Annotated in this window: 104 protein-coding genes, 1 tRNA gene and 2 pseudogenes (2 of these 107 only partly in view); 45 read left to right on the top strand and 62 right to left on the bottom strand. The window is 62.4% G+C overall.

The annotated features are described in order from the left end of the window. The 5 genes in view from ACFVTM_RS09285 to ACFVTM_RS09265 are tightly spaced (at most 57 nt apart) and all read right to left on the bottom strand, a layout consistent with a single transcriptional unit that may run on beyond the window. A protein-coding gene (locus tag ACFVTM_RS09285; protein WP_390203142.1) for a hypothetical protein crosses the window boundary here: on the bottom strand, positions 1–607 show its 5' portion. The gene continues 221 nt to the left of window position 1, outside the view; only the first 607 of its 828 coding nucleotides appear in the window; its start codon is at positions 605–607; its stop codon lies off the left edge, out of view. A 57-nt stretch (positions 608–664) separates the two neighbouring features. Continuing rightward, a complete protein-coding gene (locus tag ACFVTM_RS09280; RefSeq protein WP_390203141.1) occupies positions 665–1,738 on the bottom strand; it encodes an ABC transporter permease in 1,074 nt (357 codons plus the stop codon). After that, a complete protein-coding gene (locus ACFVTM_RS09275; protein ID WP_390203140.1) occupies positions 1,735–2,538 on the bottom strand; it encodes an ATP-binding cassette domain-containing protein in 804 nt (267 codons plus the stop codon). The genes ACFVTM_RS09280 and ACFVTM_RS09275 overlap by 4 nt, the downstream gene beginning before the upstream one ends. A 2-nt stretch (positions 2,539–2,540) precedes the next feature. Next, positions 2,541–3,404 carry an ABC transporter ATP-binding protein gene (locus tag ACFVTM_RS09270; protein ID WP_390203139.1) on the bottom strand — a complete coding sequence of 288 codons (864 nt, stop codon included), beginning with the start codon at positions 3,402–3,404 and terminating at the stop codon, positions 2,541–2,543. Next, entirely contained in the window at positions 3,401–4,288 is an 888-nt protein-coding gene (locus tag ACFVTM_RS09265; protein WP_390203138.1) for an ABC transporter permease, read from the bottom strand. Before ACFVTM_RS09265 ends, ACFVTM_RS09270 begins: the two co-directional genes overlap by 4 nt. A gap of 518 nt (positions 4,289–4,806) precedes the next feature. Between ACFVTM_RS09265 and ACFVTM_RS09260 the strand changes: the two genes are divergently transcribed. The 3 genes from ACFVTM_RS09260 to ACFVTM_RS09250 are packed head-to-tail and all read left to right on the top strand — an operon-like array spanning position 4,807 to position 8,130. After that, positions 4,807–5,718 carry a branched-chain amino acid transaminase gene (locus tag ACFVTM_RS09260; RefSeq protein ID WP_390203137.1) on the top strand — a complete coding sequence of 304 codons (912 nt, stop codon included), beginning with the start codon at positions 4,807–4,809 and terminating at the stop codon, positions 5,716–5,718. A 14-nt stretch (positions 5,719–5,732) separates the two neighbouring features. Continuing rightward, positions 5,733–6,713, top strand: coding sequence for an acetamidase/formamidase family protein (locus ACFVTM_RS09255; protein WP_390203136.1), 981 nt, complete (start codon positions 5,733–5,735; stop codon positions 6,711–6,713). Continuing rightward, complete coding sequence (locus tag ACFVTM_RS09250) at positions 6,706–8,130, top strand: dihydroorotase family protein (protein ID WP_390203135.1); 1,425 nt, start codon at positions 6,706–6,708, stop codon at positions 8,128–8,130. Before ACFVTM_RS09255 ends, ACFVTM_RS09250 begins: the two co-directional genes overlap by 8 nt. A gap of 1,700 nt (positions 8,131–9,830) precedes the next feature. Here ACFVTM_RS09250 and ACFVTM_RS09245 read toward each other — a convergent pair. The 5 genes from ACFVTM_RS09245 to ACFVTM_RS09225 form a co-directional block, all read right to left on the bottom strand. After that, on the bottom strand, positions 9,831–11,063 hold the full coding sequence (locus ACFVTM_RS09245) for an amidohydrolase (RefSeq protein WP_390203227.1): 1,233 nt from the start codon (positions 11,061–11,063) through the stop codon (positions 9,831–9,833). A 245-nt stretch (positions 11,064–11,308) separates the two neighbouring features. After that, a complete protein-coding gene (locus tag ACFVTM_RS09240) occupies positions 11,309–12,502 on the bottom strand; it encodes a dipeptidase (protein WP_390203134.1) in 1,194 nt (397 codons plus the stop codon). Next, on the bottom strand, positions 12,499–13,602 hold the full coding sequence (locus tag ACFVTM_RS09235; protein WP_390203133.1) for a DUF917 domain-containing protein: 1,104 nt from the start codon (positions 13,600–13,602) through the stop codon (positions 12,499–12,501). The genes ACFVTM_RS09240 and ACFVTM_RS09235 overlap by 4 nt, the downstream gene beginning before the upstream one ends. Before the next feature lie 44 nt (positions 13,603–13,646). After that, positions 13,647–15,194 carry a hydantoinase/oxoprolinase N-terminal domain-containing protein gene (locus tag ACFVTM_RS09230; RefSeq protein WP_390203132.1) on the bottom strand — a complete coding sequence of 516 codons (1,548 nt, stop codon included), beginning with the start codon at positions 15,192–15,194 and terminating at the stop codon, positions 13,647–13,649. Further along, positions 15,191–16,546, bottom strand: coding sequence for a purine-cytosine permease family protein (locus ACFVTM_RS09225; RefSeq protein WP_390203131.1), 1,356 nt, complete (start codon positions 16,544–16,546; stop codon positions 15,191–15,193). Before ACFVTM_RS09225 ends, ACFVTM_RS09230 begins: the two co-directional genes overlap by 4 nt. Before the next feature lie 174 nt (positions 16,547–16,720). On the opposite strand from ACFVTM_RS09225, the gene ACFVTM_RS09220 reads away from it, so the two are divergent. Beyond that, positions 16,721–17,812, top strand: a complete 1,092-nt coding sequence (locus ACFVTM_RS09220) for a DUF917 domain-containing protein (protein ID WP_390203130.1) — start codon at positions 16,721–16,723, stop codon at positions 17,810–17,812. 38 nt (positions 17,813–17,850) lie between these two features. Beyond that, positions 17,851–19,395, top strand: a complete 1,545-nt coding sequence (locus ACFVTM_RS09215; protein WP_390203129.1) for a PucR family transcriptional regulator — start codon at positions 17,851–17,853, stop codon at positions 19,393–19,395. A 1,357-nt stretch (positions 19,396–20,752) separates the two neighbouring features. Here the strand turns inward: ACFVTM_RS09215 and ACFVTM_RS09210 are convergent. Next, complete coding sequence (locus ACFVTM_RS09210; protein ID WP_390203128.1) at positions 20,753–22,894, bottom strand: hypothetical protein; 2,142 nt, start codon at positions 22,892–22,894, stop codon at positions 20,753–20,755. 439 nt (positions 22,895–23,333) lie between these two features. Here ACFVTM_RS09210 and ACFVTM_RS09205 point away from each other — a divergent pair, with 439 nt between their 5' ends. Both ACFVTM_RS09205 and ACFVTM_RS09200 read left to right on the top strand, forming a co-directional pair. Further along, complete coding sequence (locus ACFVTM_RS09205) at positions 23,334–23,579, top strand: DNA/RNA non-specific endonuclease (RefSeq protein ID WP_390203226.1); 246 nt, start codon at positions 23,334–23,336, stop codon at positions 23,577–23,579. Continuing rightward, positions 23,576–23,770 (top strand): DNA/RNA non-specific endonuclease, encoded by a 195-nt coding sequence (locus ACFVTM_RS09200; RefSeq protein ID WP_390203127.1) that lies wholly within the window; start codon positions 23,576–23,578, stop codon positions 23,768–23,770. Before ACFVTM_RS09205 ends, ACFVTM_RS09200 begins: the two co-directional genes overlap by 4 nt. Positions 23,771–24,439: 669 nt before the next feature. On the opposite strand, the gene ACFVTM_RS09195 is transcribed toward ACFVTM_RS09200, so the two are convergent. The 8 genes from ACFVTM_RS09195 to ACFVTM_RS09160 all read right to left on the bottom strand — a co-directional run bounded on the left by ACFVTM_RS09195 (position 24,440) and on the right by ACFVTM_RS09160 (position 32,833). Beyond that, positions 24,440–24,739 carry a hypothetical protein gene (locus tag ACFVTM_RS09195; RefSeq protein ID WP_390203126.1) on the bottom strand — a complete coding sequence of 100 codons (300 nt, stop codon included), beginning with the start codon at positions 24,737–24,739 and terminating at the stop codon, positions 24,440–24,442. A 139-nt stretch (positions 24,740–24,878) separates the two neighbouring features. Beyond that, complete coding sequence (locus ACFVTM_RS09190) at positions 24,879–26,240, bottom strand: MFS transporter (protein WP_390203125.1); 1,362 nt, start codon at positions 26,238–26,240, stop codon at positions 24,879–24,881. Between the two features lie 24 nt (positions 26,241–26,264). Continuing rightward, positions 26,265–27,314, bottom strand: coding sequence for a 4-hydroxy-2-oxovalerate aldolase (gene dmpG, locus ACFVTM_RS09185; protein ID WP_390203124.1), 1,050 nt, complete (start codon positions 27,312–27,314; stop codon positions 26,265–26,267). Further along, positions 27,311–28,255: an acetaldehyde dehydrogenase (acetylating) gene (locus ACFVTM_RS09180; protein ID WP_390203122.1), complete on the bottom strand. Its 945-nt coding sequence runs from the start codon at positions 28,253–28,255 to the stop codon at positions 27,311–27,313. The genes dmpG and ACFVTM_RS09180 overlap by 4 nt, the downstream gene beginning before the upstream one ends. Further along, positions 28,252–29,088 (bottom strand): 2-keto-4-pentenoate hydratase, encoded by an 837-nt coding sequence (locus ACFVTM_RS09175; protein ID WP_390203121.1) that lies wholly within the window; start codon positions 29,086–29,088, stop codon positions 28,252–28,254. Before ACFVTM_RS09175 ends, ACFVTM_RS09180 begins: the two co-directional genes overlap by 4 nt. Positions 29,089–29,178: 90 nt before the next feature. Then, entirely contained in the window at positions 29,179–30,123 is a 945-nt protein-coding gene (locus ACFVTM_RS09170; RefSeq protein WP_390203120.1) for a 3-carboxyethylcatechol 2,3-dioxygenase, read from the bottom strand. A gap of 9 nt (positions 30,124–30,132) precedes the next feature. Then, complete coding sequence (locus tag ACFVTM_RS09165; protein ID WP_390203119.1) at positions 30,133–31,047, bottom strand: alpha/beta fold hydrolase; 915 nt, start codon at positions 31,045–31,047, stop codon at positions 30,133–30,135. Beyond that, the gene (locus tag ACFVTM_RS09160; RefSeq protein ID WP_390203118.1) at positions 31,025–32,833 is read right to left on the bottom strand and encodes an FAD-dependent monooxygenase; all 1,809 of its coding nucleotides are present in this window, start codon (positions 32,831–32,833) and stop codon (positions 31,025–31,027) included. The genes ACFVTM_RS09165 and ACFVTM_RS09160 overlap by 23 nt, the downstream gene beginning before the upstream one ends. Positions 32,834–33,159: 326 nt before the next feature. On the opposite strand from ACFVTM_RS09160, the gene ACFVTM_RS09155 reads away from it, so the two are divergent. From ACFVTM_RS09155 to ACFVTM_RS09120, 8 genes are all read left to right on the top strand, one after another. Then, entirely contained in the window at positions 33,160–34,272 is a 1,113-nt protein-coding gene (locus ACFVTM_RS09155; protein WP_390203117.1) for an alcohol dehydrogenase catalytic domain-containing protein, read from the top strand. A gap of 63 nt (positions 34,273–34,335) precedes the next feature. Further along, positions 34,336–34,941: a cysteine hydrolase family protein gene (locus tag ACFVTM_RS09150; RefSeq protein WP_390203116.1), complete on the top strand. Its 606-nt coding sequence runs from the start codon at positions 34,336–34,338 to the stop codon at positions 34,939–34,941. Between the two features lie 108 nt (positions 34,942–35,049). Beyond that, positions 35,050–35,778 carry a GntR family transcriptional regulator gene (locus ACFVTM_RS09145; protein WP_390203115.1) on the top strand — a complete coding sequence of 243 codons (729 nt, stop codon included), beginning with the start codon at positions 35,050–35,052 and terminating at the stop codon, positions 35,776–35,778. 1,938 nt (positions 35,779–37,716) lie between these two features. Beyond that, positions 37,717–38,664 carry a DMT family transporter gene (locus tag ACFVTM_RS09140; protein WP_390203114.1) on the top strand — a complete coding sequence of 316 codons (948 nt, stop codon included), beginning with the start codon at positions 37,717–37,719 and terminating at the stop codon, positions 38,662–38,664. A gap of 163 nt (positions 38,665–38,827) precedes the next feature. Further along, positions 38,828–39,631 (top strand): amino acid ABC transporter ATP-binding protein, encoded by an 804-nt coding sequence (locus tag ACFVTM_RS09135; RefSeq protein ID WP_390203113.1) that lies wholly within the window; start codon positions 38,828–38,830, stop codon positions 39,629–39,631. Continuing rightward, positions 39,628–40,284, top strand: a complete 657-nt coding sequence (locus ACFVTM_RS09130; protein WP_390203112.1) for an amino acid ABC transporter permease — start codon at positions 39,628–39,630, stop codon at positions 40,282–40,284. The genes ACFVTM_RS09135 and ACFVTM_RS09130 overlap by 4 nt, the downstream gene beginning before the upstream one ends. Continuing rightward, on the top strand, positions 40,281–40,979 hold the full coding sequence (locus ACFVTM_RS09125) for an amino acid ABC transporter permease (protein WP_390203110.1): 699 nt from the start codon (positions 40,281–40,283) through the stop codon (positions 40,977–40,979). Before ACFVTM_RS09130 ends, ACFVTM_RS09125 begins: the two co-directional genes overlap by 4 nt. Next, a complete protein-coding gene (locus ACFVTM_RS09120; protein WP_390203108.1) occupies positions 40,972–41,805 on the top strand; it encodes a substrate-binding periplasmic protein in 834 nt (277 codons plus the stop codon). The genes ACFVTM_RS09125 and ACFVTM_RS09120 overlap by 8 nt, the downstream gene beginning before the upstream one ends. Before the next feature lie 557 nt (positions 41,806–42,362). On the opposite strand, the gene ACFVTM_RS09115 is transcribed toward ACFVTM_RS09120, so the two are convergent. Together ACFVTM_RS09115 and ACFVTM_RS09110 are read right to left on the bottom strand one after the other, a co-directional pair. Beyond that, on the bottom strand, positions 42,363–42,668 hold the full coding sequence (locus ACFVTM_RS09115; RefSeq protein ID WP_390203225.1) for a molybdopterin dinucleotide binding domain-containing protein: 306 nt from the start codon (positions 42,666–42,668) through the stop codon (positions 42,363–42,365). Between the two features lie 837 nt (positions 42,669–43,505). Then, a complete protein-coding gene (locus tag ACFVTM_RS09110; RefSeq protein WP_390203107.1) occupies positions 43,506–44,342 on the bottom strand; it encodes a substrate-binding periplasmic protein in 837 nt (278 codons plus the stop codon). Positions 44,343–44,743: 401 nt separating this feature from the next. On the opposite strand from ACFVTM_RS09110, the gene ACFVTM_RS09105 reads away from it, so the two are divergent. After that, positions 44,744–45,127 carry a RidA family protein gene (locus tag ACFVTM_RS09105; protein WP_390203106.1) on the top strand — a complete coding sequence of 128 codons (384 nt, stop codon included), beginning with the start codon at positions 44,744–44,746 and terminating at the stop codon, positions 45,125–45,127. A gap of 145 nt (positions 45,128–45,272) precedes the next feature. Here ACFVTM_RS09105 and ACFVTM_RS09100 read toward each other — a convergent pair whose 3' ends face one another. The 5 genes from ACFVTM_RS09100 to ACFVTM_RS09080 form a co-directional block, all read right to left on the bottom strand. Next, the gene (locus tag ACFVTM_RS09100; protein ID WP_390203105.1) at positions 45,273–46,037 is read right to left on the bottom strand and encodes a polysaccharide deacetylase; all 765 of its coding nucleotides are present in this window, start codon (positions 46,035–46,037) and stop codon (positions 45,273–45,275) included. A 106-nt stretch (positions 46,038–46,143) separates the two neighbouring features. After that, a complete protein-coding gene (locus tag ACFVTM_RS09095) occupies positions 46,144–47,280 on the bottom strand; it encodes an acyl-CoA dehydrogenase family protein (RefSeq protein WP_390203104.1) in 1,137 nt (378 codons plus the stop codon). After that, on the bottom strand, positions 47,261–48,496 hold the full coding sequence (locus tag ACFVTM_RS09090; protein WP_390203103.1) for an NAD(P)/FAD-dependent oxidoreductase: 1,236 nt from the start codon (positions 48,494–48,496) through the stop codon (positions 47,261–47,263). Before ACFVTM_RS09090 ends, ACFVTM_RS09095 begins: the two co-directional genes overlap by 20 nt. A 27-nt stretch (positions 48,497–48,523) precedes the next feature. Then, on the bottom strand, positions 48,524–49,285 hold the full coding sequence (locus tag ACFVTM_RS09085; protein ID WP_390203102.1) for an SDR family NAD(P)-dependent oxidoreductase: 762 nt from the start codon (positions 49,283–49,285) through the stop codon (positions 48,524–48,526). Then, entirely contained in the window at positions 49,270–50,163 is an 894-nt protein-coding gene (locus ACFVTM_RS09080) for a citryl-CoA lyase (RefSeq protein WP_390203100.1), read from the bottom strand. Before ACFVTM_RS09080 ends, ACFVTM_RS09085 begins: the two co-directional genes overlap by 16 nt. Before the next feature lie 197 nt (positions 50,164–50,360). Between ACFVTM_RS09080 and ACFVTM_RS09075 the strand changes: the two genes are divergently transcribed. Next, positions 50,361–52,043 carry a helix-turn-helix domain-containing protein gene (locus ACFVTM_RS09075; protein WP_390203099.1) on the top strand — a complete coding sequence of 561 codons (1,683 nt, stop codon included), beginning with the start codon at positions 50,361–50,363 and terminating at the stop codon, positions 52,041–52,043. A 74-nt stretch (positions 52,044–52,117) separates the two neighbouring features. Here ACFVTM_RS09075 and ACFVTM_RS09070 read toward each other — a convergent pair whose 3' ends face one another. The 6 genes from ACFVTM_RS09070 to ACFVTM_RS09045 form a co-directional block, all read right to left on the bottom strand. Further along, positions 52,118–52,969 carry an IS3 family transposase gene (locus ACFVTM_RS09070; protein WP_390203098.1) on the bottom strand — a complete coding sequence of 284 codons (852 nt, stop codon included), beginning with the start codon at positions 52,967–52,969 and terminating at the stop codon, positions 52,118–52,120. A 631-nt stretch (positions 52,970–53,600) separates the two neighbouring features. Continuing rightward, positions 53,601–54,644 (bottom strand): NAD(P)H-dependent flavin oxidoreductase, encoded by a 1,044-nt coding sequence (locus ACFVTM_RS09065; protein ID WP_390203096.1) that lies wholly within the window; start codon positions 54,642–54,644, stop codon positions 53,601–53,603. After that, a complete protein-coding gene (locus tag ACFVTM_RS09060) occupies positions 54,634–55,086 on the bottom strand; it encodes an acyl-CoA thioesterase (protein WP_390203095.1) in 453 nt (150 codons plus the stop codon). The genes ACFVTM_RS09065 and ACFVTM_RS09060 overlap by 11 nt, the downstream gene beginning before the upstream one ends. Further along, positions 55,079–55,990, bottom strand: coding sequence for a nitrilase-related carbon-nitrogen hydrolase (locus ACFVTM_RS09055; protein WP_390203094.1), 912 nt, complete (start codon positions 55,988–55,990; stop codon positions 55,079–55,081). Before ACFVTM_RS09055 ends, ACFVTM_RS09060 begins: the two co-directional genes overlap by 8 nt. Next, a complete protein-coding gene (locus tag ACFVTM_RS09050) occupies positions 55,987–57,546 on the bottom strand; it encodes a class I adenylate-forming enzyme family protein (protein WP_390203093.1) in 1,560 nt (519 codons plus the stop codon). Before ACFVTM_RS09050 ends, ACFVTM_RS09055 begins: the two co-directional genes overlap by 4 nt. Beyond that, entirely contained in the window at positions 57,516–57,986 is a 471-nt protein-coding gene (locus ACFVTM_RS09045; RefSeq protein WP_390203092.1) for a MaoC/PaaZ C-terminal domain-containing protein, read from the bottom strand. Before ACFVTM_RS09045 ends, ACFVTM_RS09050 begins: the two co-directional genes overlap by 31 nt. 307 nt (positions 57,987–58,293) lie before the next feature. Between ACFVTM_RS09045 and ACFVTM_RS09040 the strand changes: the two genes are divergently transcribed. The 7 genes from ACFVTM_RS09040 (at position 58,294) to ACFVTM_RS09010 (ending at position 68,378) form a co-directional block, all read left to right on the top strand. Further along, a complete protein-coding gene (locus ACFVTM_RS09040; protein ID WP_390203091.1) occupies positions 58,294–59,091 on the top strand; it encodes an aspartate/glutamate racemase family protein in 798 nt (265 codons plus the stop codon). After that, on the top strand, positions 59,091–60,302 hold the full coding sequence (locus ACFVTM_RS09035; RefSeq protein WP_390203090.1) for an NAD(P)/FAD-dependent oxidoreductase: 1,212 nt from the start codon (positions 59,091–59,093) through the stop codon (positions 60,300–60,302). The genes ACFVTM_RS09040 and ACFVTM_RS09035 overlap by 1 nt, the downstream gene beginning before the upstream one ends. An 85-nt stretch (positions 60,303–60,387) precedes the next feature. Then, positions 60,388–60,813 carry an acyl-CoA thioesterase gene (locus ACFVTM_RS09030; protein ID WP_390203089.1) on the top strand — a complete coding sequence of 142 codons (426 nt, stop codon included), beginning with the start codon at positions 60,388–60,390 and terminating at the stop codon, positions 60,811–60,813. 1,088 nt (positions 60,814–61,901) lie between these two features. Beyond that, positions 61,902–63,380: an APC family permease gene (locus ACFVTM_RS09025; RefSeq protein WP_390203088.1), complete on the top strand. Its 1,479-nt coding sequence runs from the start codon at positions 61,902–61,904 to the stop codon at positions 63,378–63,380. Positions 63,381–63,384: 4 nt separating this feature from the next. After that, entirely contained in the window at positions 63,385–64,887 is a 1,503-nt protein-coding gene (locus tag ACFVTM_RS09020; RefSeq protein ID WP_390203087.1) for a GMC family oxidoreductase, read from the top strand. Beyond that, on the top strand, positions 64,884–66,335 hold the full coding sequence (locus tag ACFVTM_RS09015) for an aminobutyraldehyde dehydrogenase (protein WP_390203086.1): 1,452 nt from the start codon (positions 64,884–64,886) through the stop codon (positions 66,333–66,335). The genes ACFVTM_RS09020 and ACFVTM_RS09015 overlap by 4 nt, the downstream gene beginning before the upstream one ends. A gap of 537 nt (positions 66,336–66,872) precedes the next feature. Then, positions 66,873–68,378, top strand: coding sequence for an APC family permease (locus tag ACFVTM_RS09010; protein ID WP_390203085.1), 1,506 nt, complete (start codon positions 66,873–66,875; stop codon positions 68,376–68,378). 837 nt (positions 68,379–69,215) lie between these two features. On the opposite strand, the gene ACFVTM_RS09005 is transcribed toward ACFVTM_RS09010, so the two are convergent. After that, positions 69,216–69,692 (bottom strand): hypothetical protein, encoded by a 477-nt coding sequence (locus ACFVTM_RS09005; protein WP_390203084.1) that lies wholly within the window; start codon positions 69,690–69,692, stop codon positions 69,216–69,218. Between the two features lie 604 nt (positions 69,693–70,296). On the opposite strand from ACFVTM_RS09005, the gene ACFVTM_RS09000 reads away from it, so the two are divergent. Both ACFVTM_RS09000 and ACFVTM_RS08995 read left to right on the top strand, forming a co-directional pair. After that, positions 70,297–71,652 (top strand): GIY-YIG nuclease family protein, encoded by a 1,356-nt coding sequence (locus ACFVTM_RS09000; RefSeq protein ID WP_390203083.1) that lies wholly within the window; start codon positions 70,297–70,299, stop codon positions 71,650–71,652. A 65-nt stretch (positions 71,653–71,717) separates the two neighbouring features. Further along, entirely contained in the window at positions 71,718–72,116 is a 399-nt protein-coding gene (locus tag ACFVTM_RS08995) for a nuclear transport factor 2 family protein (RefSeq protein ID WP_390203082.1), read from the top strand. A gap of 10 nt (positions 72,117–72,126) precedes the next feature. On the opposite strand, the gene ACFVTM_RS08990 is transcribed toward ACFVTM_RS08995, so the two are convergent. Continuing rightward, positions 72,127–72,429: a hypothetical protein gene (locus tag ACFVTM_RS08990; RefSeq protein WP_390203081.1), complete on the bottom strand. Its 303-nt coding sequence runs from the start codon at positions 72,427–72,429 to the stop codon at positions 72,127–72,129. A gap of 323 nt (positions 72,430–72,752) precedes the next feature. Here ACFVTM_RS08990 and ACFVTM_RS08985 point away from each other — a divergent pair, with 323 nt between their 5' ends. After that, positions 72,753–73,451, top strand: coding sequence for a DUF6994 family protein (locus ACFVTM_RS08985; protein WP_390203080.1), 699 nt, complete (start codon positions 72,753–72,755; stop codon positions 73,449–73,451). 205 nt (positions 73,452–73,656) lie between these two features. Then, positions 73,657–74,259 carry a hypothetical protein gene (locus tag ACFVTM_RS08980; RefSeq protein WP_390203079.1) on the top strand — a complete coding sequence of 201 codons (603 nt, stop codon included), beginning with the start codon at positions 73,657–73,659 and terminating at the stop codon, positions 74,257–74,259. Between the two features lie 378 nt (positions 74,260–74,637). On the opposite strand, the gene ACFVTM_RS08975 is transcribed toward ACFVTM_RS08980, so the two are convergent. The 6 genes from ACFVTM_RS08975 to ACFVTM_RS08950 all read right to left on the bottom strand — a co-directional run bounded on the left by ACFVTM_RS08975 (position 74,638) and on the right by ACFVTM_RS08950 (position 77,796). Further along, on the bottom strand, positions 74,638–75,888 hold the full coding sequence (locus ACFVTM_RS08975; RefSeq protein ID WP_390203077.1) for a type II toxin-antitoxin system HipA family toxin: 1,251 nt from the start codon (positions 75,886–75,888) through the stop codon (positions 74,638–74,640). Continuing rightward, positions 75,885–76,142, bottom strand: coding sequence for a helix-turn-helix transcriptional regulator (locus tag ACFVTM_RS08970; protein WP_390203076.1), 258 nt, complete (start codon positions 76,140–76,142; stop codon positions 75,885–75,887). The genes ACFVTM_RS08975 and ACFVTM_RS08970 overlap by 4 nt, the downstream gene beginning before the upstream one ends. A 90-nt stretch (positions 76,143–76,232) precedes the next feature. After that, entirely contained in the window at positions 76,233–76,667 is a 435-nt protein-coding gene (locus ACFVTM_RS08965; RefSeq protein ID WP_390203224.1) for a DUF6884 domain-containing protein, read from the bottom strand. 137 nt (positions 76,668–76,804) lie between these two features. Next, entirely contained in the window at positions 76,805–77,281 is a 477-nt protein-coding gene (locus ACFVTM_RS08960; protein WP_390203075.1) for a hypothetical protein, read from the bottom strand. Between the two features lie 198 nt (positions 77,282–77,479). Next, a complete protein-coding gene (locus tag ACFVTM_RS08955; protein WP_390203074.1) occupies positions 77,480–77,656 on the bottom strand; it encodes a hypothetical protein in 177 nt (58 codons plus the stop codon). Next, a complete protein-coding gene (locus tag ACFVTM_RS08950) occupies positions 77,653–77,796 on the bottom strand; it encodes a hypothetical protein (RefSeq protein WP_390203073.1) in 144 nt (47 codons plus the stop codon). Before ACFVTM_RS08950 ends, ACFVTM_RS08955 begins: the two co-directional genes overlap by 4 nt. Positions 77,797–78,160: 364 nt before the next feature. On the opposite strand from ACFVTM_RS08950, the gene ACFVTM_RS08945 reads away from it, so the two are divergent. Beyond that, a complete protein-coding gene (locus ACFVTM_RS08945; protein WP_390203072.1) occupies positions 78,161–78,610 on the top strand; it encodes a hypothetical protein in 450 nt (149 codons plus the stop codon). Between the two features lie 201 nt (positions 78,611–78,811). On the opposite strand, the gene ACFVTM_RS08940 is transcribed toward ACFVTM_RS08945, so the two are convergent. From ACFVTM_RS08940 to ACFVTM_RS08925, 4 genes are all read right to left on the bottom strand, one after another. Further along, a complete protein-coding gene (locus ACFVTM_RS08940) occupies positions 78,812–79,435 on the bottom strand; it encodes a hypothetical protein (protein ID WP_390203070.1) in 624 nt (207 codons plus the stop codon). 73 nt (positions 79,436–79,508) lie between these two features. Further along, positions 79,509–79,961 carry a GNAT family N-acetyltransferase gene (locus tag ACFVTM_RS08935; RefSeq protein ID WP_390203069.1) on the bottom strand — a complete coding sequence of 151 codons (453 nt, stop codon included), beginning with the start codon at positions 79,959–79,961 and terminating at the stop codon, positions 79,509–79,511. Then, positions 79,958–80,749, bottom strand: coding sequence for a hypothetical protein (locus ACFVTM_RS08930; protein ID WP_390203068.1), 792 nt, complete (start codon positions 80,747–80,749; stop codon positions 79,958–79,960). Before ACFVTM_RS08930 ends, ACFVTM_RS08935 begins: the two co-directional genes overlap by 4 nt. Positions 80,750–80,844: 95 nt before the next feature. Then, the gene (locus ACFVTM_RS08925) at positions 80,845–81,510 is read right to left on the bottom strand and encodes a hypothetical protein (RefSeq protein ID WP_390203066.1); all 666 of its coding nucleotides are present in this window, start codon (positions 81,508–81,510) and stop codon (positions 80,845–80,847) included. Positions 81,511–81,843: 333 nt separating this feature from the next. Here ACFVTM_RS08925 and ACFVTM_RS08920 point away from each other — a divergent pair, with 333 nt between their 5' ends. Further along, positions 81,844–82,053, top strand: a complete 210-nt coding sequence (locus ACFVTM_RS08920; protein WP_390203064.1) for a hypothetical protein — start codon at positions 81,844–81,846, stop codon at positions 82,051–82,053. A gap of 197 nt (positions 82,054–82,250) precedes the next feature. Here ACFVTM_RS08920 and ACFVTM_RS08915 read toward each other — a convergent pair whose 3' ends face one another. From ACFVTM_RS08915 to ACFVTM_RS08905, 3 genes are all read right to left on the bottom strand, one after another. Next, the gene (locus tag ACFVTM_RS08915; protein WP_390203062.1) at positions 82,251–82,451 is read right to left on the bottom strand and encodes a hypothetical protein; all 201 of its coding nucleotides are present in this window, start codon (positions 82,449–82,451) and stop codon (positions 82,251–82,253) included. Positions 82,452–82,610: 159 nt separating this feature from the next. Beyond that, entirely contained in the window at positions 82,611–84,296 is a 1,686-nt protein-coding gene (locus ACFVTM_RS08910) for a CCA tRNA nucleotidyltransferase (RefSeq protein ID WP_390203060.1), read from the bottom strand. Between the two features lie 28 nt (positions 84,297–84,324). Next, positions 84,325–84,948 carry a hypothetical protein gene (locus ACFVTM_RS08905; RefSeq protein WP_390203058.1) on the bottom strand — a complete coding sequence of 208 codons (624 nt, stop codon included), beginning with the start codon at positions 84,946–84,948 and terminating at the stop codon, positions 84,325–84,327. A 355-nt stretch (positions 84,949–85,303) separates the two neighbouring features. Here ACFVTM_RS08905 and ACFVTM_RS08900 point away from each other — a divergent pair, with 355 nt between their 5' ends. The 3 genes from ACFVTM_RS08900 (at position 85,304) to ACFVTM_RS08890 (ending at position 86,969) form a co-directional block, all read left to right on the top strand. Then, positions 85,304–85,681: a hypothetical protein gene (locus ACFVTM_RS08900; protein ID WP_390203056.1), complete on the top strand. Its 378-nt coding sequence runs from the start codon at positions 85,304–85,306 to the stop codon at positions 85,679–85,681. After that, entirely contained in the window at positions 85,674–86,120 is a 447-nt protein-coding gene (locus ACFVTM_RS08895) for a hypothetical protein (RefSeq protein WP_390203055.1), read from the top strand. The genes ACFVTM_RS08900 and ACFVTM_RS08895 overlap by 8 nt, the downstream gene beginning before the upstream one ends. A gap of 132 nt (positions 86,121–86,252) precedes the next feature. Then, positions 86,253–86,969 (top strand): hypothetical protein, encoded by a 717-nt coding sequence (locus ACFVTM_RS08890; RefSeq protein WP_390203053.1) that lies wholly within the window; start codon positions 86,253–86,255, stop codon positions 86,967–86,969. A 1,310-nt stretch (positions 86,970–88,279) separates the two neighbouring features. Here ACFVTM_RS08890 and ACFVTM_RS08885 read toward each other — a convergent pair. Next, entirely contained in the window at positions 88,280–89,239 is a 960-nt protein-coding gene (locus tag ACFVTM_RS08885; RefSeq protein WP_390203052.1) for a cation diffusion facilitator family transporter, read from the bottom strand. Positions 89,240–89,327: 88 nt separating this feature from the next. Between ACFVTM_RS08885 and ACFVTM_RS08880 the strand changes: the two genes are divergently transcribed. The 3 genes from ACFVTM_RS08880 to ACFVTM_RS08870 all read left to right on the top strand — a co-directional run bounded on the left by ACFVTM_RS08880 (position 89,328) and on the right by ACFVTM_RS08870 (position 91,448). After that, complete coding sequence (locus tag ACFVTM_RS08880; RefSeq protein ID WP_390203050.1) at positions 89,328–89,864, top strand: GIY-YIG nuclease family protein; 537 nt, start codon at positions 89,328–89,330, stop codon at positions 89,862–89,864. A gap of 176 nt (positions 89,865–90,040) precedes the next feature. Next, positions 90,041–90,526, top strand: a complete 486-nt coding sequence (locus ACFVTM_RS08875; protein WP_390203048.1) for a hypothetical protein — start codon at positions 90,041–90,043, stop codon at positions 90,524–90,526. A 100-nt stretch (positions 90,527–90,626) separates the two neighbouring features. After that, positions 90,627–91,448: a hypothetical protein gene (locus ACFVTM_RS08870; protein WP_390203046.1), complete on the top strand. Its 822-nt coding sequence runs from the start codon at positions 90,627–90,629 to the stop codon at positions 91,446–91,448. An 877-nt stretch (positions 91,449–92,325) separates the two neighbouring features. Here the strand turns inward: ACFVTM_RS08870 and ACFVTM_RS08865 are convergent. Together ACFVTM_RS08865 and ACFVTM_RS08860 are read right to left on the bottom strand one after the other, a co-directional pair. Next, complete coding sequence (locus ACFVTM_RS08865) at positions 92,326–93,456, bottom strand: hypothetical protein (protein WP_390203045.1); 1,131 nt, start codon at positions 93,454–93,456, stop codon at positions 92,326–92,328. Positions 93,457–93,947: 491 nt separating this feature from the next. Continuing rightward, entirely contained in the window at positions 93,948–94,466 is a 519-nt protein-coding gene (locus tag ACFVTM_RS08860) for a hypothetical protein (protein ID WP_390203044.1), read from the bottom strand. A 130-nt stretch (positions 94,467–94,596) separates the two neighbouring features. Between ACFVTM_RS08860 and ACFVTM_RS08855 the strand changes: the two genes are divergently transcribed. Next, complete coding sequence (locus ACFVTM_RS08855) at positions 94,597–94,815, top strand: hypothetical protein (RefSeq protein WP_390203042.1); 219 nt, start codon at positions 94,597–94,599, stop codon at positions 94,813–94,815. Positions 94,816–95,268: 453 nt separating this feature from the next. Here ACFVTM_RS08855 and ACFVTM_RS08850 read toward each other — a convergent pair whose 3' ends face one another. Both ACFVTM_RS08850 and ACFVTM_RS08845 read right to left on the bottom strand, forming a co-directional pair. Beyond that, positions 95,269–95,946: a PASTA domain-containing protein gene (locus tag ACFVTM_RS08850; protein WP_390203041.1), complete on the bottom strand. Its 678-nt coding sequence runs from the start codon at positions 95,944–95,946 to the stop codon at positions 95,269–95,271. 121 nt (positions 95,947–96,067) lie between these two features. Continuing rightward, entirely contained in the window at positions 96,068–97,090 is a 1,023-nt protein-coding gene (locus tag ACFVTM_RS08845; RefSeq protein ID WP_390203039.1) for a PASTA domain-containing protein, read from the bottom strand. A gap of 749 nt (positions 97,091–97,839) precedes the next feature. Between ACFVTM_RS08845 and ACFVTM_RS08840 the strand changes: the two genes are divergently transcribed. The 4 genes from ACFVTM_RS08840 (at position 97,840) to ACFVTM_RS08825 (ending at position 99,437) form a co-directional block, all read left to right on the top strand. Further along, a complete protein-coding gene (locus ACFVTM_RS08840; RefSeq protein WP_390203037.1) occupies positions 97,840–98,028 on the top strand; it encodes a hypothetical protein in 189 nt (62 codons plus the stop codon). Between the two features lie 35 nt (positions 98,029–98,063). Further along, complete coding sequence (locus ACFVTM_RS08835) at positions 98,064–98,351, top strand: excalibur calcium-binding domain-containing protein (RefSeq protein WP_390203036.1); 288 nt, start codon at positions 98,064–98,066, stop codon at positions 98,349–98,351. Positions 98,352–98,411: 60 nt separating this feature from the next. After that, positions 98,412–98,621 carry a type ISP restriction/modification enzyme gene (locus ACFVTM_RS08830; protein ID WP_390203034.1) on the top strand — a complete coding sequence of 70 codons (210 nt, stop codon included), beginning with the start codon at positions 98,412–98,414 and terminating at the stop codon, positions 98,619–98,621. A 402-nt stretch (positions 98,622–99,023) separates the two neighbouring features. Next, on the top strand, positions 99,024–99,437 hold the full coding sequence (locus ACFVTM_RS08825) for a hypothetical protein (RefSeq protein ID WP_390203033.1): 414 nt from the start codon (positions 99,024–99,026) through the stop codon (positions 99,435–99,437). A 354-nt stretch (positions 99,438–99,791) separates the two neighbouring features. Here the strand turns inward: ACFVTM_RS08825 and ACFVTM_RS08820 are convergent, their stop codons facing one another. The 4 genes and pseudogenes from ACFVTM_RS08820 to ACFVTM_RS08805 all read right to left on the bottom strand — a co-directional run bounded on the left by ACFVTM_RS08820 (position 99,792) and on the right by ACFVTM_RS08805 (position 104,492). After that, entirely contained in the window at positions 99,792–99,914 is a 123-nt protein-coding gene (locus tag ACFVTM_RS08820) for a hypothetical protein (RefSeq protein WP_390203031.1), read from the bottom strand. 267 nt (positions 99,915–100,181) lie between these two features. Continuing rightward, the gene (locus tag ACFVTM_RS08815; protein ID WP_390203030.1) at positions 100,182–101,657 is read right to left on the bottom strand and encodes a hypothetical protein; all 1,476 of its coding nucleotides are present in this window, start codon (positions 101,655–101,657) and stop codon (positions 100,182–100,184) included. A 773-nt stretch (positions 101,658–102,430) separates the two neighbouring features. Continuing rightward, positions 102,431–103,575 (bottom strand): annotated as a pseudogene (locus tag ACFVTM_RS08810) (IS3 family transposase). A 482-nt stretch (positions 103,576–104,057) separates the two neighbouring features. Then, a complete protein-coding gene (locus ACFVTM_RS08805) occupies positions 104,058–104,492 on the bottom strand; it encodes a hypothetical protein (protein ID WP_390203027.1) in 435 nt (144 codons plus the stop codon). Between the two features lie 176 nt (positions 104,493–104,668). Between ACFVTM_RS08805 and ACFVTM_RS08800 the strand changes: the two genes are divergently transcribed. From ACFVTM_RS08800 to ACFVTM_RS08790, 3 genes are all read left to right on the top strand, one after another. Then, positions 104,669–105,490: a metal-dependent hydrolase gene (locus tag ACFVTM_RS08800; RefSeq protein WP_390203026.1), complete on the top strand. Its 822-nt coding sequence runs from the start codon at positions 104,669–104,671 to the stop codon at positions 105,488–105,490. A 303-nt stretch (positions 105,491–105,793) separates the two neighbouring features. Then, complete coding sequence (locus ACFVTM_RS08795; RefSeq protein WP_390203024.1) at positions 105,794–106,813, top strand: endonuclease domain-containing protein; 1,020 nt, start codon at positions 105,794–105,796, stop codon at positions 106,811–106,813. 843 nt (positions 106,814–107,656) lie between these two features. After that, positions 107,657–108,169: a hypothetical protein gene (locus tag ACFVTM_RS08790; RefSeq protein ID WP_390203023.1), complete on the top strand. Its 513-nt coding sequence runs from the start codon at positions 107,657–107,659 to the stop codon at positions 108,167–108,169. A 218-nt stretch (positions 108,170–108,387) separates the two neighbouring features. On the opposite strand, the gene ACFVTM_RS08785 is transcribed toward ACFVTM_RS08790, so the two are convergent. The 3 genes and pseudogenes from ACFVTM_RS08785 to ACFVTM_RS08775 all read right to left on the bottom strand — a co-directional run bounded on the left by ACFVTM_RS08785 (position 108,388) and on the right by ACFVTM_RS08775 (position 109,766). Continuing rightward, entirely contained in the window at positions 108,388–108,894 is a 507-nt protein-coding gene (locus ACFVTM_RS08785; protein ID WP_390203022.1) for an SRPBCC family protein, read from the bottom strand. Positions 108,895–109,091: 197 nt separating this feature from the next. Then, positions 109,092–109,297, bottom strand: a pseudogene (locus ACFVTM_RS08780) (helix-turn-helix domain-containing protein); the annotation flags it as partial. A 387-nt stretch (positions 109,298–109,684) separates the two neighbouring features. Beyond that, positions 109,685–109,766 (bottom strand) — tRNA-Leu (locus ACFVTM_RS08775). 205 nt (positions 109,767–109,971) lie between these two features. On the opposite strand from ACFVTM_RS08775, the gene ACFVTM_RS08770 reads away from it, so the two are divergent. Beyond that, positions 109,972–110,577 carry an ANTAR domain-containing response regulator gene (locus ACFVTM_RS08770; protein ID WP_090581781.1) on the top strand — a complete coding sequence of 202 codons (606 nt, stop codon included), beginning with the start codon at positions 109,972–109,974 and terminating at the stop codon, positions 110,575–110,577. 124 nt (positions 110,578–110,701) lie between these two features. Here the strand turns inward: ACFVTM_RS08770 and pyk are convergent, their stop codons facing one another. From pyk to gltB, 3 genes are all read right to left on the bottom strand, one after another. After that, positions 110,702–112,204, bottom strand: coding sequence for a pyruvate kinase (pyk, locus tag ACFVTM_RS08765; protein WP_390203021.1), 1,503 nt, complete (start codon positions 112,202–112,204; stop codon positions 110,702–110,704). Positions 112,205–112,289: 85 nt separating this feature from the next. After that, positions 112,290–113,747, bottom strand: a complete 1,458-nt coding sequence (locus ACFVTM_RS08760) for a glutamate synthase subunit beta (protein WP_390203020.1) — start codon at positions 113,745–113,747, stop codon at positions 112,290–112,292. Further along, on the bottom strand, positions 113,740–114,850 hold the end of the coding sequence (gene gltB, locus ACFVTM_RS08755; RefSeq protein ID WP_390203019.1) for a glutamate synthase large subunit. Its footprint extends 3,506 nt past the window's final position; only the last 1,111 of its 4,617 coding nucleotides appear in the window; the start codon falls outside the window, past its right edge — the gene reads right to left on this strand; its stop codon occupies positions 113,740–113,742. Before gltB ends, ACFVTM_RS08760 begins: the two co-directional genes overlap by 8 nt.

Raw genomic sequence — 114,850 nt, 5'->3', positions numbered from 1 at the left:
CCTCGACCGTGGAGTCGATGATCCGCCGGCCGTCCGGCCGGTCCATGACGCCATGGGTGAAGGTGTCCGAGGTGAAGAGAGTGCCGGTTTCCTTGTCCCAGCCCCAGAAGGTGGGCAGGAGGCGCAGCAGGGGCGATTCGACTTCCAGCACGCGGCCGGGAGCTATCGCGATCGAGGCCGTCCGTGCCATGGAGTCACCCTCTTCGGTGCGCTGTGCGTCGATCTGGTGGCGACGTCCCCGCAACGCCAGACGGCTCACGTCGTCGAAGGCATCGAAGGGATTGATGACCCCTCCGGTGAAGAGCCGCTCGATGTCGAACCTGCCGGCGATCGGCTCAAGGTTGGAAACACAGTCCATCTCGCTCCGGGTGAAGAAGATGGACACTCCCCCGCCTTCGCCGATGAGCCTTGCCAGGTCGTCAAGGATCTGGTTGCCGTGGATGGCCAACCCGGAGTCGATCAGGAGCCTGGATGAGCCTTCGGTCAGGAGGTAGGCGTTGGACGGCTGGAATCCTGTTGCACCCTGCGGAACCCAGCTCACGCGGCCGTCGAGCGGAATGCTTCCGCCGAGGACCGTCAACTTCTCTGAATGCAATGGAGTGAACATATCTTCAATCTATTGAATATTGATGGTTTGTCAAGGATTTTCTTGCGGCGCAGGTTCTTAACCCTGCTGCACGGCTGGTTCCGCCGCGGGGCGCAGGGCCGACGGGCTCTTCACACCTCGGATGACGTTGTTGCGCGTGCGGGGATCCAGGAGCGTGATGAGGGCGTCCAGGAGGACATAGCCCAGGAGGCTCGTGGCACCCATGATGAGGACGAACCCCTGGATGACAGGCACATCGCCCTTGAGGACACCATCCAGGGACCAGCCGCCGACGCCGGGCCAGGAGAAGACGCTTTCGATGATGGCCGCGCCGCTGAGTGCTGCGGCAAACAGGAGGACCATGTACGTCATTAACGCCCCGCGCACGTCGCTCAGCGCATAACGGAACACCTGCAACGGCCTCAGTCCGCAGGCCCTGGCGAATTCGATCTGGGGCGAATTCAGGACCTGGAGTAGGCCCGTCCGCACGGTCTTTCCGAACGGAGCCGCGAAGAACAGGCCCATGGTGATGATGGGCAGGACGGCTCTGCTGAGGATGGATTGCACCGTTACCCACTGCCCAGCGATCAGCGCGTCCATTGCAACGGATCCCGTCACCCCGGGCGGCGGAATATCGGCGCTGGACAGCATGCCCAATGGGGCAGGCGCCAGATGGAGCTGCTGGTAGAAGATAAACAGCAGGAGGAGGGCCAGGACAAACTCCGGCATGGCCATCAGGACCGAGACGCCGGCGGTGAAGGCCTTGTCGGCTCCCCGTCCATAGCGGTAGGCCGCCAGAGTGCCCGTTCCCATGCCGATGAGCAGCGCCAAGACGAGACCTGGAACCAAGTAGACCAGGGTATTGGGCAGACGGATCCAGATCTCCCCCGCGACCGGGCTTCCCGTGAAGAACGAATTCCCCAGATCCCCGCTCAACGTGCGGCCCATGTACTCCAGATAGCGTTCCCAGAACGGCTTGTCCAAGCCCAACTGGGAATTGATCCGGGCGACATCTGCCGGAGTGGCATATTCGCCAAGCAGTGCCACTGCCGGGTTTCCGGGAAGCAAGGAGACCAGGCCAAAGCTCAGGGTAATGAGCCCCAAGAGGAGCAAGAAGGCAATGACAAGGCGGGACAGGACGTAGCGGATCATGCCATGGCCGCCTTTCCTTCAGGGGCGTATGGGATGGGAGGCATTGCCGCGGACATCAGGGCCTGCGTGTAGGGCTGCTGCGGATGGGAGAGAACATCGTCGGTGGTGCCCGTTTCAACGAACCGTCCCCGGTGCATCACGGCTACGCGGGAACAGAAGTGCCGGACCGTCTCAATGTCGTGCGAAACGAAAACGTAGGTCAGGCCCCTCGCAAGCTGCAGCTTCGCAAGCATCTGCAGGATGGACGCCCTGATGGTAAGGTCCAACGACGACGTCGGCTCGTCCAGGACCACCAAGGTGGGATCCGTGACGAGGCACCTGGCGATTCCCACCCTCTGCTGCTGCCCTCCACTAAGGTTGGCCGGGCGGCGGTTCAGGAAATCCTGCGAGAGCCCCACCTCTTCCAGCGTGTCCGCGACCCGGCGCAAGCGCTCGGCCCGGGATCCGTACGTCTTTGCGACAATCAGGGGTTCCTCCACAATCTGACGGACGGTCAGCCGCGGATTCAGGGATGGGAACGGCTCCTGGAAGACAATCTGCCAGCGCCGGCGCCGGTTCCGCATCTGCGCCTTCGACAACGCACGAATATCCTCGCCTTCGAGGAGGATCGTGCCCGAATCAGCCTCGCTGAGCCTCAGGATGAGGCGGCCAAGGGTTGATTTGCCGGAGCCGCTTTCGCCGATGATCCCCAAAGTCTCGCCGCGTTCGACGGAAAGTGAAATACCGTCTACTGCTGCCACGAGCAGTCCCTGCGGACTTTGGAACGTCTTCCGGACATCCTTCAATTCAATGATGGGCATAGTCAGATGCTCCTGGATTCGGAGAGTTCAGTGGAAAGGGTGGAGCCGGCTGGGAGGGGCGCCGTGCTGCCTGAGACAGCTTTCGGCGGGACGACGGAATTGAGCAGGGAGACGGTGTAGGGATCCTGGGGCCGGACGAACACTTCGGACACCGGACCCTGTTCAACGATGCGGCCGCGGTGCATCACCAGGACGCGGTCGCAGTAATTGGCCACCACTCCAAGGTCATGAGTGACGATCAGCATCGACCGGCTGCTCTCCTTCGTCAGCCGGGCGAGAGTGTCCAGCACCTGCCGCTGCACGGTGAGGTCGAGCGCCGTCGTCGGTTCATCCGCGATGACCAGGCGGGGGTTGAGGTACAAGGCCATGGCGATGACCACGCGCTGGGCCATGCCGCCGCTGAGCTCGTGCGCGTAGCCGCGCATAAAGTGTTCCGGGTCGTTGACTCCGGAGGAGGCCAACAGTCCGAGGGCCCTGCCGCGCGATTCGGCGACAGCTTTGAGCCCGTGCGCCTTGGCGATGTTCGCGAACTGTTTTTCGATGCGCACCACCGGGTTCAATGCACTGAAAGGGTTCTGCGCCACGAAGCCGATTTCCTTGCCCCGGATATGGCGGATCTCCCGTTCCGGCAGGCGGATCAGATCCTGGCCGTGGAACTCGGCAGTGCCCTCCACGACTCGTCCCGGCGGCATGAGCAGCTTGACCACCGAGCGCACCACAGTGGACTTGCCCGATCCTGATTCGCCCACGACACCCACGATTTCGTTGGCGCCGACTTCGAAGGAGATGCCATGGAGGACGCGTGTGACGCCATCCCGGGAGTGGAACTCCGTCACCAGGTCCCGCACCTGAAGTCCTGTTGTCATCGCGCCCGCTCCACTCGCTCGATCTTGGTTTCGATTGCTCCGGCGATCACATTGAGGGAGCCTATGGCCAGGAGCATGGCGGCTGTGGGGAATGCTGTCGCCCACCATTCGCCCCGGATCAGCATGGTGACGCCGTCGTTGATCATGGCTCCCCATGTCGGTGTCGGCGGCTTCACCCCCACGCCGAGGAAGTTCAGCGCGGCAATGGTTCCCAGTGCGTTGGCCGCCGTCAGTGTTGCCTGCACCAGGACCACGCCATACGCGTTGCGGAAAATGTGATTGAACGCGATGCGGACCGGCGAGCAACCGATCGCCGCCGCGGCCTCCACGTAGCGCGCCGAGCGAAGGGCCATGGCCGCAGCCCGGGAAAGCCGCACGAACCGTGGCGCCGCAACAATGGCGATCGCGAGGACCACGTCCGTTGCCCCGCCGCCCATGAGCTTGATAGAGACGACGGCGATCACGATGATCGGCAGTGCGGCGAAGGCGTCAATGACGCGCATGATGGCCTCGCCCAGCCTGCCGCTCGTGGCAAACAGCCCCAGGGGGACGCCCACCAGCAGCGACAGTGCTGTGGCGGCGAGGGCGACGGGCAAGTCCAGCTTTGCGGCCTCGATGGTCCGGGAGAAGATATCCATTCCGTTTCCGTCGGTGCCGAACCAGTGCGTCCCGTTGGGCGCGATGCCGATCGCATCCGTGTCCGGACGCATGGGGTCGTGCGGCAGCGGGGCCACCAATGCCATGAGGGGCAGGCCCACAATGATGACCACCGCAATGGCAGCCATGACCGGACTGGACCGGTTGATCAGGAGGGTCTGGCCGCGGCGGGCCCACGCCACCGCCCGAAGCCCGGGTGAGGTGCGCGGAAGACCTTGGATACTCATGGGGCCTCCGCGTGGAGTCGGCCGGCAATGGAGACGGGGTCGACGTGGACGCCAGGGCTCGCAATGAGTCCACTCGCAATGTATTGAAGATCGTCCTGCTTCAGGACCTGTGGCTGTGGCATGTTCAGCTCCCTGCTCGGGCCTTGATCGGCGACTGCCTCATATCAAAGTCTCATCACTTTATTGAATTTGACTGTAGCGCCAAGTGTGACGAATTGCACTCCTTTTCCGGAAAATCAGGAATCCAACCGGAAGTGGCTGTACTCCCGCCGGGTCCTCCGCAGTCCCTCCAGGGAGGCCCTCGAGGGACTAAACGTGAGCCGGCCAGCAATGGGTGGGCCATTGACACGGCACTCAAGTGACTTCAATATAGTGAGCAAGTACCGATTGTGATGAAGCTGGGGTGCTGTCGACGCCGCCAGCACCCACGGAACAGATGAGGAACGGAACCCACGATGCCCAACTTTCAAGAAGCAGCAGCCTCAGTAGCCACCCGGCAGCCCACACAGAGTCAACCGGTGAAGTACCTGCTCCACGATGGCGAGCTGGTGGACTACGCCGACGCCCGGCTCCATGTGCTGAGCACCTCGCTGAAGTACGGCGTCGGAGTCTTTGAGGGGTTCCGCGCGTACTGGAGCGAGGACGAGCAGCAGCTGTACGCGTTCAGGGTGGCCGACCACATGAAGCGCCTGACCGATTCCATGAGGGTGGTGGAGATTGACGGGCCGCAGGACATCGGCGAACTCGGCGGTCAGCTGCTGGGGCTTATCCGAGCCAACGAGCTGCGTGGCAACCTGCATATGCGGGCCCAGGTGTTTGTCGATTCCAAGGATGGCAAGCCCGAGGACACCGGACCCTCCACCGTGTTCATGGCGGCCATTCCCATGGGCAACTACTTCGGTTCCACGGGCTTGAATGTGCAGATCAGCAGCTGGGCCCGCCTCTCGGACCGGTCCATGCCGCCCCGGGTGAAGTCGATTGCCAATTACCAGAACGGCCGGCTCGCGCTGCTGGAAGCCAAGCGCAACGGTTACAACGCTGCGCTGCTGCTCACGGAGAACGGACACGTTGCCGAAGGCGCCGGCTACAACGTGTTCATGGTCCGCCAGGGAAGGCTGTGCACTCCCCCGATGACAGACAGCATTCTCGAGGGAATAACCCGGGACACCGTCCTGCACCTCGCCCGCACGGAGTTGGGCATCGACGTCGACATCCGCCCCATCGACCGCACCGAGCTGTATTCGGCGGACGAGGTCTTTGTGTGCGGCAGCGCGGCAGAGGTCAACCACGTCGCGTCCGTGGACCGTACCACCATCGGCGAGGGATCAGCCGGCGACATCACCCGCAGCCTCCAGGATTTGTACCGCCAGGCCGTCATCGGACGTGTAGCCGCGGACCAGAACTGGGCCACGCCCGTTTACCCGTCCTGAGAGAGGAGACACCCATGCAAGAATCCCAGGCGCTGCAAGTTCCGGGCCGGGGGTTGGCGCGCGCCGGCTACCAGGACGCCTCGCTGTCCTTTGAAGCGAGCGTCGAACCGGTCCTCACCGTCAACCAGGGCGAGCATTTCTGGCTGGAGGCGCGGAGCCTGCTCACTGGAGGCCTCTTCGAAGGGACCGGCGAGTACGAGAAGCTGTCCATTCCGGTCACCGGACCCGTTGCCATCCGCGGGGTGAATCCCGGCGACGCGCTGCGCGTGGACATCCATGAGATCACGATCGCCAACCGCGGTGCGATGGTCACCTTGCCCGGCCGGGGCGGCTTCACCGGGGGCCTCGGACGGGCAGGCCACGTGCTGGAGATCGTGGACGGCCAAGTGGTGTTCGACGGCAGCATCACCATCCCCGTCCGGCCAATGGTGGGAAAGCTGGGGGTGGCACCCGTCGGCGCCGGCCCGAATTCCAGCACCGTGGGAATCCACGGCGGCAACATGGACTGCAAGGACGTGACGGCGGGTTCCGCCGTCGTTCTTCCCGTCCAGGTGCCCGAAGCGATGCTGTACGCCGGGGATCTGCACGCAGCACAGGGCGACGGCGAGTGCTCGCTGACCGCCGTCGAGGTTGAAGGCAGTGTGCGGCTCTCCTGCACGGTCGTTCCCAAGACTGCGGTTCCGAACGCTGATGCCGGCATCCGGCGGCCTGTGGTCCTCAGCGGCGGTTCCGTCATCACCATTGGCGACGGCGACACCTTGGACGAGGCGGCGAGACTCGCCTTGGACGACATGCTGGAACTCCTTCAAACAGACCGGCAATGGGCGCGGGAGAAGACCGCGATGCTGCTCAGCGCGGCCGCGGACGTGTCCGTCTCGCAACTGGTCAACGCCCGCGTGTCGGCCAAAGTCACCCTGTCCTCGCGCTATTTCAGCGCCGAACCTTTCACCCTTGATTCTTCCGACACTAAGAATGCGCAGGTCTCCCATGTTTGATCTCCTCCTGACCAATGGATTGGTCGTCACGCCCTCCGGTGCCGAACGCCTGGACATCGGCATTGCGGAGGGCAAAATCGTGTCGCTCCGCGCGTCGGGCGCGGGCACACCCGACGACGCCCGGCGCGTCGTGGACCTGAAAGGCCAGCTGGTGGTGCCCGGCGGCGTCGATCCGCACGTGCACACTAACTCGGTGCTTCCGACAGCGGCGGAAAGCGGCATCATGTGCTTCGGGCCCGACCGTGTGAGTGAGGGCGCCATTTACGGCGGCACCACCACACTGGTGGACTTCGCGCATTGGAAGCCGGGCGACGAACTGTCTGAGTCGTTCGCGCGGAAGTCGGCCGAGTGGGCCGGCTCCACTTACACGGATTACGCTCTGCACGGGACGTTCAAGGAACCGGAGATCCCTTTCGAGGTGCTGGAGCAGGTCCCGGATGCGGTGGCCAGCGGGCATGGCAGCTACAAGGTGTGGATGACGAATACGACGCCGACGCGGCCCAAGCAGAAGACGGACCTGGGCAACATGTGGGGGCTGATGGAGCAGACGGCCGCTGCCGGCGCGATGCTTGCTGTGCACGCCGAGGACGACGACATTGTCATGTACTCCTACAAGAAGCTCCAGCACCAGGGCAGGACCGGCCTCGAGTACATGCACCACGCCCACAACAACCTGTCCGAGAAGCTCTCCTTCCAGCGGGCAATCACCCTCGCCCACCATGTGGGGGCGCCCATCTACCTGATGCACGTCAGCGCGCGCGAGGGCGTGGAAGCCATCCGCGAGGCACGCGGCCGTGGCCAGGCGGTTTACGGGGAGATCCTTCCCCACTACGCCTACTTCACTGCCGAGGACTACAAGGAGAAGAACGGCGCGATTTATCACACCTACCCGTCGTTGAAGTCTGAGACGGACCGGGATTCAATGTGGGAATCGTTGCTGGATGGCTCGCTGAGCACCTTGGCCACCGACGGCGTATGCACCGACCTGGATGTGAAGACGCGCGGCAAAACCATCCTCGACGCGACCGGCGGCCATGCCGGCGTTGAGATGCGCATGGCGGTGGCGTACACCGAAGGCGTCGCAAAGCGGGGCCTGGATCTGACGCGCTTTGTGGACATCACCTCTGCCAATGCCGCGAAGATCCTGGGCCTGTACCCGCAGAAGGGTGTGATCGCCGTTGGCAGCGATGCCGACCTGGCCGTGTTGGACACCAAAGTGGATCGCCGGATCACGGCCTCGGACCTTCACGAGGCGGACTACACGCCGTGGGAGGGCTACCGCGTGGCGGCCTGGCCGAGCATGACAGTACTGCGCGGGATCGTCATGGTGGAGGACCGGAAGCTGCTGACGGGCCCTAGTGGGTCGCTGCTCAAGCAGCGCGTGTCCAGCGATGTTCTCAACCGGCCGGCATGCTGACCGTACCGGATTCCCTTGCCGCACATAGCGCCACCGCTGTCACGCTACGCAGCTCCTCGGACTGCATAAGCGCCCGCGTAGCGGGACGCCAGAGGTCTTCCGAAAGCTAAAGCGGAACGCAGCAGCGCTGCGGGGAGAATGCTCCCAGTGTCCGGCTGATGTCCCGGGGTAGCTATTTGCCGCGGCTTGGCCGGATTCCTCGTACTTCGCAGGCACTATTCTGCGGACGGTCCCGAGACGACCACCCCTGCTGGCATTCACCGACGACGGCCACCGTCGCCTTCGCATTCAATCAATCACGCACCCCGCCGATCGCCGCTGACGGCTGTCTCTGATGACGCGCCAGAGAAATCAAGGACGGCCAAGGTAGAAGAGCCTGCTCAGGCAGTCATGTCGAAACCCGTGCATCCGGTTATGGACGGATATGACTGACTACCCAGCAGGAACAGCGACGGAAGAAGACTACGATCACGCGCAGGTCCCTGCCGCGGACGCTTCTGGAACAGTCCACGCAGTACGGGCCGGGCGTCCCGTCACAGCATTCGGACAGTCGATCCGGCCATGACCCGCAAGAAAAGACGCAAGAACCAACCCAAAAGTCATGTCACACCGGACTCGTGGCTGCATGAACCCGTGTCGGGAAATAAGCAATGGAGGGAGCCACCCAACAACCACGGCCTGACTCGCAGACGGGTGTGGACAATGTACACACGACCTTTGGCCGGACAAAGCGGCGCCAACCTCTTCCCCTGCCCCTGGACAACAACGAACAGGGAGAAAAGATCTTCAAGAAATCCCCTTAGGTCATGTCATCACAACACCCCACGGCATGAATAGGTACAAGACCAACTACGGCAACCAGAGCAAGCCAGATAGGAGACTCGAATGACCTCACATCCCAGCAGGCGGAGGACCAACCGGCCAGGGCTCTTAACCCGCCACCCAAACAACTTCACAGGCCACCACGGCGGCCAGGCACCAGCGGCGACAAGCGTCAGAGGGACCCAAACAGGGTGAATGTACACACGTTAAAGCAAAAACCCCCTCTGACGAGGGGGAAATGCTGTGCCCGAGGTGGGACTCGAACCGGGCTCCACACGCCGGAAACCCGCCGCTTCCCCCGAAAACCTCCCCAATCCGGCGCAGTCCGGCACCGGTACGGCCCGATCCGAAGCCCCAGGTGTGCACACTGTGCACACCCTCTTTTTTGACCACTTCGCCGCACCGTACGGATAAGAGCCGCGGCCCTTAAGATCCGGAAAGTCTTGCCTGCTGCGCAACTTCATTCCGCCGCGTATCACCAACCCCAAGTGCCGTGGCCGGGTCCCGGCGAACGGCGTCCACCGATCACCGACGCCCGGCGCACGTCTCAAGCCCGGAATCAACAAGAATCATGACGCCTCACCTCCGTTCAGACATCTCATCGCCGAAAGAACGGAGACCTGCAAGACGACTCTGCCTAAGGAATATGGAGTGCCGGCAGCCAAGCTCAGCGCGACGAGGGCGTCCGAACTCTTCACGGCATCCAGTGCCACCGTCATAAACCAGCTCATTCGTGCCAGGCACGACGCTTGGCATGTCGAACCGGATACACCGCTAATTCCACAGTCCCGCCTTCACCGAGCAAGTAGCGGTCGCGAATCGGCCGGGAACTGCACCGCAGGCCCGGGTCCTGCTTTCAACAAGGCTCGCGGGGGCTGTCAGCATCCAACTTTGGACAGGATCGCCGTCATTGCAGCCCGGACGCCAGTGCTCAGGGTGGGTTCCAGGGCGGGGGCGAATTGTGGCGAGTGGTTGCCGGCGATGTGCCCGTCAGCCTTGAGCGTCTCGGCGGTATAGCCCCCGAAGGTCCAGTAGACCGAGGGAACAGAGATAGCTGTTGCGAGTGTGCCGAAGTCTTCGCTGGCCATCATCGGCGGAATCTCGCGGACCTCTTCCTCTCCGATCATGACCCGAAATTCCTGGATAAGTTGATCTGTCGCCGTCGGATCGTTGTAGCACAGCGGAAAAGAATACAGCTCCTCAATTTCAGGGGGCGGCGCGGAGGAGGCTTCTGCCTCCGCACGGATGATTCGGCGGATTGATGCCAGCACGGCTTCGTGCACTTTCTGGTCGAAGGTCCGTACGTTTAGGGTGAACTCGGCCATGGCGGGAATGATGTTTTCCTTCAGGCCCCCGTGGAAGGTTCCGATTGTCACGACTGCGGACTGCATGGGGTCCAGCTCACGCGACACAATTGTCTGCAGCCGGACCAAGATGTGGGCCCCGAGCACGATCGGGTCGATCGCTTCTTGCGGCTGGGAACCATGCGCCTGACGGCCGCGCACGGTGACCTTCCAGGAAGTGGCCATGGCCATAGCGGTACCGCGGCTGATGCTTACCGTGCCCGCCAGACTCGGCATGACGTGCTGGCCATAGATTACCTCCGGTTTTGGAGCCCGGTTCCACAGACCATCGTCGACCATCGACTGGGCTCCGGCGGCCGTCTCCTCCCCCGGCTGGAACAGGAAGACGAGTGTCCCGCTCCAGGCATCGGTGGCACCCGCGAGCAAGGCCGCCGCAGTCAGCGCTGCGGTGATGTGCATGTCGTGACCGCAGCCGTGCATTACCGGAACCTGAGTCCCGTCAGCCAAGGCACCGGTGGCCTGACTGGCGAAATCAAGTCCCGTTTCCTCCTTAATCGGCAGACCGTCGATGTCGGCCCGGAAACCCACGACTGGCCCCACGCCGTTGCGCAGTACGCCGACGACGCCCGTCCCGCCACAGCTAAAGGTCTCGGCTCCGATGGCAATGAGATGGTCGCTAATGAGCCTAGCGGTCCGATGTTCCTGCATGGACAGTTCGGGGTTGGCGTGCAGATGGCGGTACAACTTGTGCATCCGTAAAGTTTCCTCATCGGTGAGCTCCAGATCCCGCAAGGCATTGCCAAACATGTGTTGCCCTTCTTCGATTCGGTATTTTTTGCTGTCCAATGTCGTCGTAGTCGCGGCCGCCAACCATCAAGGGCGCTCTGTGGAGCACTTGAGGGACGGCGGCAGTCGGCTGTGCGCGCTCCACCCGCTGGAAAATCCCGCACAGCGGGGTCGGTGGAGGGGCGATCCGAGGCTCCAATGCGGTGGCCTCGTCATAGCCTGGCAGCTTCCTCGCTTATTTTGCCGCCTTACGCCAGCGGCAGACATCAGCGTTGGTGGACGGCTTCTGCATGCCACCGGGACGGACCAATCTGATCTTGAATCGCGGCCGTCTCGGTATCTTCCAGCACCCGGAGGACATTGCCGAAAGCGAGGCTGCGCAGGTCAGCAGGCGACCAGCCCCGTTCGGCTAGTGCTTCAATGACCGTCGGGTAGCCGGCTACCCCGGAAATTCCGCGGGGCAGTTGTTCGATGCCATCGAAATCCCCTCCAATGCCGAGATGCCGGGGTCCTACTACTTCCCGTGCGTGTTCCATGTGTCTAACGATGTCAGCGATGGTGGCCTGCGGAGCCTGGTTCTGCGAAGTCCACCGGGCAAATTCTGCGGCCGCCGCTTTGTCCTCTTCCACCTGCCCTGCATGGAACCCTGTCCGAAGGCCGAGTCTCCGCCGGACCTCATCAGAACGTCGCTCGTAGTCCGCGCAGGCCTCTGAGATGAAGGCGGGAACGAATGTAAGCATGAGCACACCGTTATTTCCAGGCAATCTCTCAAGCACGGCATCCGGCACGTTTCTGACGTGGTCGGTGACGCCGCGGCAAGATGAATGGGAGAAAATTACAGGAGCAGCGCTCGTATCCAGCGCGTCATACATCGTCTGCTCGGCTACGTGAGATAGATCAACTATCAGACCGAGACGGTTCATTTCGCGGACCACGCGTCTGCCGAAGTCGGTGAGCCCATGGTCGACCTGTTCGCCCGTCGCCGAGCGCGCCCAGGGCGTGTTGTCGTTATGTGTGAGAGTCATATAGCGGACCCCGACACGTCTCATCATCCGAAGCACGCCAAGCGACGCGTCGATGGAATGCCCTCCTTCTATGCCCATAAGCGAGGCAATTTTTCCCTCTGCGACGGCGCTTCTTACGCCGGCGGCAGAATCCACCAGGCAAAAGGTCTCGGGATTCTTGGAGATGATCCGGTGTACGCAGTCGATCTGTTCGAGTGTCGCCACGACGGCGTCGGCCGGCAGCATGTTGGACGGGACGAAGACCGACCAGAATTGCGCACCGACCCGGCCTTCCCGAAGCCGCGGAATGTCTGTGTGCAGCTGGGGCTGGTGCTGCGATAAGTCGATCTCCTCGACGCGGGAATCGAATTTCTGCCGCAGGGCCCACGGTAAGTCGTTATGGCCGTCAAATACCAGCGTGTCGGTCAGCGCGGAATGGGTCCAGAACGATGTCATCGCGCGGCGCTCAATTCCTCTAAGGCAACCCATGGCTCATGGAGTCCGAAGGCCTTGGGGCCAAAGACTTGCAGCGCTTCCGGGGTCCGCATGATGGCAGGAGTCGAGATTCCGTAGACGGCCACCCGCTGTCCGAACCGCAGGGCCTCGGAAGTGATGGGTGTCCCCAGATCAACATCAACTATCGTAATAAGGTCCGGAACAATGGCAACCACTGCACCATTCTTGTGTGCAATGACGTTCTCGTTCCGGAACTGGATCCGCATCTCGTCGCCGCCGTCAAACGACTCCAAAGTGGCAAACCCCTGGGTGAACCCGTCCCTGACGAACCTCTCAACGTCAACGATTTTTCCCCGCAGGAGCACGGTTCCATGACCGTATATTGTGTCCTTCAGGAAGGCGCTGAGTTCTGCCAGCGGATCAAGATGCTTGTCCTTGGCCGTACGCAGAGTCCGGCCGATATTGAGGGCCAGTGTGACGGTGTTGCGGATCGCAGTACGCTTGACGTCTGCTCCGCTCATTGGATACTCGGCGATGTATGCCGCGCCCCCCATCTTGATGGTGACCGCGCGGGCGAAAGTCTCCATCCTCTGGTTGTCCTGGCCAGTATCGACGATGCACGTGTGTCCGTTTTCGTCAGAAACAGCGAGCGGTGATCCGGACACTCCATAGACTCCGAACGTTTCCATTTGAAGCTCCGGGAAGGCTCGCCCCATTCCGTCGCCGTCCACCACCGGGATACCCGCTTCGGCGGCGACGACAAGAGGAATCATGGAATTCAGTCCGCCGCACTCCATGGGGATTGTTGCATCGGCTGTTTTTCCGAGGTGTTTCTCCAAGGCACGGAGCGACCGGACTGCCTCCGTGCCGGCGGGGACTTTCTCGACTACGACAGTCGGAGCGCCCATCATGGCCGTGGAAATGACAAAGTCATCGTCATCAAGTTCGGTCGGATCGAGGATTTCGATCTTCTTTCCGTTTTTGAGGCATTCCTCGACGAGGAGGCGGCCGATGAGCGGATCTCCGCCGCCGCCTGTACCGAGTATTGCCGCGCCCCGCGCCAAGTCAGGGACGTCGTCTAGTGACAGATAGAAACCCATGTTGTTCTTCCTTCTACTTCTTGCAGTCAGCGTTTCGGGTGGGGCTATTTCGACGCCGGCAGGTCGCCGACCGCTTTGACGCGTACCCGGGACGCGTTTCCTGGCAGATAGGCCAGGGGCAGCTCATCGATCTCCACGATTTGGACAGTGCTGGCTTTGGCTCCGGCAGAGACGGCTTTGCTGATTGCTTCCTCCCGGGCCTGGTCGAGCACTTCTTCGCGCTTTCCCGCCGGGATAGCAAAGATACGGTCGACTTCGCCACCGACTTGGGCTATAGCGGCGCCGATGGCATTCGCCACTCCGGAGTGTCCCGGCCGGGCAACGTCACTGGCGCAGGCCATCTGTTCCGGTACCAGGAACGCTCCGCCGCCGACGGCAACCACCGGGACGAGATCGGAACTCGTGCGCATCCGGTCTACCGTCTCCGCGATCCTTCGGTGGATTTCGTCTTTGGCCGCGTTCACCATTGAAGGATCCAGATGGCTGACACGGACGGGGTCACCGATCTCCGCATCACCCGCCGCGACCATGATGTCGGTCGCTGTCAGAGTTTTGCCTCCGAAAACGAGTGCCTCCTCCGTGACTCTGTAGCCAACACTGTCCGGCCCGACGGTCACACCGTTGTCGAACCTGATGCGGCTGCCGCCGCCGAGGCCGACGGACAACACATCAGGCATACGGAAGTTGGTTCGGATTCCCGCCACCTCGATTTCTGTTGCCGCTTCGCGCGGAAAGCCGGACTGGAGAACTCCGACGTCCGTCGTTGTTCCGCCAACGTCGACCACAATGCAGTCTTTGAGGCCCGAGAGGTACGCGGCGCCGCGCATTGAGTTGGTCGGTCCTGAGGCAAAGGTGGCCACTGGGTATTTTCGGGCGAAATCCACATCCATTAATGTGCCGTCGTTCTGGCTCAGGAACAGCGGGGCGTGGATGTTCAGCGCCATCAGGGATTGATCGAGTGAGGAACACACATCTGCTGAAAGCTCACGAAGGGCGGCGTTGATGATTGTTGCGTTTTCCCTCTCGAGAAGCCCCACCCTGCCGATTTCGTTGGAAAGGCTGATCGGAAGTTCCGGAAACTCGGCGTTTATGATTTCCGCTGCCCTCTGTTCGAACTCCGAGTTGACCGGGGAAAACACGGACGAGATTGCGAAACTGCGTGCACCTTTGGCCACGGCGTCCTGGGCTGCCCTGCGTATCTCGTCATGATCGATCGGAGAGATTTCCCGCCCGTCGAACTCGTGTCCGCCGTGGCACATGTAGGGCAAGGCGTGCAGCGCTTCAGTAATCCGTGCCGGCCAGCCCACGAACGGCGGCAGTCCGCCAGTTGCAGGAAGTCCGAGCCGGATTGCCGCCGTCGGCGCCAACCGCTCGGCTTCGACTAGTGCATTGATGAAATGCGTGGTGCCGATCATGACGGCGTCTACGTCGGCAGGATCAAATGAGTACGCGCTCTGTAGTCGGCGGAGGGACCCGGTAATCCCCTGTCCGACGTCACTCATTGTCGGACTTTTTACACCTGCGAGGACCTCGCTTCCGTCAATTAGTACCGCGTCCGTGTTGGTGCCGCCGACATCGATGCCTATCTTCACTTGTATTCCTCCTGCAGTGCGCGTTTTTCAGTAATCGATGGGCGTGAGAGCGCCTCTTCGGATGTGCCTCTGATCAGGCCGAGTTTGCCCGCGATGACGTAAAGAACCAGGGAAGCACCAAGCGAATTCAGGGATCCCACCCCCCATGGCAGGAACGTTCCGATCAGCACCGAGGCGGCCCAGACCACCAAGGTCCCAACGACCCACGTTGGCTCTGTTGCCGGCAGGCCGGGGGCAGATGCGGATAGGACGCTTCGCCATTTCTTTACGATGTAATATTCGGCGACCATGATGCCGGCGATGGGGGGAAACGTGACTCCGAGCAGGATCAGGAAATTCACAAAGTAGTTCAGTATTCCGGCAGCGGCGAGTGCGCTGCCGAGGATCCCGATAAAGATGGTGACGCTTGTGCGGCTTACCCGCTTCTTGAATACTGTCTCGACGAAGTTCACAATGCCCAGGGATGCCGAGTACAAGTTCCAGTCGTTCATCTTGATCGTGCCGGCAACGATGATGATTGTGCCGACGAACCCGCTGCTGGACGTGACAATTGCGATGATGTCGTTGGTCTTGAGTGCGTGGGCAAGGAGAACGCCGGCGATGGCCACCATGAATTCCCCGAGGGTGACACCGAGGAGTGTCTGCTTGACGACATCGGAGGGTTTGCGGTTGAAGCGCGTCATATCGGGGGTGATTACCATGCCGACTATGAATCCGCCTGCCACCAGTGTTGTCCCGGCGGCCAGGCTAAGGACCGGGCCCGGGGCCGGCTGGTTAACCAGATCGCCGAGGTTGTGCATTTGCAGCTCAGAGACAATCGACCAACCGGCGAGCAGGAGGAACGCGGGGATCGTAATGTACGCGGTCCACGCCATGCTCTTGAAGCCGTAAATGACTATCGCGGTCACGGCGCAGCCGACCGCAAGGGACCACGCCCATGCGGGAATAGCGGGCGCCAGCTTGGCAAGCCCTTCAGCGGCCACGCCGCTTTGGACACCAAACCAGCCGACCAAGCTAAGTGAGATGAACAGGGCGATGATGCTGGATCCATGGCGTCCAAAGCCGGTCCATCTAGCGAGAACCGATGTCGAGAGGCCTTCTTTTTGTCCAAGGATTCCCGTCATGATGGCAACCACCTCCAAGATCACTGAGCCAAGGAAGATGGCGAGCAAGGCGGTGGGAAAGTCCATTCCAAAGCCCAGGGCTGCACCCAGAAGGAACTGAGAAAGCGCTGACATCTGGCCGAACCTTTGAACCGCCACCGACCACCAGCTGTAGCGGGCGTGGTCAGGCACACGCTCTAGGGCGTAGTCTTCCTCCCCCGCGTGTTTCTTATCAGTAGTTGTTGCCATCGGTACTCCTTGGCTATGAGGTACCTACCCGGAAGAGATCAGGGGTAGGAGGGAATGAATAGAAGCTACGGCCCGTGGCGGTCGTTATCAATGGTTCCTCTGACTACTAAATACACTCAGGGTGTGCATACTTAACACATTCGTCCCCCACGCACGCATCCGAAGGAGGCAGCCATGTCTTGGCTCCTAACGGCCACGGACCTCGAAGCGTTAGAGTTTGGCGCAAGAATGCAGGGCTCGGGAGGGGCCGGAGACACACATGCCATGTCTCTCTTAACTCGGAATCTGTTGGAACATTGCGGTGGCGTGACTGTATTTCGGCCAAGTAAAATCCTTCCTGGCGATGTCGTAGTGGCCGTTGGCCTGGCGGGATCGCCACTGGCCTTCAGCGAAAAGCCCAGCGGACCGGAGCCTTACGTAAGTGCTTTTGAAGCGGTCGCCCAAGAATTTCCAGGGCGGCGAGCTCTTGTCTGTGCCTTCGAAATGGCCGGGATCAATGCCTATGCACCGATCCTGGTGGCCGCGGCCCTGGGCATCCCGCTGGTCGACATGGACGGCATGGGGCGAGGACTCTCAGGACTGCACCAGACAACTTTCAACGCGCATAATGTCTCGATGACTCCTTGTGCCCTCGTAGACACTTCGGGGAGACGCATCGAAATTTCAGGATCAACCGCCGAAGAATCCGAGCGCGCCCTGCGCGTTCTCATGGGATTGTTTGGCGGCTGGGTGGCGTTCGCGGGGTACCCCATGGATGGGCGACAGGCTAGAGAAGGCGGCATAGGCCAGACGCTTCGACGAGCTTTGGAGCTTGGACGCCAGTTCCAGCAGTCCAGGAAACTAACGCAGTCCGTGAGTGAGGCGATATCCCATTTTTGTTCCCACACTGCGGGATGTCTCTTTGTGGGGCGCGGGAGTGTTGTGGACGTTCACTGGGAACCCGCCCCCCGTGATTCCGGTGCCGGGGGACAGGCCAAAGGAACGATGATTGTTCGGGCCGCAGGAAGATACCTTCGAATCGAGGCACAGAACGAATTCCTGCTGCTCGTAGACGAAGGCCGGCTGCTTGCCAAGGCCCCCCAGATTATCTGCCTCCTGGACAGCCATACCGGCATTCCCCTCCTCAGCGAGCGTATCCTGCCCGGTTACGGGGTAGACGTCGTTGTCTTTGAGGCCCCGGGCGAATGGAGCGCCTCTGCTGCGCAGGCCTTGGTCGACATTTCCGGCTACGGGTACCCAATCCCTTCCCTTGAAGTCTCGCTGTGACAGCCCGGCTGGCCCTTCGGGAACTGCTGCGGTGTCCGATGCTGCTGAACAGCTCCGTGATTTTGGAACACCCCGTTTCGAACTTTACGTTCATCTGCATTAACGAGATCAGCGCCAGCGGCGCCGCCACCACTGCCTATCTTGATCCACCAGATGAAGCGCAGGTCAGCAATCTCGAAGGCATCTGGATATCCTCTTGGATTCCCTCCTATGCCCTGGAAATTCTGCTTCCACAGCTGAAGCGAAAGGGCGTGGGCGTGGTGATCCTGATACCAACCACGCCACAGGACTTCCAATCAGTCTCGGAGTTCGGCCTATCTACCCTGGAACTTGCGCGAAAACTGAAAATGAACGTGGTTGCGCTCCACCAGCCCCAAGCGACTGTGGCCGTGGCCGCATCCCTCAGCAGGTTCATGGGGTCGGATCTCTGGGCACGGTCCATTAATATGACGGCCTTCACCCACGCCGTCCACCAGATGGAGCCTAGCCCTGAGGGCGTCGTTTCTGAGCTCAGAAAGTATGTCAACGCGCGGATAGCAGTGATCAATTCGCTCGGCCTGCCACTAGCGGGCGCCGTGGAACGTCCGCTCGCATTCGGCAACATCGGGGCGTCGCCCTTGTTTGACCCCAGCCAGACCCCAAACCTCATATCGGTTCCGTTGCCCCCGCTCATGGAAGACGACGACCCAGCGCTTTGGATACTCGCGGAATTCCAACCTGACGCCCCGCCCTTCGAGCTGGAGGCGGCACAAGAACTCTTGGAATTAGGGGCCCTTTCGTTGCTCAGGTGGCTCAGCCGTCAACGCTTCGCGAGCGAGCAGTTTCAATCCGCAAGATCCGCGATCGTTTCACAACTCGCTGTCGCTGGCGGAGCAATTCCGGATCACGTCATCTCTCAAGCTCTCAGCGTCGGCTGGAACTTAAACGGATGGCACACCCTCATAAGCGTTCGTGCCCCACGGAAATCCCTGGCCCACGACATCGGACGAATGCTTCCAGCCGCTTTGAGCCGGTATGACTACACAGTGGACTCGTCCGAATACATTGATCATTGGCTTATCTGGGAAACGCGGCAGGACCAACCAACGAGGGCAGACTACCGGGATTTCGTCGCCGCTCTGGATTCCCTACGACCACCGCCAGACACAGGAATCGTTTTTGGCGTCGCCAGGCCACGACTTGGACCGGAAGGATTCGCAAGAAGCATCGCCGAGGCTGAAGACTTCGCTCGACGAGCAAGCTCTAGCAAAGGCGGCCGGCAGATTGTGGACGCCCAGGAATCCGCCGCCACCCAGTTGATCCGCACTACGCTCCATGATCCCGCACTGGTTCGCCAAGCCACGAAGTTTCTAAAACGACTCTCCGAACCAGACGCCGACCATCTGAGGAAAACGCTGAACACGTACCTTCAAAGCGAATCTAACCTCGCGGAAACGTCGCGCGCCCTTGCAGTCCATCGAAACACGGTGGTCAAGAGAATCGAAAAAATCGAGGAACTACTGGATGCACCGCTCGAAAACCCTGACACCAAATTTGCCTTGCGCATCGCGCTGAGAATCCTGGAAATTTCTGCCACCGAGTAGGCGCACGTCCGGCAGCAGAGAAAGGGCTGGGCCTGGTCTTAGATAAAAGTTCGCGTCGCTGAAGCACATGGCCCTGTTGTTGTGGATGTTCTTGGCACATTCCTCAATATGGGGTTTCGATGCTTGACGGTAAGGACAGCGCGATCAGGAGGTCCTCATGTCCCGCGCTGATGCCGCTTTGACTTCATGCCAACGTTTGCGCGTTGCGCGTTGCGCGGCTCACCATAGAAGACGGCTGGCCGGTTTCCAGGGCTGCGGAACAGTTCAACTGCTCCTAGCCGACGGCCAAACGTTGGGCGGCGCGCTACGCCGCGAAGGGTGAGGTGGGGTGCTCAGACGGGCCCTGCCCTAGTTAGCTGCCCGCGGCGTCATCGTCGAACGGGTCCTCTCCGACGACGCCGGGTAGCTTGACGAGAGGGTCCCTGTCGATCAGCAGATGCTTCGGCGTCTCTTCATTCCCTCATGTAGTAGACGCCGCAGGTCACCATGAGCAGGCATCGAGGGAAAACCCTCGGACCAGGGACGAAAGGCGGTGAGCTTCGTGAACTGCACGTACGGCCATGTTGACTCCCCGGCGGGCATGCTACCCGCGCCAGAGCGCTTGTGCGTGTCAGGCGGCACCCATTCCCTGGAGATTGGACACAAGTCATGTCGCCCTCCCCCCATGCCCACCATGAACATGCAGGACAGACACCACGAGTAGAGAAGGAGAACCACGGTGAGCAAGCAACGACGCACAAAAGAAACCCACACCCGGTTCCTCTCAGGTCATGTTGCCCACGCCAAGGACGTCCATGAACAGGTAGGGAACGACAAACCGTCGCTCCAGGTATGGAAGGAGGCACCCGGCCACAGCAGCGGCCACCAATAAAAAAGGCCCCCGAAGGGCCCACACAACAGAATTTGTGCACACTCAGAGGCTAACAAGCCCCTGAACAGCGAAAACACGTGCCCGAGGTGGGACTCGAACTGCATTCCCGCCCGTGCAAACACTGGGAACTCCCGGAAACATAACGAATCCGGGCCTGTCCGGCACCAGTACGACCCGGTCCGACGCCCAAAGTGTGTACTTTGTACACACCCCAAAATTGGCAACCGACGACGCTCTGCCATATCCGCTTGGATCCCTTGAAGTGCCAGACGATAGCGGAAGTTAATCTTGATTGCCTAAGGCAACTACGATAACTTCTCGACCCCCGCGCCCGCTCAATCGCCCTCGGCCGCCAGCCACTTCGTCGACCACCGAGGCGAACCTTTTGAAAAGCACTGGGACTTTCCGCATGCCTATCCCGCGCTACAGAAGGGCAACGCGTGTATCAGGGCGTCAACGTGCTCTCTTGGGTCGCTTGGCACGGATTTAGCTCACTCTCGATGAGGCATAAGACCCAGTCTCGACCGGAGTGGCCAAATTCTCAGCCTGTTCGGAGACAACGCGCGTTCCGGGTTCGGGACGGCGGGGATAGCCGAGCCAGTAATCCCTGTATTCCGAGGCGAAGCCCTCCCGGAAACGAAGCATCTCGTTTGGCGGAGCAAAAACCGCTCCCTGCATTAGGTAGTTAGGGACAGCCAAGCTTGGCAGCTTAGCCCATTCGTATGCTGACGGAGACGAAAAGCTGATGGCTCGACCATTCGAAACAAGCGTGGTGGTAGCTCCACCCCAGGCATTGACTTGCGAGGATGAAATTGAAAATGTCCCTCGAACGCACCCGATGGACTCGAGATGATCCAGTGCCGCCCGAGCTTTTCGCAACGCCTCCTCGACTTCCCCGACGGTCGGAATGCGCTGCTTGGCGTGAAGAAGTCCGTTGCGGGCAGTCATGATCCCGGAGTTTTTAAGTTCGCTTCCCACGTCTGCCAATGTCTTCACAAGACGAACCTGGGACTCAGGAAGTAGATCTAAAAAGGGGTGTAGATGCCGGAAAGGGAACTGCTGCAGTTCCGTCTTTCGCGAGTACTTGGGGTAGGAGGCTTGGTCCCGCAGGTAGATTTCTGGATCTTCGCGCAGCCTGTCGAGTAGCTTGGACAGTCTCACAAATCCTTCAACGATTGCGCTTAGAACTGGTTCGTTGGAAAGTTGGTTGAGATCCTCGTCCTGCTCGATGGATCCGTTCAGCGTTTCAACGGTAAATTCCCGCGCCACAGACTGGAAAAAGACGAAGGGATCTTCGCTGGCGTAATGGTCCGTGAGGAGTCCCCAGGCTGCAAAGGACAGCGAGTCGAAGAGGAAGCGTTCAAGGCAGACGAAGTAATCCGACGATGCCGCACGCAACCCCTCGGCTGTACTGGCGAGATCAACTGAAGCGGTCTTGGCTAAGCTTTCCAGCGAATGGTGAAGCTGCCAGTATTCGTCTCTTAGATCAGCGGACCTGGGTAGCGGGAAACCAAGCTTCCATAGGATCGCGTCACGAAGAGCAGTATCTTCCTGCTCCAAGGGAATGCCTAGTTCCTTGCCTACGCTGCTCGCATTAGTTCGTCTAGAGAGGATCAATGTCTCGACCACCTGTTTGGGCTGGGAAGTCCGAAGGAACTCTTCGAGGCGCTCTCTCGCGGTCTCCCCGCGCGTTCCCCGGAGGATCCACGCCAGCTCGTCCATTTCGTCTGGCGAATCAGTGTCGAAGAGCGAGCGAGCCAACGAAGACAGTCGGAGAAGAGGGAGATCGGCATCGGCACTGACTGCGCGCGTACCAAGTCGGCTCAGTTGGGCTCGTAACCGCCAAGCACCCGATCGGCTTCCGCCGTTAACGCGCGGACGGCGGATTTCATCAGCTGGGACCTCAATTACCCCCTCTCGGACAGCTGAGTCTACGATTTTGGCCAGCGTGTCATCGTCGAGCATGAAAAGCATTTGCAGGAGTTGCGAGCGGCCCATGGTCGCAGCCTGGTCTTTAATCTTTCCTGTCAGTGCAAGCTCTGCAGCCGCTTCCTGAAGTTTTCCTTGGGTTGTTGATGCAGCGTGGGTTATCAGGAGCCGAAGCTCTGCATCACTGAAGGCGTCGCCGATCAAGTGACATATGGTCGCGGTGTTTTGAACGGCATATGCGTTAAAGTCATTTTCCGTGAAGTCAGACACGAACCTGTTCCACTCCGAGGGGTCCTCGCTTATTTGGTCGAGGACCTTGTTCAGGGATGGACGAGATTTATTCACTCCTGCTTCGCTGCTGGTCGTTAGCTGGACACGATGGACAAGGCCGCAGGCAGTATCAGCGCAGTGTTGAAGCGGAACAGATGTCGTTGGAGTCATCCGCCTGCTGAATTCGCGCCGGCGTATGCCGTATGGCCCTAATAGGTAGTGGCCGGCTTGGAAAACCCCTTGGTGCGCTCCGTCAAGAAGCCGCAAGGTGTCTTCGTGGCTAAGAAAGTCGCGTTCTTCAGGGAATAGAGCAGCCGCCCGCTGGTAGAGATCACGTCCGAAGATGAAGGGGAAACGAAGCGCGCCCGACTCAATTTCTGCTGAGATCGCGCTGGCCAGTAGATCCAGATCGATCTTCTGGATGTCCACGAGGGGTTCGATATGCACGAGTCCGAGCAAGGCTAGAACGTTGGCATCCTTAGCGTTCACCTTCTCGCGTGTTGTCAGCTGCGTGCGTACACGAGTGCCAACCAGGCTTAGGACGATCGCTGCGTTTAGACCTTCAGAAGGCTTGTATGTATTTTCGATAATGCATTCTCGAAGAATGCTTATCAATGAAAGTAGGTCAAGGAGCTTCCTGCGCCAATTCTCATCCGGATACTTCTCAGCAAGTTGAATCCGATTTAGCGGAGTGGCTGTCGGCAACGGTGGACCCCCAATTCGTGAAGTGTAACCCGGAAAGAATACAGGAGCGCCCAGTTGTTGGCCCGGTCTGCCTCATCCATTTCAGAGTTCGTCACGGGGTTGCCGCGAGCCTTTCCGATCGTGCCGGGTTCGATGAACAGTTTCTGGGTGACCGGGTTGGCATATTCCGGCCCTCGACGGCGTCGAGTCGGTCCTGCTCCCCTACACCCACTTTTCCGTCCTCCTGCGGCTGGAGAAGCGCCTGGCAGCCGTCACTGCGCTCGGAATGGACGGCAACAAGTTGATCGATCTGGACCGGTCCGGGATCGAATGGAGATTGGATCCGCGGCTGCGGCCGGAGCAGCAGACGGGCGCGATGGTCTACGCCCGCAACGACATCGACCGCGGCCACCTCATCCGCAGGGCATGAGCAATACGGGCGACACCCAAGCGGGAGCTGCCCGGGCCAACGCGGACGCGTTCCACTACACGAACGCAGCCACGCAGGCGCCGAAGTTGAACCATGGACTGGACCTCTGGCTCGGTCTGGAGTCCTACCTGCAGGAGAACGCGGCCGACAACGGCCGGCGGCTCGTCAAGTTGGGTTCCCCACCCGGGTGATAAGTATAAGGTCGTGGCGACCCATTTCCGGTGTTCTTCGGTCTCGATCCGGGAGGGCGTCGGGCCTTACTGCAGGTATCGGAATACGGACCACGTCGCCGTCACCGCGGCGCAACCAGTTCGATGTTTAGCGGCAAAGGTGGGGGGCCTGTTGGCGGACCGCGACCGGAACAACGCTGGACCGCCGCAGCCCAGACAGATCAAGCCGGTCCTCCTTGCCTCGCGCCGGGCGGCATCAAGCCTACTGAACTCGGATGCTTTCCAGTCCCGTCCGTCTGCTTTACTCCTTGCCCATTTCATGTCTTCCTCAGCTTCACTATGCCGATGGTCATCCTGGATAACTCGGTGGGCCGCTAGATTTTCGAGATGCCGGCTCCTGCAGGGACGGTCTTTGAGTCGCAGCAAGGGGAAGTCTTCAGTTTGCGGCGGCAGACGGGTGCCACCAGCCTTCCCAGGCTGATGAGGTGATTTGGCCGTCGGAAAAGTCTTCGGCGTTCAGCGGGCTGCAACTTGCGTGCGTGCTGCCATTTCCATAGTTGGAGTTGACCAGCATAGGTTCGGTGGGGACGGTGATCACGTTCTCTCCTTTGATGTAACTGATCTGGCGACCTGCACTGCGGTGCTCTGCTTGTGTAGCTGTCGGCATCCATCCCACAGCCGGTCTCCGGTTCAGCGGCTTGGCTGGTGGACTCGCCGGAGCTGGAGTTGTTCGGCTGTGATCCATAGGTTGTAGCCTGCGGATTTTTCGATCATGATCCGGCGGTCATGCCCGTCCGCCGCTATCCAGGCGGTGTCTCCGGATGGGGTGGTGTCCTCCACGAGGCCTGTTCTGACAAGCACCCCCGCGCGGCGGACATCGACGACGGTGCCGACCAGCATGTTCCATTCCATGAAGGGATACGAACGGTGGGTGCCGGGTGATTGCGGTGCGGGTTCGCTTGCGGGCAGGGAGTGGGAGTTTCCTTGCATGGGGCCCGGTCCTTCCTTTCTGTCGAATGGTGGCGGCCTCCAAGTCGCTGGTGCCCGCTGGGAACGTCTTATCCATTCGTCGGTTTTTGTCCGGGGCGGACGGCTGGCTGCCTACTGGCCGTCCGCCCCGACGGCCGCATCAGGCGCCGGTGGTGCTGGGCTCCGGGGTCTGCTGGGTTTCCTGCAGTTCGCCGTTTTGGCGTGCTGCTTCCTTGCGTCCCCAGCCTCCGGGAAGGAGCGCCACCGAGATGACAGAGATTGCCGAGACGATCAGGAGGTAGATGACGATGGAGTCGCTGGACTGGGTGGCGGCGAACAGCGCGGTGGCGATCGTGGGGGCGAACGCGGATCCGCAGATTTGGGAGATGGTATATCCGACTGATGCTCCGGTATAGCGGACTTCGCGGGAGAAGACCATGGAGAACAGGGAGCCGGTGACGCCGGCGGCCGGTGCCATGGCGATGCCGAAGATCAGCACCACGGCCAAGACGAAGTTTGCGGGCACGCCGGTGTTGATGAGCATGAACGCGGGCCCGATGAGGACGCCCATGGCCACGGCCCCGATGAGGTACATGGTCTTGCGGCCGTATTTGTCGGAGAGGGAGCCGAAGACCGGGTAGAGGACGACGGCGACGAGTCCGGCGAGGAAGACCCCGAGCAGGACGCTGGTGCGATCGATCTTGGCGATGGTCGTGGAGTAGTTCACCAGGTAGGACATGGTGATGTAGGCGAAGACGCCCTGGCTGAGGTAGGTGCCTGCGACGAGGAAGATCTCCTTGGGGTGGCGGCGGAAGGCTTCCTTGATGGGGAGCTTGACCAGTTCCTGCTTTTCGCGGGCGGCGGCGAAGGAGGGGCTTTCAGCGATGGTGAGGCGGATGACCAGGCCGACGATAACCAGGACGGCACTGACGAGGAAGGGCAGGCGCCATCCCCAGGTGATGAACTGATCGCCGGGGAGCTGGCTGGCTCCAAGGAAGGCGACGGTGGCGAGGCTGGTGCCGGCCGGGGCGCCCATCTGCGGAAATGCTCCGTAGAAGCCTTTCTTGCCTTTGGGGGCGTGTTCGACGGCCATGAGGGTGGCGCCGCCCCATTCGCCGCCGACCATGAAGCCCTGGAAGATGCGCAACACGGTCAGCAGGATGGGGGCGGCAATGCCGATCTGGGCGTAGCCGGGCAGAAGTCCCATCAGGAACGTGGCGGCGCCCATGCCGACGAGGGAGATGATAAGCATCTTCTTGCGGCCGACGCGGTCGCCGAAGTGTCCGAAGACGATACCGCCCAGGGGCCTTGCGAGGAATCCGACGCCAAAGGTGGCAAAGGAGAGCAGGGTGCCCATGAGGGGGCTGGCTTCGGGGAAGAACAGTTTGGGGAAGACCAGGGCGGCCGCTGTTCCGTAGATGAAGAAGTCGTAGTATTCGACGCTGGTGCCGATGAAGCTTGCCATGGCAACCTTCATCGGGCTCGTGTGGCCTGTGGCGGCCGGGGATGTCTTCGTTGACATGTGGGTTCCTTGGAGGAGGCGGTGCTAGCGGACGGGGACGGGTTGGGAGTGCTTGTTCGCGGTGTGCTGCAGGTCCAGGGCGACGTCGGTGATCATGTCTTCCTGCCCTCCGACGAGCTGGCGGCGGCCGACTTCGACGAGGATGTCGCGGGTGTCCAGGCCGTAGCGGGCCGAGGCACGTTCGGCGTGGCGGAGGAAGCTGGAGTACACGCCGGCGTAACCGAGGGTGAGGGTTTCGCGGTCGACCTGCACGGGGCGGTCGTGCAGGGGCCGGACGAGCTCTTCCGCGGCGTCCTGGAGGGCGAAGAGATCGGCGTTGTGTTCCCAGCCGTGCAGGGTGGCGACGGCGACGAAGGGTTCGACCGGGGTGTTGCCGGCTCCGGCGCCGTGGCCGGCGAGGGAGGCGTCCACCCGGTAGGCGCCCTCTTCGACGGCGACGACGGAGTTGGCGACGGCGAGGGAGAGGTTCTGGTGGGCGTGGATCCCGATCTCGGTCTCCGGGTCCAGCACGTCCTTGTAGGCGCGGACCCGCTGGCGGACCCCGTCCATGGTCAGGCCGCCGCCGGAGTCGGTGACGTAGACGCAGTGCGCGCCGTAGGATTCCATGAGCTTGGCCTGCTGCGCGAGCTTTTCGGGTTCGGACATGTGGGACATCATTAGAAAGCCGGAGACGTCCATGCCCAGTTCACGGGCGTAGGCGATGTGCTGGGCCGAGACGTCCGCTTCGGTGCAGTGGGTGGCGACCCGCACGGACCGGACGCCCAGGGCGTAGGCCTGGCGGAGTTCTTTCAGGGTGCCAATGCCGGGCAGCAGCAGCGTGGTGAGCCGGGCGTTTTTAATCGCCGAGGCGGCCGCTTCAATCCATTCCCAGTCCGTGTTGCTTCCGGGGCCGTACGTGAGGCTGCTCCCGGCAAGGCCGTCGCCGTGGGCTACTTCGATGGCGTCGACGCCGGCGGCGTCCAGTGCCGCGGCGATGCTGGCGACGTTCTCCGGGCTGATGCGGTGGCGGACGGCGTGCATGCCGTCGCGCAGGGTGACGTCCTGGATGAAGACGCGGGTCGGTGTCTGGCTCATGATGCTACTTCCTCTTTGGTGGTGACCAGCCGCTCGGCGACGCGGAGCGCGGCGGAGGTCATGATGTCCAGGTTTCCGGCGTATTCCGGGAGGTAGTGGGCGGCGCCTTCGACTTCGAGGAAGACGCTGACCCTCGTGTACTCCCCTGTTCCCCGGCCCTCCGGGATGAGTCCGCTGACCTCGGCCCCTTCGTGCTGGAACTGCACGGCCTGCTTGAGCCGGTAGCCCGGAACGTAGCCGGCGACTTCGGTGACACGGTCCCGCACGGCGGCGGCGACACGGTCCTGTTCTGCGTCGGTGAGACGGTCCACCAGGCACAGGACGGTATCGCGCATGATCATCGGCGGTTCCGCCGGGTTCAGCACAATGATGGCCTTGCCGCTGGCAGCTCCGCCGACGGTGACGATGGCGTCGGAGGTGGTTTCGGTGAATTCATCGATGTTGGCGCGTGTGCCGGGGCCGGCGGACTTGGAGGAGATGGAGGCGACGATTTCGCCGTAGTGGACCGGTGTCTGGCTGTTGATGGCGGCGATGACCGGGATGGTGGCCTGCCCGCCGCAGGTGACCATGTTGACGTTGGTCGCGTCCAGGTGCTGCTCGAGGTTGACGGAGGGCACGACGTAGGGGCCGATGGCTGCCGGGGTGAGGTCGACCAGCTTCTTCCCGTAGGGTGCCAAGGCGGCCGCGTTGTGCCGGTGGGCCCCGGCGGAGGTGGCATCAAAGATAACTTCGATGTCCCCGAATTCGGGCATGCCGATGAGGCCTTCGACTCCTTCGGCCGTGGTGGCGATGCCGAGCCGGGCGGCCCGGGCCAGGCCGTCGGAGGCGGGGTCGATGCCGACCATGATGCCCATGTCCAGCTTGTCGGTCAGCCGCATGATCTTGAACATGAGGTCAGTGCCGATGTTTCCTGAGCCGATGATGGCTGCTTTTGCGCTCATGAGAGTTCCTTCGTGGCTGTTGCTGTGACGGTGCCCAATCCGCCGATGCGGGCTTCGATGATGTCCCCGGCGCTGAGCGGGGCCATGGGGCCGAGGGCGCCGGAGAGGACGATCTCCCCGGCCCGGAGGGGCCGGCCCAGGGCGGCGGCCGTTTCGGCGACCCAGAGCAGGGCGTTGACGGGATCCCCGAGGCAGTCCTCCCCTGTTCCCCTCGATGCCTCGACGCCGTTGATGGTCATGACCATGTCCGCTGCGGCCGGGGTGTAGCCGTTGAGCCTGGCCTTGCCCTGGCCGAGGACGAAGTAGGCGCTGGAGGCGTTGTCGGCGACCGTGTCGACGATGCCGATGTCCCATCCGGCGATGCGGCTGTCCACGATTTCCAGGGCCGGTGCGACGTAGTCCACGGCGGCGAGGACCGAGGCCCGGTCGGTGGCGTCGACGTCGCGGCCCAGGATGAACGCGATTTCCGCTTCGATGCGCGGGGCGATGAGCGCCACGTGCGGGATTTGCTCGTCCTCGCCCAGCTGCATGTCGGAGAGCAGGACGCCGAAGTCGGGCTGGTCAACGCCGAGCTGGCGCTGCACGGCCGAAGCGGTCAGTCCGACCTTGCGTCCAACACGGCGGTTCCGGAGGCTGGCCCGGCTCTGGATGAGCAGTTCCTGGACCTCGTAGGCCGCGTCCAGATCCCCTTCAAGGAGGTCCCGGACGGGCCCGCAGGGGCGTGCTGTCTTCAAGGCGCCGAGCAGCATGTTGGCGACGCTCCTGAGGCTCGCCGGCCGGGGCCCGGCGGTGAGCGCTCCGCCGTCGCTGGCGGTAGTGGGTTGTTGTGTCATGAGGTTGCTCTCTGTTGTGCAGCGCAGGCTGCGGCGAGAAGTTAAGGTCCGCCGACGATCTAGCATGCTAGACGTCTAGGCCGTGCCGGTCTAGTTGTCGAGGGTTGCGGTGGTGACGCCGAAGCCTGCGATGTATTCGCGGATCGGGCGGTAGTAGCTGTACTGGACCGTGTACGGACCGCTGGCTCCAAGGGCTGCGTAGGCGGCGATCCAGGTGCGGACCTCGTGGGAGGAGTTGCCCGCGATTTCGGTCATTTCCTGGGGCGTCCAGGCATCGATGGGTGAGAGGTCGCCGGAGGCGAGGATCTTCATCAGCTGCTGGTCCCATTCCGGGGCGAGGTCCTGGATGTCGGCCTCGCCGCGGGCGAAGGCGTCGGCGGTGTCGAAGGTTCTTTGCTGCCGGGCGGCGCGCGCCTCCGGTGTTTGTTTGCCGTCGGCGCCGATCAGCATCCTGCGCTGCGCTTCGGTGGCGGTGGCCAGCCGGGGCACCGGCGGGTCGTGTGAGAGGCCTCCGGAGGCGATGAGCAGGACCTTCACGTCCAGTGTCTTCAGGTATTCGCCGACGGCTTCGCCGAGGAGCCGGACGCGGTTGAGCGGGGTGAAGGGCGGGGCGACGGAGTTGATGAAGACCGGCACGACCGGTTTGGCGGCGATGTCGCCGTACATGAGTTCCATGGGCTGCACGGCGCCGTGGTCGACTTCCATTTTCAGGGAGATGGCGATGTCGATGCCGCGGTCGATCACGGACTGGGCGAGGCCTTCGGCGATGTCTTTCGGGACGTTCAGCGGTCCGGCCTGGCTGCCGAAGTCACCGATGCTGACGGCGTCGTAGCCGATGCAGAACTGCGGCATGAGTTGGTAGAAGAAGCCGTTGTAGTGGTCCGGGCCCAGGTTGATGACCACGTCCGGGTCGTAGTCGTGGACGAAGCTGCGGGCTGCGTCGAAGGCGGCCTCGACCTCGGCTTTGATTTCGGGTCCCGGGTCCCCGTGTTCGAGCAGCGGGCTGTGGGACATGGCAAGCAGTGCAACGGTCATGGCGCTCTCCTAGCCGTTCGCGTGGGCGGGGGTCAGTTCCGTGCCGGCGCCTTCGTCGCGGCCGAGCAGGAAGTCGAGGTGGATTTTGTTGAAGATCCCGGCTTGTTCGTACTGGGGCCAGTGGCCTGCGTTTTCGATGACGGCGAGGCGGCCGTTGGGGATGAGGCCGGCGATGCGGCGGCCTTCATCCACCGGTCCGGAGGGGTCCTTGGTGGTCCAGACGACGAGGGCATCGGCCTGGATGGAGCGCAGGTCGTCGTCGCTGAGCATGTTCCTGCGGCGGGTTTCCGGGTCCTGCAATGCCATGTTGGCTTCGCAGGCGCGCAGCCAGTCGGGCTGCTGGAAGATGGCCTGGCGGGTGCGGATCAGGTCATCGGTCACCAAGGCGGGGTCGGCCATGAGCCATTCGAGCCTGGTTTTGACGCGTTCCCAGGACGGGTCTTTCGCCGCTTCCATGGAGAGCGTGTAGAGCCGTTCCATTACGACGGGATTGGCCATGGTGCCGCCCATGGTGTTCAGGACGATGCGTTCGACCCTTTCGGGGTGCTCGATGGCGAAGCGGGCCGTGACCCAGCCGCCGAGCGATTCGCCGGTGAAGTAGGCCTTTTCGACACCGATGGTGTCCAGGACGTGGTTGACCTGGTCGATGTAGTGCCTGATTTCCAGCGGGTGTCCGGGCTTGCTGCTGTAGCCGTGGCCGATGAAGTCGATGGCGTAGACGTTGAAGTGTTCGGCGTGGGCTTTGAGGTTCCGAACGTAGGCTTCGGCGTGGCCGGTGATGCCGTGGAGCATCAGCAGGGTGGGCTTGGAGCTGTCGCCGGCATGCAGGTAGCGGGTGCGGTAGGGGCCGGCCTGGAGGAAGCCCTGGCTGAATTCGACCTGGTTGAGGTCGGACCAGACGCTAGTGTACGGGTGTGAATTCACGGGTTTCTCCTACGTTGTCGGGGGCGGTCTGTTCGGCGTGGCCGAGGATGGTGTCCAGTGCGGAGCGGAGTTCGGTGCGGGCTGTTTCGATGTCCCACACCGGGGCGCTTTGGCGCCAGGCGATGTAGCCGTCGGGGCGGACGAGCAGGGCGCCGGCTTCGTGGATGTCGCGGATCGTGTGCCAGGAGCCGTAGGGGTCTTCTGCACCTTTTTCGCCGATGACGATGGTGCGCAGGAAGGGTGCGTCCAGCTCGGCGGCGGCTGTTTCCCAGGCGCGGCCGGCGAGGCCGGTAACGAGGCTGAATTTGCCGTGGCCGGTGACGTCCAGGGTGGAGGTGCGGTTGCCGTTGCGGTCCACGAGCCAGGCGTGCGGGATTTTCGCTCCGGGCCGGGTGGTCGGCTGGACGTAGAGCTGGGGATCCTTTGCCCACTGTTCCTCCCCTGCTGCAGGGTCGGGGATGACGGCGGCGGATTCGTAGCGCTGGTTGAGCTCCACTCCGTGGGCGTTGAATTCGTAGTTCTTCAGTTCCAGGGCTTCCTGGAGTTTCTGGCGCAGTTTCACGCCTTCCGGCGTCGGCGCGTGCAGCCGGGCCAGCCCGGCTTCGATGCCGTGCTCCTGGCCGGGGACGCGGAAGGTTTCATTCAGGGGGCCGTAGTCTCTCCGGGACTGGTTTGCGCGGGCGACGATCTGCCGGCCGACCGGTGCGCGTTCCAGGGAGTAGGAGTCAAGCAGACTTTCGCCGGCGTAACCCTTGATGACGTAGGCGAGTTTCCACGCGAGGTTGAAGGCGTCCTGCATGCAGGTGTTGGAGCCCAGACCGCTGCTCGGCGGGTGCCGGTGTACGGCGTCCCCTCCGCAGAAAACCCGTCCGACGGAGAATTGGTTGGCGTGCTGCTGGTTCACGTACCAGGTGGACTTGGTCTGGATGTCGACTTCGAGATCCGGGTCGCCTACGAGGGTGCGGATTTTCGCCAGGACGGTCTCCTCGGCGAGGTCGGGTTCGCCGTCGGCCATGTTGAATCCCCAGCCGGCGATCCATTCGTCCCACGGGCGCACGGCCCGGAGCAGGCCCATGCCGATTTCACCGAAGCCGGCGACCGGGTTCATGATCCAGTGCAGGATGCTGGGGCGGTGGGCGACATACTTGCCCAGGTCCGCCTTGAAAAGGACATAGGCGGTGCCGGCCCGGGCCACCTGGCCCTCGAACTGCAGGCCGATGTCTTCGGCGATCTGGGAGCGGGCGCCGTCGGCGCCGATCAGGTAGCGGGCCCGCAGCGTGTAGTCGGTGTTCGTCACGTGGTTCCGGAACGTCACGGTCACGCCGTCACTGTCCTGGACGTGGGAGAGGTACTCAGTATTGAACGTAACCTGCGCGCCGCGTTCGCCGGCGTTCTTGAGCAGGATCGGTTCCATCAGCGGCTGCGGAACATCCAGCATGGTGCAGGGGCTCGCCTTCATGTAATCCCCGTACCGCTCATCCCCTGTCCCCCAGGTGCGGAGCCGGGCGATTTCCTGGCCCGCGAGGCTAGTGGTGAACAAGGTATCGCCCATGTCGCCCCAGGGCACGGCGTACTTGGCGGCTTCTTCCTCCACGCCCAGATCCCGCAGCACCTCCACGGCACGCTGGTTCGTGATGTGCGCCCGGGGAGTATTGGCCAGCCAGTTCCAGCGCGAAAGCATGTGGACGCGCACGCCCTGGGTGGCCAGCGCCAGAGCCGCCGTGGCTCCGGTCGGGCCGGTGCCGACAATGAGCACATCCATGTCGAATTCCAACTGAGTTTTCATCACACCTTCTAAGTCCAGGTTCCGGGACGGCATCATCCGTCCGTGCACCGGTGGAGGTCATTCTCCGGCCGGGCCGTTTGCGTGGCCCCCACGCTTCCGCGGTGAAACGTGAGGCCGATCACTTGCAACTAGCGTACTAGCATGCAAGTCGATTTGTAAAGGATGGCTTTGGATTTAATCGTTGGCTTGCATGCTTGCAGGCTTGCCGTCTTGCATGTAATCTGACTCACGTGCCAGTGATTCAGGTCACGCAGATTGTCGCCACTGAAGGCGTTCCGATCGCATCCTGACCGCACACTCCGATTCCCAATGCAAGGAGCACAACGATGAGCTTGATGCAGGCCGCACGGCTTCATGAAGTAGGCAAGCCTTTCCAGATCGACCGGATCGAAGTTCCTGAGCCGGGGCCCCGTGATGTGATCGTGGAGGTGAAGGCGTGCAACGTCGTGCCCAACCTGCGGAACGTAATCACGTCCTACCCCGAATGGTTCCCCTACCTCCCCCTGCCTGCCCTCCCTGCGATCTACGGGCTGGACGCGGCCGGCATCGTCAGCAAGGTCGGGTCCCAGGTCCGCAACGTCAAGCCCGGAGACCGCGTATACGTCAACCCGGGACGCGACTCCGGTGACTCCCATGCCTCCTTGCGCGGGGAACGGATCAACGATCCCGCCTACACATTCCAGGGGTACTTCGGGTTCGGGGCCGGTTCACAGGAAATCTTTGAAGACTACCCCCACGGCGGCTTCTGCGAATACATGAAAGCTCCCGCCGACGGCCTCGTCGTCCTGCCCGATTCCATCTCGTTCGAGGCGGCCTGCCGCTTCGGCTACATGGGGACCTCGTACTCGGCCCTCCGCAAGGCGGGAGCGGGTGCCGGAACCTCCGTCCTTGTCAACGGCGGCACGGGAACCCTGGGGCTTGGTGCCGTCTTGAATGCCCTGGCCATGGGCGCAACCAAGGTCTTCGCGATGGCCAGGGACCGTGAACTCTTGGAACGTGTCCGCCTCCTCGATCCGAAGCGTGTCCACGTCCTCTCCCACGGCGATCAGCCGGTGGGTGAGTGGGTCCGGGAAAACACCGGTGGTCTCGGCGCTGACATCTTCATCGATGCGGTAGGCCCCGGCGCCCCGCACGAGATCACCATCGCCGGCATCGAAGCCCTCCGCCGCGGCGGCCGGATGGTCGATATCGGGGGCATGTCAGAACCGCTGCCCCTGGAGATGTTCAAACTCATGTGCTTCCAGATCAGCGTCATCGGCTCACTGTGGTTCAGCGTCGCCGAAGGCCAGGACATGGCCGAGATGGCGCACGCCGGAACCTTGGACCTCTCAGTCTTCGAGCACGAGGTCTACCCCCTCTCCGAAGTCAACGAAGCCCTCGACGCAGTCGACAAGCGACGCGGCGGATTCACCAACGTAGTCGTTGTCCCCGGCTCCTAAGCCGTCCACGCCGGCCGCGTACACCCTCGGCCGGCCCCGCCACGTCAGAAATGGAATCCAGCAATGGAACTCAACCCGCAACACACGGCGGTCATCGCCATCCACTGCCAAGGAGATATCGTCTCCGGCAACGGAGCCTTCGCCCCGTTTTTCCACGACCAGGTCGTCAGCAGAAATGTGATCAGCAAGATTGACAGGCTTCTCGACAATGCCAGGGAATCAGGAATGACCGTGATCTACACCAGGGTCGCTTTCAAGCCTGATTTCAGCGACCTGAACGCCAACTCCCCCCTACTGAAAGTTGTCGAGCAGGCCGGTTGCCTGAAGGAAGGCTCAGAACTGGCCGATATCATCCCGGAGCTGGCCCCGGCCACCAACGATGTCGTCATCACGCACCAGCGCGTCGGCGGATTCGTTCCGGAGCTCACCGCAGTGCTGGAGGACCGTGGCATTGACACCCTGGTGTTCGCAGGCGTCGCGACCAACGCCTCCGTGGAAAGCACCGCCCGCGTGGCCACCGACGCCGGCTACCGGGTCATCATCGCCGAGGACGCCTGCTCCGCCGCCACACCGGAAGCCCACCAGGCCAGCATCGAATCCCTCGGCTTGCTCGCAGAGATCGCGACAACCGCAGACATCCTCGGGGCATCGTCTCCACAGACCGTCTAACAGCCGGCCCGGCAGCTGCGCCCTCGGGCGCGTCTGCCGGGCAACGGGCGCCACCATCAGCCATGAAATGCACATGCTAGCGTGCCAGTCGGAGAGAAATGGGTACCCATGCGCGATACTGGACGTATGGCACCGGAATCTTCAGCTCTGAATCAACGCTCGACCGGCACCGGAGGCCGGCTTCTCGGACGTATATACGAAGCCATCCAGAACCGGTTACTCGAAGGCGAGTACCCCGCCGGGTCAAAGCTCTCCGTGGAAGCGATCCGCGCGGAATTCGGTGTGAGCAAACAGCCTGTCATGGAGGCCCTCCGTCTCCTCTCCGCCGACGGGCTCGTCGAGATATTCCCGCAGATCGGCTGCGTGGTGACCGAGTATTCCCTTGAAGAGGTCGAGGACTTTTTCCGGATGTTCGCCGGATTCGAATCCGTCATTGCGGCCGCGGCGGCACAGCGGCGCACGGACGAACATCTGGACGAGCTGTACCTGGCGGCCCGAAGGATGGACCGGCTCAACAGCGAACCGGACCCCGACGTCCGGGCGCGCCAGTACCGCGTCCAAAACCGGAACTTTCACGAGATCATCCACCGCATGGCGCATTCACGGGTCATGAGCAACATGAGCCGCCGCATGTGGGACCTCAGCGACTTCCTCATCAACACCACCGGAGCTCCCCAGCCGTTCGGATCGGCCATTGCCGAGCGCAACGAAGACCACAGCCGCATCATCAGGGCACTAGAGGCCGGCGACGCCGAGACCGCCAAGGCCGAGATGGAAAAACACATCCTTTCCACAGCAACCATCATCCAGCAGACCAGGACGGCAGACGTCCTCTAGCCTCACAGGACGCTGGACGTCAATCTCTCCCCAACGGTGCAAGTTTGAGTGCAATAGCCACGGCGCCGAAGGACAAAGCTTCATGACATCACGAACGCGACTGCTCCGCTTAGTGGTTCTGCCACGGTGATCCTTCCCGAAACCCACTGCTCGCTGGACACACTCCATCTGCCCAAAAACCCGCCGCTGATCCGCTGGCCGTTTCCGGTCATCCACGCCGGGCCGCCCACGGCCAGGCGTCCGCGTTGGACAGGCATGACGGACCAACCAAACGAGGACAGCCCGGAAGAACAGTCCGGATCCCACACACTCCGACCCTGTCGACGGGTCGGACGCCACAGCCGCAGATGCCCGCAGAGACGTTCCCACTGAACCTGGAACGTCCACCGACATCAGCGATCCTGGCCGCAAAGTCATGTCGCCTGAAACAGAGAACTTCATGAAGTGGTGTAAGCAGAACCAGCAGGAAGGGACCAAAATGCAGGTCGAAAAGCCGCCCGCGCACAAAGGTGGGCACAACGTGCACACCCCCTTTTGGCCGGACAAACACGCGGTGAGCGCACTCTGCCTGGTTCGCAGAAAGCAGCTATCCGCGGAAGGTCCTCGAAGACAATTCAGCTTGGTCATGTCGTCACCACAACTCTTGGCCATGAATGAGTGACAGCCAACAACTGGCCACCGGAACAGCAAGAAAGGACGACCCGTAACCCTAGATTCCAGCAGGCGGAAGGGCCACCAGCCAGGCCCTGACCCCGCCACCCACACAACCGAATAGGTGCCCGCGGCGCAGGCACAGACCGCGGACAACGTCAGCGGGACCCGCGGAGGGTCAATGTCCACACATTAAAGCAAAAACCCCTCTGACGAGGGGTCATGCTGTGCCCGAGGTGGGACTCGAACTGCATTCCCGCCCCCGCAAACACTGGGCACTCCCGGAAACATGCGGAATCCGGCCCGATCCGGCACCAATACCACCCGGTCCGAAGCTCAAAGTGTGTACTTTGTACACACCCCCAATCGGTCAGGAACCGGCCATGATCACTTCATGGCCGGACAGCGTTCCTGACACGCTGGAGCGCCGCGGACGCTGGGAGCCTGGCACCCGGAAATTCAGCAAGAAGCCGTAGGCACAATCAACTCCCGATCAGGCCGCCCCGCCGGGCACCGATCAGATCGACGTATTCACCTCGTCGGGGCCAGCGGTAAAGATGCCAACGGCGTGTTCGAAAATTCGTCACAGTTCTGATGGACCCTCTCTGGGTTGCACGTCATTGTGGATGGAGGGCCTCGCGGCCTTGGAAACGCAAGATGCCGCAGGCGGCCTTGGCACGAGCAAGGGAAAGGGCGAAATGACGAGAAACTCGAGCAGCGCGATAAGTGCCTCCTGGACCACGCTTGAGCCCGGCCAGTCCATCGACTTGATTCTGAACGGAGTGAGCCACTTCGGCGGAGTGGTTGACGCCAGGACCGAAAATGGCGAGATTATCTGGTTGATAAGTTCGCAGGGCGAAAGACGGATGTTCCACGTTGGTGAGCGATACGCTGCCTTTGTCCGGGAGCGCTCCGTCGGATGAACGCCAAACAGGTAGAAACCCTCAGCTTGCAAGCCCAAGGCGCTCACAACTTCGGAGGGCCGCTCCAATCAGAGCCGGGATCCGAATGTGACACGTACTGCCATTACTGCCGGGGCCCCGAAACAGACTAGGACGGCTATACAGCGTCCTCACACCACTCATCCGCTCCGTTGATGCCACGGATCGGAGACTAAAGCCACCGGAGCCTCCCGTTTCTCGCAACTCGGGAGGTTCCGGTTCCACGCCAAACCGCAACAGCGGCGCCGGCCAAGGAGTGACTGCCCGTCAGCGCCAACTGCTGACCGTCACGGCCACGCAAGCACGACAGCGCATCCGGACTTACAAAGCGAAGGCAACGGACCAAATGAGATTTCTCCCGGCATCGAGTAAGGCAGGCGGAGGACCGTTGATGGCCGCTGGTGCGATGTGCTCCGCACAGTTGGCCGCGGCCGTGTCTGTCGGCCTGTCGGACCGAATCAGCGTGGAGGACCTAACTTGGCTCCGTCTGGTCTGGGCCAGCATCATTCTGGTCGTCTTTATACGGCCTTGGCGGACCTCCTTTAACCGCGCAGCGCTGCTTACGTGCCTCTTCCTAGGACTGAGTTCAGGCGCCATGACGATGCTGTACATGATCTCGATTACGCGGCTTCCGCTCGGCACAGCCACTGCATTGGAGTTCCTTGGACCCCTTGGTGTTGCCATGATCCGGGCGCGGGGGAAGACAATTTGGTGGGCGGCCGCCGCTGCTGCCGGTGTTGTCGCTCTCACCGAACCATGGCAGGGTGGCGCCGACCTCTATGGAATTGTTCTGGCCTTGGCGGCCGGTCTTTGCTGGGCCCTCTACATAGTGTTTACCCAACGGGCGGGCGATGACGTTGCCGGGCTGCATGCGTTGGCCCTTTCGGTTCCGGTCGCGACTGTTGTCGCCACGTTTACTGTCGGCATTTCGATCTTCACTCGGTTCCCTGCCCCAATGACCTTCTACGGGCTGGGCATCGCGCTCCTGCTTCCTGTTGCCCCTTACATCCTGGAGTTACTGGCCTTGCGCCGCCTCACTGCCGGCTCTTTCGGCATCCTGATGAGCCTGCAGCCAGCCGTTGCCGTCATGATCGGTTTTGTCTTCTTAGCTCAGATCCCGCATTTCCCTGCGCTGCTGGGCATCGTGCTCGTGATTGCCGCCGGCATCGGCGCAACCCGCAATGGGGGGCATACCCGCCCAACCAGTGACCCCTCGCAAGAATCGGCCCACACCGGCACTGTCAGGCCGCCGGTTAGCGGCAGTTCAGCCATGGGAAGCAACCACGGAGACTGATCTGCATGCTTAGCTCCATATTCACCTTGAAACATCCACAAAGCCCGTGCCAAAAGTTGGTAAGTCTTCCGATTCTTGAACCTCATATGCGCCCGTATGTTCTTAATCACCACCGTCATCGAACCGATGTCCGAGCGTCAAAAAATTTGAAAGAGAGGGCGCTGTGAACGTGACAGACCCAGACGAAGACATGCACACATTCACCGACAAAGCTTCCGACGAGACGAGCGACATCTCCGCGGAAGCCCGCAAGGTCGTCGTCGACTTCACTGGCCACAAAGCGCTTAACAGCGTCGACCTCAAGCTTGCCCGGGGCGAAGTTGTCGCCCTGATCGGCCCCAGCGGATCAGGGAAGAGCACCCTGCTCCGCACGTTCAACCATCTTCAGGAGCCGACGTCCGGCGAGATTCTCATCGGCGGAAAGCCGACGACGGGATCCAGCCGTGCCGATCTCCTGGCCCTGCGCAGGAAGGTGGGAATGTGCTTCCAGTCCTTCAACCTGTTTCCTCACCTGACTGCGCTGGAGAACATCGAGTTGGCTCAGGTTCACGCTTTAGGTCGCCCCCGAAAGGAAGCGAAGGAGCGTGGCCGGGAACTACTTCAACGTGTAGGGCTCGAGGCAAAAGCGGATCACAAGCCGGCAAACTGCTCGGGCGGACAGCAGCAGCGGATTGCTATCGCGAGGGCCCTGGCCTTGGATCCGGAGATCATGCTGTTTGACGAGCCTACCTCGGCTCTTGACCCGGAACTTGGCGTCGAAGTCCTGAACGTGATGCGCGAGCTCGCGGAGAGCGGTATGACCATGATGGTCGCCACGCATGAGATGCACTTCGCTGAGGATGTGGCGGACCGTGTCATCTTCATGGCTGACGGTCAGATTCTCGAATCTGGAGAGCCCAGCGTCGTCCTGCGCACTCCGCAACACGCTCGGACGCAGAAATTCCTGCAGGCGGTGATAGGCAGGTGACCGGATTCCTTGGCGCGATGCAGATTATTGCCGGGGGCTTGGGAACAACGTTCGTTCTCACTGTATCCAGCTTCATCATAGGAGGGGTCCTGGCCTTTCCTCTGGCGATGGCCAGAGTAGCCAAGAATCCTTTTCCGCGACTGTTGTCCGGAGCCTACATATCGATTGCCCGCGGGATCCCGCCGATCGCGTGGCTGTTTGTCATTTTCTTCGGCCTGGGTCAGCTGGGCTTGAAGCTGAACAGCCTGACGGCCGCGATTGTTGGACTTTCGATTATTTCGGCTGGCTATCTGGCTGAAATCTACCGGTCCGGGCTGCTTGCCGTACCGGCAGGCCAGCGAGAGGCATCTACGGCGCTGGGCTTGTCCTCGTCGATTGCGCTTCGGAAGGTCATCGTCCCCCAGGCCATTGTGACCGTCCTGCCGATCGCGATCGCCTTCTTCATCGGGCTGCTGAAGGACTCTGCCGTGGCGTCAGTCATCGGTGTTCAGGACGTGACGGCCTTCGCCCTCTCACTTAGCCGACGTGAAGCGGACAGCTTCGGGGTGTTCCTTGCCGCCGGAGCCCTATACCTGATTATCAGTATCCCGATCGCCGTCTTCGGACGCTGGTTGGGCCCATGGACCGCGCGTCGAGTTGGAGTGGCATCATGATGGATTCCTGGATCACGTGGCTCGTCGACCTGCTTCCTGGACTTGGCCTGAGCTTGGCCCTGACCGCATCATTGCTCGCGTTTGGGCTGCCCCTTGGCCTCGTCTTTGCCGTTGGCCTAAGTCAAAAGAGCCGGCTCGTCCGGGGAATCGCTATTGCCTTGGTGGAGTTCGCGCGTGGAGTGCCCGCCCTGATCCTCCTCTACCTGGTGTACTTCGGTTTCCCTGAATTCAACTTCATAATCGATTCATTCCCGGCCGCTGCCCTTGCCTTGGGCTTCAGCTACGCCGGGTACGTCAGCGAAGTGTTCCGATCCGGTCTGGAGGCCGTCGGTAAGGGGCAACGTGAGGCAGCCACGGCACTGGGTCTGTCCAACTGGACTTCGTTCAGCCGGGTCATATTCCCCCAGGCCATCAAGATCGTGATTCCGCCCCTCCTGGGTTGGTCGATTAGTTTCTTCCAAGCGACATCACTGGCTTTTGCCATCGCGGTTCCCGAGCTGATGAGCCGCGCATATGTCCTCGCCACAACCAACTTTGCCTACCTGGTAATTCTTTCCTTGGCCGCGGTGCTGTACGCCGTTGTTTCCATCCCCCTCGCACACCTTGCCGAACGGCTAAGCCAGGGCCGAACTGCCAAGCGCGCCCCCGTAACGCTACCGCTCGCTCCCATCAAAGAAGGAACTCGGCGTGCCTAACTCACAGATCCGCCTATTCGCTGCCATTGGCATGGGCCTGTCCATCGCCCTGGCTCTGTCCTCATGCGCGGGCGCCTCAGCTCAGGTCTCAGCAGATTGCGTCCCCAAGTTCGACGTTCCAACGAGTGCGGCGAAGACCCTTAAGATCGCGGCTCCGGACTACCCTCCGATGTTCACATACCAGAACAACGTACTGGGGGGCGTGGATGGCGCGTTCTACGAGCAGTTCGCGAAAGATGCGTGCCTGACAACTGAAGTGACAATCCTTCCCTCTGCCGGCGTGATCGAGGCCGTCAAGAACGGGCAGGCCGATGTGGCTGGCGGCGGGTGGTTTCCCACGGCCGAGCGGGCCAAGGTTATCGGTCAGACAACTCCTGCGTTTGCCAATCCTGCTGTGTTCGTCGCCAAGGATCCGGCGACCAGCCTCGATACGTACAGAGGCAAGACGATTGGAACAGTGCAGGGATTCCTGTGGGTGTCGGATCTCAAAGCCTGGGGCGGCGACAACATTAAGCTGTATGAGTCGGCCGACGCGGTGTTCTCCGACTTGAAAAACGGCCGGATCGACACGGCGCTGCTGTCGGTGAGCTCGGCCTCGTATCGTATCGCCGCCATGGGGACCTCGGAGCTGAAATATGCAGTGGTCAGCCCCCATCCGGCCATTAAGGCATTCAACGAGCCCGCCGTGACGAACTTCCCCTACGTAAAGTCGAACGCGAAGCTCGGAGATGCTCTCAACGCGGCAATCAAGGCCTACCGCGCAGACGGCACCCTCGAGCGGATAGTCACGACCAACGGTTTCAAACCCGAAGCCGCTAAACCCTGATCTGCAGAGCGGCCCGGTCAAGCCTTGCGTGCCGGCCGGGCCGCTGACGGCGAGTCTGACAGATCCCTTGAGACCTGTGAGGAGGCTCGTTATTCAGCGGCAGCTCCGTTACACGGGTCTTACAACTCGTTGCGTAGGAGGTCGTGGGACACGGCTCACTTCATTCTCACGCCAACGAAAACACCCCGGCCTATAGGACCGGATGTGTTGCTTTCGCACGGATAATCTAAGCGGGACATCTGCATCCGGCTTCGCCCGGAGAGATCCGCACTTCGCAGTGGCCCCTGGATGCCCACAGCTGTCGAACGGCGATCGGGGCGGCACCCCGATCTTCGAAGTCGGGTTAGCCTTGCTACCGATCAATCCCACTCATTGTCCCCTTTGCTGCTTGGCCCGTTGGAGCCATGGACACCCTTGGGCGGCGGGCCGAACGCGGTCATGGCACGTAGGGCGCCTTGAAATGGTTCGACCTGAACCAGACAGGTATGTGCTGAGGAGCCTTGGGCAAGACTTGAAGTGCCGGTGTCCAAGGTCAGAACGTTTGGATTCCCGTTCTTTCAGAGTGGACCCACAACGTCTGTCTCAATAGGGTCGAACCATGCGCCGGTCGGCAGTTGAACCACTGATTCCATGATCCCGTCGAGTATGCGCACAGCTGCAAGGCAAGAGCCGCGGCCATTGAACACGCGGACAATATTCCCGTCGATGATCCCGCGCCGGTCATCACCGGATGGATGCACGGGAAGAGGGCGCGGTTGTGCCTTTAGGTCGCCGGGTCGCCATTCCCTGGTCCAACTCACTGTGTAGCCTGCCGTTCGGTTGGGGTGAAACCAGATGCAGTGGGAATGTGACAGCCTTGACACCGCCCAACCATTCTTTGGGCTCCAGACAAACGGCCTGGCCAGGGCAATCGGCGTAGCCGAAGGCGTGAATAGTCTCTGAAACAGTTCTAGCTTCGCGGCCGACGTATCAAGCGGGTGAGCTTCCGGGCTTTTGCGTAGCGCGGAAAGCGCCAAGGCACCGGTTCGTGGCGGGTAGTTGAAGCGCCCCAATCCCCACAAAATTCTTCAAAGGTCAGCAGGGCGAACGAGTGCAGCACTCTTCGGAACGGGGCGCTCATACAGCTCGCGTACCCACTGTGTGGTTCCCGTCGTCGTCAAACGAAATTCCAGGGTTGAACAACATGTCAGAACACCGATTTACTAAAATCGGCATCGAAAAGACTCTCAACGAGCAGGACGTGAAAAGGCCCAGCATAGGGGCCACATCCGAACCGGCTGTAGCGGTATCCAGCGCCACGCAAGTCACCAAGGTCAATTGAGAGCACGAGTCACGGTAGGAAGGCGTCACCACCGCAAATTCGACGTCGGCCGCCTCACAGCGGTCCTGCCAGGGTCCGTTGACGTGCGCTACTACTCCACGGGGGCTTTTCTCGACGTTTCGTCGGGGCAACCCTCCGAAGGCGAGCACGAACTCGCCATCGTCTGCGATATTTTCCGAGGTTTGGACGGATCTTAGGAACCAATCCCGGTTATGACCGGCCGGCGGGGGCTCATTGACTGGGGAGGATTCGTGGGATGTGCGCCCTAGGTTAGCCATGGTGGGTACGTTGAAATTCTTGCCAGCCGATTCGGGGATGACGTGAGGCGGGATGCACACGGCGTCAGCTGCGTACATCCCGCCTTCTGGTGGTGGCCGGGCTAGTTTGTGGCGGGGTTGGCTTCCTTCGGATCAATGCCGTACTCCTGGAGAATCTTGGCGAGGGATCCGTCCTTGCGTATCTTGTCCAGGTAGGTGTTGAGCGCCGCTGTCAGTTCAGGGTTGTCCTTGGTGTGGGGCAGATTGGTGACTGCGGGATGCTGCGTTGCCTCGATCAGGTCGGTCTTTTCCAGCGCCACATAGGACAGCCCGGACCCGGATGACTTGCTCAGCCTGTAGGCTGCTTCGTTCACGGCCATCACGGCCACATCGATACGGCCGTTGGTGAGATCCTGATAGACGGCATCCGGTGACTGGTAGAGCTTCACGTTGTCCCCGCCCCACTTCACCAAGTCATCGACCCACAGGTAGCCCTGAGTCGTTCCCACCTTCTTGTCCTTGTAGTCTTCAATGCGTCCCGACGGGTTCTTGCCCACAAGCACCGCAGGGTCCCCGTAGGCGGCTTCAGTCTGGGCGACTACCTTTGCCCGTTCGGCGGTCGGATACCAGCCGCCGGCAGCGATGTCAGCTTGTCCTCCCTTCAGCGTTTCGATGACGGAGGCGGAAGGGAGCAATTTCGTGTCCGGATTGAGGCAGTTAGCTTCAGCGAACCCCTGAAGGATCTTGCCGTCTACACCGCCTAACGTCTGGTTCTCATAGGTGAACAGTGGGGGGTAGTCGGGTCCGACTACGGACAGGGTGCCAGCGTTGAGGGTCTTAAACGTCGATGCGGGTGTACAACTTGCAGATACAGCGCTGGCTGAACCTCCGGCACAGCCGGACAACATGGCTGCAGTTGCGATTACGGCGGAGACGGTGGCGTAGATACGTGTCTTCATAGCATCCTCTTCTAGTGGGTCGACGAGCTGCGCCGGCGGGCTAAGCGAGGCGTGGATCCGGCGAAGGCCTTGGTCCAGCCCGTCGCGGGGTTCGCTTGCGTGCTCTTAGTGCAAGGCTAGGCCCGTGAAAAAGGGCGAGGAATTGGAAAACTACCGAAAGATGGCGCAGGGTCTTGTGGTCCAGTTCACACCTGGCCGGCCGCGTCGTTGCATGCTGTGACATCGCTGAAATGCACGCGAGTTTTTGGGCGGCTCACCAATATGGGGGCCGCGCCTCCTCGGTGAAGATTGGACCATCGCGCAATTACGAAATCGGTGCTGCCGCGAGGCTTGTTCGAGCTGTGCCGTGCACGCTCGGCACGGTGGACAGGCACTAGGAACTATGGAAGGAAGCGCAAATAATGCGCCAGGAGATCAACTCGGCAAGAAATGCCCCGGCAGGATCGCATTACAGCCATGCGGTGTCATACGGAAATTTGCTCTTCACGACCGGCCAGCTGCCAGTCGATGCGGAGGGAAAAACTGTGGGGAACAACATCGTTGAACAGGCAAGGCAGGTCTTCGACAATCTTCGGAATATCCTCGAGGAGGCAGGAAGCAGCTTCTCCAACGTGATTAGAACAACCATCTACGTCACCAACCTGCATTCGATCGCAGAGCTTGCGACGTTGCGCAGCGAGGTGTTCGGCGATGTCCGGCCGGCGAGTGTTGGTATTGAAGTCCCGAGCTTTTGGGACTCTGAGCACCTGATCGAGATTGAAGTGATCGCGGCAATCCCGCAGTAGATCCACCCCGGACTGGGAACCAAAGGGCGCCACGCTAACGCGGGGCTCCCTTTGGTTTGTGGGTTATCGCTCGCGGAACTCCGGCTGTTCGCTGCACGCCGCGGGGAACGGGATGCTGTTCTGCATCAGAATCGAGAGCCTGTGTTTAGTCCTGCCAGCAGGAGGCGATGTCGCTTATGGGCGCGAACCACACGCCGCTGTGCCCTGACACGTGGTCAAGGAACTGTTCAAGCATCATCAGATGGTGGCCGCGCCCGATGGTCTGGGGGTGCAGGGCCAGAGAAAATACTCCGTTGGGAACGCGGTTGTACGCGAAATCGAAGAGGTCAGTCCACCGTTTTAGAACGTCCCCGGTCGAGGACATGCTGATGCTTCGTGGGAGATTTTCCAAGGCAGGAAAGTCATCCAGGTACCAGGAGACAGGGATTTCCAGGACGGTGCTTGGCGGGCCAAAAACGTTGCCCTCTTCGCGGTTTTGACTGATGACAGGTCGTGGCCGGTAGGCTTCAAAATCGCGGCCCATAAGAGACGAGTCCCAGTCGAATTCGAATTCCTCCAGCAGCTGCAACGTGGTCTCAGAGAAGTCCCAGGCCGGTGACCTGTACCCGCTCGGGCGGCGACCGACGAACTTTTCATGTTGACGTATTTGCAGTTCCATTAGCCGGCGTTCCTCTGCCGGTTCAAGCTTGGTGATCGCCTCATGGTAGACACCGTGCGCTGCTATCTCATGATCGTCCGCGATCACTGCCTCGCATTGTCCTGGAAACGTTTGCATGGTGTGGGTGGGGATGCACCAGGTGGTCTTGATGCCGTACCTGCGGAAGGTCTCCAACAACCTGGGAACGCCGACCTCGGCCCCGAACTCTCCGCGTGAGAGATACGTGGGCGAGGCGGTACCGAACGTACCCATCCAGACACTGTGGGCGTCAAAGTCAGACGAAATGGATACAGCCAGGCGTTTGCCAGGAGGTAAGGCCAAGGGCATGGTGGTCTCCGGTCTAAGGGGGAGGAAGGTGTCAGATCCAGCTGAGGTCGGTGCGGCCGGAGGCGATCTTGTTCCCGATGAGAGCATTGAGAACGCCATTGGCGCCCTCGCCTGCCAGGAAGAGTGTCGCGTCGCGCAGCAGCCGCGCGAAGCGGTTGTCTTCGATGTAGCCGCTGCCGCCGGCCAGTTCCATGGCCTTCAGTGCTATCTCGACGGCGGCCTCCGCGGCGACGACCTTGGCGGCGGAGGTCTCGAGGTCATGCCGACCGCCTTCGTTTTTGCGGCTGGCCGCCTGCAGCGTCAGGGCTTTGGCTGCGGCCAGCTTGTTGGCCAGCACAGCGAGGCTCGTCTGGACCGCAGGCATGTCGGACACCTTGGCTCCGAATGCCTCCCTGGTTTTGGTGTACTCGACGGCGTTCCACAGGGCGCTGCGTCCCACTCCAACAGCAGCGGAGGCAACTGCCAGGCGTCCAACTTCCAGGGCGTCCATGACTTGGGCAAAGCCGCGTCCTGGGATGCCACCAATCAGCCGGTCATTGGGTACGTGAAGGGCTTTGACTTCAATCTCGCAGGTCTCAACGCCCTTGGTGCCAAGTTTGGGCAGTTTGCGGATTATCTGCCACTCGTCGCGGCGGAGCATGAACAGTGAAAGGCCAGGGCTGCCGGGTTCCCATGGCGCGGTGCGGACCAGGATCATCATCGCGTCGCTGTGGTCCGAGTGCGTGATGTAGGTTTTGTGAGCGTCAATGACCCATCCGCTGTCCTGCGGCCGGGCTGCGGACCGAGTGTTTTGCAAGTCTGATCCGGCGTGCGGCTCGGAGAGTCCTAGGCAGGAGATGATCTCTCCGGACTTCAGGGATTTCAGCCATGTATCTTTCTGTGCCTCCGTCCCGTGATTCTTGACGGTCCAGACAGAGGACGTGTGTGCGTTGGCCACGGGGATCAGGCTGAGCCACCCGCGCGCCAGTTCCTCCAGCGCAAGAGAATACGTGACGAGGGAGCGTCCGCTCGCCGCGAAGAAACCCAGTTCCTTCATGCGTTTGATCAGGACAACGGGGTACTCCTCAGCGGCGTCCTGTCCGTCTGCGACGGGAATAACTTCCTCGTCGATAAAGCAAGTAATTTCCGCGAGGAAATGCTGATCGTCGTCAGATACGGTGTCCTGCATAGGTGTCTTCGCTTTCTGTGTCGAAACCTGTGGAAAGTGTGGGGCGGGACAGCGCGAAAGTCTCCAGCGGCATCGAGGGCGTCTCGCCCGTGACAAGCTGCGCCATCAACTCTCCGGCAAAGGGTCCGGTACCTGCCCCGGATGAATGGCCTGTGTTGATGTAGAGTCCTTCGACTTTGTCGATGATGGGCAGCCGGTCCGGCGTGTTTCCGACGATGCCGGCCCAGAGGCCGGTCACGCCCAGTTCTCCATATTCGGGGCGTCGCTGCAAGATGGTGTCGATCATCGTGCGCGATGATTCCATGGTGATGTGCGGGTTCAGGGAGTTTGCCTCGTCCAACGTGTGGCCGATGAGGAGGTTTCCGTCCCCGTCCTGCACGACTATGTCTTCATAGCCAGGCTTTCCGACTTCGGGAATGCTTGGGTCGAAGACCGTGGGTTCGAAATCAGGGAGGGCCCTCAACGCACTGACGTGCCGCGCCCCGAGTGGACCTCGCGTCATGGATCGTAGCGTGGCGCGGATCGGCTGCGTGGTCAGCAATCCTACCCGGACGAGGTTGAGCGGCAGTTCGATGCCTTCCGAGTCAAGGTTTGCGGCCCAAGGTCCGGCGCACCACACGACACCGCCGCCCATGACGTGCCCGCGGACGGTGCGGATGCCGGTGATGGCGTCGCCGCTTCGAATCAGGCTGAGTGCCGGAGTGTTCTCATAGACCCTGATACCGAGGCGTCTGGCCAACTGTCCCAGCCCACGCACGAATTTCGACGTGCTCATCTTCGCATCATCGGCTGAGTAGACCGCCCCGATAGCCGAGTCGGGCACGCCGGGGCCCGCCTCACGGGCTTCGGCCGCCGTGATGAACTCGGCAGAGATCCCCAGCTTCTTCCGGTCTTTCACGTAGGGCTTTAGGGCGTCCCGCTGAGCATCCGTTTCGAAGAAGAACTGGCCCCCGGAGTGGGAGAAATCGAAGGTCGGGCCCAGCTCACCTTCGAAGTCAGTTAGCATGCCGACGCTCCGGCGCACGAGTTCCAGTTCGGCGCCGGCAGCCATGGACTGCACCCAGATGCCGCCCGAGTTCCGCCCTGAAGCGCCGAAAGCTAAGAATCGCTGTTCAACCAGTACGACGTCGTAACCCCGCTTCTTCAGAGCATAAGCAGTGGAAAGTCCGACGATTCCGCCGCCGACGACGACAATGTCTGCCTGGTCCAACATCATTTTTTGATCCTTTGGTTCCGGGCACCGCTACGTAGCGTGCCATCCGCCGTCAACGTGAATTACCTGACCTGTGATGTACGACGCTTGCGGACTGGCCAGGAACAGCACCAGTTCAGCAACCTCTTCGGGCTGGCCCGAACGCTTCATGGGGATCAGGAAGTCCATCAATTCGGAGGAAGCCCCCACACCGCGGTTCATGTCGACCAAGTTACCAAGTTCCTTGCCCGAATTGGCCCGAATGTTCGTGGCGGTCACGCCCGGGGCCACGACGTTGGCGGTGATCCCATCCGGGCCCACATCAACCGCCAGGCGGCGCGTCATGCCCTCGATGCCGGCTTTGCTGGCGGCATAGGCCAGGCCGTCTGCGGCACCATGCTGTCCAGCCACCGAGCCGATGTTGATGATGCGGCCTTTTTTGCCCCTCATGGCCGCGCGTGCCGCCTTGCAGCCGTTGAAGTATCCGGTGAGGTTTACGTCGATGATCTTCTTCCACAACTGCGGGGACGTTTCGTCGATGCTGGCGTAGCCATCGAACAGTCCGGCGTTGTTGACCAGGACGTCCAGGCCGTCGTTGCCTGCGGCCTGGTTGATGAACGCTTCCATTGATTCATAGTCGGAGACGTCCAAATGTACGGTGTGCACGTCACCGACGATGGCAGCTTTGGCTTCGGCCAGCCGGTCCTCGGAGATATCTCCGAGATAGACGCTGTCTCCCCGCCCGGCGAAACCTGCGGCGATGGCCCGGCCAATGCCCGCGCCCGCTCCTGTGATGGCTACTCTGCGGCCCATCCGGCGTCACTCCAATCCTTCTTAAAGTTCTTTTCTGACAAGTCGTACTCGGCCGATCCCTCGGGAACGGTGCGGATGGGGCGTCCCTGGCGCAATTCCTCCGCTACGTGGGCGACGACGCCCGGAAGCGTGGACAGAATCGCCAGTCCGGTGGTTTCATCCGGGGTGAAGCCCATTTCCACTAGAACCAAGGCCATCATGCCAATGTCGTTGAGCACGATGGATTCCTTGCCGGGCAGACGGGTGAACGCCCGGAAGATCTCCTCGAAAAATTCGGCCCGGGGACCCCAGACCCCGGCAGCTACGGCTTGGGCGCGGAGCTTCTGTGCCCGCGGGTCTACGTACCGGAAGGCAGGATGGCCTAGCCCGGGGATGCGCTGCTTCGTCGCACGCAGTTCCTCTACGATCTCCGTCGCCAGCACTTCCGGCGCCTTGCCGCTGGCTTCGTAACGCGCATAGGCATCAACGCAAAAGCGCGCGGTGTCGGCGGGGTCCATGGTGTTTTTACCAACGCCCAGCACGCCGGTAGCCAGAGCCGCGGCCATATTCGGGTTCGCCGACGCCACGTAGCGTGCCGCAACCGTTCCTGATTTCTGAAGTGAGTAGTCGAGGATCGCGGACAGAACAGTGTCAAGGATGCCGGCCTCGGCCGGGCTGGGAAGCCTGCCCCGCAGTAAGAGGAAGGTTGATGCTGCGAACGGCACGTGGCCAATCATGTCCTCCAGGTCGTATCCCCGGATGTAGACCTTTGAAGGTGTTACCCGGCTAACGGAGGTGGACCAGTATTTGGGAGTGTCTGCCGCAGGCTGCGCGGGGGCCGCCGGACCTGCGGCGCCCGAGGTATTCGCCCCTGTCTGGGGTGCTGAGTTTACGTGCATATGGGAAGCCTATGCGGCGCCCAGCCAACCGGATACTGTGAGCTTTCCACCTTATTTGATGGCTTTTCGTATTTCCCACTACGCCCTGACCGTCTGTTTCCAAGGCGGCAAGATTAGAATTAAGTGCATGCTCCCTGTTCCTCTCCGTGCCGCGGCAGACTGTGCACCGGACTCCGCCTTGATCGCTCGGAGGGCCCGTGCCCGATGACTCCAGGCCCTGCACGGTAGCTGACGTCCTCACTCATCCGGCGTTACAGCTACGTCCCCTCAGCGTCGCTGTTGCGGCCCGAACACGAATCATAGCTTCGGCGCAGATCGTGGTCGAAGTCGAGGACATGGAGGGCCTCGGGCAACACGAACTCGTTCTGATCCTTGGTTCCATGCCTCGGTCGCCCGAGGATCTGGAGAAGTTCGTTCAAAAAGCCGTAGAGATCGATGCCGCCGCTGTGGCGATGCCGGAAAGTTACAGGCCGGAGTCCAGGTCACGACTCATTCAGAACTTGGCCGAGCGGGAGATCCCCGTGTTGGAAGTCCCGCAGACTACCCGGTTCTCAGACCTCATAGACACGGTGAATCGGTTCCAGTCCAGCCCGGACGCCGTGCGGTTCAACAAGATGCTGACCATGCAGCAGTCGCTGGTGGCAGCGCTCGGACCCCACGAAACGGTGAGCGCGCTCCTGGGCCGCCTGGCCAAGCTTTGCGGTGCCTCCGCCGGCATGACATCGGCCCTGGGCGACGTTGAGGTGTCAGAAGGGGTGCTTCCCTTCAAACTGCTGCGTGACGAGATCGCCGGCTCCTCTTTTCCGGAACTGGAACTCAACGTCTCCGGTTGGAATGCCCTGGCCATCCGGCTCGAGGAGTCCTTGGCGAAACCGGTCCGATGGCTAATCGTCGGCAGCCGCCGAGAACAGTTCCTGAATTCTTTTGTCCGTGCCGCTGCCCGTGTCACTGCGTCGCTGATCGATGCAGCGGACCGCATCGACGTTCTGGTAGATAATCAGGACCGCGCCGTTCGGAGCTCGATCCTTAGCCAGCTGTTGGAACTGGAGCCGCACGACAATCCCGAGACACTTGCTGAGAGAGCCTCGGCGCTCGGCATTAGTTTTGCCAGGGAGGTGCGCGTCCTGGAACTTGTCAGGTTTGGACCAAAGGCGAAGGGGACGGCAGCCGCGGTTCCGTTGGCCGAACGCGTAGTGAAAGCCTTCGGACAGAATGCCGATGCGCTGCTGATAAGCCGCCTGGCCACCGGAACGGTTGTCTTGGTTGAAGCTGACCCCAAAGTCAGAGAAACGGCCCTGGGAAAGCTTCTCACCGATGATAAGGGGCTGCTGATTGGCATGGGCCGGGCTATCGGCCACGTCCGCGATGTGCGGACGTCACATCATGACGCGGTGCTCGCTCTGCAGCAGGCGCGCCGGCTGCGCGGCTCCCGCCTGTTCACCTATGACGAGTTTGAATTCACGACCCGTCTGCTGGCCCACGTCGGCATCGAACGCATGGCGGAGTGGTCGGCCGGCATTATCGGACCTATTAAGTCCAAGCCGATACTGTTGGAGGCGCTCCAGGCGTTCTTTGAGGCGGAGCTGGATGTCATGACGGCGGCCCGGACCCTCCATATCCACCACAATTCCCTGCGCTACCGCATCCTGAAGATCGAGGAGATCGTGGGCGGTTCCTTGCGATCGCCCGAGACCATAGCGGCCGTTCAGCTGGCACTGATGGCAGAAGGCGCCCGAGGCGCCTCCAGCACAGTCCGTCCCCGCGCGCTCGAAACCGTGGGCGGAACCGTGGCAAGAAACGCCGCGGCCATCGACAGTCCCCTCGAGACCCCCGGGCGGGCCCCTTCCCCCTCGGGACTCGGCGCCGTACTCCCGGAGTGACGTGCATTCTGCGGCATCACGGGTTAAGGAGTCGGTGAACTGGGCCCCGAAAGTTGGACTGGCCAAATAAGATCCTAAGCCGAGAGGGCCTGGACCCGGTATTGCACCGGGCTCTGGCCCTCGAGCTTTGTCGAGATCCGTTTCGTGTTGTACCAGTGGATGTAGTCGTTCAGTTGCGCGGCCAGCACGTCGATGCTGATATGCCGGACATTGTGGAACATCTCTTCTTTGAGGTGGCCGAAGAAGTTCTCCATCACCGCGTTGTCGTAGCAGTTGCCTTTTCGGGACATCGACTGGACCGCTCCGGCGTCCTTAAGGAGGGTGCGCCAGGAAGCGTGCCGGTACTGGAAGCCCTGGTCTGAATGCACGAGCGGTTGCTGACCGGGCTCCAGACACGTCAAGGCCTCGCGCAGCGAGGTGTTTGTGAGTTCCAGGTTCGGGGACGTGCCGATGGTGTGGGCGATGATCTGGCGGTCGAAGAGGTCCATGACCGGTGAGAGGTAGAGTTTCCGGTCGCCGACGCTGAACTCGGTTACGTCCGTTACCCATTTCTGGTTCGGGGCCGTGGCGTCGAACTCGCGGTTCAGCCGGTTCGGCGCAGCGGTGCCCTGTTCGCCTTGGTAGGAGTTATAGCGCTTCCTCCGGACCTTGCAGGCCAGTCCGAGTGAGCGCATCAGCTTCAGCACAGTCATCTTCGCAACGATCCATCCTTCGCTACGCAACTCCGTGTGGATACGGCGGTGCCCGTAGCGGGCGTGGTTCGTGGTGAAGATGTTCGTGATCGCGGCCTTGATCGCCTCATGCGGATCGGGAGCCAGGAGGCGGGCCTGGTGGTAGAAGAAAGTCGACCGGGCAAGACCGGTGACCTGCAGCAGAACCGGCAGCGGAAAGTCAGCCTTGAGGGCGATGAAGGCCTGGACCTTCACCGTTGTTTTTGAGCCCTCAAGGCCCGTAATTTTCCCAGGTACGCCACTTCGGCCCGCAACCGCTCGTTCTCCCGGCGCAACCGCTCCAGCTCGGATGTTTCCGTCGGCGGTGGGGCGTCGGACTTCCGAGGCCGGCCCTTAGGCTTTGGCCGCAATGCGTCCGCGCCCTCGCGCCGAAGGCACGCACCCATGACTTCAGCAACACAGGTGAAGACAGGTCAGCCTCGGCTGCCAGCTCTGGGGCAGCTTCACCGGCGAGGAACCGTTCGACCAACGCGAGCTTGAAGTCGAAAGAGTATGACTGTTTCGTCGGTTTGGTCACCAGCGCTCCTTGACCACGAATCCTCCACCGCCGATAAAGTTTTCTGACCGGCCAGCGGGACACGCCCAGCAGGCTGGCTGTCGCCGTATCTGCAAGGCCTTTCTCAAACCACGCTACAGCGGACGCGCGCTGATCAACGGACAACGAACTATCTCAATGCAAAAAACTGCTCCCCGGGAGTCAGAACTGAATTTCTCAGTCCAACTTCCGGGGAGCAGTTCACGGAGGCCCGGGGCCTCTCGCAGCAGAAACATAAAAAGGGGCCGACCGAGAATAGATCCCCCGGCCGGCCCAGAGTGAGCCGCTGCCCTAGTGTGCCAGACGCCGCAAGAGCGCTTCGGCGTGGTCGACCATGTCGGTCACGATTCGGCCCGCCGGAAGAATCTCGGTCACCGTCTGGATGCCCTGACCGGCCGGCATCATGCCTTCGGCCATGTCTCCGTCCTGATAGCCGGTCTCAACACGCGGACCGGCTACGGCATATTGCCCGGGGAACCCTTGGATTTCCCCGGTCCGGTGTTCCCATTCCGCGGTCCAGTCATTGCGGAAGGTGCGGAGGGGCTTGCCCGTATACGACCTGGTAAGCACGGTGTCCTTGCTCTGGCCATTCACAACGCGCTGCTTGAAGGAATCGTGACCGTAGGCTTCCTCGGATGCGATAAACCTCGTTCCCACCCAGACTCCGGAGGCACCCAGCGTCAGTGCAGCGGCCAGTCCACGGCCGTCGCTGATTCCCCCGGCGGCCAGGACGGGCAGCGACACCGCATCGACGATGCCTGGGATGAGGGCCATGGTGCCGACGTGGCCGGTGTGTCCCCCGCCTTCCGTTCCCTGCCCGATGACGAAGTCTGCCCCCGCCTCCTCGGCTTTTCGCGCACCGCCTATGGATCCGGTCAGGGCACCCACGAGGATGCCCCGGCTGTGGCACTGGGCGATGAAGTCACTGGGCGTCGCGAAGGTCAGGATGATGACCGCCGGGGCCTCGTCCATCACCACGTCGATCTGGTCCCGGACCGCTCCTTTAGTCAGCAGGGCCTCCACGCCCTTTAGCTTCCTTCGATCGGCGCTCGACAGCCTGTCCCACAGTTCACGTACGGGCGCCCAGCTCGAGTCCTCGTCTGAGGTAAGGACACCGGGAAGCAACAGGTTCACGGCGAAGGGTTTACTGCAGCGCGACTTGATGTTCCTGATCTCCGCCTGCAGTTCGGCAGGCATGAAGCTGACCCCTCCCAGGCACCCCATACCGCCGGCGTTGCTGACGGCAACCACAAGATCCGCCTGGGAAACCCTGGCCATGCCTGCGGACAGGATGGGGTGGTCGATACCGAGGAGTTCGGTGATGTCAGTTTTCATTTGCTTCTACCGCTCCTGTCGCCGATGTTGGCTCCAGTCTGGAGGCCTGAATCTGCCGGGCTATGGCCTCGGGGATGGGTCGTGACTTGCCGGTCACCGGGTAGACGTTGACGTAGACGCTCTCGATTCTGCACACCTGTTCGCCGGCAACCATAAAAGAGAATACGAGCGTGAAACTCGAAGTGCCGACCCTTGTACAGCAGACTTCGATGTCCACGAGGTCATCGAGATAGATGGGCCGCAGATAGCTAATCTCGGTCCTCACCACGGACGGATCGAAGTCCAGATCGAGGAGTTCGGGATAGCTCCAGCCGAGGTCTCTGAAGTACTCGGCCATGGATACATCCGCATATTCAAGGTAGCGGGAGTTGAAAACGAACCGCTGGGGGTCGGTCTCGTGGTATCTGACCCGGAGTCTGTTGATGAACGGTGTCTCAGGCACGCAGCGACTCCCCTGCACGCAGAGCTTCATAGAGATCTGGCCTCACATACTTCAAGCCCGGCGGCTCCGGGTTTGACCGTGATGCCTCGACCAGTGCCGGATCCACGTCGGCAATGATGTAGCCTTCCTGCCGGTTGTCTTCGTGGGCAGCCAAGACGCCGTCGTTGATGCCGAACGTACGGTCCAGCGGGGTTGTCACCATGGCGTAGCCGGTGCAGTGCAGGGCTGAGCCTTGCGGGATACCGTTTGAACCGACCAGTGGTGAAACAGCGACGTACAGCTGGTTTTCCATGGCGCGGGCGTGGGCGCCGTAGCGGACGCGGTTGGCCCCCCTGCTGTTCCAGGTCAGTGACGGGGCAAGGATCAGATTGGTCCCCTGAAGAGCGAGGTGTCGGCTGACTTCGGGGAACTCGATGTCGGCGCAGATCTGCAGCGCAACGGTGAATCCCTCGATCTGGGCGGTCGTGACCGTGTCGCCGGCGGTGATGCCCATCGCACGTTCCGGCGGTGTCAGGTGAAGTTTGTCCTGAGCGTCGACGTTGCCGTTGGGATGGAAAAGGTAGGCCGTGTTGCGAAGGCTGTCATCGGGCAGCCGGCGGATGTTGCTTGCACCGCCGATGATGATGTTGTGTCTTCTCGCAATGGAGCCCATCAGGTCGACGTAGTGGTCGGCGATGAGCGGGAAGAGCGTCCGGTACACGCTTCCGATGTGTGCTGCATCCAGTTCTGCTGGATTCCGGTGGCTGGCTAGCAGACCGGTCGTCACCAGTTCCGGCAGCAGCACGAGCCGAGCGCCGTCGGCCGCTGCGGCGGCAACTATGTCATTGATGTGTTGTGCGAACGTATCCAGCGAGGCTTCAGCCCGCAGTTCGAATTGAGTGGTGGCGATGCGCAGGGTACTCATGCGAGACTTCCTTCCTTGGAGAGCGAGGCTTTGAGTGCGCGGCGGTCCACTTTTTCGGTGCGGGGATTAACCGGGAGGGAATCGACGGGGATGAATTCGCCGGGCACTTTGTATCCGGCCAATCTGGTGGCGCAGTATTTGCGCAGATCCTCGGCGTCCAGCCGCGTTCCTGGCTGCAGGATCACGGCCGCAACGACCTGCTCGCCGTAGTGTTCGTCCGGCAGGCCGACAATGGCTGCGGACCGGATGGAGGGATGGGCGTTCAGGACACCTTCGACCTCGGCCGGTGAGACGTTGCTGCCACCTCGTATGATCATGTCCGACAGCCTGCCTTGCACAAAGACGTAGCCTCGCTCATCGACGCTGACCAGGTCGCTGGTGCGGTACCATCCGTCTGCCGTGAGAACCTTTCGTGTCTGCTCGGGATCCTTCCAGTATCCGAGGAAATGAGCGGGACCTCGCCAGAGCGCTTCCCCCGCCTGACCGGAGGGAACGTCGTTCCCGGCGTCGTCGACGATACGCATCTGTGCCCCCGGCGCGACTTTCCCGGAGGAACCCGGTACCGGTACCGGATCCTGGTGAGGATCGTAAGTCACGGCGGGGAAACACTCGGAGGCGGCGTAAACATCATGGACCGGGCACCCGGCGAGAGCGGTCCAGCGGGCGAATACCGGTTCGTTGCGCGGTTCGCCGCCGGAAATGCACAGCCGAAGCGAACTCATGTTCGGTTGGACCTCGAGTTCTTCAAGGCGCTCGGCGAGTTTGACGAACATCGTTGTGACACCGGCCAGGAATGTCCCCCGCAGCCGGGATACGGCATCGATAATAAGATCCGGCTTCGTGCGGGCCAAAATAAGGACTTCTCCGCCGGAGACAAGTGTCGCCATGGACGTGGTCACGAGGCCGAAGGCCCACGCCATGGGCAGACAGACGACCGTCCGGTCAGACGCCGAGAGATGCCATACCGCAGCATAAGCGTCGGCCGCGTCGAGGAGCCCGGCGTGGGAATGCATGACCGCTTTCGGTCGCGCCGTGGATCCGGATGTGTAGCAGATCAGGGCCAGCGCTGCCGGGTCGACTTCTGCGGCCGGAGTATTGGGTTTCGTCTGGACCGTGGCGGACGGCCCGAATAGCTCAACGTCATCGAGAATCTGGACGGGCGGATGCCCTTCGAGCCTACGGATGAGCGCTGCTGCGCGTGAATCCGCCACCACCAGAGTTGCCCCGGAGTTCTCAAGCGCATAGGCCACTTCATCCGGCAAGGAAGACGCATAAAGGGTGGTCAGTACGGCGCCTGTTCGCCAGATCGCGACGGCGGCAGCAAGGTACGCTGCGGAGTTGTCGGCCATCAGAATCACCCGCGTATCGGCTTTTGCGCCGGCTTCCGCCAGGCTCTGGGCCAGATAGTCAGCGGCGTGATCGAGTTCCGAATAACTCACAGACAGTCCGGCTTGGGTAAGTGCAGGTCGTTCCGGATGCAGGGCGGCCAGCGCCCGCAGCCGGTCAGGGAAAGTCTTCGGTGTCATCAGCCGGCCCGCTTGAACATCACGACCCACTGGCCGTCCTGGCACACTTCGCCCTTCTGGTTTACTACCGAAACGTCAAAGGTCACGATGCCCCGGTCGGGTTTGGACGAAGAAGGCTTCTTGGTCGCCACTGCCTGTTCGACGTGGATTGTGTCGCCGATCCGCACCGGGCCCTTAAGATTCCAGGTCATTCCCAGGAACGCAATGGCTGTCCCTTCCTTGATGCCCAGCCGGGACTCCAGGCCGGTCGCCACTGCGAAGACGCCCGGACCGTGGAAAATCCTGCCACCGAACTGGGTGTTCTTTGAGAATTCCTCATCGGTGTGCAGTGGGTTGAAGTCACCGGAGATCCCGGCAAACATCACCACATCGGCCTCCGTGATGGTGCGGGCTGGGCTGGTCCACGCCTGGCCGATCTCAAAGTCGTCAAAGTACAGGCTGGGAGAATTTGTTACTTGAACGGTCGTCATTGGTTGTGTCCTCAGTTCCGGTTAGTAGTGCTCCCCGAAAGGACCGCACTCACGTGTATGTCTATTGCCATGGTGAACCAGAATCGCCAGCGCATCCATTGGCTATCCACTCAAAGGCCTCGACGTTGTTCATCAGGATTCCAAAATCCTCACCACAGAAGCTCACCACCAGGCCACCCTGCGCTGAATTGGAGGCTCAATGAACAGCGAAGGGATTTCTTGGAATCTTTACGATTTCAACTGTGCTCTGCATCTCGTAGTGTCTGATCCAGAAGGATCAAGTAGGCCCTAGATCGGAGTCAAAAAAATGCGCATCTGCTTCCTCAATCCCTTCGGGACCGACAAGTACGACGGAATTATCAAGGAAGTCTTGAGTTCGTCGCTGCGGGACGGCACCGAGCTTGAAGTCTGGCACCTGACGGACGGCCCCCGGAACCTCGACTACTTCGCGCCGAAGCAAGTCGTCCAGGTGGAGATCCTGAAAGCGGCGAAAGCGGCAGAAGAAGCGGGTTTCGATGCTTTTGTCATCGGTTGCCTTTACGACCCGGCCCTTACGGAGGTGCGCGAGCTGGTCAACATCCCAGTCATCGGACCCCTCGAGTCGTCCGCGGCCCTGGCACGCATGTTCGGGCACCGGTACGCGATCGTCACCGACCATCACAAGGCCGTACCCGAGATAAAGGACCGGATTCGCATTTACGGCTCAGACGCCAATTGCCTGTCGGTGGAATCCGTCGGCTGGTTTGTTGACGACATGATTGAAGACCCCATGTCAGTCGCCGACGAGACGTACCAGCACGTCCAGGACATCATGTCCCGCACGGGTGCAGAAACCGTGCTCATTGGCTGCACGATCGTTTCCGCCTGCTACGAGCTGGCCTACCTTCGTGGGAACAAGAAGCTTGGTGAGCTGTCGGTGATTAATCCCAACCTGATCGCCGTAAAGACGGCGGAAATGTTCGCCGATATGAACAAGGCCGGGCAGTACAGAATCTCGCGGGCCGGCTACTACCAGAATCTCCAGGATCACGACCCCGTCGAAGCGGCCGACGTCGCTCCGTATTTCCAGACCAAGCTTCCCGTAATCGCGGAAAGGACCAAGTAATGACCAAATCGGTACTCGTCATCGGAGGTGGCCTTGTCGGGACCTCCAGCGCCTACTTCTCCGCCCGAGAAGGCCTCAACGTCACGCTGCTCGAACAGAAGAGCATCGGCTACGGCGCCTCGGGACGTAACCCCGGATTTGTGTGGCTTCACTGCCGGAATCCTGGGTGGGCTTTGGACGTTTCCAAGAAGGGCCGCGCACTTTACGACGATCTGCGCCGGGACCTCCCCATTCCCTTTGAGTTCCGCGCTGAAGGCGGACTCATCTACTTCCATGACGAACGCCAGGCACCGGTATTCGAGGAATTTGTTGCCGCTCGCCGGGCCGACGGACTGGACATGTCGTTAATCGGGAATAAGGAGGTGCGCGACCTGGTCGGTCCGATACGCGAGGACGTCGCCGGCGCCAGCTTCTGCGCCGAGGACGCCCAGATAAACACGCCGACCGTCGTGGCCGCCCTCGCAGCCGGTGCCAGGGCCGAAGGCGCCGACCTCCGCGAAGGGGTAACGGTTTCAAAACTGATCTTCTCCGCCGGCCGGATCATCGGTGTCGAGACAAACGAGGGCAACTTCTTCGCCGACAAGGTTGTCGTCGCTTCGGGCGCATGGACTGAAAAACTCCTGCGTGCGAGCGGACTGGAGGTCCCGATTGGTCGGGAGCGTTTGCAGGTCATGGCCACCAAGCCCATGCCCCAGCAGATCAAGCCCGTCGTTTACGGACCCATCGCCACAAAGGCCTATTCTTTGTTCCGCAACCTGCCCAGCTGGGACGACGCCCTGTTCCGCAGCAAAGTCGAAGAAGAATCCGGCTTTGAAATGCTCACACTGGCTTCGCAGCGGGCAAACGGAGAAATCCTCATCGGCTGCCCCATGGATTACCCCGCCGAGGTGGACCTCTTCCCGACCCTGGATGGCCTGAAGGCGATTGCCGACGACATCATCGCGGACTTCCCTGGCCTGAAGAAGGCCGGCATCGACCGGGTCTGGGCCGGCGTCTTGCCGTTCACATCTGACATGGCTCCCGTTATTGACGAAATTGCCCCGGGGCTCGTTGTGGCGGCCGGCCACGTTTTCGGCAACTCCGCCGGACCGATGACAGGAAAACTCATCAGCCAGCTCCTCACCGAAACTGAGCCCGAGATCGACATGACCGAAGTGCGCTGGAACCGTGAGCTGGACCCTGTAATTCCCGGCGCTACCGTTCACTGGTGAGCCGATAACCAAATGGGAGTGGCCACGTCAGGGATAGGGCCACTCCCATTCGGCGGATACGACACCCCCAAGATCGGAATCAGCCATGCAAACTGTGTATAGCCGGAGCCACCACGTATCGCTGGGTGACACCGACTCGGCCCGCGTGATTTACTTTGCAGCCGTGTTCCGCTGGCATGAGCAAAGCTTCAGCCAGTGGCTCGCAGACCGTTATGTCCCGTTGAGCCAGATCCTTGACTCCGGATTCGCTCTGCCGGTGGTGAGCTGTTCCGCCGCCTACCCCGCACCGCTCCGGCAGGACAATGTCGTCCTCCTCCAATCCTGGACAACCGCTGTCGGAACTTCCTCCTTCACCTTTGGGACCACAGTGGTCAGCAACGGCGCCGTAGCTGTATCCGTGGAAACCACGCATGTATGGGTTGAGCGCGGCTCGGATGGCGCCTTCTCCTCCGCAGCCTTCCCATCTGTTCTTCGCAACGCACTGACGTCGGTCAATGAATCCTCCCGCTGAAGGATTCTGGCCGATCCCGTTTGCGAAGCTCATCAGCCCCCCGCCTGAATGCTGCAGTCGACTGCGAGCTACGGCGTCTGCGGATAACGGAGAAGCTGACGGGCGCCGGCGCCAGCCTGTGGCGGTGCGTTGTTTTCGCCGCCGTCCTAACGGTCATGCTCGTGCGCGGAAGGAAGGATGAATCCATTTGCCGGGAAATCACCAGAGAGAAAGCACGACCGACACGCTCCGCGTAGTTTTCTACGATCCCTTCGCGCAGAACAAATCCTCCACAACCGAGGCGACCCCACGACCGCCCAAGCTCTCCGGTCAAAAGCGGCGGCAGCAGGCTGCAAGGGACAAGACGCCGATAGCTCGCGCCCAGGCAATCCACAAGGTCATCGACGACCTGGCCATGCTCGCGAAAAGCCGGTCGGCGGCTGAGGCTCACGGTACGTAGAAGCGGCTGCATCTCCCGGCTCGCCTGCATCACGCGATCCGTCACGTCTTCAAACAGAGCCCATGCCCTCTACCCAAATTTGAAGGCCCCGAGCAGCCTACTCGCCGGCGATGGCGCCGTAGAGGTCGTTGTTACGCCAACGCCACCTTCAGTCATATGCCTCTCCCTGAGACTGAAACACACTAGACGCCGGCGGGCGCGTTGAAGTCAGAACTTGTCCGCAAGGGCTGCAGAAATCAAAGTCCCACAAGGCACACCAAGTACGCACACAAAAGACGCGCCCACCAAGGACGTCCACCACGGTGCACCCACCAGGGTGCGCTGCCCTCGGGCGCCCCGCCCCGCCATGCCACTTGAGCCGCGGCGAGAGGTCTCCCCCAACCATCCCCAATGTTTTAGTGTCAGTTCCCACGTGTTGGCTCTGTATTTGGAGTTCTTCCAATGGAGAGGATGTATCGCACGTCATAGTCTCGGATAAACACCCGGACGCTACAGCGCTTCGGAGACAAGTCCGAAGGGACAGGCAAGCACCGCGTTGCCTACACCTTTCGCGTGATGCCACCCGCGGCTTCACAGTAGGCGGGCGTCCGCGGAACGCCTCTCCTATCGTTTGCCTTAAGCCTTCTCTCTTCACCTTTGGAGCAGTTCAATGACCAGTACAGACCTAATTGGCAACAGTGACGATCGGGTGACCCTGTCGACCACTGAACCAGACACGAAACGCGGATCCGGCCTCGCCGGACATCTTGGGACAGCGGATCTTGTCCTGACGGCACTGGCCTTCGCCGGACCACTGGCCGGCACAGCCGGCTACATCACGATCATGATCTCCACCGGCAATGGAATCGGAACACCTGGTGCCTTCCTCGCCACGATGGCTGTTCTGCTGCTGTTCTCGGTTGCCTACGGCGCCATGACCAAATACGTTCCCAATCCCGGGGCCTTCTACGCCTACATCACAGCCGGGCTCGGTCGTAATGTAGGGCTTGGTTCCTCATTCTTGATTCTCGGCTCGTACATCTCAATCGGAGTGGGATTCTATGCTTTTGCAGGGCTCGCCGTACAGCAATTCGTGCTCAGTCACGGGGGCCCGGAAATTCCATGGTGGGTTTACAGCCTCGTCTTCTGGGTGATCGTAGGGACCCTGGCGTACTTCCGCGTCGATGTATCGGCAAAAGTCCTCGGAGTACTGCTGGTATGCGAAGTGGTCATAGTCGCCATCTTTGACGTAGCCGTTATGGGGCAAGGCGGAGCCACTGGGATCTCCTTCGAGCCTTTCACCCCAACGGCATTCACCTCAGGACAACTTGGAATCGCGCTCGTATTCGGTGTGGCCCTGTTCAGCGGATTTGAGTCGACGGCGGTCTACCGTGAAGAGACCCGTAACCCCGACAAGACCATTCCCCGCGCAACCATGATCACTGTTCTGCTCATCGGTTTGTTCTATACGCTTACATCCTGGGCTCTCATTTCCGGGCTGGGGACCGCGCAAGCCGTAGCCATTGCCACGGCGGATCCCGCGGGGGCGTTTTTTAGTGTTGCAACGCAATTCGGCGGTCCCATCCTCACCGATGCCGCGAACGTTTTGCTCATCACAAGCATTCTGGCTGCCCACCTCTCCATCCAGAATGTAACCACCCGTTACACCTACTCCCTGGGCGTGGACGGCATTTTCCCGACAGCGCTCGGCAAGGCTCACCCCCGTTTCAGGTCCCCGCACCGCGCATCGATCACCGTGAGCCTGACTTTCCTGATTTTCACAGGTCTTCTCACCATCGCTGGCCTGACGGCCGGGGAGATCTATGCCTGGTTCGCCGGGACCGCTTCCTTCACCATCATGGTGGCCATGACGCTGACCAGCCTCGCTGCGGTTTTCTACTTCCGAAGGAACCCCCAGCCCGGGTTGTCTCTTTGGAAAGCGACCATTGCGCCGGCCCTGGCATTCTTAGCGCTCGCTGTCATGGTTGTACTGGCCATCATCAACTTCCCTTCACTCATCGGCGGATCCCAACTGCTGTCCAACATCATCCTCGCGTTGGCATTGCTGGTCTTTGCCATCGGGGTAGTAACAGCGGCGATTCTCCGACAGAAGAACCCGAACGTGTACCAACGCATTGGAAGGCAGTAACTCAATGAATCACCAGACCGAATTCGACTACATCATTGTCGGCGGTGGCAGCGCCGGGGCCGTCCTGGCCCGGCGCCTGAGCGACGACGAATCGGTAAGCGTATGTCTGATTGAGGGCGGCCCGGCCTTCGAACACGACCCCAAGGTCCTTTTGCTGAAAGAATCCCTGGCGCTGGTCGGGAACCCCAAATACGACTACGACTACCCGCTCGTCGAACAGGAGCGGGGCAATTCGCTGCTGCGCATGAGCCGGGCAAAAATGCTCGGAGGCTGCAGCTCCCACAATGACAGCTGGGCGTTGAGGGCACCGGATGAAGACATGAATCGATGGAGCGCGCTTGGTGCGGCCGGCTGGGATGCGGCTGGCACTGCGCCTTACTTTGACCAGGTCTTCCGGGACCTAAAAGTGCATTCCGTCACTCAGAACGCCGAGCTGTCCCATGCCTGGATCGATGCCGCCAATGAGCAGGGCTTCAAGACCATCGACAACACCGCCGGCGACTATTCCGAGGGAATCTCATGGGTTTCCCTCAACGAAGACGACGGCGTCCGGGTATCGACAGCTGTTGCATACCTTTATCCGACGTCCGAGCTTCCCTCCAACTTGACGCTGCAGCTAGAAACTCTGGCCCACCGGATTCTCGTCGAAAACGGCCGGGCCGTCGGAATCGATACTGACAAGGGCACGTTCACTGCGCGGCGTGAAGTCATCGTTTCAGCAGGAGCCATCGATACACCGAAGCTCCTTATGCTCTCCGGTATCGGACCGTCCGATCACCTACAGGAGCACGGGATTGACGTCGTGGCTGACCTTCCCGGAGTCGGATCCAACCTATCGGACCACATCGAAACACCCATCACCTGGGAGTCAGCCAAAGAGCCGGGCGAAAGCATCAATGGCCTGGATTTGGGCTTCTACGCCGACGTTCTCGACGAGGGAGAATTCAACATCCAGGTGACCATCGGGCACTTCAGCTACTGGCTGCACCAGCCTCCCTTTGATGACCTTCCCAGACCAGAGCGTGCCTTTACTTTTGCACCCAACGTAGCCCGGCCCGCAAGCAAGGGAACCATTCGTTTGGCGTCAGCAGATCCCAGGGACAAACCACTCGTGGATCCGCGTTACTTCACCGACGCCGAGGGGCGCGACGAGAAGCTGCTCGTAGAAGGTATCCGCCTCGGACGAAAGCTCGCACAAAGCAACGCCCTGAAAGACTGGATCGTCAGGGAAGTCTCCCCGGGCCCCGAGGTGCAGTCCGACGAGGAACTTGGCGCCTACGCCCGCCGTTACTCCAACACGGTCTATCACCCCAGCGCAACCTGCAAGATGGGCGCAGCAAACGACCCCACTGCTGTTGTCGATGCCCGGCTCCGCGTGCGCGGCATCAAAGGCCTGCGCGTGGCCGATGCCTCGATCTTCCCCGAACTCGTCAGTGTGAACCCCAACATGACAGTCATTATGGTCGGCGCCAAGGCAGCCGACCTCATTAAGGAAGACAACCGATGACGGCAGAAGCAACCCTCAGGGACGTCCAACTGCGGCATTTCGTCAACGGTCATTGGCTCGATGACAATTCCGCCAGGTCCTTTTCAATCATCGACCCCAGCACAGGGGAGGAAGCATCTCAAGCCCCCATCGCCTCCCCTGAAGTCGTCGACCAAGCCGTCGTAGCTGCCCGGACGGCATTCCAGGACTGGCGCCTGACCACACCCAAGGAAAGGGGGCAGTACCTGCTCAAGCTCGCCGACAAGATCGACGACGCCGCCGACGATCTCGCCTGGCTCGAGTCCCGCAATGTGGGCAAACCTATCGTCAATGCACGGGAGGAAATCCCGCTGATCGCCGACCTGCTCCGCTTTTACGCCGGCGCAGCCCGGGTAAGTGACGGCATCGGCACGGCCGAATACGAACGGGGCAGCACTTCCCTCGTCCTTCGCCAGCCCATGGGCGTTGTAGGCCTTATCACCCCATGGAACTATCCGCTCCTTGAGGCCGTATGGAAGATCGGACCGGCGCTGGCAGCGGGAAACACGGTCGTGCTCAAGCCCTCTGAGATTACTCCCGTAACCACAGTAGCCCTGGCAAAAATGGCCGAGGCCATCTTCCCTCCGGGCGTTCTGAACATCGTACTTGGCGACGGAACAACCGGCGCCGCCATTGTCGCTCACCCCAACGTAGGCATGGTCTCCCTCACAGGAGACGGCGGGACCGGAAAGAAGATAGCCAAATCCGCTTCGGACACCCTCAAGCGGGTCCACCTCGAGCTCGGCGGCAAAGCGCCCGTGCTGGTATTCGACGATGCCAACCTCGAATACACGGCCCAGCAGCTCTCCATGGCCGCCTTTGCCAATAGCGGCCAAGACTGCACCGCAGCCTCCCGGATCATCGTCCACGAAAAGGTCTACGACACCTTTGTCGAACGATTCCTCGAACACGTCGGCGATGGCGTTGTTGGAGACCCGTCCGACCCGAGCACACAGTTCGGTCCTCTCGTCTCGGAACGCCAACTCGAACGCGTCCTCGGATTCCTCGAGCGCGCCAAGACAACCACTGCGCGGGTACGCACCGGCGGCAAGAGGCTGGACCGGCCCGGCTATTTCGTCCCTCTCACCGTGGTGACGGACGTAGACCAGAGCGACGAGCTCGTGCAGAAGGAAGTATTTGGCCCGGTCGTCACCATCCAGAAGGCCTCGACTGACGAAGACATGCTGAAGATGGCGAATGATGTCCCCTACGGGCTGTCAGCCAGTATCTGGACCACCAACCTTCAGCGGACGATGCGATTCATGCGAGATCTGAACTTCGGCACCGTCTGGGTCAACGGACATCTCTCCACCGTTCCCGAGATGCCATTCGGCGGATTCGGAGAGTCTGGCTACGGCAAGGAACTGTCCGCCCATTCCATAGACGAATACTCCCAAATCAAGCACGTCATGATCACGAGCGTCGATTAGTCCCCAAACCGACTGGCAACGTCATGAGTGGGAGGCGGGCAGGGTGACCTGGCCGTCTCCCACAGTCGAATCAGACCCAACCACCACGCGTGTGCGGTAGATAGGCCGAAGTGACTGTGGCTACGCGTTCTCAGCTCTGGTACGGCTAAGACCACTCAACGCGTTCGGTAAACACGTTTTCGCTGGCCGTGCGGCGACGGCGACCGCACGCTGGCGGTCCACGCTGCATGCGGCCGCGACTACTGACACTGCCCCTGCCAGACCGTCCTCGTTCTACGTGATGGCCTCACTCGCCCCAATGGTCCGCTCTTCCCGACGGAGCCTCCCATACGGGCCAGGACCAGACGAGAACTGGTCACATACCGATCGCCGCAGACCTGATTCAGACAACCGCCAATGGCTGCCGAACGGAGTGAGACCTACCGTCTATATATGCAAAGGTCTCAACGTCGAGGCGGGAGCAGAACTACGCCCCTGCAAGCAAAGAGCGATGGGCCCTTCCTTCTGCCCACCCCAGCAACAGGAGCGTTCCCGCAAATGTCCAAATCACAGTCCGAGCCCGGCCTGGATCTCCCGCCACGGGCCGATTCTCACCTCAAGGGCCACATCGGCTTCGTGAACCTGGTCTTCACGGTTCTGGCCTACAACGGCCCAATGGTTGTGTTCCTCGGCTTCATTCCTGTGGCGATCCTCCTGGGCAACGGGGTGGGGACACCAGCGATGTTTCTCCTCTGCGGGGTTGTTGCAGCCCTTTTCGCGGCTGGTCTGGTCGCAATGGGGCTTCGTCTGCCCAAGCCGGGCGGGTTCTACACATACGCGTCCGCAGGTCTCGGAAAAATCGTCGGGCTTGGGACCGGGTACGCAGCTATCATCTGCTACTACTCGGCTAACATCTCGGCATACGCCCTCGGCGGCGTGGCGAGCCAGTCCCTCGTCCGCGATGTCCTCGCCGGTCCCGACCTGCCTTGGTGGCTTTACGGCGGTGTCATGTACATCATCGTCTCGATCCTCGGCTATCTTAACATCGACTTCTCGGCGCGCATTCTCACGGTCTTCCTGGCGCTTGAACTAGCCCTCATGCTCGCTTACGACATTTCAGTCATAGCGAAGGGCGGCGCCCACGGGCTCGGGCTCGACAGCTTCCAGCCCCAGAACTTCTTCAGCGGGTCCATCAGCATCGCCTTTCTCTTCGGAATCGGCCTCTACGGCGGATTCGAAGCGACCGTGATCTTCCGGGACGAGGTTAAGCGCCCGGAGAAGACTGTCCCCCGCGCCACCTACGCCGTTGTGGCCATCCTGGCAATTCTGTACTCGCTGACCGCATGGGTGTTCATCAACTCATACGGTGCACACGCCATCATCGATGTCCTGAACCAAAATGTCGTAGGAGCCTCCAGCGCTAGCGTCCAGCAGTTCACCGGCAGCGCAGCGTACTACGCAGCTACGGGGCTTCTGATCACAAGCTCCTTCGCCCTCGCGATCGCCAGCCACAACATCGTTTCCCGCTACCTGTTCAACCTCGGCGCCGACGGGGTCCTGATCAAGTCACTGGGCCGCGTCCACGAGCGGCACGGTTCGCCCTACCGCGCTTCTGTCGCCGTCAGCATTCTTGCCGCAGTCGGCATCATGCTCTTCGCCGGAATCGACGGAAACACCGCGTACGCAAGGCTCTCGGGCATCTACGCATTCTCGTTCACCATCCTGATCGTGATCGCTGCCCTGGCCATCACCGTCTTCCTCGCCCGCGACCGGACGGGCCGACGCAAGGCCCTCTGGCCGGCCATCGGCAGCGGAATTGCATTCGTCTTCCTCGCCGTCGCGCTCGTCCTCTCCACCCTGAACTTCGGACTGCTCACCGGCACCGACGGCGGACTCACCTGGCTCCTGCTGGCTGTCATCCTCGGAATCGTCGCGGCCGGGATGGTCATGGCCGCCGTCTACCGCAAGCGCCGCCCCGACGTGTACGCCAGGATCGGCCGTGATGATGCAGGAGAGGTGATCCCCGAGCCGGCAAATAGTAGTCAACAAACAGATGTGGGCTGACGTCTTCCGCCGGGAGTCCGTGTGTCGAAGATCAAGATCGAGAGGGAATATGCCCACCACCGACGAACAAACCCACACGGAAACGCCGGACCCGGCGTCCATGATCAGTGAGCATCTCCTTCCCGATTACGGACGACCTCACGCCGCGCTAGCTGAAGCGGGGCCCCTGGGGGTCTCGAGTTTGTCATCGTCCGCTTGGGCATACCCAACCTGACGTCAGGCAGGGGTGGTCAGCGCGTCAGATCGGGCTCAGTTTCTTCCTTTTTTGACACTCTCGCTAGGAACCCTTCTACCCCAACCTGACGCTCGAATGCCGGCTACCAGCGCCCGATAAAAGCAGACGTGAGTGTTGACAGTGTCAACACCGCCTTTGGCAGGACAAACTTGCGCGCCAGACCCCCAGAGCCCGGGAACGGCCTTCCAAGAATCGTTCCGCACCAAATTCGGTTTCATCATGTCGTACCCGCACCCCAGCCCCATGAATACGTGCAGGCCACCCCGGGCCCACTCAACAAAACCGAAACGAGGAAGCGCATATCCCCACCTCAGCAGGCGGAGCGCCCACCAGCCAGGGAACTAACCCCGCCACCCACACACCTGAAAAGGCCACCGCGGCGGCCAGGCCACAGACCGCGCACCAAGCGTCAGAGGACGCCCCACCAGCTTTGTACACACGTTAAAGCAAATTCCCCCTCTGACGAGGGGGAATGCGTGCCCAAGGTGGGACTCGAACTGCATTCCAGCCCTTGCAAACACAGGGAACCCGCGAAAACATGCCGAATCCGGCCCGATCCGGCCGATGTACGACCCGATCCGAAGCCAAAAGTGTTGACACTGTCAACACCTCCTTTTTGTCCCTTTGAACCCGCGTCCCGAACACGACCACGTTGTTCGACGGTCCGAAATGAGTTGCGGGTCAGGCGATGTAGATCCGTTCGTCGCCGAGTTTGTGGCAAGTTCTTCCAGAGGTCCAATTAGCAAGATGTTTGCATTCCTAGGGTCCGGCTGATCGGGGTGAGCGCCATAGAGGAACCGGGTCAGCCACCGTCGCCGGAGCATCCGCCGAAAAGTCAGCATCGGGGTGTCTTGCAGACTCCTGCCCATGGCCCTGTAGAGGAGAATCCGCACTTGGTAGTCGTTCGCCCACTGTGCAGCGTCCGCCACGTACTTGGACTCCAGACTGGCGGCCACGGCCCCCAGATAGAGTTCATCGATCAAGACGTCCGGGTCCACGCCGCCGGGCACGTCTCGAATGGCTTCGGCGGCCTTGGCGATCTGCTCCACCGTGGAGTCGAAGTCGCCGTCGTCCATCATCCGTGTCCTGACGTCGGAACACTTAGAACAGGTTCCTTCACTGGGTCCCTAACGCGGTTCTTGAATGTGCGGCCTCTGTCACGGGCTCTCCGGCTGCCTTCCCTCCGAGAGGGCTTTGGCTGCCGATAAATGAGGGACCTGTTTGTCCTCATCGTCGTCGCAGGCAGGCTGCCAACATTTCTATGCACCGAAGTCGTATTCATGGCGATCATGTGTGCGGCATACCTGGTTTGCGTTCCCATGAATCTGTGGAATCCGTGGAGTGAGCCGAAGTACCAGAAAGAGCGTAGCCATTTGCCTTGAGGTAACGTGAGACAACAACCTGAACCGGCTTCATGAGACGGAAAGGTGCGCGTTCAGGAACCAGTAGCCATTCCCAACAGGGCAGTGTTACAACCTATAGTTCGTGAGACCCCACCGCCGTCTCGCATAAGCCCTTCCACAATGTGTTAGCTGGGGCGGGGCTCCTCTGAGGCATCAGCCAGATGTAGCCAGAACCATCTGGCCCGTACCGGCCTCTCTGAATTGAGGCATGGGCTACATGCTCACGGCACGGTTCTTACCTATAGTTCTTGGGACAGACCGTGGCTAGAAACCTGGGAGAATGAGCGTGGGCCTTTTTGGCGGCAAGAAGCAAATGATCGGGTGGCATGCCACGGACGATCCAAGCGTTATGCGGTACTTCGATGGCCAGCGCTGGAGGGGACGGGCCCGGCTCACGGCCCTGGATCATTGGGGACCGCTGCCGTTCCCGGGCGAGGCGCAGAGGCTGCAGGCGGACGACGAACTCATCGAACGTCAGTCACAGATCCAGAAGGCGGTGGCTGCATGCGAGGAACTAGGCCAAAAGCGGTCTGACTTGGAGCGACAGATACGTGAGCTCCGCCAGGAGCGTGCAGAAGTCGAACATGAAAACTTCCTGCACGAGATCAACCTGTGGGACTTCCCGACTGTCGCCGACGGATCAGCGAAGATCGCAGAGGCGCTCAAAGAAGTCCGCGCACAAGCCAAGCACATGGTCAGGGACGGGCTCGCCCTTTCAACCGATACTAAGCTGGCGGCATTCTTTGACATCAACAGCGGCTTTGACAGTCCTATTAGGAAGCACCTACGGCAGAACATAACCACGATGGTGCTTGGCATTTTCAATGCTGAATGTGAGGCGGCTACCCGAGCAATGCGTTCGATGTCCAGCCTCACCGCTGCCGGCGATCGCATTAGGCGGAGCTGGACAAAACTGCATGAGGCCACGATGCCGATCGGAGTCATGCTCTCCGATGACTACGTCAAGCTCAAGCTGAAAGAGTCACAGCTGGTCTGGGAGCACCTGGCCGCCAAAGCTATTGACCGAGCCGAAGCCCAAGACGCGCGTGATCGGCAGCGGGAGGAAGCTAGGGCTCAGGCCGAATACGAGGTCGCTCTGGATGGCCTGGAAAAGGAGCTCGATCACTACCTGAACATGCTGGCAACCATGCAGCGCCAAGGTGACGTCGAAGGAGTCGAGCGGTTCGAGGGCCTGATAGAAGAAACCAAGGGCCGGATCGCCGCTATCGAAGAAAGATCCGCCAATATCCGCGTCGGTTACGTCTACGTCATCTCCAACATCGGCAGCTTCGGTGAGGGCGTCGTAAAGATAGGACTGACCAGACGTCTTGAACCGATGGACCGAGTGCGCGAACTCAGCAGCGCCTCAGTGCCTTTCCGCTACGACGTACACGCCATGATCTTCTCGATGGACGCGGTCAGCCTGGAGAACAGGCTGCACCAGCATTTCGACGCGCACCGGATCAATAGAATCAATCGACGCCGTGAATTCTTCCGTGTCACTCCGCACCAGGTCCTGGAAGCGCTGAAGTCTCACGAGGCTGACATCGTGGAGTGGATTGAAGACCCTGAAGCTGAAGAATACCGCCTGACGCTAGATCAAGCGCGGCTGGAACTTGAAAGTTCTGATGCATAACACGTCATTTCGGTGCCATCTCTTGTGGGGGCGCCACCACCGCACGCCAGGAGCATACTGGCCCCGTGGCTGACTCTGACGTTTTCCTGGCCTGGGTGAGATCCTCGCTGTACGAGGCGGAACTGGCACTGCACAACGGCGACGCGGGCCCGCGTCGGGCAATCTGGTCCCTCAATGAACCGGTCAGCATCCTGGGCGCCTGGCGCAACGTCTTCGGTCAGCGGGAGCTCGACGTCCTGTTCACCAACCTCGAAGCGCAGTTCTCCAACTGCACCTCATACCGTTTCGAGCTGCTCGCCTCCGACGTGCAAGGCAGCATCGCCTACACGGCCGGCCTTGAACACATCTCCACCTCAGTGGATGGGGAACCCCGAAGCTACGTCCTGCGGGCCACCCAGATCTACCGGCACGAAGACGGAGAATGGAGGGTTGCCCATCGTCACGCCGACACGGTCACCCAATAACCGGAACGACTTATGGGGCCTCGTCAGGGTGGACGCCGACCGGGGTCATCGCGTCGAAACGGTCAGGGGCCTCCAGATAGGTCAGGAAGAAGATTTCCCCGGTCGTCTTGTCCACGAAGGTGCTTCCGCGCCCGACCGGCTCGCAAGAGTAGTCTCCATCGATGACCAGCTTGCTTCCGCCGTCGATGAGAAGCCATGCCGTCTCGTCCTCGAAGCCATAGTCGGCGATGGTGTAGTCGCCACAGTTCCCTTTCTCCCAAGTCGGGGCGAGGGTCTCGTAGGCGGTTGCCTTCGCCTGTTCAAACGAAATCATGATCCTCCCATCACCCGCTCCCCCGAGCTGCCGGAGCCCGCGATGAAGCAGCCCAGCGCATTTCAAATGCCTTCGTTCCTCACCCTACAAGCTCGGCCTTGCCTCAATGGCGACCATGATCTTCCGGGCCTCGGTACGGCCTGTGGGCGCAGCTCGTGCTGAAGAATTCGCTGAAGTGGCGGAATGGGATCCGCTGGCGGCCAGCCGGCAGCTACGACACGGAGGCGCCACAGTAGAACTCCGCTCCGTTCTGTGATCGACTAACCGCACGTGAGGCGAATGCCATCACCGCGGAGACGCGTCGAGCACGAGGGGCACACTGAATGGTTGCAGGCGTTGACACCACATTCGACTTCCACTCAGATACTCCGGGGCGCAAGGACCCTGATAGATTCAGCCCGACACTGCACAAGTACCAGCAGCTGCTGTGGGGCAAGGAGCTGCCCGTCGGCGGACGCTTCGATATGAGACGCGAACCCGGCGGCTATCTCGTGCACCGGTCCGACCGGGGTGTCTTCTTCCTCGCCAGCGAGGCCTTCACCACCAGGCTGCGAGACAAGGCGGCGCGCGTCATACGTACGATCCCGGATGATGCCCTGCCTAAGTACGGGGGCTACACGGCCGGAAGCACCATCGTGTTCCCCGGCAACAGGATCGACAGGAAGATGACCATCAACGGTGCGCGCGGATTCCACCCGCGGATCGCCGACCGCCCCGACCTGACCTTGGAGTGCATCCGCCGCCACTATTCTGGTGAGCTGCCGAACCCCCTCGCGGGCGCCCTGGCCAGATACGCGGACTTCTTCGCACTGTTCAGAACCTTCCCCGAATACGTCAAGTTCTTTCTGCTGGAGGATCTCCTCGAGTTGGACGGTCAGCACGTCCGGTCCTTCCTCCATCCGATCGGCGACTTCAGCACACGGGACGCCGTACCGAAGGACAAGGATGAATACCTCGAATATTTGGGAAACAGCAACGCCTTCATCAGCGCACGCAACCGCAGAATAGACGAACAGCCCTGAAGCACTGGAGGGCTGGGCAGCCATCAGAGTGTGCCGGGGCGCGCCGCGACGGGAGCAGGATCGCGGAGCGCCCCGCCAAGCTGGACGCCGCCTGATGCCGACCGAATCCACGTTCGGCGCCCCAGGTCATAACCGGGCAGCGCCCCCAGCACTCCGTCAGCCGTCAATGTCGGTTCTGCCCGACATGGCCGATACACGGCTGCTAGTGGAACTGACCAGCCACGCGAATGACCTGTCGGAAGCGTCGCATGCCCTGACATGTGCCCTCACCGCGGGCCAAGATTCAGAGCTGTGGATGCCGCTCACATCGCAAGCCGTGTCGGCATACGTCCGGCCCTTCATCCACTCAAACGTCCGAACTCGCCTCGACAAAATGCCAGAGGTCACCGCGGTTCCGGACCCCCTTCAGCCTGTACACGACACCATACGGAAATACCGCAACACCACCGTCGCGCACTCGCAATCGAACCTGGTCATGCCGCTGCCTATTGCGATCCGGGATGCTCAGGGGCGGGGCGTCAATGTCGTTGGCATCACTATCACCCATCAAATGCCATTAGCCGTGGCCCAACGCTTCGCCGAACTTATTAGTGCGATGGAAGAACGTGTTGACCATGCAACGCAGGCAGTCTTGGAACGTCTCCGGGCCTGGCTCAGCGACCAGGACCCGGCCGTGATCGATGGCTGGCCGTTCCCGGACGTCGCCCATGCCACCGACTCGGATTTCACCGCTGCCCACCCGAGAAGAGGAGCCACTCACTTCACGACCTATTGGAGCACAACCCAAACCGAAGAAGAACCGTCCTGACCAGTACTTCTCCGGACCCGCGTTCGGCGAGAAGACCTGCAGGATGCTGAACCTGACGACCACCGGTTGCGGTGTCGAGAACGGCGGTGAGACGCCCCAGCACCTGGCAATGAAGGAAGTCCTGGCGATCGGCATCGATCGGGCGCGGGCCTGCTGGCGCATTTCTTCGAACAGGAGCGTCCTGCCTCAGTCATCCGGGGCGGCATCCTGGAAGGACCCGAACAGCACCCGGCTCTGGGTGGGGTTCCGGGGTACCCCGCCGCAGCGGAAGTTCAGGAGAGATTTCGAAGGTTTCCGCGGCAGACATCCAACTGTCGTCGTAGGTGAACGAGACGTGCTCGCGCGGGGACAGTCCGTCTGTCATCGGGGCGTCGGCCATCAGTTAAGCGCCCGGCGCGCCGTGCGGCCGCCGAGCAGGTCCGAGGCGCGGGCCGGCACAAGGTCGCTGAGGAACGCGATCTCTTCATGGGCCGGGATTACCGCCGCAGCCGCGGCGACCGACTCCAGCGCGGCCTCCGCGCACTGCCGCGCGTCGTCCGGGTCCATGCCCCACGCGGTGGCTTCCCGGACCAGGTGATCGAGCGTGAGGTAGTTGAGCCGCACCTGCCCGGCCACGGCGTGCCCGGCGTTGTTGCTTCGCGGGTACAGCAGCAGGGTGGGTGCTACATCGTAGAGCGGGGCGAGCAGCACCTCGCCGCCGTCACGGATCAGTATCGAGTAGTTTTTCGAGTGGGCATCGCCGTTGCCGATCAGGAGGTTGAACGTCACGGCGCGGAGCAGCGCCCTTCGGAATTCCCGCTCGTCACGGGTGTGCGGAGCCGCTGCGGCAACCAGCCTGGTGAGCCGGGAAGGCGGCGTGGTGGCGCCCTCGTACTTGGCCTCGCTGCCCAGGGCAAGGGCCTGGGTGAAATCCTCCTGGTGGATCCGGTCGCCGTCGGCCGTGCGGTCGTAACGGGTCACGACAATTGCCTGGCGTGACCCAAAGGTCTCCAGGCGGGAGGCCGCGGCCGGCAGCCCCGCCTCGGCAGCCACTTTCAGCGCCCAGTCCTCGGAGGCCAGCAGGTGCGGAACCGGCGAGTCCAGCGGCTCGGGCTTGATGATGTGGGTGGATGCCACTCCGTGGCCGGGCCACGCCCATCCGTCGCCGTGCCGGCTCAGCAGCACCTTGGACTGCACACCGCCGAGGGAGGCCGTGATCGCGAAGTCATCCGGCAGATCCCAGGTCGGCAGACCCTCGACGAGGTCAACGACCTGGTCCTCGGGCATGGCGATCACCGCGGCAGGTTCCTCCGGAGAGGCCCCGTGCGGGAGGGCCTGGACCGCCCCGGCGCAGTCGGCGCCCAGGACAGAGAGGAGGCCGAGGGCGTCGGGGTTAGGGACCTTGTTCTCCGCTGCCAGGTGGGAGCGGACCTGCCCCTCTGGCAGGAGGCCGTCGAAGTAGTTGAACACGGAAGTGCCGTCCAGCCTCTTCGACGTCACCGGCAACGACAGGGACAACAGGATCGACGAGGCCCCGTACTCGGCGACGATCTCCCGGTCATACTGGAACGCCAGACGCAGGGCCCTTCCGGACAGCACCCCGATAGGCCGCCCGTGCAGAAACACGTCGAGGGACTGCTGCCGGCTCACGGATTGACCTGCAGCCGGGAAAAGCGGGGTACCAGGGCGACATCACGACCGACAAGCCGGATGGCTCCCATGGCAACAACCATGGAGACGGCCCCGCCGTGTTCGAGCCGGACGATCGTGCCGCGCGTCACGCCAAGACTGGCTGCCAGCTCTTCCTGAGTCATCCCCGCCTCCTTCCGCGCGTCACTTATGGACCGGCCGAGGGAAGTGGCATCAACCGCCCGGTAGAACGGGGTCACCGAGGAATGTTCCATATATCGATCATATCTGATTCTGTGCCTTCTGTTCTATATTTCAAACATTTCAGAAAAGTGTCTAACTGTTGGATATTTCGAACATCGCGGCTAGGGGCGGGAAGCTGCGGCCCGCCGGCCAGCGGCAAGCTGCCGAGTCAGCCATCCCAACTGTTGTCCGATGCCGAGGCCTTTCATCGGTACCTCGACCGGCCACGGGACGTCCTGCAGGGCTGTGCGGTACTGCTCCCCGGCCAGGGCGACGATCGTCACTCCCTCCAGGCCGGCGAATTCGGCCGCCAGCTGGTCCCGGACACGGGCGGCCCAACCGTGGACGGGCGGCGCCCCGGGAGTCCTGGCGCCAAGCCTCACGTCGTACGGTTCGATGATCGTATCGGGGTGGACAAGGCCGTGCTTGGCGGAGAGGATGTACCAGCGGTCGCAGGTCGCCTCGGCGTACGCGGAGGCCTTCCGGAAAAGCTGCGAGACGCAGAGCTCCCGGGCCGGGTCCGGGCGGTCCAGTTTCGCGGCCGCGCACGCGACCAGGCCGACGGTGGTTCCTGGGGAGTCGTGGGTCCCGTCTGTGGGGCGGCTCCAGAACGCCGGAAAGCTCCTGCCCGTAACCCGTTGCCGGGGCTTCGTGTGGGCAGGTGGCTAACGGCCGGGGTTCGGCCCCTCCGCCGTCAGCGCCGGCGCTTTTCGAGGATGATCACCAGGGCAGCCAGGACGGCCACGGCCAGGGCGCAGGGGATCAGGATGGCCTGGCCGCCCGGGGTGCCGTTGGCCAGGACCGTGTTCAGGCCCAGGCAGCCCAGGACGATCAGCCCGGCGAAAGACCCGACCAGCCACGGGGTCGTCCCGCCCCTCTTGCGCTGCTTGGCCAGGATGACAATCCCGGTCACGAGGCAGCCGACGGCCCCCACCAGGAGGAGGAAGTTCATCCACCCGAGGAACGGGGTGCTGGGGCCCATGTGCCTGGCGAACAGCCGGACGCCCACGAGGAGCACGGCAAAGGGAGCGATGACCAGGGCAACGACGCCGGTGGCCACTCGGAGCCCGGAGGCCTTGGGCGCAGGACCATGGACCGGGTACTGCGGCTGCGCAAAGCCGGCCGGGGTCTCGGTGCGGGGTGGCTGGCTGAGGGGTGTTTCGGAACTCAAGTGTTCTCCTGATGTGCGGGTGCGACGGAACAGCGGGCCTGCTGATGCGGACAGAACGGCTCGCCGGGGTCAGTGTAGGCAGACCTGAAGTCTGGGTCGGGGACGCTGCCGCGGTTCCGGCGCGGGAGCCGTAACACTGGCCGGAAAGCCCGGCACCACGACCCGGTGCCGGGGCTTCCCATGCGTGGTCGAGCGGGCCTAGTAGTCGATGGCTTTGGGTGCGCCGCCGGACTGTGGCGGCCTTGTCCAGTCCAGCGGTGACGGGTCGGTGGTTAGGGTGACGCCGGCGGCTTCGGCGTGCCGTTCGGGAGCGAACTGGCCGCCGCTCTTGACGCCGGGCTGGACTCGATTGCGGTTCTCTACATTCTTGGTCATGGCTGCATGTGTGCGGCCGCGGGGATGCGCGCCGAGTGCGCGGCCCGGCCGCCCTGGGCGCGGGTGACCGACTTGGATACGACGGAGGCTTCGGCCTCGTGTCCCGCTTCGCGGGCGCGGGTCTCGAAATCGGCGGCCAAAATAGAGACGGCCTTCTGGTCCCTTCACGCCGACGAGGGATGGTGCGTTCTTGCGGTCCACGGTGCCGAAGGTGGTTCCGGAGGCGACGTTGTCACTCGTCTCGATCATGCGGCAGGCGCCGGAATCGAACGGGGGCGCCAGCGACTCGTTGAACGCGCTGAGAGCCTCAACGTGGGAGTTCTCTATCCTGCCGTCTCCTACATCGAGGCGGGTGCGGACATGGACCTGAAATCTCTTCGTGGCGGTCATGTGTGCGGCACAGGCGATTGGTCTCGGCAGACAACGGGCCTGGCGGCAGATACTATGCACTCAGCGCCCGCCGGGAGAGGCGGTGCCTGCACTGAAGTTCTTGGGGGGAACACAGTGAGACGACGCACCGGGATCATCATTGGAGTTGTGGCGTTGATCGCTGCAGCCGCTTGCTTTCTAGTCCGCGCTGCCGAGGACAGAGTCACCGCCGACATAGTGTCGCGTGTCGACCGCCTCGCGGTTCCGTCCGATTGGAAGAAAACAGTGGACATCGTCCGGGGCGAACGGTTCCTTTGCCTAGACACAAACCCGTGCCCCAGCATCGCCCGGCAGTGGGACTCCGGAATGAAATTGGCCGCTGCCGACCTCCGGGCGGTTGTGGCGCCCGCCGGCCTCACACTAGAGATCGACGGGACGTGTCAGCGGAAGCCCAATGAGAGCGGCACCGTCCCGGTATGCACCGGAACAGGGACGGCCGGGCACTACAACTACATCGTCGGGATCGTGAGCGCGTCCCGGAGCGAACCGGACGTCTTCACGCTTGAGGTCCGGCCCGTTCCGTAGCGGGAAAAATGGACCACCTTTACTACGGCAGCACCCATACGGCGTCATTCCGTCCAACCGGGGCAGCTTTGCCGCCTACGGCCACTCAGAGCCAACGATCCGGCTCTACTGACCGCTTCTGATGGACGTCCATCAGTAATCCAGCCAGGGAGCAGGAAGGCCCCGCATGATCAACGATGCGGGGCCTTCGGGGCTGAAGGGTCAGGCGCCGGGGTTTCCCCGGGACAGGCTGATGCCGGAGAGTATCGTGGCGGCGGCGGCCAGCGGCAGCAGAGTCATCGGAAGAACGGGGCCGTAGTAGTCTGCAGAGGGGGCGATGAGCGCGAGGAAGGCAGCCGCGCCGGAGCAGACGAGCGCGAAGATCTGGACGCCCCTGTTGCGCCGCAGGGTCAGAACCAGGATGCCCGCGGTCAACCCGGCCAGGGCCAGCAAAAACAGCAGGGTCGCCATGCCGTTCAGTCCGTTTCCGAAGCCCGAGAAGGCACACAGGAGCGTCCAGGAGCTCATGACAAGGGTCAGCACGCCGGCGGCGGTCCGGACCCCGGTCTTCTTGACCGTCGCGCCCCAGCTGGACTGCCCGTAGAACTGCGGCGGGTACGGGTACTGCGCCTGGTGGCTCGGGTGCGGATACGGGGCCTGCTGCGGCGGGTAGGACTGTTGCACGTAACCCGGCGGGGTGTACGGCTGCGGCGGGCCGTACGGTGGCTCGTTGCCAGGGACGGGGCCGTAAGGGCCGTGCGACGGGTAACTGCCTTGCCCTGGCTGGGGCCAGTTGGCGTACGGGTGCTCGGGTGCCGGCGGTACCGGCGGGACGTTCTCGGTCAAAGGTTCCCCCATCATGGGCAGTGGTATCGGAGACAGATTACATGTGCCCGGGCGCTGCTACCGGGACTGGCGATTACGCGCCTCCGACGAACATGCTGTTGTGGCGGTACGGCTCCGTTGCGTGCTCATACCGCTCCCACCCCAGGGAACCCCAGAAATCATCGGCCTCTGCAGAAAACGCCACCGGCGGGGTGCCCGCGTAGCGTTCGGCGAGCATTTGGACGGCCTCCGTCCCGTAGCCTTTGCGGCGATAGTCACCAGAAACCTCCAAGAAATGGATGACGGCGTACGGGCCCGGGTGCGCGGGCTGTTCGTATTCCTCGTTGATGAAGTCCTGGATTTCAATCTCGACGCGGGCCACCTCGTCTTGACCGACGAAGAAGGAGTAAAGGTGCTGGGTCGGCTCGAACCCGTAGATGTCGCCAACCCACCAGTCCTCGGTGAAGTCGTCCGATTCGCTGAACGGCTTGTAGACGACAGGACCCGAGGTATCGGGCTTGAGCCGAATGACGGTCAACGGTGTCACTGTTGTGCTTTCAGGAAGCGGCGGTCAGCCGGGACGGTGAGGACCCGAGCGCGGTCATGGCCGGAGACGAACGTGATGGTCAGCTTCTCGTCGGCGGCCGGTTCGATGGCGGCAACCATGTAGGTGACGCGCTGGGGCGAGTGGGACCACCAGTGGACGTCGACGGCTTCCAGGACGTCCCCGACGCCGAGCTCGTCCGCGCGGGCGGTGTTCGTGGTGTCGGCGTGCTGGGCCCGGTCCGCGAGCCAGCCGCCCACCCGGGACGCCACCAGCGCCATCTTCTGCTTCTCGTGCCGCTCCACCCCGGCGAGGGCGAACACCCGCTCCAAGTTCGGGACCTGGCCGGCGTACTCGTCCCAGGAGTTGAGGCGCTGCGGGGCGTAGATGCCGAAGCAGCGGGCCAGGTCCTCCCAGATCCGGTCCGCGGCCAGCGTCACCGGGGTGTCAGGGTTTTCAACGACGATGCCGCTTCCGGGGATGAAGGCCGCGCGGTAGCCGAGCTCGAGCATCTGCTCGGTGTCGTCATTGGACTCGAACGGTGCGGTGCCGATGCGGAAGAACTCCACGCCTTCAACCTCGACCCGCTCCAGCAGGTCGGCCTCGGCGTCATCCCAGATGGTGCCATGGTCGTAGCGGTACTGGACCCGGACACCGTCCTTCTCCCACTTGAAAAGGTTGAACTCGTCGGTGAGCAACAGCTTGATGTCGTCACGGGAAATCAGAGTGCCCTCGGCAAGAACCGGAACGGGGACGGTGTGGTCAAAGCTGATCCAGCTGATCGCGCGCATTGCTCGGTACTCCTCCAGGACTGGCGCCGGCCGGTGCCGATGCTCTCATCGCCCCATGTGTGAGGACGACCGGGCAAGTCTCACCGGCCTAGCGATCAAGCCGGTTGCGGAGTTCTGGGCGGCAATTCTGGCGCGGACATGTCCAGGAGTATCTGGAGATCTGACATCAGCGGAATTTGCCTGGCATAGAAAAAGTGCGGGGCGACATCTTTGCGAACTACCCCGTCGTAGTCCGTGATGATGACGTCCCAAAATATCTGGCTGAGCAGGCGGGTGGAGAGAACAATCCTGGTCGTGGCTGCAAGCAGCCCCTGTCTCGTCCAGACGGTGTAGGTCTCCCCCTCAATACGCCCAATGACGTCTTGGCTGTTTACACTCCATAGCTGTGAGTGCACAACGTGGTTGCGATACTTTATCGATTGCTGGCCCAGGAAGACATCCCAAGATTGGAGATATGGCCTCAGCCCCGTGTAAGCAACCTTGTCTGCCGACTCGAGGATCTTAGTGCGTAGTTGCCCCGAGGTTAGTCTCAGAATTTTTCCGACGGAGTCGTCAGTCACCGCCAGGGCAACGTCGGTAAGCACATGGTGTAGTTGGAGGCCGGCTATCGATGCCCTGCCATATGCCCTCTCGACTTCCAGGGGTGCCACAGCGAGGGCCTCTGCGGTGGCTTCGTCAAACTCGTGACCTGACTGCACCGCACCCAGGTTCTGAAGATGTAGAGGATAGGGCGACATTGGGTAACGCTCTTTGCCAGGCATTTGCGACCCTTTCTGCTAGGTGAGACTGAGGATTGGGAAATAGTGGCGGCATGCCATGAGGGTCTGGTCGCTGCTGCTGCATTCCCATCGCCTGCCATCGAACATGCGTAGTTTTCCGACCGTGGCACCTCTCGTAGGCTAGCCGCATACAGGAGGGCATGAAGAACCGCAGCGTTTCCGGGGCGGACCCACGGTGCGGCGTGTCAGCATCGCCGACGGCGCATTGATCGTCGTCTCGCCGGCCGGCGAGCAGGAGCCAGGGGTGGACGGTGAACCCGGACCGCGGGACAATGGGGAGAACGATCAGTCCGGCACGCCCGAAGGAGGACCACGATGAGCACGGCAACCCACCCTTCCCGCCACGGCGCCCACGCGGCCGCCTCCCCCGAGGTCGAAGCCCCCGAGGTGGTCGATGAGGACGAGCTGGCGATGGAGATCGCCGCCGCCCAGCTGCGCTTGGTTACCGACCGTCGGCTCGGCAAAGTCACCCCGGAGTGGGTCGAGGACCTCGCGGCCGCGAAGCCTTCACGCCACGCCTCCTAGGCGATGGGCGGCATCGGTAAATCCACGGCCGGCAACGGATCGGCTCCATCTCACCGCCGCCTTGTTGCCGCCGCCAGGTTGCACGTACGCTCGATGAACGCCTCGGACGAACGACACCCCCCGGAGGTCAGGGCCTTTGCCTCGGAGCAGAACCTCTCGGGCGCCCCGGCCCGCATGACGGCCGATAAGCTCATCGGCTAGTACAGGTCCGGCCAGGAGCCTCGGTCGAACGGCGGCTGGACGGCCTCGATGACAGGGTCAGGGTAGATCTCGGGCGGCCACAGGCTGTGGCACCCCTTGGTGGTCATTCGGCCCGGTTCCCAGACCTCCCGCGGGTCCTCGGTCCCCACGATGGGCGCGGCGAAGCGGAACACCGTTTCTTTTGATGTATCAGCCATTGTCTCCCCACAGACTGGCGCCGGCACTGCCTGAACAGCACCTTAGCGGCCTCATCACGCACCGGCTGTCCCCGACGCACCGAGTCGTCTAACGACCGCCGGGTGACCTTCGTTCCCGGCCCGGGGGCCTTTCTGCTGGGCAGAAGAGACGGCGCGCCGCTATGCCAGGTTCCGGGCCGCCTCTTTGGCAGCCTGCGCCGCGGCCTTCTCGGCCCGCTGGCGTTCCTTTTGTGCGGCAGCTTTCTCCGCCTTGTCTTTCAGCCATTTGGCCTGGGCTTCGGCGTGCCGGCGGGTTGCTTCCGCCACCAGGGTCTTCTGGTTCGCCGCGAGCCAGGCCTTCACGCCGGCCTCGTCGCTGAACGCCCCGTCGTCCTGTGCTTCGGTGCTCATGGCCACGATGTGGACCCACAGCCGCCCGCGCGGGACCCCGGCGTCGGCCAGGTGAGGGCCCTTGAGCAGGGTCGTGGTGACGGCCCGTTCATTCCCGAGCCGGTCGGCTGCGGCGAGCCAGTCCGGCAGGTAGTCCCGGCCCCGGCGGGCGCCGGGTCCCCGGCCGGCCTTGTCGGCTTCGACCAGGCGCGCCCAGGTCTGCAGGGTCGGGCCTCCCCCGGCGTGGTCGAGCCGGCGCAGCAGGCGCCGGACGGCGGAGTCGCTGATCTCCACGTCACCGCCGGGCGTGTGGCACATATGCCGGTCGATCAGCGGGAGAATCTTCTCGGCGTACCGGCCGGGCGCGCCGATCCGTTCCAGGAAGTCCCGGGCCGGTTCGACGCCGGTTTCGGCGTGCCCGCCGGAGGTGATCCGGCCGTCGGCGTCGATCCTCGTGGAGCGGGCCTTGCCAAAGTCGTGCGTGATCGCGGCCAGGACCAGGATGGAGGTCTCCTCCTCGTCGAGGCCGTCGCGGCGGGCGATGGCTGCCGCCTGGTCCCCGGCCAGGCCGAGGTGGATGTTGACGTCGCCTTCGGGGTGCCAGGTGAGGTCCTGGGGGACGCCGCGGGTCGCGGCCAGGCCCGGGAAGTGGTCTTCCCAGCCGGCGGCGTGCAGCGCCTCCAGCGCCTTGGAGATGTGGGTGCCTTCGATGGTGAGCTTGCGGAACTGCTTCCAGACGCCGTCCTTGTGCAGCTGGTGGAACGTCGGCGCCATCTCCCGGCACAGCTCCGCCGTCTCCGGGGCAAACGCCATGCCGAAGCGGCCGGCGAACTGGACGCCTCTTAGAACACGAATCGGGTCCTCGCTGAAGTGGTCGCTCGGGTGGCGGAGGATGCCAGCCTCGAGATCGGCGCGGCCGCCCAGGGGGTCGATGAGTTCGCCGGTAAAGGCGTCCCAGCCCATCGCGTTCATGGTGAAATCGCGTCGGGCGAAAGCGTCCTCGAAGCTCATCTCCGGGTCGGTTTCGACGACGAAGACGCGGTGGCCGTCGCCGGTCTTGTTGTCCCGGCGCGGCATGGCGACGTCGAAGTCCTGGCCGTTGAGGGTGGTGTTGAAGACCCCGAAGCTCTGGCCGAACTCCTGCGCCTGGCCCGGCAGCGCCAGCCAGACGTCTTTCTTGGAGAGCCCGTACACCTCGATGTCGACGTCCATGGAGTCCACCGTGACGTCCTGGGTGCGGGACAGCAGCCCGTCGCGGACGGCGCCGCCGACAATCAGCGGCCGGCCGCCGGCGGCCCGCAAGGCATCCAGCACTTCCCGGGTCTCCGGGGTCAGGTCGATCAGGTCCGGGATGACGTCCCCGGCGGCCGGGCCCAGCGTGAGGTCACCTTCGGCATGGGCGTACGCGGCGTACTCGCCGCCGGTCGGAATGCCCTTGGGCTGACGCGGCGGAAGCGGGACGGTGGACTTGGTCATGCCTGACTGTGTGCGGACCCGCGCGGCGTTACTGCTTGGCCCAGTCCCCGCAGCCGTCAGTGTCAAAGGTCTGGCCCTCGACCAGCTGCACCTGCGGGAACCCGCCCTTCACGAAGTAGTCGTAGGCGATATAGTCCTTGCCGTTGCTGCCGGTCCGGGTAATCTTCCAGGAGCAATCCCCGATCACGGCCTTGGTGGTCCGGTAGGTGCCCGGCGGCATGTCTTTTCCGACCGTCCAGGTGCCTTGGCCGATGACGTTGGCCGGAGTTTCCTTGGCCGTGACCGCAGCTTCGCGGGCGGCAACGGCGTCCTCGCGCGCCTTCAGCTTCGCGGCGGTGTCGGCGTCCGCCTGAGCATTGGTGGTCGGTGTTGCCGTGACCGTGACCGTGGGCGCCGGTGCGGGAGCCGGTGCGGCCTGCGTGGTGCTTGACCGGCCGACACTGGCGATGCTGGCAATGATGCCGAGCATGGCGCAGGCAAGGCCGGCAACGAGGACCGCAGTGGCGATCCCCTGATGGGGCAGACCCAGCCAGGACCGGCGCTTGAACACTAGGGAGTACAGCGCCGTGAAGAGCGCCACGAGGCCGGTGATGACCAGGACGCCTTCGCCCTGTCCGGCAAGGGCGTTGAGCAGCAGGACCAGGGCCAGCACACCGCCGACAATCCAGAACGACGGCCCGAAGCGGCCCTTCGGTTTGGGTGCCGGCGGCGTCGCTTTCCAGGGGCCCGGCGGCGGCCCGAACGGGGGCTGGCGAACTGCCCGGGACCCGGCTGATTCGGTCCGGGGCCGTACTGCTGCGACTGCTGCGCGTAGGGCGGCGGTACCTGCTGGCCATACTGAGGCGGAGTGTTCGGGTCGGTCATGTATTCCCCCACGGAAAGGTATCGGGCCGCGGCTGCGGGCCGTCACAGATTAGCACCGGCCGGAGCCTGAACCGGGAAGTTACGGCCAGTCCGCCGCACACATGGGCAGCACAGTGACCCGACGAAGCGAAAGAGTTTTACCTATGAGCAATGCCCCCGTCATCACCGCCGAAGGGGTGGTGTCTATCCTCGAGAACGTGGCCTCATCTTTCGGCAGCTGCCTGGACGTCTCCCTGATCGTGGGCTTCGACGCCCACGGTGAGCGTGTCGAGTTCACCGTCAACAACGCCGACAACCCGGCCGGCCCCGGCGCCGAGGCAGCGTTCATGACCATCCTCCGCCAGCACGCGGAAGTGATCGCCGAGCGCCTTGCCGACGCAAGGGCCCTGTCCCGGCTCAGCGGCGAAGACGTCCAGGTCCACGTCGCCGACCTTTCCGACCACCCGGCCTGGGCGGCCCTGTCCCTGGTCGCCGGCCCGACCCTGCCCGATGACGATGAGGAGGACGAGTTCGATGACTAGCCTGCTGACGAAGACCTCAAGCCCCGCCACCCTGGCTGCCGCCGCGGCCACCGGCCGGTTCCGGGAATGGACGGTCAACCTGGCCCCGACCCACAAAGTCGGGGACACGGCCAAGGGCCGGCCGTTCACCGCGGACCTGGCCATCATCCGGATCAGCGCGACCACCGAGGACGCCCCCTTCACGGTCCTGCGCGTGGACCTGCTCGGCAACGGCAAGAAGAAGCGGCTCTCCCGCCAGTACCGTAACGACGTCGCCAACCCGCACTTCAGCATCCTGGCCGCCCCCGCCTGGGTCCGGGACCTGTTCGTTCACGTCACCGGCGCCCCGGAGCTCGTGAACGCCTACGCGGGCCCGGCCCTGGGCGCCGCAGCCTACGCCGAACGGACCAGCCCGGACGTCCGGTTCCCGGCCCCGGCCCGGCAGCACGCGGCCGCCTGAGCCGCCGCAACAAACGGGCCCGTGACCGTCATGCGGGCGTCCGCACCGCACAATGGGTTCCGGGCCGGCAGAGCTGCCGTCCCGCCCGGTGGGCTGCGGCGCCACCTGCACTTTTCAAGCCTTGGGGGAACCATGACTAACGAATACCGGCTCGACGACGGAACGCCGCGCTACGGCTCCCGCTCCGACGGCTATATGCCTGACGAGACCGCCCCGGCCACGCTGCGCGTGGAGGAAGCCGCCGAAGGCGCCGCCCGGCTTGGCCTGGACGACATGGCCGCGGCCATCGACCGCCGGCTCACCAGTGCCTGGGCGGACCGGCCCGACCCGCTTGTCACGGCCCTGCGGAAGAACCATCCGGAGGAGCTGGCGGCGGCCCGCGCCCTGGTCAAACTGCACCTGGGCAGCCAGCGGCAGTGGCGGCTGAAAGCCCAAGCGGTACGGGACAAGCGCCTGGCCCCGACCCTGCGCCGGCGCCGGGCATCCGGCAGCGCCCGGGAGGTCTTCATCCTGCGGGCCATCCTCCTGGTCGGGCTCATCGCCCTGCCGACCTACCTGGTCGCCACCGACCCGAACGACCTGCTCAAACTCGTCCTCGTCGGCATCGGCTGCATCGCCGTCGCCATGATCGGCGGGCACTACCTCACCGCCCACGCGCGGGTTCCGGTGATGCCGAACATCCGGGCCGCGTGGCTGGCCGAACTCCGCGAAGACATCGTCGATGCCACCCTGGTCGCCATCCTGCAGAACAACGGCGCCGGGCTCGACGAACGGACTGCCGCCGCCGGACGGCGCGGCTGGGCAAGCATCCAGACCGCGGCCAGGGCCGTGGAGGAGCTGCACAGCTGAGCCGCGTCGGCCCTGCGACGTCGGGCCCTTGGCTTCCTGAATGCCGCATTGATCAACGCATAGAAGTGAGTGCCCGGTCAGGAGGAGTCTCTTCGCGTCGCGGGGGCTGTGCCGGTTGACGTCTAGGGTGGTGGGATGACAGATTCGCGGCCGCTGGCCATCTTCGGTGACTGGCATGGCGACGTGGGCTTCGCTATCGATGCCATTCGCTCCGCCGCCGGGGCCAACGTTCAGACGATTATTCATGTCATCGGTGCCGGCTGGGGCTGCACTTTCGGAATGTCCCAAGGAGACACCGTTATGGGCTCACGAGAAACCGTGCCAAGCAGCCATTCGAATGTCCAAGGCCCGACAAGTCGAACAAGACGTCATTTCTACACTTGCGCCGTAGTCTTGCTGGTCGCCTTCGCTTCTTCCAGCTGTGGTTCGCCAGGGAGCGGATCTGTAACCCAGCCCACGGGATCGGGGAGCGCGACACCGCCACCCTCAACCCCGGCAACAACACCAACGGTTCAGGCTGCACCAAGCACCAATGGCGGCTCGACAACGACCGTTCCACTCCTTGTGGTTGACACGACTGCCTCCGTCACCGACCAGGATAAATACACATACGATCTCAAAATCCAGATAGTTGTAGGGGCCAGCGCTGTGACAGAAGACACCGCTAGCGCGAAGCCAGGACAAGCAAACGTCAAATGGGTCCCATCCGTATTGGGCGGCATAACCCTCGTGAACACCACCCCGGGCCACAACCTACCAGTGCCGAATGAGCTGTCCAACGTCTGCATGCTCAGCAAAGGTCACTGCCCCACCCTCTACGGTTTCTATCCGGCGAGTTCGCCGGTATGCACTCTCAGGGCGACTGGGCAGCCCGGATATAGCGAAATAGGATTCGACATCGCCTATAAGTCGGATGCGCAGTTCGGGCCGCCCGGAGACTGGTGCGCCGTCGCATTCGGTACCGCAGACTTCGGAAAACTGCAGGGAAACAGAGGCACCATGCTGCCAGTGGCGGGAACTGTCTCAGCGTATATGTACGGCCTTGACGCCGCCGCCACACTGGAAGACGAAGCCATCTACCCGGCTCTCGCTGAGGCCCTCACGACGGGACCCAAGCAATGGGTCGTATCGAGCCCACCTGGTCAGGGGAAACCACCCCCATCACGCCTCTAGGATGTGGCAACGAAATCCTACTGTGGAGCTCCGGCAAGGCCGTCTGCCGTCTGTCATAGCCCCAACCTCCCCGGGAGCCAGCTTCTAAGCACAGAAGAGGCCGCCCCGACAACGGAGCGGCCTTTCACTGTCCGGGCCTAGAGGTGGCCGATGTTGACCGGTTCGCGCTGGCTGCGGTTGCCGGTGGCCGAGTAGATGTCCGGTTCCAGGTACATCATGGTCGCGATCGGCACGACAGCGCGGACGCGCTTCTGGGCAGCGTCGATGGCCTCGGTGATCTCCTCGCCGCTGGCGGTCTCCGCGACGGCGATCTTGGCGGCCACGAGGAGTTCCTCGGGAGCCAGGTGCATGGTCTTGAGGTGGATGACGCGCTCCACGCCGGGGCCGATCAGGGCCGCGGCGATCGCGTCGACGTCGGTCGGGTCGGCGGCTTCGCCGATGAGCATGGACTTGGTTTCGACGACCAGGACAACGGAGACGGCGACCAGCAGCAGGCCGATCAGGGCGGTGCCGGCGGCATCCCAGAGGCCGTTGCCGGTGATGACGGTCATCCCGACGCCGAACAGGGCGAAGACCAGGCCGGTCAGGGCCGCGGAATCTTCCAGCAGGACGACGGGCAGCTCCGGGGCCTTGGCGGTGCGAATGAACTGCGCCCAGGTGTTCTTGCCGCGGGTGGTGTTCGATTCACGGATCGCGGTGGTGAACGAATAGCCCTCCAGGGCGATCGAACCGACCAGGACGGCCAGCGGAACCCAGGCCCAGGTCATGTCGAGGGCGTGCGGGTGCTGGAACTTCTCGATGGCCTCATTCAGGGCGAACAGGCCGCCGAGCGTGAAGATGACAATCGAGACGACGAAGGCGTAGATGTAGCGTTCCCGGCCGTAGCCGAAAGGGTGCTCCGTCGTGGCCTTGCGGCGGGCCCGCTTGCCGCCGAACATGAGCAGCATCTGGTTCACCGAGTCGGCGGCGGAGTGGATCGCCTCGGCGAGCATGGACGCGGATCCGGTCAGGACGAACGCGACCACCTTCAGGATGGCGATGGACAGGTTGGCGCCGAGCGCGGCGACGATCGCTTTGCTTCCGGCTTTGGCAGACATGGATAGGGCTCCAGGGGTTGATGACGGTTTCCGCTGTTATGTGTGCGGGCCTCTAGCTGGAGCTCACCGCCGGGGCTAGGTTGGGACTATGTCACCGGTATCAGCCATGCTCGCCGCCCGCCCGACTACGGTCTACCGGCTCTACGACAAATCCGAGTCCCTGCTCTACGTCGGCATGACCGTCGACCCCGAGTCCCGCTTCCGCCAGCACCGCAACTGGCATGTCGACTGGTGGCCCGAGGTGGATTCAGTCCTCTTCGAGGACCATCCCAACCGGGCGGAGGCAGCCTTTGCCGAAAAGGTGGCGATGATCCTTGAGCGGCCCAGGAAGAACGTCGTTGGCAACCACGCACGGGCTCAGTCGTATGCGAGCGGCGGGTGGCTGTACTGGGTGCTGCAGCAAGAGGAGCAGGAGCTCTGTGTAGCGGACGCGGACGTCCCGCGGTACCGGTGTTTGCGCATGCTGGCGCGCGAGAAGTGGCTGGAGGCTTGCCAGTTGGACGATGCCGGGCTGATCGATGCCCGTGATGCCGCGCGCAGCTGGGTGGGGTTCTTCGCCGCCCTGGCCGAAGACATGGGGTACATGGACGACGACATCTTCGCCGATCTCGTCACCGGGCAATAGCTCCGGTTAGCGCTGTCGGTGGGTCCGCACATGACGCCCATGGAACGCAGCGACGAAAGCACAAACGAGTCGGATGCTGCCGGGTGTGGCGGGACGGCACAAAGGTCCAGATGGTGGTGGAATCGGGCGAGGCTCGTGCCATCAGACCGTGCGCTACTCTATCGACAGGAGGGAAAATGACGACGAAACCCAAGGACCGTAGCGGGGCGTTGGCCGACCCCAGCATCCGCGTCCTCGCTTGGTGCGTCGGCATAGTGGTGCTCGGCATGGGCGCATGGTTGATCTTCGGCCAGCACGGCCTGAGTGGGGCGTCTAAGGTAGATCGACCGACTAGCGCCTCTCGTCCGTCCGTCCAAGCCTCGCGTCCGCCCGTTCAAGCCTCTCGTCCGCCAGTCAAACATTATGCTGATGGCTACGTGCCCACCGACCAGGAGATCGAAGAGGCGGACGAAGAGTCGCGGGAGAAAATCTTCGGCAAGAGGTGGTCATGTTTCTACGACCCGACCATGAACGAGAATTGGCACGACGACGTGCGCTGCACTAACGGACCAAAATCATATCGCCCCATCCTTCTCGCCGACCAGGGGTTCGTGACCGAAGAAGACATGCGCGCGGCCGGTCAAGACCATGAGAACTACCTAAACTCCGGCGGCATGCCCTAAGAGGTTCCGCCGGCAGGTGAGGTCGTTCGCGGCTTCTTCGGACGCAAGGCAGGGTCCTCCAACGGGTAGCGCTGTCGGTGGGTCCGCACACATTGGTGCCATGACCACCGAATCGTTCATCATCATCACCGCCGATGTCGCCTACCGCCCGTACCGGATTCCGCCGCGTTGCCGGAAAGCACGCCCGGTCCCGGAGTCTTTCACGCACCACATCGACATCCCGGCCGTCAGCTCCGATGACGCCCCGGTGGTGGCGATTGTCCCGGATGACCGCGGCTACCTGGGCACCGCCCGCGGCGGGGACGTACCAATGCGCTGCTTCAACGGCCAGCTCTACACGGCCGTGCTGGACGGGGAGAACCCGGTGGTTGCGGGCTCCGCAAGATTCCCGGCAGCGGTCAAGCACACCAGCTACGAGAACGGCTCGTTCGAAGCAATGGTCGAGGCGAAGAAGCAATTCGACGGCATCCTGATCGTTGACGGCAACGTATGGAAGTCCGCTGAGGAGCCGCACTACACCATCATGACGATGGGGCTGGGTGGAAACCACGGCGGAACCTACCTCGAGCTGTCCTTCTTCGACCGGGGCATGGCGGGGCGCCGGTTCCCGGTCACTGAATACGACCACGCCGTCGACTCCGCCGTCGAGTTCGCGCAGAAGCGCGGGGACACCAATTCGATCCGAATGATCCGCGAGACCCCGAAGGTCACCGTCCTGGACCCGACGGCATTCAAGATCCCCACCGAGGCGTCCCGGCTCGCCGGCGCCGAAGACGAAGTCCGTGCCCTGGTCGCGAAGGCCGCCGGTCTGCTCGCCGGGCCGGTCAGCCGTGACAGCCTGCGGTCCGTGACGAAGCTCGTCGAGGAAGCCGATAGCCTGTTCTGGCAGCACGGTCTGGACACAGTTGCCCCGACCCTGTAGCCGCCTCATCTTCGATGCCCGCTCCGCACTCCGGGGCGGGCATCTTTGCGTCCGGCCGCACACAGATGAGGTGAACGCCCCGTCAAGAGAAAGACATGGACTACACGACCCGCCAGTCCCTGACCTGCCGTTCCGGTCGCCGGCGTCAAAGACTGGATGGCCGCCGTCGAACGAGAGCCAGGACAAAAGTGGGACTTGGACGACCAGGACTGAACGGCGCGCTGGCGACTCGTCACAAGGCATATCCGTAAACCCCCGAAGCCCGCACTTTCCTAGGACGGGTCGGGTGACCAGAAGGGCTCGCGGAACCACTGTCCGTCCCCACGGTTACGGCGCTCTTGAATACCAACCGAAAGGTCATCATGCACCCCAATGCCGAGCACCAGCCACCCACTCAACTTGACGGCCAGACGTCTATTAATGACTACCTCGCCGCAGCCACGGCAATAATTCCGGTCGAACTCCGAGAACCAACTGACGCGGAGCTGGCGATCTTCTTGGAAGCGGAAACGGGATAGCGGACTCCTCGTACACCAGTTGCGGCGGTGAAGCCTAAGGCGCTAGATGGGTGAGCGCATGAAGGCGCAATGCACCCACCGGCGGTGTCATGTCTGCTGGCAAAGCAGGTATCTCGAGGACCTGCCTCCCGAGCGGGACATATTCGGGCGCGCCTTGATGCGCGTCGACGTCGCGTCAGGCTTGGCGCGGTTCGATCCGTCGTGTCAGGGATGACACCGAACGACTCGGTATGCCACCGGAGCGATCAAATCCAATGCCAACGGGCTGTAGGGGCGCCACTCTGCCATTCCAGCCTCAAATCTCCCCCTTAGCAGTGCGGCCGTCCGGGGCGCCCCGTTCGCAGAAGACGCCCAACCCGCTACAGGTATATTGCTATCGGAATGACCTTGATGATCGGGGCCTCCAGAGCCAGGGTCAGGGTGGCGTCGAATTGTCCGGCCGCCGAAGCCGCCTTCAGGTGCTTCGAAAGCTCGTCGATCATTGGCTGCTGCATGCGGTTCAGGAACTTGTTCCTGCTGAGGATGGACAGATCGTCGTAGCTAACCTGCGTCACCTTGCCGAGTACCTTGAAGGTTCCGTCGAGGATCCGGTCCTTGTCCTGGTTAAGGAAATACTCGGTGTCGCAGATGGTGACTGCCGTTACGTCTTCGCCGTCCTCGGATCCGATGATCGTGCCGAAATACTCGCGTGTGGTCTCGTTGCGGAAATCCTGCCGAACGGCGATCGTCGCGGCTGATGCGAGATCTGCCTTGGCATTCGCTTCGATTTCTATCTTCATGGCGTACGCCTGTCTGGCGTCGTGTCCTTCCTGGAAATTGAAGATCTTCAACGCTTCCTTCTTGTGCTGGTGCCTCACGATGGCGGCCACGAGTTCTGGAGTCGCTAGGTCCAGGATGCTGTTGATTTCATTGGCCTGGAACGAAGCTGAGAACTCTACGAAGGTCCCTACTTCAACGTCATCAAGGCTCCTGGGCCCGGTCACACACTGGATGAGCTCCCTGTCATACAAGGCCTGGCGCACGTTGTGGAGGTAGTTGGCCTGCGTGAACGAGAACTTCTGGTGATGCCGCTGCTCGCCCTTGTCCTCGCCACCCATCGACCCCTTCACATGGCCGTTTACGTCCGCGGAGGCGCCCGTCTTCATGAAGGGAATCGCCGATTTGAACCCGCCGCTGACTTGGGCGCCGGCCTCGGCGGCGCTCTTCCTCATGGCGGTGTTTACGGTTTCCGCGAACTCTTCGACGGGAAGGCCGATCGCGAAGAGCTGTTGCAGCAGCGCGGACACGTACTCCGGGTTCTGGTAAATGACCAGACTGAAGACGTCAGACTCCTCCGGGAGCGGTGACCTCCGGAGTTCGGCCGCGTATTCCTCAACAGTCCGCTTTTTGACGCCGAGATACTCCGCGATGTCCGTATATCCAAGGCCACGCTTGAGGAGGCGGTCGGTCTCGCGCAGGCGCACTTCCCGGCTGGTGGTGTTGCTGGTCATGGAACGATCTTATGCGCTGTTCGCTGACTTCCTGATCCGGAAACCCGGAACCGGTAGGCGGCTCGTCTGCAACCCAGGGCGCGTAGCCAAGCTGCCAGACAGCAGGAGCGGATGACTCGAAGCCTTCGTTGGTGGGAGGGCTAGCCGTGAATTCCACGGGAGTTCCCGGGAAATTACCTAGTGCACGTCTTTTCGTACGTGTCCCATCGGGCTAGCTTATTCAGTACATTGGCCGTAAACGCGGACCCGGGTCCTTTGTGCTCTTTCCAGCCGCAGGCCGTGGCTCAGCTTTCATACAACGCAGTCGCCGCCGACCAGGAGATCATCGACCTCGCCAACAAGATCACCGTCGGGCCGGTGCATAAAGATCGCCGAGCAGGTGTTCACGCCCCGCGATGCCTTGGCCGGCTACCTGGCCATACTCATCACGGGACAGCCGCAGGCAACGCTAGCGATGCCGACAGGCTCACCGCCCAGCAGGTCCGGTAAGGCTATTTTTCAACGAGTCCGATGGTGAGGCCCTCGTCGGGGTGGTAGGTCCAGGAGACACTGAACTTGTCCCACGATTCGCGTTGAGTGCCGTCCAGTGCCCGGGTCTTACCCATCTCGGCGCGGATGAAGTCGGGAACATGGAGGTTGTTCAGGACGCAGTCGATCTTCTCCATGGGCAGGCCGGCGTAATCCTCGTTGCCTTTCGAGTCGAGGGCGAGGCTGTGGTCGCCGTCGCCGAGCTTCGCTCCGGTCTCGCCGATGATGTCGCATCCGGCGGCAGCCTCCTTGAGAGGACGGATTTTCGAGGCCGCGGCCTGAGCGTCAGCTTCCGCTTTGGCGGCGGCCTTGGCATTGGCGTCGTTGATGGCGCTGATGGAAATGGCGGTGCCGGCGACTCCGAGCATCGCGCCGACCAGGAAGCCGGCACCCGCGATCATAAGTGTCTTGCTGACCGGTTTGCGGTCCGTGGCCGCCGCCGCCTGCGTTGGCGCGTGGTTGGGCATTTCGGGCAGTGTCATGGATCCCCCATAGGTGCAAGTGATGGCCGCAGGATTGACCGACCTCCGTGATCCTAACCGGCGCAAGGCCGGCGCCCGATCAGGACGCAGGTTGGTGACGGAATTGGCCCCTGCCCCACACGTAGGTCCCATGACTGAGCCGAACACCGTGACTCGAGCGGTCACTGACCTGATCGAATTGCACTCCGCCTACGGGGAGAACATCGAGTTCGACGACGCCGACCGCAACACATACTCGCCGGCGACCTGCCGGTACGGGATGCCACTGGGCATGCACCTGTCGCTGGAGGCGCACCGGGCAGGGAAGTCGAAGCATTCAGCGCCGCCGGGCTGGCCGAATCCTTCCTGACCTGGTCGGTCCTGCCCCGTTTGCCGGAATGACCCGGCCCGTGCTCCGCACACATAAGACTCAGGAGCATCGACAGCATCCTCGCCGCCGGCATTTTCTGGTCCGACCTCGACTCCGCCGTCGCCCAGCACCGCCAGATGAGCGCCGCGTACGAAATGATCCTGGCCGACCAATTCGACGTCAAAAACCTGGTCACCATCATCGAAACCCCCGCCGTGAAAATGGACCGGATCCAGGCCCCGGTGCGGCGGCCGCTGCTCGAGGACCCGACCGATGCCGGCGACCTCGCCCGCGGTCGGAGACAATTCCGAGGGAGACCCGGACGACCAAGCGCGGCTGAATGGCAGGGCTCGAAAGAAAATCTTTCCCAGATATTGCGCGTTTGGCCGGTCAGCCACAAACAGGCAAGTATGAGCATCCAGAAAGCACCCGTGCCGGCCGGAGCGGCTGTCCTTATTTCGGTTCTTCAGGGCCAGGCAGTACGCCGGGCCAGCCGGCACCGCCGGTCTCCGGCATGTACTGCTTGCGCATGATGGAGTCGCCGTCCCCGCCGAGCTCGTAGTAGGCCAGAAGGTCTTTCACGTGTGGGTTATACGGGGTGTAGACCCCGGGGATCAGGGCGACAACCTGATCGTCGACGAGCTTGCCCTCGAACCAGCTGGCAACCCGGTAGTCGAGTTTCGAGCCGTGGACGATGAGCGGGTAGCCGGGGAACTTCGAGGGCAAGGTGGCGGCCAGCCCGGTCGGCTTGGGCTTTGCGGCGGCCGTCAGGTACTCATCCTGGGTGAGGTTGACGGTGACGGTGACGGCTGTGGCCACCGTTACAGTCCCGGCGGCCGGCACAGTGGAAACAGCCGTGACGGTGTCATCCACACCGCCGGTCCAGGACGTGCCGTTCTTGCCGGCGATGGATGCGACGAACCCCTCTGCACTGAGGGCCTTCCGGGCCTCCGTGAACGTTTTCCCGGCCACGTCGGGGACGGCACGGGCGGTGCGGACGGGCGCGGCAGAGGCCGCCGCCGTGGCTGCGGAGGCGGTGATGGTGGACGGGGCGACCTGCGCCCCTCCCCCGCACGCGGTGAGGCCGGCAATGAGAGTAGCTGCCAGGACGGCAGAGAGATAGCGGTTCATGTCCCCCAAATTTCAGTGGCGCTGGATGCGGTGATGACGTCCCCGGCGGTGGCCGGGGACGGACACCCCAACCATATGTGCCGGGTCCGTCACCGACGAAAGCCGCGCCCTGCCGTGACGGTCAGCCGATCTTCGTCCACAGGCCGCATCGCTGGGACTCGAACCCCTCCCCGCCGTACACGGTGACGGTGACGCCGGCGTGCGCGAACCCGATGAAGTTGTTGGCGATGATGTCCCCTCCGCCGTTGCTCCGCGCCCAGTAGCAGTCCTTGACGGCGGGCTCGGTCCGGTAGGTGCCCGGTACCATGTCCTGCCCGACGACGTGCGTCCCGTCGTCGACCTTAATGAGGTTCTGGACGTCGCGTAGGACGGTGGCGTGCGGGGCATCCGGGCAGATCGCGAGGGCAGCTTTGGCCTCCGCCTTCTTCTGATCCGTACGGTCCCAGGACTGCTCGGTGTAATTCGGGTCGAGCCTGATGCACAGCCGCAGCACGGCATCGAACGTCTCGATCGGCGCGACCCTGACGCTGCCGCCATTCGCCGCCACGAGGTCCACGACCTTCTGTTCCTCGGGCAGTATCGGCGGCTTATCGTAGGACAACTCGCCGTCATATCGGATCGAGCAAGTATCCGAGCCGGCATAGTACTTGCTGGCCCACACCTCTTTCAGCGAGTGGTAGATGTCCCCGTCATAGCCGCAGTCGAACTCGTACCTGGATCGGGCCGGCCCCGCGGCCTTTCCGTTCTCCCCGGCGCGGCCGAGGTTGATCTGGATGTCCGTGGTGCTCGTGACGGTGCCGGCGGTCGGGCTGGTGGAGACGACGACGAGGGACTTATCGGGGGTCGTGCGGATCAGCTTCAAGCTGTCCGTGTCATAGGGGTAGCCATAGAATTCCGCGTCCGTAAGGATCTTGTAGGCCTCGGTGAACGTCTTGCCGGTCACGTCCGGCACCGGCCGGGACACGTGCGTCCGGGAAGGTGCCGGGCTGGGCGTCGGGGTCGGACTGGGCGTCGGGGCCGCAGTGGCGGTCGGCGTTGGCGGAGCGGCGGCAACGGTCGACGAGGCCTGCTGGGTCCCTCCCGCGCACGCGCTGAGCACGGCCACGAGCGCGGCTGCCAGGCCGGCACGGAACTGGCGTTTCATGTCCCCTCCGTTCCGGCAGCGCCCGTCGCATTCACCCCGGCAGCCGGGGTGCGGGGCCCGCCCATCAGTGTCCGGTGCCTCACGGGGGAAGTCTAGGCGTTCGACGTGGAGTTAATCTGTGGCTTTCCGTGGCCCGTTGCACGGCACGTGCTAACGAAATGACAGTTCCGGGTTGGTGGTCCCTTCCCCCTCGGCAGAGGGTCCCGGACCATGATCGTTCCCGGGCCCTCGTGTCCGCGGACCTATCCGTAGCTGTTGTCGATGCCCCGGGCGTAGTCGAGAATGCGGCGGTATTCGTGTATCGAGTCGGCGCCCTCCCCGGAGAGAGCGCTTTCTCCATCCGCGAGCGCTCCAGGAGGTCCAGTGCAGTCCTCTATCGGTCAGGACGGTGCGAGTGCGCCTTGAGACACGTAGGACCGGGTACAGGTTCAAGGGCCTGCAGGCCGCGCCGGATACCGGCCAGTTCTCCGGCGCCGATGCCGCCGAGGTCCCAGGCGACCGTGTAGACACGACGTGGAGTCGGATTCTTGCGTTGTGGCCGGCCAACCGACGACGCAGCCCTGAAGAAAGCTGGCGGATACGTCCACTAGGTACACGCTTTTTCGTTTGTGTCCCATCAGGCGCTGTGTAATGAAGGAGGGCCCGCTGCCTGCCGCGGACCGCTAGCGCGTCATGCTACGCGAAAAAGAACAAAAATGGGGTCAACTGCTCTATGGTTCTCATGGATTCGGATATTAGGGGGACGAAAGATGTTGACCACGTTGGCACTTGTTGTTGGTGGAGTTGTTTTCGCGATTGCTTTTATCAAGTTCACTACCAAGAGCGGCGACAGCGAAGCTTCTTCGACCGGAGAAGGGCTGTTTGGGGCAGCCATGGCCACGGGGATGGCAATGACGGCGGTCTTTGTGGTCGGAACATTCTTGTTCGGCATGGGCTAGCCCATGAGTTCCAGACCGGAGCGGGTTGGAGGGTAATGGACTTCGATTTTGACGCCTTCAAGAAGGGCATGATGATTGTCGGAGCCTGCTTAGTCCTATTCCTTGCGTCGCTCGCGATCCTGCCCAAGAAAGCTGATCAGGCCCAGCCCTTCAACCAAATTCAACAGTTCGCGCCCGGCCAGCCAACGAAGAAAAGGCAATCGAACGGGTCCTATAGCAACTGCGCTGAAGCCCGCGCCGCAGGAGCCGCCCCGGTGTACTCCGGTGAGCCTGGATACGGCAGCCACTTAGACCGTGACCACGACGGCGTCGGTTGCGAGTAACAGGGCCGCCCGGCACATCCTCTCTCCCCAGGCAAGGGGTTGCGATCGCTGTGGGTATGCATGCTGGGCTCCCGCTCGGCGCTGGACTGGATCCTGGAGCGGTACCAGGTCAAGACGGACAAGGCGTCGGGGATCATGAACGACCCGGACGACTGGTCGAGGGAGCACGAGCAGCCCCGCTACATCGTCGACCTGATAAGCCACATTGTGGCGCTCAGCCTGGCGACCAACCGGATCGTTGACTCACTGCCTGCTCTGGGCTTGGACTGAGCATTCCCGGCCCGGGGCAGCCTGACGGGGAGTGCCCAGGCGCCTGATGCGGGTGGTGGAGGACGGGGTGCTTGAGCATGTAGGTTTCGTCGAGGCTGTCAAGGTCGCCCATGTGTGCGGAGCCGCGGGTTCCTGTCCCGACCGCCGGTTAGAATGCAGCAATGGGGACCAACGAAACCCGGGCGAGGTCCTTCAAACGGTGGCTGGAGAACGCTGGCTACAACGTGGTGTGGAAGCCGAAGAAGGCCGGGGTCCCCTGGCCGACTCTCGAGGCGCTTCCCGCGACAGTCGCGGGCATGCTGCTGGTGATTTTCCGAGAATTGGGCGGCGTGCCGTCCTACCAGGCAGCCCTTGCGCCTCGAGGATGGGACATGCAGGTTGACCAAGTCCTCATCGAGTTTGATGAGGACCTGCATTTTCAACAGGTACCGGACCCTTTCACTCGCCACGCCGTGGATCGCCCACCTGCCCTGGTCCACCTTGTACGGCGACTACGCCACGGCGATGGAGGGCATGTGTCTGCGCGCCGGAAGACACGGTGGGAAGTGGGTCAACTCCTCCGACAGCATGTTCGGCGGCTCCGATGAGGAAGGCGTTCTCGGACCCCAGGGCCCTTCCCGGTGGAAGCAGCGGGCGCTTTACGACGCAATCAAGGACTCGTATGCGCTGCACTCGCTAGAGGTGTCTCTGGCCCGGGTTTCCATCCACGACGAGAGCGGCGGGGTGAAACGTCAACTGGGCGACGAAGAAAGGCATCCTGCTGGAGCCGGAGGCACTGAGGGCCTTCATTATGGCCAGGACCGTGCCCCCCGGTGAGTCCTTAGACCTCGGTGTAGGGAAAACCTAGCGGCCAAACGGCGTCCAGGTCCACCTTGATGACCGCCTCGTAGGGGTCGTCCCGCCCTTGCGAGACTTGCCGACAAGATCGTAAATGGCAGCGGGGTGCTGGCGGTGGATGCGACCGCGCGCGTCCTACAGCTCCTGCGCTGCCTTCATTCGGAGTTCGTGCGGAGTCTGCTGTGCGGAACGGCAGAATGTCGGGAGGTACCTGTGGTGGTCTTCCTTGTCGATGACCCTGAACTCCAGGTAGTTCCCTGCATCAGGATTCTGCTCGAAGGCCGCTTTGATGCTCGGGCGGGCAGCCAAACCGATGACCTCCGGGGTCGAAGTCTAAATGCCCTGCGGCCCCAGTTCGGTGATGCCGAGGTTGAATTCATCCGGTTCGATCCTCAGCGCGGCAGCCTCGTCATCTTCAACGTCCCGCTGCACCGAGTTGTCGATCCGGAAGATCACCTGGTGCGCGTAGCGGTCCCCGCTGGCGGCCAGCTGGCGCGGCCCAAGCGGCCTCGATCAGGTTGCCGAAGGTCAGCAGGACGCTAGCCTTCAGAAACGCCGCAACCTTGATGTCCATCGTCGTCGTCTCAGCGGCGGTAGAGGGGGGGCATTGGCGCTATGTGTGCGGCAGGGCTGGGCCCATGCGTTCTGAGTCCCTTTGGCCTCATCTCAGGCTGCCGAAGCGACCTCTCAGGCTCTCCACGGCGCCGCCTCGCCTGCTGTCGGTCAAATATCAGCACCGGAGGCCATATGTTCGTGCTGTTGGCGAAGTACGCCGGCATCCCGGAGATCATGCTCGATGGTGGCAGGGTCCGCCAGTCTCAGAAGCCTCCAGCCGTTTTCCATAGCCCACTGATCTTTGATGAGGTCCCGAATGCGCTGGTTCTCGTGGGCTTCTTCGGCCTCGGTTTCAGTCGGATAGCGCCAGTACTGGGGACTGTGGTGGAAGGGTCCGTCGTATTCGATAAGCACTTCATCGTCGGGAAGCATGAAATCGAACCTCAGAAGTCCCTTGTGGCGCAAAGTCGGGTTTCGCCATTGTGCGGTGAACGGGATGCCTGCAGCCTCCAGGAGCCCGGCAATGGTGCGTTCAGGCTTCGTCGCAGTGAACGTGATGACGCGGCAGCTGAGGCATCCGGAACCGCTCAGGCGGCAGCTGAGGCATCCGGAACCGCTCAGATGGCTGTGGGGCGTCTGCTGGAAGTCACCGTGCTTGGGGCAGGTGATCGTGACACGGGTCTCGGTGTCAATGTATTCCACGAGGGCATATCCGTACTTTTGGCCGTGCACTTCCACGGCACGGGCAGCGAACGTTTCGTTGGTGTGGCGCATACGCCCGGAGCATGCCCAGCACCCACCCCCGGACAGGTGATTTCCTGGCGACTGCTCGAAGCTGTGTTTTTCCGGGCATCGAATTGTCACCTTGGTCGTCATATTCACGTACTCCACCAGCTGGTAGTCGTACTTGTCTCCATGAACATCCTGGGCCCGTCGGATGAATTCGGCAGTCCCGAGGGGCGTCAGGCCGGAGCAATCCCGGCAGCCTTGACCATCGAGGTGGTTGTTGGCTATCTGCCTGAATACGCCGTGTTGTTTGCAGACGATGTCCACGTGCTTTGCAGTGCCCGTGTAGTCGACGAGATGGTAGTCATACCGGTCGCCGTGCCGAGCCCGGGCCCGAGTGATGAACACTGATGTCCCGATTAGTACGTTTCCGGCGCAATGTCGGCAACCGGCTCCGGTCAGGTGAGTGTAGGCCACCTGCTCGAAGACACCATGTTCGGAGCATCGGATTTTCACGGGTTCACCGCTGGTTGTGTATACGACATCCTCGTAGCCGTAGCGGCCTTCGTGCACCTCGGATGCGAGACGTATGAAGGCGTCTGTGTCCCGTCGTAGCCGGCCGGCGCACGCAGGACATCCACTGCCGTTCATGTGATTGTTGGGTGTCTGCTTGAAAGCGCCGTGTTCAGCGCAAACGATGCTCACCTTGGTTTTGCTGTCCACATATTCGACCAGGTCATATTCATACTTCGCACCGTGGATTTCCCGGGCACGCACTGTGAACGTCTCTGCGGTGTGCTTCCGCACCCCGACGCAATCAATGCAGCCGCTGCCTTGCAGATGACTATCGGGCGCTTGCTGAAAGTCGCCGTGGACGTCGCAGGTAATGGTGACGCCCGTGCGGTTGTTGACATACACGACGCGGTTGTAGCGGTACTGATCCCCGTGGACCTCCCGGGCGCGAGCTATAAATCCAGTAGTCCCTAGTGGTTGGTTACCAGAGCACATGGCGCATCCGTGACCTGACAAATGGTCATAAGCCACCTGCATGAAGATTCCATGGTCGGAGCAGCGGATGCTCACTTTGGAATCGATACTGACGTACTCCACATCCTCGTAGCCGTACCTATCCCCGTGCACTAGCCTCGCCTCCCGATAAAGGCTGGCGTGTCCCATTTCCGGCGCCCAACGCAGTCAGCGCATCCGTTGCCCCTGAGGTGGTTGTTTGGTGTTTGTTCGAAGACTCCGTGCCGCGGGCACGTGATCTTCACTTTCATCTTGTTGCCCGTATAGGCGACCAGATCGTAGTTGTACTTCACACCATGGACTTCCCTGGCACTGACGATGAAACTGGCCGTAGTGTGCCTCTTCACTCCCCCACAGGCGCTGCAGCCGCTTCCGGCTAGATGCTGGCTGGGCCGCTGTTCGAAGGGTCCGTGCTCTGGACAGTCAATACTGACCTTAGTTGTGCTGTTGACATACTCCACAAAGTTGTAGCGGTATTTGTCACCATGGACCGATCGGGCTTTCGCCACGAATCCATCCACGCCCAGCCAACCAGGGTGCCCGACCTTGACTTTGGGCACCTATTTCTCCTTCCCTCGGGGACGTGCTTGGTCTCAAACTATGGGGCGAACCCAGTCCGAATCATGTTCGTGTGGGACTGCCCCGGCTTCTGTTGACTCGGGGTCTTAGGCCGCTGTGAGCGCGGTCCGGTTGATTGTTTCATATTCGATGGGCGTGAGTTTGCCCAGCCGTCTTTGCCGTCTCCGGCGGTGGTAGGTTCTCTCGATCCAGGTTGTGATGGCCAGCCGGAGTTCCTGCCTGGTGAGCCACCGCTGACGGTCCAGGACATTCTTCTGCAGCAGCGAGAAGAACGATTCCATCGCGGCGTTGTCCGCGCACGCACCGACCCTGCCCATCGATCCGGTGAGCCGGTGGTGCCGCAGTGATTCGACGAACCGGCGTGACCGGAACTGGGACCCTCGATCCGAGTGCACCACTGTCCCTTCCGGGCAGCGTGCCCGAACCGCGTTCTCCAGTGCGGCGACGGCAAGCGAGGACTTCATCCGGGCGTCCATCGAGTAGCCGACGATCCATCCGGAATAGACATCCTTCACCGCGCAGAGGTGGAGCTTGCCCTCTGCAGTCGGGTGCTCGGTGATGTCCGTCAGCCACAGCTCGTTCGGCGCCGCGGAGGTGAAGTCCCGCTCGACCAGGTAGTCGTGGACCGGCGGCCCGGGTCTACGGTTCAGGCCACGCTTCTTCGAGAACACCTACCAGATGCCGTGGTCCCTGCACAGGCGCTGGACCCTGTTCTCACCTGCCGTGATGCCCTTCTCCGGGAGCTCGTCGGCGATGAAACGGTACCCGAATGCCGGGTCATCGGCGTGGATGTCCCGGGCGGCGTTGACCAGGTGCGCATCGATCCAGTCCCGTTCCGTCACCGGACTGGCCCGCCACCGGTAATAGCCTTGCTTGCTGAACTTCAACACCCTGCAGGTCACCGCCACGGGAACACCGTCGGCGGCAAGATCCGTGACCAGCGGGTAGATCATTTTGGGTTGATGTCCCTGGCCAGATAGGCAGCCGCCCGGCGGAGAATCTCATTCTCCTGCTCCAACAGGCGGTTCCGCTTCTTCAGCTCCCGCATCTCAGCCGACTCCGTGGCCGCGGGGCCGGCCCCGGATTCTTTACGTTCGGCGATGGCAATCCAGCGCTTCAGCGTCGTGACCGAAAGCCCGAAATCCTTCGCAATCTGCGCCAGCGGCGCCTCGCCCTTGCGGGCCACATCAATAACATCCTGGCGGAACTCCGCCCCATAAGCCGTGGGCATGGTCAACATCCTTCCACGAGCACAGGCTCGCTAGGTCACGGAGTCAACAAAACCGGGGGCAGTCCCTGTCTTTACGGCTATGTCCATTAAGAAGGCCCCTTGCCAAGGGTTACAAACGTTCAGGACTCAAGCCGTGTGAACGTTTGACACACCCGCCGCACGTCTACGGAGCGTTCCTCGATACGACGTCGCTTCGAACCAGGCTCGGTGTAGTGAAGCCGCACGTTCGGGCACACCGCGCCGATGGTGACCCTGCCCGCGGCTCGCTAGCCTTCCGAGCTGCCGTTCCGCCGCGACCGGGTCCTGCCGGTTGCCCCGGCGCGGCTGCTGACACGCCGGCCTAGACACCGGTCCGGGACGCGCTGGAGGCCGCCGGCGTCCGCGACGTCACCGAGGTTCTTGCCGGCGCGAGAGCCCTCACCGCTTCGATCAGGGACATCCAGGCGCGCATGCGCTAGGGCCGAGGTCTTGCCGGGCAGGGACTATTTGACGGCGTCCAGTTTGGCTCGGAGCGTCTTCACATAGGTCACTGCATTCGTCTTGACCTTCTCGGCGGTGTTCAGGCACGCACGGATTTCTCCCGACGGTTTGAGGCCGTCGCAAACATCGGTCATGCTGCCGATCTCCTGCGCGGCGCCATCGAGCACGTCGTCGTGGACGCCACGCTGCCGGACCAGGCTGTGGACCTTGGCGATGTTGACACCGGTCCGGTACAGGACGGCCGCGCACCGGGTGGCGTCGTCATCGAACTTCGTCGTGGTCGGAGGGCAGATGCCGTACACCACCAGCTCGGCACTGAACAGCGGGTTATCCAGTGCCTCCTTGTCTGCCGCCGACAGACCGGCAGCCTCAGCCGGGCCCGCGCAGCCGGATAACGCCACTGCAAGGAGGGTCCCGACCAGGACCATAAGTGGCACCGCTCTCTTCGACATGGTCTCACAGTAACGGCTCGCACGCTGTTCGGACACAATAGCCCCGTCTGGGCCGCCTCTACGCATGCTCAGGGGCGGACCGGCGCCGGGGAATCTTCTTCACGCAGCCGCACACATTCGGTCCAGAAGACGACTTCCCCCGATCGAGAGGACACCCCGCCATGATGGGAGCCCACCACGCAGCCTGCGGCGCCGCCGCCTGGGTTGGCCTGACCACCCAGATCCACGTGGACCTGACACTGCTCGCCGCCAAGGCCCCGTTCCTGCCGCACGGCATGGACCTCGGCCTCGGGCTCTGGGATGTCAGCCCGATCGGTGTCGTCACCGGCGCCCTCGTCGTCGCCGGGGCCGCGATGGTCCCGGACGCGGACCACCACAACGCCACCATCGCCCACTCGCTGCCGCCGCTGTCCAACGTCATGTGCGCCGGAATCGGCAAGCTCGCCGGCGGCCACCGCCACGGCACCCACTCGGTTGTCGGAATCGCCGCATTCGTCTTCATCGCCTGGCTCGCCGGGCTCTGGACCATGCACGTCGAGCACTTCGGCACCATCTACCCCGGCGCCGGCATCCTCTCCGTCCTGCTGGTCGCGTTCGCCGCGAAGGCGCTGAAAATCATCCCGGACTCAATGCGGAAGTCCCCATGGGCGGTCGGCCTAGCGATGGGCGTCTTCATCACCTTTTTCGCACCCCAGGAACAGGGCTGGTTCCCGGTCGCCATGGGCCTGGGCGTCATCGTGCACATCCTCGGGGACATGATGACCACCGAGGGCTGCAACCTGGCGTGGCCGTTCGCGATCAAGCCGCCGAAGGCGATCGCCAGCCTCCCGTTCATCAAGCAGTGCTGGCACTCCAACGGCTACATGACCATCCCGGTCCTGGGCCATGCCGGATCCATCCGCGAATGGCTGCTGCTGATCCCGATCGGGGCGTATGCGATGTTCGGCGTCGGCGGCACCCTGGTATCAAGATCTCAAAGGTAACCAGAGCCGGAGTATACGCTTTTTCGTACGTGTCCCATCATGCGCCGAGTTCGTATGCACGGCACACATCCCGGGCAGCCCGGAAATTGCTGAAACACAGTGCGTACGGGCTTCCACGGGAGCCTGCGCGCCCCGCACTTCCCGTTCCATGTCGCTTAGGGAAAGCTCTTGCATCTAAACACGACCTAGGAGTTCGCTAAGGCGGCTGAATAGCCGAAAGGAAAGTCGTGTATATACATCTAAACCATCCACACGTCAAGACATTGGCTTGACTCTTACTGAAATCGTGATAATTTTTCATCCATGAGACGCTTGCCACGCCGGAGTAGGACATCAGCGAACAGTGACATTGAGGCCGCGAAGACCGCGCCCATCCAGCTCACGCTGTTCCCGGCCGAGATGGAGGCAGCAGAACCAATTGATACGGCCGCCGCTGCCACGCCAAACGTGGCAGGTCGCCGGCCCAGGCGACGAAAGAAGTTGGTCCAGTCCGTCAAAGTCTGCGTCTGGTGCGGCGGAAAGAAGCCGATTGAAGAGATGCGGCATCCGCTGTCGTCCAGAGGCCAAACGCCATCGACTTGTCATGCCTGCCGGGAAGCGCACCCCGATCTCGGCTGGTGCGATTACCACAACGAACCCCATGACCGCGAACTCTTCCCCCAGGTCAACAGGCCCATCGGCATCAGTAACCGCTGCATCCTTGCCGAATCGGAAAAGGTGTCCAATGCCAGGGGACTGCCGCCCATTACCTGCGTGTCCTGCAATGAAGAGCTCACCACTTGGAACTTTCGCGGCGGAAAGCAGAAGAGCCCCACCTGCCGGAAATGCGAGAGCGACCACCCCGAAGAAAGGTGGTGCATGGGTTGTGAGATGTGGCTTTCGGAAAGCGAGTTCCATCGCACAGGCATTGACGGGAAGTTCTGGACTGTCCGGTGCAAGCCCTGCAAGAACGCCCACGCCCACGGGACCACCGTCAAGGAGTTGCTGGCCCTGCAAGGGTCAGATACTCCGGAGTGCGGCTCGTGCCGCCGGAGCGGCGTCAGGTTGATGATCGACCATGATCATGCCTGCTGTCCGTCGGTGAAATCGTGCGGTCAATGTGTACGTGGTTACCTCTGCCATGAGTGCAACACTGCGGAGGGTCTCCTGAGGACACCGGAGCGCGCCGTTTCTCTCGCCGGATACATGACCCGCACTGCAGCGGCAAAAAATACCCGATCCGCCGCCGGGGCCGGCGTGCCCACGACCGTATACGCCACTGGCGGGCTCGTCTATCTCGAAACGCAGCCCACATATTCACGGCTGCCCCATGCGACCAACTGACGACCTGTAAATTTCCGGTGTCAGCGGCCATCAGGAATTGCCCGCGGGCGGCCAAGGGGTTGCCCATGCCTGGCCATCTCACCTGCCCACCGACGGACACGAAATGCCCGTTCCGTTGGCCGCCCATGGGCAGCTGCTCGCGCCCCAGAAATCAACAGGCAGCGATTTGGCCCAAGGATCACAGGCTCCCGGGTCCGCGAGCCGGCGGGCGACCGTGTGTGGCTCATGGGCCTCGGCAGGACAACTCTGCGTCCCTCAAAACCATGGGAACGCACGGGATAAGGGCAACGGGCCTCCTCGCACGACGCCGCCAACAAAACGGCGGCATGATTCCCGGGACGGTTCAACCAGCCAGTTCAAGATTTTCGAGGGGGATGTGCCAGTGGGACGGGGAAAGACCTGATCGGCGACTTTGTCGGCCCACTGGTCGATCATCGAGTCTGGTGGCCACACGTTGAGATTGCTGTTGACGAATGCCTCGGCCGCCGTTTTCAGCCGGTCCGACCGTTCCTGGTGAGGCCATACTCTTGGTACCTGATCCAGTCACCCATGACCCCACCAAACTCATCGAAAGCGGATTTGGGCCCAACTTATCAAGGCGGCTGACTGATAAACAACGGCGCGACTGCAATCGAGCACCGTAGTCGGAATCCTTTCCCCGCTGCGTCCGTCCGGTAAAGGATCCCCTTCCGGGCGGGCGATTCCTTCGCCTAGGCCGACGCGGTGTCTCGAAACCTATGTGTCGCGAAACGCATGCCATATGCAGCAGCTCAGTGGCGGCTGTCTGGCACGAAGCGGCGGTTTCCGGCGCGGCGGTATCGTAATGCTGTGGAACGAGTGCAGATGGACCAAATTATCGACACCGACTACGGACAATTCGACCTCGTCTGGACCGAGACGGGTGGTTTCGATGGAGACTTCGACCGCTTCTTCGCTGGTCAGGTCAACGGATTGGTCGGGGCATCCGACCCGAACGGGGTGTACGTTAACCTCGCCCGCCGGTCAGGCGGGTCACCCGTCCGCATCGTCCTTATGGATGCACCACCGATGGACGACGATGCGCCCGGGGAGGACGTTGTCGAGGTGTCTTTCGTCCTCCCCGAGGGACACGAGATGCGGTGGTCTGCCTGGGCGGGCGAGACCGGCGGAGCTCTGAAAGGGATCCCACCGGGCAGCTACCGGTTGCGGGCCAGCGCCAACGGCCGGGACCAGGGACGGGACGGTGAGTTCTCCGAGGGACCGGTCGATGCCTATCTTCTTCAGTTGTGGCCCGCACCTCTGCAGCCCGACGCCGTTTTGCGCGTTGGTAGCGAGGACAGCCGGTACTGGCATCACGAGGTGGGGAATCGCCGATAGTCGACCACCCACCCTCACGGCGTGGATTGAAGCGAACCGGAGGGGCAGCCATCGGAAAACGAGCACAAACCCAGCCCCCAGTTGGGGATTCCTCAATCGGGTGAGTAAACCGCCAAACGGCGATCAAAATCAGAGGTGGGTCACAGGTGGGCACCGGCGGCTTCTCGTCGTCTGAGGAAGGGGACCTTTGATGGGGTGCATTGGAAAGACTGGCGTGCTTAGTCGCATGGCTGGCCGGGCCGGTGCTCGAGAAATGCTTTCACCCGTTCAACGTATTGTCGGCAGAAGAGCTTGTAGTGCTGTTCATACTGGTAGAAGTGTGCTGCTTCGGTCGGCAGAGTGAAGTACTGTCCATGTTCGAGGACCGTCGCTCCATCGTCGCCGACTCGCAAGGAGGTCCTCCCGCGCGCTGCTGGATCCTCATTGCCCAAGGTCCTGGTGATGGCCAATTCCTCCGGAATCTCTTCCATGACTTCCAGGGCCGAAACATGCTCCGCTCCATCGCGCATCGAGATAAAGACCTGAATCTCGCCAGCGCCCTCTACCCCGGGTGATCGGAAGCCGCGCACAATCTCAGGATGCACGAGAACGCTGTTCTCTGGTGGCTTGATGAAATCCCAGACCTGCCGCCGCGAGGCATTGATCGCGGTAGCGGCAGATACGTAGTGCATGGAAACCTCAGCCGCTGGCGGCGAGAATTTCTTCCGTTCAAACAGAGGACTCATGGCGAGAGTGTTTCATCGCCAGAGCTGACCAACAACACGACCCGCGGGAGCGCCTTTCAGAGCGCGTCCTTCAGAGCGCGTCAATATTCGAGGACCGCCGCCCCACGATCGTCGACGTGTTGGGTAGTCCGTGCCCGCGCTGCCTGCGGCTGATCCATCGTCGGAGATGGCGGTTGGGCCGGCGCTGCAGGCGTCCGCCGCAGGTACTGGTACACCGTTTCTCGGCTAAGGCCGTAGTCGCGGGCGAGCTGGGATTTCGGAGTGCCGGCCGCAGCCCGCCGGGCCAGCTCGGCTGCCAACTCCGGGCCCAAGGTTGGCCTTCGGCCCTTGTAGACTCCGCGTTGCCTGGCCAGGTGATTCCCTCGCGCTGGCGTTCCCTGACCTGGGAGCGCTCAAACTCGGCGAGAGGCGGACCTAAGTGTTGACAGTGTCAACACCCCCTTTGGCAGGACAAACGAGGCACCGGCAGCTCCCGGGAGTCCCGAAAGGGCCTTTCAGGACGTTCCGGACTAAAGCCTACGTTCGTCATGTCGTTCCCATCACCAGGAACCATGAACAGGTGTGAAAGCACCCGCGACCAACCCGACAGAACCGGAACGAGGAAGCCCATAAACCCAGCACAGAGCAGGCGGAGGGCCCACCAGCCAGGGACTTGAACCCGTCACCCACACACCTGAATAGGCCCCCGCGGCGGCCAGGCCACAGCTCGCGAACCAACCCGTCAGCTGACGCGACCACAAGCTTTGTCAACACGTCAAAGCAAAATCGCCTCTGACGAGGGAATATGTCGTGCCCGAGGTGGGACTCGAACCCACACACCTTTCGATACCGCATTTTGAGTGCGGCGCGTCTGCCAATTCCGCCACTCGGGCGCGGAGTACACCGGTGTAACAATCACTCAACCACAGTGCTGTGAGCAACGCGATCGCTTCCAGTGCGCGAAATTACTCTACATGCAGATAGGCTGAATTCCAGAATCGCGCCAGTGACGCCGCATCGAACCAAACCGGTCCAAGTACATTGGCGGACAAAACCTATGATGGTGGAGTTCCCGCCGTACCTTTCCAAGGAGTTCCCGTGTCAGAACAGACGGAGTCATCCCCCACTTCCCAGCCGGCGCGCCGCGTTGTTGTCGCCGAGGATGAGACCCTCATCCGCCTGGACATCATCGAGATCCTGCGCGGCGAAGGCTACGACGTCGTCGGCGAGGCGGACAACGGCGAAAAGGCCGTGCAGCTTGCCGAGGAGCTCAAGCCTGACCTGGTCCTGATGGACGTCAAGATGCCCGTCATGGACGGCATCTCGGCCGCAGAAAAGATCGTCAAGGCCCGGATCGCCCCCGTGGTCCTGCTCACCGCCTTCAGCCAGAAGGAACTGGTGGAGCGGGCCCGCGATGCCGGCGCCATGGCGTACGTGGTCAAGCCCTTCACCCCGGCAGACCTCATCCCGGCGTTGGAGATCGCGCTGTCCCGCCACGAGGAGATCAAGGCCCTCGAGAGCGAGGTCACCGACCTGCAGGAGCAGTTCGCCACCCGCAAACTCGTGGAGCGCGCCAAGAGCCTCCTGACCACCAAGATGGGCCTGACGGAGCCGGAAGCCTTCCGCTGGATCCAGAAGACCTCGATGGACCGCCGCCTGAGCATGCGCGAGGTCGCCGAGACCATCATCAACCAGGTCAACTAGCGCCGCTGGCCGCATGCAGCGGCCAGAGGCAGCAAAGCGCAAGCACCAAGCAAAAGGGAGGATCCCCGCCACCGGCGGGGATCCTCCCTTTTGCGTTCAAACGTTCGGAACTAGTCCGTGAGAACTAGGCCTGGGCCCGGTTCTTCTTCTTCTTTTCCGGCCACGGGCCGAGCTTGTCCTTGGCCACGGGGGCTTCGCCCTGGGTGCCGATGTCGGCGAGGTCACCCACCTTGTGGACCTTCAGCAGGTTTGTGGAACCTGCCTTTCCGGGAGGCGAACCGGCGGCAATGACCACCAGGTCGCCGTCCTCGACGACGTCGAGCTCGAGCAGGCTGCGGTCAACCTGGGCTGTCATCTCATCCGTGTGGCCCACCGTGGGGACCAGGACGGGCTGGATGCCCCACGTGAGTGCCAGCTGGTTCCAGACGTGCTCCACCGGGGTGAAGGCGAAGACCGGCTTGACCGGGCGCAGGCGGGAGAGGCGGCGTGCGGAGTCACCGGACTGGGTGAAGGCACAGATGTACTTCGCCTCCAGCTGGTCGGCGATCTCGACGGCGGCGCGGGTGATGGCACCGCCGCGGGTCTTGGGCTTGGTGCCCAGCGGGGGCACGCGCTCCAGGCCGTGCTCTTCGGTGGACTCGATGATCCGGGCCATGGTCTTGACGGTCTCGATCGGGTACTTGCCCACGCTGGTCTCGCCGGAGAGCATGACCGCGTCGGCGCCGTCGAGAACGGCGTTGGCGCAGTCGGAGGCCTCGGCGCGCGTGGGGCGCGGGTTCTCGATCATGGACTCCAGGACCTGTGTGGCCACGATGACCGGCTTGGCCCAGCGGCGGGCCAGTTCAATGGCACGCTTCTGCACGATCGGCACTTCCTCGAGGGGAAGTTCCACACCGAGGTCGCCACGGGCCACCATGATGGCGTCGAAGGCGTCGATGATCTCGTGCAGCTGGTCCACGGCCTGTGGCTTCTCGATCTTGGCGATCACCGGCACACGCCGGCCTTCTTCGTCCATGATCTCGTGGACGCGGGTGATGTCGGAGGCGTCCCGGACGAAGGACAAGGCAACCATGTCCACACCGCGGCGCATGGCCCAGCGCAGATCGTCCTCGTCCTTTTCGCTCAGTGCCGGGACGTTGACAGCAACGCCGGGCAGGTTGATGCCCTTGTTGTTGGAGACGTAGCCGCCAACAATCACCTGGGCAACCACCTTGACGTCGTCGACGTCGATCGCGCGGAGGGCGACCTTGCCGTCGTCGATCAGCAGGGCGTCGCCGGGGTTGACGTCCTCGGTGAGGCTCTTCAGCGTCGTGGAGCAGATGTCCTTGGTGCCCGGAACGTCCTCGGTGGTGATCGTGAACGTGTCGCCGACCGCCAGCAGGTGCGGTCCGTCAACGAAGCGGCCCAGGCGGATCTTCGGGCCCTGCAGGTCGGCCATGATCGCCACGGCCTTGCCGAGCTGTGCCGCTGCCTTGCGGACGTTCTCGTAGGTGTTGTCGTGCACGGAGTAATCGCCGTGGCTCATGTTCATGCGTGCCACGTCGACGCCGGCTTCCAGCACGGCAAGCGTGTTGTCGAAGCTTGCGATTGCCGGTCCGAACGTGGCCACGATTTTAGCGCGTCTCATATACCTACCCTAGTGGTCTGTTGCATGGATGAAGTTGAAGCGAGGATGAATCCCAGATGACCTGAAGAACCCGTGTCCTGGTGGTCTACAAAACAGCCATCGCACGGTCGGTCGGCGCCACGGGTGCCGGCAGGATGGTGCTGCCCATCAGGAATTTATCCACTGCCGCGGCGCAGGCGCGCCCTTCGGCGATGGCCCAGACGATGAGTGACTGGCCGCGGCCGGCGTCGCCGGCGACGAAGATGCCCTCGGTGTTGGTCATGTAGTAGCCGTCACGGGCCACGTTGCCGCGGCCGTCGAAGTCGGCCTGGACCTGGTCGGTGATCCCGGCCGGCTCGGCGCCGGTGAAGCCCAGGGACAGGAAGACGAGGTCCGCCGGAATGATCCGCTCGGTGCCGGCCTTCGGGAGACGCTTGCCGTCGACGAATTCCGTCTCGGCCACCTTGACGCCGGTGAGCTTGCCGTTTTCGCCGACGAACTCCACGGTGGAGGCGAGGTACGTGCGTTCGCCGCCTTCCTCGTGGGCGCTGGCGACCTCGAACAGGGTGGGGAACGTCGGCCATGGCTGGTGCCCGGCACGCTCGACTGGCGGCTGCTTGCCGATCGCGAGCGTGGTCACGGAGGCGGCCTGGTGCCGGTGCGCGGTGCCGAGGCAGTCCGCGCCGGTGTCGCCGCCGCCGAGGATGACGACGTGCTTGCCCGCTGCGTTGATCTGGTTTTCCACGGTCTCCCCCGCCACCACGCGGTTGGCCGGCACGAGGTAGTCCATGGCGAAGTGGACGCCCTCGAGCTCGCGGCCCGGGATCGGCAGGTCACGCGGGACGGTGGCGCCGGTGGCGATCACGACGGCGTCGTACCGGCGGCGCAGCTGCTCCCAGGTCACGTCGGTGCCGACGGCCACGCCGGTGCGGAACCGGGTGCCTTCGGCCTTCATCTGCTCCAGCCGGCGGTCCACCTGCTCTTTTTCCATCTTGAAGTCGGGGATCCCGTAGCGCAGGAGTCCGCCGATCTTGTCGTCGCGCTCGTAGACGGCCACAGTGTGGCCCACGCGGGTCAACTGCTGAGCGACGGCGAGCCCGGCGGGGCCGGAACCGACAACGGCGACCGTCTTGCCGGTCAGTCGCGCCGGGGGCAGCGGGTTGACCCAGCCGTTCTCGAAGGCCTGGTCCACGATCGAAACCTCGACCTGCTTGATGGTCACCGCGGGCTGGTTGATGCCCAGCACGCAGGAGGCCTCGCAGGGGGCCGGGCACAGCCGGCCGGTCCACTCGGGGAAGTTGTTGGTGGCATGCAGCCGCTCCATCGCTTCCTCGCCCTTGTCCCGCCAGACGAGGTCGTTCCATTCCGGGATGAGGTTGCCCAGCGGGCAGCCCTGGTGGCAGAAGGGCACGCCGCAGTCCATGCAGCGGCCGGCCTGGCTCTTCAGGACACCCTTCTCCTGGGCCTCGTAGACCTCTTTCCAGTCCATGATGCGGACCGGAACGGGACGGCGCGGCTGGGTTTCACGCTGACGTACTTTCAGAAATCCGCGTGGATCAGCCACCGGTCACCTCCAGGATTCGAGACCAAACTTCTTCGCCGTCGGGGTCCAGGCCCTCTTCGATGGCGTCAAGACGGGTTTGCAGGACGGCCGCGTAATCGCGCGGCAGCACCTTGGTGATGCGGGCTGCGGTGTCGTCGAAGTTCTCAAGGAGCCGTGCCGCGTTCAGCGATTCGGTTTCCTCGACGTGCTTGACGAGCAGCCCATGGACGATGTCGCGGTCCTCGGCGTCGAGCTCGCGCAGCTGCAGCTCGCCGGACTCGAGGGCCTGCTTGTTGACGCGTTCGGTCTGCAGGTCCAGCACATAAGCCGTGCCTCCGGACATGCCGGCGCCGAAGTTGCGGCCGGTGCGGCCGATGATGAGCGTCTGGCCGCCGGTCATATACTCGCAGCCGTGGTCGCCGATGCCTTCGACGACGGCCGTGGCGCCGGAGTTGCGGACCAGGAAGCGTTCGCCCACCTGGCCGCGCAGGAACAGCTCGCCGCTGGTGGCGCCGTAGCCGATCACGTTGCCGGCAATGACGTTGCGTTCGGCGGGGAAGACGTTGGTGCGGTCCGGCCGGACGATGATGCGGCCGCCGGAGAGTCCCTTGCCGACGTAGTCGTTGGAGTCGCCGTACATGCGCAGCGTGATGCCGGCAGGCAGGAAGGCTCCGAGCGACTGGCCCGCGGTGCCATTGAGCGTGATGTCAATGGTGTCCGTGGCCAGCGTGTCGGTGCTGAAGGTCTTGGTGACGACGTGGCCCAGCATGGTGCCGACGGAGCGGTCCGTGTTGATGACGTCCACCGAGATCTTCACCGGGGTGCGGTCGGTCAGCGCCTCGGCGGCCATGGTGATCAGGCGCTGGTCGAAGTGCTTGTCGAGCTCGTGGTTCTGGCCGGTGAGGTTGCGCAGCGGGGCGTCGTCGTCGAACTCGAGGCCGTGCAGGATCGGGTCCAGGTCCAGACCTTCGGCCTTCCAGTGGCTGATCGCGTCACGGGAGTCGAGCATTTCGGCGTGGCCGATCGCCTCCTCGATGCTGCGGAAACCCAGCTCCGCGAGGATTTCGCGGACTTCCTCGGCGAGGAATTCGAAGAAGTTGACCACGAATTCGGGCTTGCCGTTG

Source organism: Arthrobacter sp. NPDC058130, assembly GCF_042884475.1.
Classification (GTDB): Bacteria; Actinomycetota; Actinomycetes; order Actinomycetales; family Micrococcaceae; genus Arthrobacter.
The sequence above is the reverse complement of the archived record's forward strand: the minus strand, read 5'-3'. Positions and strand labels throughout refer to the sequence as shown.

Bases quoted from the DNA above. Each gene is read 5' to 3' on its own strand.
- ACFVTM_RS09010 (WP_390203085.1), top strand. From the start codon at position 66,873: ATGTCCAAATCACAGTCCGAGCCCGGCCTGGATCTCCCGCCACGGGCC.
- ACFVTM_RS08850 (WP_390203041.1), bottom strand. From the start codon at position 95,946: ATGAACCGCTATCTCTCTGCCGTCCTGGCAGCTACTCTCATTGCCGGC.
- ACFVTM_RS09240 (WP_390203134.1), bottom strand. From the start codon at position 12,502: ATGACATCGTTCTGGACCCATTCCGCGCTGACCGACACGCTGGTATTT.
- ACFVTM_RS09045 (WP_390203092.1), bottom strand. From the start codon at position 57,986: ATGACGACCGTTCAAGTAACAAATTCTCCCAGCCTGTACTTTGACGAC.
- ACFVTM_RS09105 (WP_390203106.1), top strand. From the start codon at position 44,744: ATGCGCCAGGAGATCAACTCGGCAAGAAATGCCCCGGCAGGATCGCAT.
- ACFVTM_RS09250 (WP_390203135.1), top strand. From the start codon at position 6,706: ATGTTTGATCTCCTCCTGACCAATGGATTGGTCGTCACGCCCTCCGGT.
- ACFVTM_RS09215 (WP_390203129.1), top strand. From the start codon at position 17,851: ATGCTGCTGAACAGCTCCGTGATTTTGGAACACCCCGTTTCGAACTTT.
- ACFVTM_RS08930 (WP_390203068.1), bottom strand. From the start codon at position 80,749: ATGCGCGCGATCAGCTGGATCAGCTTTGACCACACCGTCCCCGTTCCG.
- ACFVTM_RS09180 (WP_390203122.1), bottom strand. From the start codon at position 28,255: ATGAGCGCAAAAGCAGCCATCATCGGCTCAGGAAACATCGGCACTGAC.
- ACFVTM_RS09235 (WP_390203133.1), bottom strand. From the start codon at position 13,602: ATGGGTTTCTATCTGTCACTAGACGACGTCCCTGACTTGGCGCGGGGC.
- ACFVTM_RS09145 (WP_390203115.1), top strand. From the start codon at position 35,050: ATGCGCGATACTGGACGTATGGCACCGGAATCTTCAGCTCTGAATCAA.
- ACFVTM_RS09270 (WP_390203139.1), bottom strand. From the start codon at position 3,404: ATGACAACAGGACTTCAGGTGCGGGACCTGGTGACGGAGTTCCACTCC.
- ACFVTM_RS09065 (WP_390203096.1), bottom strand. From the start codon at position 54,644: ATGAAAACTGACATCACCGAACTCCTCGGTATCGACCACCCCATCCTG.
- ACFVTM_RS08920 (WP_390203064.1), top strand. From the start codon at position 81,844: ATGAGCACGGCAACCCACCCTTCCCGCCACGGCGCCCACGCGGCCGCC.
- ACFVTM_RS09080 (WP_390203100.1), bottom strand. From the start codon at position 50,163: ATGCACGTAAACTCAGCACCCCAGACAGGGGCGAATACCTCGGGCGCC.
- ACFVTM_RS09125 (WP_390203110.1), top strand. From the start codon at position 40,281: ATGATGGATTCCTGGATCACGTGGCTCGTCGACCTGCTTCCTGGACTT.
- ACFVTM_RS09030 (WP_390203089.1), top strand. From the start codon at position 60,388: ATGCAAACTGTGTATAGCCGGAGCCACCACGTATCGCTGGGTGACACC.
- ACFVTM_RS08970 (WP_390203076.1), bottom strand. From the start codon at position 76,142: ATGGAACATTCCTCGGTGACCCCGTTCTACCGGGCGGTTGATGCCACT.
- ACFVTM_RS09020 (WP_390203087.1), top strand. From the start codon at position 63,385: ATGAATCACCAGACCGAATTCGACTACATCATTGTCGGCGGTGGCAGC.
- ACFVTM_RS08785 (WP_390203022.1), bottom strand. From the start codon at position 108,894: ATGAGTCCTCTGTTTGAACGGAAGAAATTCTCGCCGCCAGCGGCTGAG.
- dmpG (WP_390203124.1), bottom strand. From the start codon at position 27,314: ATGAGCCAGACACCGACCCGCGTCTTCATCCAGGACGTCACCCTGCGC.
- ACFVTM_RS09200 (WP_390203127.1), top strand. From the start codon at position 23,576: ATGAGCAATACGGGCGACACCCAAGCGGGAGCTGCCCGGGCCAACGCG.
- ACFVTM_RS09190 (WP_390203125.1), bottom strand. From the start codon at position 26,240: ATGTCAACGAAGACATCCCCGGCCGCCACAGGCCACACGAGCCCGATG.
- ACFVTM_RS08855 (WP_390203042.1), top strand. From the start codon at position 94,597: ATGACTGAGCCGAACACCGTGACTCGAGCGGTCACTGACCTGATCGAA.
- ACFVTM_RS08830 (WP_390203034.1), top strand. From the start codon at position 98,412: ATGCTGGGCTCCCGCTCGGCGCTGGACTGGATCCTGGAGCGGTACCAG.
- ACFVTM_RS09140 (WP_390203114.1), top strand. From the start codon at position 37,717: ATGAGATTTCTCCCGGCATCGAGTAAGGCAGGCGGAGGACCGTTGATG.
- ACFVTM_RS09275 (WP_390203140.1), bottom strand. From the start codon at position 2,538: ATGCCCATCATTGAATTGAAGGATGTCCGGAAGACGTTCCAAAGTCCG.
- ACFVTM_RS08885 (WP_390203052.1), bottom strand. From the start codon at position 89,239: ATGTCTGCCAAAGCCGGAAGCAAAGCGATCGTCGCCGCGCTCGGCGCC.
- ACFVTM_RS09100 (WP_390203105.1), bottom strand. From the start codon at position 46,037: ATGGGTACGTTCGGTACCGCCTCGCCCACGTATCTCTCACGCGGAGAG.
- ACFVTM_RS08875 (WP_390203048.1), top strand. From the start codon at position 90,041: ATGACGACGAAACCCAAGGACCGTAGCGGGGCGTTGGCCGACCCCAGC.
- ACFVTM_RS08870 (WP_390203046.1), top strand. From the start codon at position 90,627: ATGACCACCGAATCGTTCATCATCATCACCGCCGATGTCGCCTACCGC.
- ACFVTM_RS09005 (WP_390203084.1), bottom strand. From the start codon at position 69,692: ATGATGGACGACGGCGACTTCGACTCCACGGTGGAGCAGATCGCCAAG.
- ACFVTM_RS09225 (WP_390203131.1), bottom strand. From the start codon at position 16,546: ATGGCAACAACTACTGATAAGAAACACGCGGGGGAGGAAGACTACGCC.
- ACFVTM_RS09025 (WP_390203088.1), top strand. From the start codon at position 61,902: ATGACCAGTACAGACCTAATTGGCAACAGTGACGATCGGGTGACCCTG.
- ACFVTM_RS09040 (WP_390203091.1), top strand. From the start codon at position 58,294: ATGCGCATCTGCTTCCTCAATCCCTTCGGGACCGACAAGTACGACGGA.
- ACFVTM_RS08895 (WP_390203055.1), top strand. From the start codon at position 85,674: ATGACTAGCCTGCTGACGAAGACCTCAAGCCCCGCCACCCTGGCTGCC.
- ACFVTM_RS08925 (WP_390203066.1), bottom strand. From the start codon at position 81,510: ATGCCTGGCAAAGAGCGTTACCCAATGTCGCCCTATCCTCTACATCTT.
- ACFVTM_RS08880 (WP_390203050.1), top strand. From the start codon at position 89,328: ATGTCACCGGTATCAGCCATGCTCGCCGCCCGCCCGACTACGGTCTAC.
- ACFVTM_RS09000 (WP_390203083.1), top strand. From the start codon at position 70,297: ATGAGCGTGGGCCTTTTTGGCGGCAAGAAGCAAATGATCGGGTGGCAT.
- ACFVTM_RS09265 (WP_390203138.1), bottom strand. From the start codon at position 4,288: ATGAGTATCCAAGGTCTTCCGCGCACCTCACCCGGGCTTCGGGCGGTG.
- ACFVTM_RS09090 (WP_390203103.1), bottom strand. From the start codon at position 48,496: ATGATGTTGGACCAGGCAGACATTGTCGTCGTCGGCGGCGGAATCGTC.
- ACFVTM_RS08985 (WP_390203080.1), top strand. From the start codon at position 72,753: ATGGTTGCAGGCGTTGACACCACATTCGACTTCCACTCAGATACTCCG.
- ACFVTM_RS09085 (WP_390203102.1), bottom strand. From the start codon at position 49,285: ATGGGCCGCAGAGTAGCCATCACAGGAGCGGGCGCGGGCATTGGCCGG.
- ACFVTM_RS08990 (WP_390203081.1), bottom strand. From the start codon at position 72,429: ATGATTTCGTTTGAACAGGCGAAGGCAACCGCCTACGAGACCCTCGCC.
- ACFVTM_RS09220 (WP_390203130.1), top strand. From the start codon at position 16,721: ATGTCTTGGCTCCTAACGGCCACGGACCTCGAAGCGTTAGAGTTTGGC.
- ACFVTM_RS08955 (WP_390203074.1), bottom strand. From the start codon at position 77,656: ATGACCAAGAATGTAGAGAACCGCAATCGAGTCCAGCCCGGCGTCAAG.
- ACFVTM_RS09155 (WP_390203117.1), top strand. From the start codon at position 33,160: ATGAGCTTGATGCAGGCCGCACGGCTTCATGAAGTAGGCAAGCCTTTC.
- ACFVTM_RS08795 (WP_390203024.1), top strand. From the start codon at position 105,794: ATGAGACGCTTGCCACGCCGGAGTAGGACATCAGCGAACAGTGACATT.
- ACFVTM_RS08860 (WP_390203044.1), bottom strand. From the start codon at position 94,466: ATGACACTGCCCGAAATGCCCAACCACGCGCCAACGCAGGCGGCGGCG.
- ACFVTM_RS08900 (WP_390203056.1), top strand. From the start codon at position 85,304: ATGAGCAATGCCCCCGTCATCACCGCCGAAGGGGTGGTGTCTATCCTC.
- ACFVTM_RS09015 (WP_390203086.1), top strand. From the start codon at position 64,884: ATGACGGCAGAAGCAACCCTCAGGGACGTCCAACTGCGGCATTTCGTC.
- ACFVTM_RS09055 (WP_390203094.1), bottom strand. From the start codon at position 55,990: ATGAGTACCCTGCGCATCGCCACCACTCAATTCGAACTGCGGGCTGAA.
- ACFVTM_RS08790 (WP_390203023.1), top strand. From the start codon at position 107,657: ATGGACCAAATTATCGACACCGACTACGGACAATTCGACCTCGTCTGG.
- ACFVTM_RS08910 (WP_390203060.1), bottom strand. From the start codon at position 84,296: ATGACCAAGTCCACCGTCCCGCTTCCGCCGCGTCAGCCCAAGGGCATT.
- ACFVTM_RS09280 (WP_390203141.1), bottom strand. From the start codon at position 1,738: ATGATCCGCTACGTCCTGTCCCGCCTTGTCATTGCCTTCTTGCTCCTC.
- ACFVTM_RS09255 (WP_390203136.1), top strand. From the start codon at position 5,733: ATGCAAGAATCCCAGGCGCTGCAAGTTCCGGGCCGGGGGTTGGCGCGC.
- ACFVTM_RS09150 (WP_390203116.1), top strand. From the start codon at position 34,336: ATGGAACTCAACCCGCAACACACGGCGGTCATCGCCATCCACTGCCAA.
- ACFVTM_RS09245 (WP_390203227.1), bottom strand. From the start codon at position 11,063: ATGTTTGGCAATGCCTTGCGGGATCTGGAGCTCACCGATGAGGAAACT.
- ACFVTM_RS08835 (WP_390203036.1), top strand. From the start codon at position 98,064: ATGGACTTCGATTTTGACGCCTTCAAGAAGGGCATGATGATTGTCGGA.
- ACFVTM_RS08865 (WP_390203045.1), bottom strand. From the start codon at position 93,456: ATGACCAGCAACACCACCAGCCGGGAAGTGCGCCTGCGCGAGACCGAC.
- ACFVTM_RS09035 (WP_390203090.1), top strand. From the start codon at position 59,091: ATGACCAAATCGGTACTCGTCATCGGAGGTGGCCTTGTCGGGACCTCC.
- ACFVTM_RS08825 (WP_390203033.1), top strand. From the start codon at position 99,024: ATGAGGACCTGCATTTTCAACAGGTACCGGACCCTTTCACTCGCCACG.
- ACFVTM_RS09195 (WP_390203126.1), bottom strand. From the start codon at position 24,739: ATGCAAGGAAACTCCCACTCCCTGCCCGCAAGCGAACCCGCACCGCAA.
- ACFVTM_RS09175 (WP_390203121.1), bottom strand. From the start codon at position 29,088: ATGACACAACAACCCACTACCGCCAGCGACGGCGGAGCGCTCACCGCC.
- ACFVTM_RS08800 (WP_390203026.1), top strand. From the start codon at position 104,669: ATGATGGGAGCCCACCACGCAGCCTGCGGCGCCGCCGCCTGGGTTGGC.
- ACFVTM_RS08890 (WP_390203053.1), top strand. From the start codon at position 86,253: ATGACTAACGAATACCGGCTCGACGACGGAACGCCGCGCTACGGCTCC.
- ACFVTM_RS09160 (WP_390203118.1), bottom strand. From the start codon at position 32,833: ATGAAAACTCAGTTGGAATTCGACATGGATGTGCTCATTGTCGGCACC.
- ACFVTM_RS08840 (WP_390203037.1), top strand. From the start codon at position 97,840: ATGTTGACCACGTTGGCACTTGTTGTTGGTGGAGTTGTTTTCGCGATT.
- pyk (WP_390203021.1), bottom strand. From the start codon at position 112,204: ATGAGACGCGCTAAAATCGTGGCCACGTTCGGACCGGCAATCGCAAGC.
- ACFVTM_RS09170 (WP_390203120.1), bottom strand. From the start codon at position 30,123: ATGACCGTTGCACTGCTTGCCATGTCCCACAGCCCGCTGCTCGAACAC.
- ACFVTM_RS08915 (WP_390203062.1), bottom strand. From the start codon at position 82,451: ATGGCTGATACATCAAAAGAAACGGTGTTCCGCTTCGCCGCGCCCATC.
- ACFVTM_RS09110 (WP_390203107.1), bottom strand. From the start codon at position 44,342: ATGAAGACACGTATCTACGCCACCGTCTCCGCCGTAATCGCAACTGCA.
- ACFVTM_RS09095 (WP_390203104.1), bottom strand. From the start codon at position 47,280: ATGCAGGACACCGTATCTGACGACGATCAGCATTTCCTCGCGGAAATT.
- ACFVTM_RS08845 (WP_390203039.1), bottom strand. From the start codon at position 97,090: ATGAAACGCCAGTTCCGTGCCGGCCTGGCAGCCGCGCTCGTGGCCGTG.